The 115093-nt window shown below is 70.4% G+C and carries 100 protein-coding genes, 1 tRNA gene and 1 pseudogene (2 of these 102 cut by a window edge); 50 read left to right on the top strand and 52 right to left on the bottom strand.

Going from position 1 to position 115093, the window contains the following annotated elements; genetic code table 11:
• On the bottom strand, positions 1-66 hold the start of the coding sequence (locus tag ACQEU1_RS14760) for a MaoC family dehydratase (RefSeq protein WP_177230067.1). 387 nt of this gene lie to the left of the window's left edge; 66 of the gene's 453 nt are visible here — the first part of the coding sequence; it begins with the start codon at positions 64-66; its stop codon lies off the left edge, out of view.
• Positions 67-68: 2 nt separating this feature from the next.
• Entirely contained in the window at positions 69-821 is a 753-nt protein-coding gene (locus tag ACQEU1_RS14755) for an SDR family oxidoreductase (RefSeq protein ID WP_433200913.1), read from the bottom strand.
• A gap of 134 nt (positions 822-955) precedes the next feature.
• Between ACQEU1_RS14755 and ACQEU1_RS14750 the strand changes: the two genes are divergently transcribed.
• Complete coding sequence (locus tag ACQEU1_RS14750; RefSeq protein WP_433200910.1) at positions 956-1750, top strand: SDR family NAD(P)-dependent oxidoreductase; 795 nt, start codon at positions 956-958, stop codon at positions 1748-1750.
• 2 nt (positions 1751-1752) lie between these two features.
• The gene (locus ACQEU1_RS14745) at positions 1753-2724 is read left to right on the top strand and encodes a quinone oxidoreductase family protein (protein WP_433200907.1); all 972 of its coding nucleotides are present in this window, start codon (positions 1753-1755) and stop codon (positions 2722-2724) included.
• 883 nt (positions 2725-3607) lie between these two features.
• Here ACQEU1_RS14745 and ACQEU1_RS14740 read toward each other — a convergent pair.
• The 5 genes from ACQEU1_RS14740 to ACQEU1_RS14720 all read right to left on the bottom strand — a co-directional run bounded on the left by ACQEU1_RS14740 (position 3608) and on the right by ACQEU1_RS14720 (position 7253).
• Complete coding sequence (locus tag ACQEU1_RS14740; RefSeq protein WP_433200904.1) at positions 3608-4060, bottom strand: DUF6319 family protein; 453 nt, start codon at positions 4058-4060, stop codon at positions 3608-3610.
• A gap of 93 nt (positions 4061-4153) precedes the next feature.
• The gene (locus ACQEU1_RS14735) at positions 4154-4375 is read right to left on the bottom strand and encodes a hypothetical protein (protein ID WP_433200901.1); all 222 of its coding nucleotides are present in this window, start codon (positions 4373-4375) and stop codon (positions 4154-4156) included.
• Positions 4372-5538, bottom strand: a complete 1167-nt coding sequence (locus ACQEU1_RS14730) for a S8 family peptidase (RefSeq protein WP_433200898.1) — start codon at positions 5536-5538, stop codon at positions 4372-4374. Before ACQEU1_RS14730 ends, ACQEU1_RS14735 begins: the two co-directional genes overlap by 4 nt.
• Positions 5539-5601: 63 nt before the next feature.
• Positions 5602-6753, bottom strand: coding sequence for a cation:proton antiporter (locus tag ACQEU1_RS14725; RefSeq protein WP_433211500.1), 1152 nt, complete (start codon positions 6751-6753; stop codon positions 5602-5604).
• A gap of 26 nt (positions 6754-6779) precedes the next feature.
• Positions 6780-7253, bottom strand: a complete 474-nt coding sequence (locus tag ACQEU1_RS14720) for a cation:proton antiporter regulatory subunit (RefSeq protein ID WP_285647335.1) — start codon at positions 7251-7253, stop codon at positions 6780-6782.
• An 18-nt stretch (positions 7254-7271) separates the two neighbouring features.
• On the opposite strand from ACQEU1_RS14720, the gene ACQEU1_RS14715 reads away from it, so the two are divergent.
• The 3 genes from ACQEU1_RS14715 to aroH all read left to right on the top strand — a co-directional run bounded on the left by ACQEU1_RS14715 (position 7272) and on the right by aroH (position 9174).
• Positions 7272-8372 (top strand): DUF1015 family protein, encoded by a 1101-nt coding sequence (locus ACQEU1_RS14715; RefSeq protein WP_433200895.1) that lies wholly within the window; start codon positions 7272-7274, stop codon positions 8370-8372.
• 84 nt (positions 8373-8456) lie between these two features.
• Complete coding sequence (locus ACQEU1_RS14710; protein ID WP_433200892.1) at positions 8457-8777, top strand: STAS domain-containing protein; 321 nt, start codon at positions 8457-8459, stop codon at positions 8775-8777.
• 34 nt (positions 8778-8811) lie between these two features.
• Positions 8812-9174, top strand: coding sequence for a chorismate mutase (gene aroH, locus ACQEU1_RS14705; RefSeq protein WP_433200889.1), 363 nt, complete (start codon positions 8812-8814; stop codon positions 9172-9174).
• Here aroH and ACQEU1_RS14700 read toward each other — a convergent pair.
• Positions 9164-10084: a homocysteine S-methyltransferase family protein gene (locus ACQEU1_RS14700; RefSeq protein WP_433200886.1), complete on the bottom strand. Its 921-nt coding sequence runs from the start codon at positions 10082-10084 to the stop codon at positions 9164-9166. The genes aroH and ACQEU1_RS14700 overlap by 11 nt on opposite strands.
• 89 nt (positions 10085-10173) lie before the next feature.
• Between ACQEU1_RS14700 and ACQEU1_RS14695 the strand changes: the two genes are divergently transcribed.
• Positions 10174-11184: a hypothetical protein gene (locus tag ACQEU1_RS14695; RefSeq protein ID WP_433200883.1), complete on the top strand. Its 1011-nt coding sequence runs from the start codon at positions 10174-10176 to the stop codon at positions 11182-11184.
• An 18-nt stretch (positions 11185-11202) separates the two neighbouring features.
• Here the strand turns inward: ACQEU1_RS14695 and ACQEU1_RS14690 are convergent, their stop codons facing one another.
• Together ACQEU1_RS14690 and ACQEU1_RS14685 are read right to left on the bottom strand one after the other, a co-directional pair.
• Positions 11203-11643, bottom strand: a complete 441-nt coding sequence (locus tag ACQEU1_RS14690) for a pyridoxamine 5'-phosphate oxidase family protein (protein WP_433200880.1) — start codon at positions 11641-11643, stop codon at positions 11203-11205.
• A gap of 70 nt (positions 11644-11713) precedes the next feature.
• Positions 11714-13735 carry a hypothetical protein gene (locus tag ACQEU1_RS14685; protein ID WP_433200877.1) on the bottom strand — a complete coding sequence of 674 codons (2022 nt, stop codon included), beginning with the start codon at positions 13733-13735 and terminating at the stop codon, positions 11714-11716.
• Between the two features lie 167 nt (positions 13736-13902).
• On the opposite strand from ACQEU1_RS14685, the gene cmk reads away from it, so the two are divergent.
• The 6 genes from cmk to ACQEU1_RS14655 all read left to right on the top strand — a co-directional run bounded on the left by cmk (position 13903) and on the right by ACQEU1_RS14655 (position 18715).
• Positions 13903-14589, top strand: a complete 687-nt coding sequence (gene cmk, locus ACQEU1_RS14680; protein WP_433211497.1) for a (d)CMP kinase — start codon at positions 13903-13905, stop codon at positions 14587-14589.
• Positions 14586-15218, top strand: a complete 633-nt coding sequence (locus ACQEU1_RS14675; RefSeq protein ID WP_433200874.1) for a lysophospholipid acyltransferase family protein — start codon at positions 14586-14588, stop codon at positions 15216-15218. The genes cmk and ACQEU1_RS14675 overlap by 4 nt, the downstream gene beginning before the upstream one ends.
• Complete coding sequence (der, locus tag ACQEU1_RS14670) at positions 15215-16636, top strand: ribosome biogenesis GTPase Der (RefSeq protein ID WP_433200871.1); 1422 nt, start codon at positions 15215-15217, stop codon at positions 16634-16636. Before ACQEU1_RS14675 ends, der begins: the two co-directional genes overlap by 4 nt.
• 90 nt (positions 16637-16726) lie before the next feature.
• Positions 16727-17359, top strand: a complete 633-nt coding sequence (locus tag ACQEU1_RS14665) for a response regulator (RefSeq protein ID WP_433200868.1) — start codon at positions 16727-16729, stop codon at positions 17357-17359.
• Positions 17353-18468 carry a sensor histidine kinase gene (locus ACQEU1_RS14660; protein WP_433200865.1) on the top strand — a complete coding sequence of 372 codons (1116 nt, stop codon included), beginning with the start codon at positions 17353-17355 and terminating at the stop codon, positions 18466-18468. Before ACQEU1_RS14665 ends, ACQEU1_RS14660 begins: the two co-directional genes overlap by 7 nt.
• A gap of 173 nt (positions 18469-18641) precedes the next feature.
• Positions 18642-18715: transfer RNA gene (locus tag ACQEU1_RS14655), tRNA-Pro, on the top strand.
• A 135-nt stretch (positions 18716-18850) separates the two neighbouring features.
• On the opposite strand, the gene ACQEU1_RS14650 is transcribed toward ACQEU1_RS14655, so the two are convergent.
• From ACQEU1_RS14650 to ACQEU1_RS14585, 14 genes and pseudogenes are all read right to left on the bottom strand, one after another.
• On the bottom strand, positions 18851-20035 hold the full coding sequence (locus ACQEU1_RS14650) for a tyrosine-type recombinase/integrase (protein WP_433200862.1): 1185 nt from the start codon (positions 20033-20035) through the stop codon (positions 18851-18853).
• A complete protein-coding gene (locus ACQEU1_RS14645; protein ID WP_433200859.1) occupies positions 20019-20246 on the bottom strand; it encodes a helix-turn-helix domain-containing protein in 228 nt (75 codons plus the stop codon). Before ACQEU1_RS14645 ends, ACQEU1_RS14650 begins: the two co-directional genes overlap by 17 nt.
• On the bottom strand, positions 20243-21682 hold the full coding sequence (locus tag ACQEU1_RS14640) for a DUF3631 domain-containing protein (protein WP_433200856.1): 1440 nt from the start codon (positions 21680-21682) through the stop codon (positions 20243-20245). Before ACQEU1_RS14640 ends, ACQEU1_RS14645 begins: the two co-directional genes overlap by 4 nt.
• A gap of 19 nt (positions 21683-21701) precedes the next feature.
• A pseudogene (locus ACQEU1_RS14635) lies at positions 21702-22064 on the bottom strand (DNA cytosine methyltransferase); the annotation flags it as partial.
• A 59-nt stretch (positions 22065-22123) separates the two neighbouring features.
• Complete coding sequence (locus tag ACQEU1_RS14630) at positions 22124-23128, bottom strand: bifunctional DNA primase/polymerase (protein ID WP_433200853.1); 1005 nt, start codon at positions 23126-23128, stop codon at positions 22124-22126.
• Between the two features lie 77 nt (positions 23129-23205).
• A complete protein-coding gene (locus ACQEU1_RS14625; protein ID WP_433200850.1) occupies positions 23206-24666 on the bottom strand; it encodes a hypothetical protein in 1461 nt (486 codons plus the stop codon).
• A 98-nt stretch (positions 24667-24764) separates the two neighbouring features.
• Positions 24765-24926 (bottom strand): hypothetical protein, encoded by a 162-nt coding sequence (locus tag ACQEU1_RS14620; RefSeq protein WP_433200848.1) that lies wholly within the window; start codon positions 24924-24926, stop codon positions 24765-24767.
• A 299-nt stretch (positions 24927-25225) separates the two neighbouring features.
• Positions 25226-27481, bottom strand: a complete 2256-nt coding sequence (locus tag ACQEU1_RS14615; RefSeq protein WP_433200845.1) for a zonular occludens toxin domain-containing protein — start codon at positions 27479-27481, stop codon at positions 25226-25228.
• Entirely contained in the window at positions 27478-28362 is an 885-nt protein-coding gene (locus ACQEU1_RS14610; RefSeq protein ID WP_433200842.1) for an ABC transporter permease, read from the bottom strand. The genes ACQEU1_RS14615 and ACQEU1_RS14610 overlap by 4 nt, the downstream gene beginning before the upstream one ends.
• Entirely contained in the window at positions 28359-28646 is a 288-nt protein-coding gene (locus tag ACQEU1_RS14605; RefSeq protein ID WP_433200839.1) for a hypothetical protein, read from the bottom strand. The genes ACQEU1_RS14610 and ACQEU1_RS14605 overlap by 4 nt, the downstream gene beginning before the upstream one ends.
• On the bottom strand, positions 28643-28906 hold the full coding sequence (locus ACQEU1_RS14600; RefSeq protein ID WP_433200836.1) for a hypothetical protein: 264 nt from the start codon (positions 28904-28906) through the stop codon (positions 28643-28645). Before ACQEU1_RS14600 ends, ACQEU1_RS14605 begins: the two co-directional genes overlap by 4 nt.
• A 91-nt stretch (positions 28907-28997) precedes the next feature.
• Complete coding sequence (locus tag ACQEU1_RS14595) at positions 28998-29450, bottom strand: DUF3307 domain-containing protein (protein WP_433200833.1); 453 nt, start codon at positions 29448-29450, stop codon at positions 28998-29000.
• A 153-nt stretch (positions 29451-29603) separates the two neighbouring features.
• On the bottom strand, positions 29604-30269 hold the full coding sequence (locus ACQEU1_RS14590; RefSeq protein ID WP_433200830.1) for an NUDIX domain-containing protein: 666 nt from the start codon (positions 30267-30269) through the stop codon (positions 29604-29606).
• The gene (locus tag ACQEU1_RS14585) at positions 30269-30517 is read right to left on the bottom strand and encodes a hypothetical protein (protein WP_433200827.1); all 249 of its coding nucleotides are present in this window, start codon (positions 30515-30517) and stop codon (positions 30269-30271) included. Before ACQEU1_RS14585 ends, ACQEU1_RS14590 begins: the two co-directional genes overlap by 1 nt.
• A 192-nt stretch (positions 30518-30709) precedes the next feature.
• Here ACQEU1_RS14585 and ACQEU1_RS14580 point away from each other — a divergent pair, with 192 nt between their 5' ends.
• The 3 genes from ACQEU1_RS14580 (at position 30710) to chvE (ending at position 34728) form a co-directional block, all read left to right on the top strand.
• The gene (locus ACQEU1_RS14580) at positions 30710-31558 is read left to right on the top strand and encodes a GntR family transcriptional regulator (protein WP_433200824.1); all 849 of its coding nucleotides are present in this window, start codon (positions 30710-30712) and stop codon (positions 31556-31558) included.
• Between the two features lie 13 nt (positions 31559-31571).
• Positions 31572-32504: an NAD(P)-dependent oxidoreductase gene (locus ACQEU1_RS14575; protein ID WP_433200820.1), complete on the top strand. Its 933-nt coding sequence runs from the start codon at positions 31572-31574 to the stop codon at positions 32502-32504.
• Positions 32505-33633: 1129 nt separating this feature from the next.
• On the top strand, positions 33634-34728 hold the full coding sequence (gene chvE / locus ACQEU1_RS14570; protein WP_433200817.1) for a multiple monosaccharide ABC transporter substrate-binding protein: 1095 nt from the start codon (positions 33634-33636) through the stop codon (positions 34726-34728).
• 4 nt (positions 34729-34732) lie between these two features.
• Here the strand turns inward: chvE and ACQEU1_RS14565 are convergent, their stop codons facing one another.
• From ACQEU1_RS14565 to ACQEU1_RS14555, 3 genes are all read right to left on the bottom strand, one after another.
• Positions 34733-35590, bottom strand: a complete 858-nt coding sequence (locus tag ACQEU1_RS14565) for a lysostaphin resistance A-like protein (protein WP_433200814.1) — start codon at positions 35588-35590, stop codon at positions 34733-34735.
• 66 nt (positions 35591-35656) lie between these two features.
• Positions 35657-36601, bottom strand: coding sequence for an SMP-30/gluconolactonase/LRE family protein (locus ACQEU1_RS14560; RefSeq protein WP_433200811.1), 945 nt, complete (start codon positions 36599-36601; stop codon positions 35657-35659).
• A 68-nt stretch (positions 36602-36669) separates the two neighbouring features.
• On the bottom strand, positions 36670-37515 hold the full coding sequence (locus ACQEU1_RS14555; RefSeq protein ID WP_433200808.1) for a helix-turn-helix transcriptional regulator: 846 nt from the start codon (positions 37513-37515) through the stop codon (positions 36670-36672).
• Between the two features lie 102 nt (positions 37516-37617).
• Between ACQEU1_RS14555 and ACQEU1_RS14550 the strand changes: the two genes are divergently transcribed.
• Positions 37618-38127, top strand: coding sequence for an SRPBCC family protein (locus ACQEU1_RS14550; protein ID WP_433200805.1), 510 nt, complete (start codon positions 37618-37620; stop codon positions 38125-38127).
• Here the strand turns inward: ACQEU1_RS14550 and ACQEU1_RS14545 are convergent.
• Entirely contained in the window at positions 38084-38623 is a 540-nt protein-coding gene (locus ACQEU1_RS14545) for a helix-turn-helix domain-containing protein (protein ID WP_433200802.1), read from the bottom strand. The genes ACQEU1_RS14550 and ACQEU1_RS14545 overlap by 44 nt on opposite strands.
• A 79-nt stretch (positions 38624-38702) precedes the next feature.
• Here ACQEU1_RS14545 and ACQEU1_RS14540 point away from each other — a divergent pair, with 79 nt between their 5' ends.
• Positions 38703-39602: an alpha/beta hydrolase gene (locus ACQEU1_RS14540; protein WP_433200799.1), complete on the top strand. Its 900-nt coding sequence runs from the start codon at positions 38703-38705 to the stop codon at positions 39600-39602.
• A 45-nt stretch (positions 39603-39647) separates the two neighbouring features.
• Here the strand turns inward: ACQEU1_RS14540 and ACQEU1_RS14535 are convergent, their stop codons facing one another.
• Complete coding sequence (locus ACQEU1_RS14535; protein ID WP_433200796.1) at positions 39648-40424, bottom strand: maleylpyruvate isomerase family mycothiol-dependent enzyme; 777 nt, start codon at positions 40422-40424, stop codon at positions 39648-39650.
• Positions 40425-40561: 137 nt separating this feature from the next.
• On the opposite strand from ACQEU1_RS14535, the gene ACQEU1_RS14530 reads away from it, so the two are divergent.
• From ACQEU1_RS14530 to ACQEU1_RS14490, 9 genes are all read left to right on the top strand, one after another.
• The gene (locus tag ACQEU1_RS14530; protein WP_433200793.1) at positions 40562-41308 is read left to right on the top strand and encodes a PP2C family protein-serine/threonine phosphatase; all 747 of its coding nucleotides are present in this window, start codon (positions 40562-40564) and stop codon (positions 41306-41308) included.
• Entirely contained in the window at positions 41305-42444 is a 1140-nt protein-coding gene (locus tag ACQEU1_RS14525) for an FHA domain-containing protein (protein WP_433200790.1), read from the top strand. The genes ACQEU1_RS14530 and ACQEU1_RS14525 overlap by 4 nt, the downstream gene beginning before the upstream one ends.
• The gene (locus tag ACQEU1_RS14520; protein ID WP_433200787.1) at positions 42441-43895 is read left to right on the top strand and encodes a serine/threonine-protein kinase; all 1455 of its coding nucleotides are present in this window, start codon (positions 42441-42443) and stop codon (positions 43893-43895) included. The genes ACQEU1_RS14525 and ACQEU1_RS14520 overlap by 4 nt, the downstream gene beginning before the upstream one ends.
• Positions 43896-43999: 104 nt before the next feature.
• The gene (locus ACQEU1_RS14515) at positions 44000-50161 is read left to right on the top strand and encodes an Ig-like domain-containing protein (protein ID WP_433200784.1); all 6162 of its coding nucleotides are present in this window, start codon (positions 44000-44002) and stop codon (positions 50159-50161) included.
• Between the two features lie 27 nt (positions 50162-50188).
• The gene (locus ACQEU1_RS14510) at positions 50189-51157 is read left to right on the top strand and encodes an AAA family ATPase (RefSeq protein WP_433200781.1); all 969 of its coding nucleotides are present in this window, start codon (positions 50189-50191) and stop codon (positions 51155-51157) included.
• A gap of 1 nt (position 51158) precedes the next feature.
• Complete coding sequence (locus ACQEU1_RS14505) at positions 51159-52304, top strand: DUF58 domain-containing protein (RefSeq protein WP_433200778.1); 1146 nt, start codon at positions 51159-51161, stop codon at positions 52302-52304.
• Entirely contained in the window at positions 52301-54601 is a 2301-nt protein-coding gene (locus tag ACQEU1_RS14500) for a transglutaminase-like domain-containing protein (RefSeq protein WP_433200775.1), read from the top strand. The genes ACQEU1_RS14505 and ACQEU1_RS14500 overlap by 4 nt, the downstream gene beginning before the upstream one ends.
• Positions 54602-54766: 165 nt before the next feature.
• A complete protein-coding gene (locus ACQEU1_RS14495; RefSeq protein ID WP_433200772.1) occupies positions 54767-57832 on the top strand; it encodes an AfsR/SARP family transcriptional regulator in 3066 nt (1021 codons plus the stop codon).
• A gap of 101 nt (positions 57833-57933) precedes the next feature.
• Positions 57934-58374 carry a hypothetical protein gene (locus ACQEU1_RS14490; protein WP_433200769.1) on the top strand — a complete coding sequence of 147 codons (441 nt, stop codon included), beginning with the start codon at positions 57934-57936 and terminating at the stop codon, positions 58372-58374.
• Positions 58375-58381: 7 nt separating this feature from the next.
• Here the strand turns inward: ACQEU1_RS14490 and ACQEU1_RS14485 are convergent, their stop codons facing one another.
• On the bottom strand, positions 58382-61984 hold the full coding sequence (locus ACQEU1_RS14485; protein WP_433200766.1) for a BTAD domain-containing putative transcriptional regulator: 3603 nt from the start codon (positions 61982-61984) through the stop codon (positions 58382-58384).
• A gap of 364 nt (positions 61985-62348) precedes the next feature.
• Here ACQEU1_RS14485 and ACQEU1_RS14480 point away from each other — a divergent pair, with 364 nt between their 5' ends.
• Entirely contained in the window at positions 62349-62972 is a 624-nt protein-coding gene (locus tag ACQEU1_RS14480; protein WP_433200763.1) for a helix-turn-helix transcriptional regulator, read from the top strand.
• Here ACQEU1_RS14480 and ACQEU1_RS14475 read toward each other — a convergent pair.
• Together ACQEU1_RS14475 and otsB are read right to left on the bottom strand one after the other, a co-directional pair.
• Positions 62965-66624: a BTAD domain-containing putative transcriptional regulator gene (locus ACQEU1_RS14475; protein ID WP_433200760.1), complete on the bottom strand. Its 3660-nt coding sequence runs from the start codon at positions 66622-66624 to the stop codon at positions 62965-62967. The genes ACQEU1_RS14480 and ACQEU1_RS14475 overlap by 8 nt on opposite strands.
• A 109-nt stretch (positions 66625-66733) precedes the next feature.
• Entirely contained in the window at positions 66734-67537 is an 804-nt protein-coding gene (otsB, locus tag ACQEU1_RS14470) for a trehalose-phosphatase (protein WP_433200757.1), read from the bottom strand.
• Positions 67538-67699: 162 nt separating this feature from the next.
• Here otsB and ACQEU1_RS14465 point away from each other — a divergent pair, with 162 nt between their 5' ends.
• From ACQEU1_RS14465 to ACQEU1_RS14450, 4 genes are all read left to right on the top strand, one after another.
• A complete protein-coding gene (locus tag ACQEU1_RS14465; RefSeq protein WP_433200754.1) occupies positions 67700-68320 on the top strand; it encodes a hypothetical protein in 621 nt (206 codons plus the stop codon).
• Between the two features lie 174 nt (positions 68321-68494).
• The gene (locus tag ACQEU1_RS14460) at positions 68495-71266 is read left to right on the top strand and encodes an AIR synthase-related protein (protein WP_433200751.1); all 2772 of its coding nucleotides are present in this window, start codon (positions 68495-68497) and stop codon (positions 71264-71266) included.
• Positions 71263-71931: a phosphoribosylformylglycinamidine synthase subunit PurQ gene (locus ACQEU1_RS14455; protein ID WP_433200748.1), complete on the top strand. Its 669-nt coding sequence runs from the start codon at positions 71263-71265 to the stop codon at positions 71929-71931. Before ACQEU1_RS14460 ends, ACQEU1_RS14455 begins: the two co-directional genes overlap by 4 nt.
• Before the next feature lie 84 nt (positions 71932-72015).
• Positions 72016-73101 (top strand): serine hydrolase domain-containing protein, encoded by a 1086-nt coding sequence (locus ACQEU1_RS14450; RefSeq protein WP_433200745.1) that lies wholly within the window; start codon positions 72016-72018, stop codon positions 73099-73101.
• Here ACQEU1_RS14450 and ACQEU1_RS14445 read toward each other — a convergent pair.
• Positions 73079-74473: a helix-turn-helix domain-containing protein gene (locus tag ACQEU1_RS14445; RefSeq protein WP_433200742.1), complete on the bottom strand. Its 1395-nt coding sequence runs from the start codon at positions 74471-74473 to the stop codon at positions 73079-73081. The two genes, ACQEU1_RS14450 and ACQEU1_RS14445, sit on opposite strands and share 23 nt — an antisense overlap.
• A gap of 150 nt (positions 74474-74623) precedes the next feature.
• On the opposite strand from ACQEU1_RS14445, the gene ACQEU1_RS14440 reads away from it, so the two are divergent.
• The 7 genes from ACQEU1_RS14440 to ACQEU1_RS14410 all read left to right on the top strand — a co-directional run bounded on the left by ACQEU1_RS14440 (position 74624) and on the right by ACQEU1_RS14410 (position 82005).
• Positions 74624-75637, top strand: coding sequence for an amidohydrolase family protein (locus ACQEU1_RS14440; protein WP_433200739.1), 1014 nt, complete (start codon positions 74624-74626; stop codon positions 75635-75637).
• Entirely contained in the window at positions 75634-76290 is a 657-nt protein-coding gene (locus ACQEU1_RS14435; RefSeq protein WP_433200736.1) for an iron-sulfur cluster assembly protein, read from the top strand. The genes ACQEU1_RS14440 and ACQEU1_RS14435 overlap by 4 nt, the downstream gene beginning before the upstream one ends.
• On the top strand, positions 76287-77312 hold the full coding sequence (locus ACQEU1_RS14430) for an NAD(P)-dependent alcohol dehydrogenase (RefSeq protein WP_433200733.1): 1026 nt from the start codon (positions 76287-76289) through the stop codon (positions 77310-77312). Before ACQEU1_RS14435 ends, ACQEU1_RS14430 begins: the two co-directional genes overlap by 4 nt.
• Before the next feature lie 872 nt (positions 77313-78184).
• Positions 78185-80587 (top strand): nitrate- and nitrite sensing domain-containing protein, encoded by a 2403-nt coding sequence (locus ACQEU1_RS14425; protein ID WP_433200730.1) that lies wholly within the window; start codon positions 78185-78187, stop codon positions 80585-80587.
• A gap of 26 nt (positions 80588-80613) precedes the next feature.
• Positions 80614-81051 carry a roadblock/LC7 domain-containing protein gene (locus ACQEU1_RS14420; RefSeq protein ID WP_030475700.1) on the top strand — a complete coding sequence of 146 codons (438 nt, stop codon included), beginning with the start codon at positions 80614-80616 and terminating at the stop codon, positions 81049-81051.
• On the top strand, positions 81048-81425 hold the full coding sequence (locus ACQEU1_RS14415) for a DUF742 domain-containing protein (protein WP_433200726.1): 378 nt from the start codon (positions 81048-81050) through the stop codon (positions 81423-81425). The genes ACQEU1_RS14420 and ACQEU1_RS14415 overlap by 4 nt, the downstream gene beginning before the upstream one ends.
• Positions 81406-82005: a GTP-binding protein gene (locus ACQEU1_RS14410; RefSeq protein ID WP_394621442.1), complete on the top strand. Its 600-nt coding sequence runs from the start codon at positions 81406-81408 to the stop codon at positions 82003-82005. Before ACQEU1_RS14415 ends, ACQEU1_RS14410 begins: the two co-directional genes overlap by 20 nt.
• Before the next feature lie 521 nt (positions 82006-82526).
• On the opposite strand, the gene ACQEU1_RS14405 is transcribed toward ACQEU1_RS14410, so the two are convergent.
• The 5 genes from ACQEU1_RS14405 to ACQEU1_RS14385 all read right to left on the bottom strand — a co-directional run bounded on the left by ACQEU1_RS14405 (position 82527) and on the right by ACQEU1_RS14385 (position 88475).
• Entirely contained in the window at positions 82527-83888 is a 1362-nt protein-coding gene (locus ACQEU1_RS14405; RefSeq protein ID WP_433200723.1) for a tryptophanase, read from the bottom strand.
• 27 nt (positions 83889-83915) lie between these two features.
• On the bottom strand, positions 83916-85010 hold the full coding sequence (locus tag ACQEU1_RS14400; RefSeq protein WP_433200720.1) for a tryptophan dimethylallyltransferase family protein: 1095 nt from the start codon (positions 85008-85010) through the stop codon (positions 83916-83918).
• 374 nt (positions 85011-85384) lie between these two features.
• Positions 85385-86341, bottom strand: coding sequence for a lysyl oxidase family protein (locus ACQEU1_RS14395; protein ID WP_433200717.1), 957 nt, complete (start codon positions 86339-86341; stop codon positions 85385-85387).
• A complete protein-coding gene (locus tag ACQEU1_RS14390) occupies positions 86317-87651 on the bottom strand; it encodes an NAD(P)/FAD-dependent oxidoreductase (protein WP_433200714.1) in 1335 nt (444 codons plus the stop codon). Before ACQEU1_RS14390 ends, ACQEU1_RS14395 begins: the two co-directional genes overlap by 25 nt.
• Positions 87651-88475 carry a glycosyltransferase gene (locus ACQEU1_RS14385; protein WP_433200711.1) on the bottom strand — a complete coding sequence of 275 codons (825 nt, stop codon included), beginning with the start codon at positions 88473-88475 and terminating at the stop codon, positions 87651-87653. The genes ACQEU1_RS14390 and ACQEU1_RS14385 overlap by 1 nt, the downstream gene beginning before the upstream one ends.
• 239 nt (positions 88476-88714) lie before the next feature.
• On the opposite strand from ACQEU1_RS14385, the gene ACQEU1_RS14380 reads away from it, so the two are divergent.
• Complete coding sequence (locus tag ACQEU1_RS14380; protein ID WP_433200708.1) at positions 88715-90157, top strand: sugar transferase; 1443 nt, start codon at positions 88715-88717, stop codon at positions 90155-90157.
• A complete protein-coding gene (locus ACQEU1_RS14375) occupies positions 90136-91374 on the top strand; it encodes a putative glycoside hydrolase family 15 protein (protein ID WP_433200705.1) in 1239 nt (412 codons plus the stop codon). Before ACQEU1_RS14380 ends, ACQEU1_RS14375 begins: the two co-directional genes overlap by 22 nt.
• Here the strand turns inward: ACQEU1_RS14375 and ACQEU1_RS14370 are convergent.
• From ACQEU1_RS14370 to ACQEU1_RS14325, 10 genes are read right to left on the bottom strand one after another with little or no spacing between them, the layout of a single operon-like run.
• Positions 91355-92449: a glycosyltransferase family 4 protein gene (locus tag ACQEU1_RS14370; RefSeq protein WP_433200702.1), complete on the bottom strand. Its 1095-nt coding sequence runs from the start codon at positions 92447-92449 to the stop codon at positions 91355-91357. The two genes, ACQEU1_RS14375 and ACQEU1_RS14370, sit on opposite strands and share 20 nt — an antisense overlap.
• A complete protein-coding gene (locus tag ACQEU1_RS14365; RefSeq protein WP_433200699.1) occupies positions 92446-93507 on the bottom strand; it encodes a glycosyltransferase in 1062 nt (353 codons plus the stop codon). Before ACQEU1_RS14365 ends, ACQEU1_RS14370 begins: the two co-directional genes overlap by 4 nt.
• The gene (locus ACQEU1_RS14360) at positions 93504-94904 is read right to left on the bottom strand and encodes an oligosaccharide flippase family protein (protein ID WP_433200696.1); all 1401 of its coding nucleotides are present in this window, start codon (positions 94902-94904) and stop codon (positions 93504-93506) included. The genes ACQEU1_RS14365 and ACQEU1_RS14360 overlap by 4 nt, the downstream gene beginning before the upstream one ends.
• Complete coding sequence (locus ACQEU1_RS14355; protein WP_433200693.1) at positions 94901-96151, bottom strand: glycosyltransferase 87 family protein; 1251 nt, start codon at positions 96149-96151, stop codon at positions 94901-94903. The genes ACQEU1_RS14360 and ACQEU1_RS14355 overlap by 4 nt, the downstream gene beginning before the upstream one ends.
• Positions 96148-96528: a hypothetical protein gene (locus ACQEU1_RS14350; RefSeq protein WP_433200690.1), complete on the bottom strand. Its 381-nt coding sequence runs from the start codon at positions 96526-96528 to the stop codon at positions 96148-96150. The genes ACQEU1_RS14355 and ACQEU1_RS14350 overlap by 4 nt, the downstream gene beginning before the upstream one ends.
• A complete protein-coding gene (locus tag ACQEU1_RS14345; RefSeq protein WP_433200687.1) occupies positions 96525-97373 on the bottom strand; it encodes a hypothetical protein in 849 nt (282 codons plus the stop codon). The genes ACQEU1_RS14350 and ACQEU1_RS14345 overlap by 4 nt, the downstream gene beginning before the upstream one ends.
• Positions 97370-98404: a glycosyltransferase gene (locus tag ACQEU1_RS14340; protein ID WP_433200684.1), complete on the bottom strand. Its 1035-nt coding sequence runs from the start codon at positions 98402-98404 to the stop codon at positions 97370-97372. The genes ACQEU1_RS14345 and ACQEU1_RS14340 overlap by 4 nt, the downstream gene beginning before the upstream one ends.
• A complete protein-coding gene (locus ACQEU1_RS14335; RefSeq protein WP_433200681.1) occupies positions 98386-99555 on the bottom strand; it encodes an O-antigen ligase family protein in 1170 nt (389 codons plus the stop codon). Before ACQEU1_RS14335 ends, ACQEU1_RS14340 begins: the two co-directional genes overlap by 19 nt.
• On the bottom strand, positions 99549-100481 hold the full coding sequence (locus ACQEU1_RS14330) for a polysaccharide deacetylase family protein (protein WP_433200678.1): 933 nt from the start codon (positions 100479-100481) through the stop codon (positions 99549-99551). Before ACQEU1_RS14330 ends, ACQEU1_RS14335 begins: the two co-directional genes overlap by 7 nt.
• Entirely contained in the window at positions 100478-101302 is an 825-nt protein-coding gene (locus ACQEU1_RS14325) for a hypothetical protein (RefSeq protein WP_433200675.1), read from the bottom strand. The genes ACQEU1_RS14330 and ACQEU1_RS14325 overlap by 4 nt, the downstream gene beginning before the upstream one ends.
• A gap of 124 nt (positions 101303-101426) precedes the next feature.
• On the opposite strand from ACQEU1_RS14325, the gene wecB reads away from it, so the two are divergent.
• Positions 101427-102518 (top strand): non-hydrolyzing UDP-N-acetylglucosamine 2-epimerase, encoded by a 1092-nt coding sequence (gene wecB / locus ACQEU1_RS14320; protein ID WP_433200672.1) that lies wholly within the window; start codon positions 101427-101429, stop codon positions 102516-102518.
• On the opposite strand, the gene map is transcribed toward wecB, so the two are convergent.
• The gene (gene map / locus ACQEU1_RS14315) at positions 102519-103337 is read right to left on the bottom strand and encodes a type I methionyl aminopeptidase (protein ID WP_433200669.1); all 819 of its coding nucleotides are present in this window, start codon (positions 103335-103337) and stop codon (positions 102519-102521) included.
• A gap of 124 nt (positions 103338-103461) precedes the next feature.
• On the opposite strand from map, the gene ACQEU1_RS14310 reads away from it, so the two are divergent.
• The 5 genes from ACQEU1_RS14310 to ACQEU1_RS14290 all read left to right on the top strand — a co-directional run bounded on the left by ACQEU1_RS14310 (position 103462) and on the right by ACQEU1_RS14290 (position 108606).
• Positions 103462-104016, top strand: a complete 555-nt coding sequence (locus ACQEU1_RS14310) for an EF-hand domain-containing protein (RefSeq protein WP_433200666.1) — start codon at positions 103462-103464, stop codon at positions 104014-104016.
• A 99-nt stretch (positions 104017-104115) separates the two neighbouring features.
• Positions 104116-104820: an NUDIX hydrolase gene (locus tag ACQEU1_RS14305; RefSeq protein WP_433200663.1), complete on the top strand. Its 705-nt coding sequence runs from the start codon at positions 104116-104118 to the stop codon at positions 104818-104820.
• A 96-nt stretch (positions 104821-104916) separates the two neighbouring features.
• Positions 104917-105414, top strand: a complete 498-nt coding sequence (locus ACQEU1_RS14300; RefSeq protein ID WP_433200660.1) for an NUDIX domain-containing protein — start codon at positions 104917-104919, stop codon at positions 105412-105414.
• 241 nt (positions 105415-105655) lie between these two features.
• Positions 105656-106552 carry a hypothetical protein gene (locus ACQEU1_RS14295; RefSeq protein WP_433200657.1) on the top strand — a complete coding sequence of 299 codons (897 nt, stop codon included), beginning with the start codon at positions 105656-105658 and terminating at the stop codon, positions 106550-106552.
• Complete coding sequence (locus ACQEU1_RS14290) at positions 106549-108606, top strand: hypothetical protein (protein WP_433200654.1); 2058 nt, start codon at positions 106549-106551, stop codon at positions 108604-108606. The genes ACQEU1_RS14295 and ACQEU1_RS14290 overlap by 4 nt, the downstream gene beginning before the upstream one ends.
• Before the next feature lie 53 nt (positions 108607-108659).
• Here the strand turns inward: ACQEU1_RS14290 and ACQEU1_RS14285 are convergent, their stop codons facing one another.
• Together ACQEU1_RS14285 and ACQEU1_RS14280 are read right to left on the bottom strand one after the other, a co-directional pair.
• Complete coding sequence (locus ACQEU1_RS14285; RefSeq protein ID WP_433200651.1) at positions 108660-109484, bottom strand: alpha/beta fold hydrolase; 825 nt, start codon at positions 109482-109484, stop codon at positions 108660-108662.
• A gap of 150 nt (positions 109485-109634) precedes the next feature.
• The gene (locus ACQEU1_RS14280; RefSeq protein ID WP_433200648.1) at positions 109635-110462 is read right to left on the bottom strand and encodes a cupin domain-containing protein; all 828 of its coding nucleotides are present in this window, start codon (positions 110460-110462) and stop codon (positions 109635-109637) included.
• Positions 110463-110509: 47 nt separating this feature from the next.
• Between ACQEU1_RS14280 and ACQEU1_RS14275 the strand changes: the two genes are divergently transcribed.
• Genes ACQEU1_RS14275 through ACQEU1_RS14260 form a run of 4 tightly spaced genes read left to right on the top strand, consistent with a single transcriptional unit; the run spans position 110510 to position 114928 of the window.
• On the top strand, positions 110510-113311 hold the full coding sequence (locus ACQEU1_RS14275; protein ID WP_433200645.1) for a helix-turn-helix transcriptional regulator: 2802 nt from the start codon (positions 110510-110512) through the stop codon (positions 113309-113311).
• A gap of 40 nt (positions 113312-113351) precedes the next feature.
• Entirely contained in the window at positions 113352-113810 is a 459-nt protein-coding gene (locus ACQEU1_RS14270) for an SRPBCC family protein (RefSeq protein WP_433200642.1), read from the top strand.
• The gene (locus ACQEU1_RS14265) at positions 113807-114448 is read left to right on the top strand and encodes a hypothetical protein (protein ID WP_433200639.1); all 642 of its coding nucleotides are present in this window, start codon (positions 113807-113809) and stop codon (positions 114446-114448) included. The genes ACQEU1_RS14270 and ACQEU1_RS14265 overlap by 4 nt, the downstream gene beginning before the upstream one ends.
• A 9-nt stretch (positions 114449-114457) precedes the next feature.
• Positions 114458-114928: a MarR family winged helix-turn-helix transcriptional regulator gene (locus ACQEU1_RS14260; protein ID WP_433200636.1), complete on the top strand. Its 471-nt coding sequence runs from the start codon at positions 114458-114460 to the stop codon at positions 114926-114928.
• 21 nt (positions 114929-114949) lie between these two features.
• Here the strand turns inward: ACQEU1_RS14260 and ACQEU1_RS14255 are convergent, their stop codons facing one another.
• A protein-coding gene (locus ACQEU1_RS14255) for an alpha/beta fold hydrolase (protein WP_433200633.1) crosses the window boundary here: on the bottom strand, positions 114950-115093 show its final stretch. The gene runs 564 nt beyond the window's last position; the window shows 144 of its 708 coding nt (coding positions 565-708); the start codon falls outside the window, past its right edge; it ends in the stop codon at positions 114950-114952.

Below are 115093 nucleotides of genomic sequence, written 5' to 3'. Positions count from 1 at the left end.
CTCGCCGAACCCGAGGTGCTGGCCCTTCGCGGCGACGAGCTCGTCGATGTTCTCGAAAGCGCGCATCGTCAGTCCTTCGGTCCGCCGGCGACGTAGATGACCTGGCCGGACACGAACCCGGCACCCTCGCTGACGAGGAACGACGCGGTGTGCGCGATGTCCTCCGGCTGGCCGACGCGCGCGACCGGGATCGCCTGCGCCGCACCGTTCACGAGGTCCTCGAACGAGATCTTCATGCGCTCGGCGGTCGCCTTCGTCATCTCGGTGGCGATGAAACCGGGCGCGATCGCGTTGACCGTGACGCCGAACTTGCCGAGCTCGATCGCGAGGGTCTTCGTGAAGCCCTGCATGCCGGCCTTGGCGGCGGAGTAGTTGGCCTGGCCGCGGTTGCCGAGCGCGGACGTGCTCGACAGGTTGACGATGCGGCCGAAGCCTTCCTTGGTCTGGAACGCCTGCACGGCCTTGCTCATCAGGAACGCGCCGCGCAGGTGCACGTTCATGACCGTGTCCCAGTCCGCGGCCGTCATCTTGAACAGCAGGTTGTCGCGCAGCACGCCGGCGTTGTTGACCAGCACGGTCGGCGCGCCGAGGTCCTCGGCGACCTTCGCGACCGCGGCGTTGACCTGCTCCTCGTCGGCGACGTCGACCTTGAGGCCGATGGCCCGCCCACCACTCGCGACGATCTTCTCGGCGCCCTCGAGCACACCCTGTTCGTCGAGGTCGAGCAACGCGACGGCCAGGCCGTCCGCGGCGAGACGCTGCGCGACCGCGGCGCCGATGCCACGAGCCGCGCCGGTGACGATCGCAACCCTGTCGGCCACGGGTCCTCCTTCAGTGTGTCTGGTGGGCTAAGCAAGCGCTTAGTAACGTACCTATCAGTCAGCTTGACGTCCAGGCCTGTGCGGACGACCATACCGACTGGTCGGAATGTGGCAATACGAGGAGGCAGACGCCCGTGGAACTCACCGGCAAGGTCGCGCTCATCACCGGCGGCTCCAACGGCATCGGCGCCGCGTCCGCCCGGCGGCTGGCATCGCTCGGCGCCCACGTCGTGATCGCGGACGTGGACGCTGACCAGGGCAAAGCCGTCGCCGACGAGATCGGCGGCGTCTTCGTGCGCTGCGACGTCACCGTTGCCTCGGACTCCGCGGAGGCCGTCGCCCTGGCCGTGAGCACGTACGGCGGGCTCGACATCGCGTTCCTGAACGCCGGCATCGGCACCGGCCGCTCGCTGGGCGACGACTTCGACGCCGAGCTCTACCGCCGCGCGATGGCGATCAACGTCGACGGCGTCGTCTACGGCGCGCACCACGCGTTGCCGGAACTGCGCAAGCGCGGTGGCCAGATCATCGCCACGGCGTCGATGGCGGGCCTGATGCCCACGCCGGGAGACCCGGTCTACGGCGCGAACAAGGCCGCGGTCGTCGGCCTGGTGCGCGCGCTCGGCGGCGCCTACCAGGACATCCGCGTGAACGCCCTGTGCCCCGCGTTCGCCGACACCAACATCATCGTCCCGCTGCGGTCGGCCCTCGACGAGATCGGCATGCCGATCCTGCCGGTGTCCGTGGTCGTCGACGCGTTCATGTCCATTGTGGAGGGTTCCGGCACCGGCGAGGCGTGGTTCGTCCAGTCCGGCCGCCCGGCGGAGCCGTTCACCTTCCGCAACCCACCTGGGCCTCGTGCGGCTGACGGCTCGCGCGTCGCGGCCGCCCAGAAGGACCCCATTTCGCTCGCCCTCAAGGAGAACTGACCGTGCGTGCCATCCAGATCACCGAGTTCGGCGGCCCCGAGGTGCTCCAGCAGGTGGAGCTGCCCGACCCGGTGGCCGGTGAGGGCGAGGTGCTGATCACCGTCTCGCGCGCCGGCCTCAACTACGCGGACACGCACCAGGCCGAGAACTCCTACCTGGCCCGGATGGAACTGCCGCTGGTCCCCGGCGGCGAGGTCGTCGGCCTGACCGCCGACGGTCGCCGGGTCGTCGCGTTGACCAAGAACTCCGGCGGGTACGCGGAGAAGGCTGTCGCGCCGGCGCTGACCACGTTCGACGTTCCCGACGGCGTGGACGACCTGACCGCGTTGTCGTTGATCGTCCAGGGCGCCACCGCCTGGTTGTTGCTGCGGAAGTCGACTCACATGGAGCCCGGTGAGTCGGTCGTCGTGCACGCCGCCGCCGGTGGTGTGGGGACGATCGCCGTTCAGCTGGCCAAGCTGTGGGGGGCTGGGCGGGTCATCGCCACCGCCTCTTCCGAGGAGAAGCGCCAGTTGGCGCTGGACCTCGGGGCCGATGTCGCCATCGACTCCCGTGCCGCCGACATGACCGCCGCCTTGAAGGAGGCCAACGGCGGGCGGCGGGTCGACGTCGTGCTGGACATGACCGGGGGTGCCGTCACCGACCAGTCGTTGGTGGCGCTGGCTCCGTTCGGGCGGCTTGCGTTTTACGGCATGGCGTCGCGGGAGAGGCCGAAGCCGGTCGACCTCGGCGCGCTGCTGGTGCACTCCACGGCCGTTGCGGGGATGTGGCTGCCGCACGCCCTGAAGGTTCGGGACGCGGAGCACGGGACCTTGGCGCATCGGGCGATGGCTGAGTTGTTCGCGCTGGTGGTGGACGGGAAGTTGAAGGCTGTTCCTGGTGGGGAGTACGGGATGGGGGAGATCCGTGCTGCGCACGAGGACCTCCGGTCTCGCCGGACAGCCGGGAAACTGCTGCTCGACCCGTCCCGCTAGAAGATTCGTCTGGGTTGCCTGGGTTTGTCGGGTGGCCGGGGTTGCGTTGGCGGGTTCGCCTTGCGTGCTTCCCCTGGGGCTCTGCCCCAGACCCCGGCAATCTGATCAGGGGGTAGCGCTGCCTGCAGGCTGATGGCACGCCTGGTGCTTAGAGCGGCTGCCTGTTGCTTTGGTGGTTGCGTTGGCGGTGGGGTCCCATCACAAGCCGCACCAAGAGCGGGCCACATCTGGAGGGTGAGGTCAAATCGACGAAGAGCGTGTCGATTTGACCTCACCCTCCAGATGTAGCAAGGGCTGTGGCGCGACTCGTGATGGGACCCCACCGCCGGGACCGCTCGCTCAGGAAGGCTGAAGGACGGCTCGCCTTCGGCATCGCGTTGGGTTGGGTGTGACCAGCGCCTTGCGCTCCCGCCCAGCCCCGCGCCGCCCAGTCCAGCCCAGCGCCGCGCCGCCCAGTCCAGCCCAGCGCCGCGCAGCCCCGCGCCGCGCAGCCCCGCCCCGCCCCGCCCCGCGCCTGCTCGGCCTGTCCGCGCCTGCGCTCCGGCCCGCCCGGCTCTGCCCGGCCCGCCTCGCTCCGCGCCATCCCGGCCTCGTTCCACCACCCATGGCCCGCCGCGTGCCACCCTTCCCCGCCTGCGTGCCCACACCCTCGGCCCATACTCCTGGCCCCGCGCCCCACCTCTCCCGCCCTCGCCTGCGGCCCCACCCCTCATGCCCTCGCCTGCGGCCTTGCCTCTCGCCCCACCCCTCATGCCCTCGCCCGCGGCCTTGCCTCTCGCCCCATCCCTCCCGCCCTCGCCCGCGGCCTCGCCCCGCGCCTCCCCCCGGACATGCGACAGGGCGGCCCGCGTCATCGCGGGCCGCCCTGTCTGCGTGGTGCGGCTTACTCCGAGAGCTCTGCCAGCTGGGCCTTCACCTTGGCCAGCTCGGCCTCCAGCTCCTCCATGCGGGTGCGGTGCTGGTCGCGCGCCGCCTCGAGCACCGACTCGATGCCCTCGGCGATGTCCTCGTGCAGCTCCTTGGCCGCCTTGGAGACGGCGATGGCCGGGATGACCAGGCCCGACACGACGCGCTGCGTGCCGTGGACCAGGTCCGCCTGCCACTCGCCCTCCGCGGAGGCGGTCACCGTGAGCGTGAGCTCGACGGTGCGCGTCTTCTTCGCCGTGCTCTTCGGGCGGCCGGCCTTCGGCTTCTCGGCGGCCTTGGGTGCCTCGGGCTTCGGAGCCTCGGTGGCCTCGACGGGCTTCGTCGGGGCCGCAGACGCCTCAGCGGCCGCCGGAGTCTCCTCCACGACGGTCTCCTCGACTGCCTTCACCTCGGTGAGCGTGTCCGACACGATCAGGTTTCCTCTCTGCGCAACGACGTGACCCCGCGCACAGCATAGAACACGTGTTCGATCAGCCGTGAATGGGGTCAGCGCAGAGCCTAGTCAGTACGGCGGGAGCTGCACGCGCCACTGCCGTTCCACGTCGAGCACGCCCGGAACGGACTGCAGCGCCGGGATCGCCTTGACCTCGGCGGTGCCGGTGACGACGCCCAGCGCCTCCAGGACCGTGTCCACGACCAGGCCCGCCTCCCGCAGGTCGTCGAGCACCCGCGGGAGGCTGCCTTCGGTCACGGTGACCATCACCTGGTTCACCGGAGCGGTCATGGCGCCTGGACGAGCCCGGCGCCGATGTCGGTGGACGGCAGGGGCAGGCGCAGCGCCGTGCCGACGAGGCGTGCCCACAGCTCGTAGCCGCGCGCGCCGGTCTTCTCGGCGATCAGCACGGCGACGCCCGCCACGTGCGGGGTGGCCATGGACGTGCCGCGCAGCCTGCGGTACTTGTCCGGCAGCTTGAACGACGAGTACACGTCCACACCCGGCGCGCACACGTCGATCTGGCCGATCTTGTCCGCCGAGCCCGAGGAGAACGACGCGATCGCGCGGTTCACGTCGATCGCGGCCACGGCGATGATGCTCGGGCACCGCGCGGGGTGGCCGACTGGCGCGATCCGGCCGGGACGCGCCGAGGCGTTGCCGGACGCCGCGATGATCAGCGTGCCCTTGGCCAGCGCGCGCTGCGCCACGGTCTCGTAGATCTGCGAGTACGGCGTGCCCGCGGGGACGTCCGCGCCGAGCGACATCGAGATGATCGCGCAGCCGTTCGAGACGGCCCAGTCGATGCCCGCGAGGATGCCGCCGTCGGAGCCGGAGCCCGCGTTCGACAGCACCTTGCCCGCGAAGATCTCCGCCTCGTAGGCGACGCCGTAACCGGGCAGCGTGGCGGGCTTGCGCGGGCCCGCGGACGTGCCGACGCAGTGCGTGCCGTGCCCGTGGCCGTCCTGCACGTCCTCGCCGTTGATGAACGACTGCGTGGTGATCGTGCGGCCCGCGAAGTCCGGGTGGTTCTTCTCCCAGCCGGTGTCCAGGACCGCGATCTTGACGCCCTTGCCGGTGGCGGTGCTGACGTCCGCGCCGACCGCCTGCAACCCCCAGGTCAGCACCGACTCGTCGGCCGCGGCGGCCACGTCCTCCTCGGCCGGCGCGGCGTCGTCGTCCTGGAACGCGTGCACGACGCGTTCCGGCTCCACGATCTGCACCGGTCCGGGACGGTCGGCCGCGCTGTTCAGCTCGGCCAGCAGGTTCGGGTCGGCGGACACGACCGCGACCCCGAGCTCCGGGAAGACCTGCACGGTCTCCGCGTCCAGATCACCGCTGTCGAGGTCGAACCCGGCGATCGTGCCGAGCTCGGCCAGCCCCTCTTCGACGGCGTCTTCCTGCAGCAGCACCAGGAACCGGCCGGTGGTCTCCACTTCTACGGGTTCGGTCATGACGTTTCGCCCCTACTCTCCGTCTAGCTCTCACTAGAGAGTCGTCACTTCGGGGCACTTGTTTCAGGCCATTTGCCGTCTGCGCTGAAAGAATTCACCGATTGGCTCAACGTACTTGGCCGCGATGGGCCCGAGGATCGCCATCAACAGCACGTAGGCGGTGGCCAGCGCGGCCAGGTCGCCGTTCACCTGCCCGGACGCCACGGCCAGGCCGGCGATGACGATGGAGAACTCGCCGCGCGCCACCAGCGCCGCGCCCGCACGCATGCGGCCCATCTTCCCGATGCCCTGCCGCCGTGCCGCCCACCAGCCGGTGCAGACCTTCGTCGCCGTCGTCACGACCGCCAGCGCGACCGCGATGCCGAGGACGGGTGGGATCGTCGTCGGATCGGTGTTCAGGCCGAACACGACGAAGAACATCGCCGCGAACAGGTCCCGCAACGGCTCCAGCAGGCGCGTCGCGTTCTCGGCCGTCGACCCGGAGATCGCGATGCCGAGCAGGAACGCGCCGACCGCCGCCGACACCTGCAGCTGCGACGCGATGCCCGCCACGAGCAACGCCGAGCCGAGCAGCTTGAGCAGGAACACCTCGTGGTCCGGACTGTCCACGATGGCCGAGATGAACCGGCCGTACTTCAACGCCACCACCAGAACGACGGTGATCGCGAGCAACGAGATGCCGACGGACGTGAGCCCGCCGAGGAACGTCACACCGGCCAGCACGGCCGTCAGCACCGGCAGGTAGACGGCCATCGCGAGGTCCTCGAACACGAGCACCGACAGCACGACGGGCGTCTCCCGGTTGCCTAACCGGCCCAGGTCGCCGAGCACCTTCGCGACGATGCCGGACGACGAGATGTACGTGACGCCCGCCATCGCGAGCGCGCCGACCGTGCCCCAGCCGAGCATCAGGGCCACGACCGCGCCCGGCGCCGCGTTCAGCACCAGGTCGAGCACACCCGCCATCCACGACTTCTTCAGGCCGGTGGTGAGCTCGGAGGCCGAGTACTCGAGGCCGAGCAGCAGGAGGAGCAGCACGACGCCGATCTCACTGGCGAGGTGCGTGAACTCCTCGATGCCGTGCAACGGCACCAGCCCGCCGTCGCCGAACGCGAGCCCGCCGACCAGGTAGAGCGGGATCGGGGAGATTCCGGCACGTCTGGCAACACGACCCAGCAGACCGAGGCCGAAGAACACCGCGCCGAGCTGGATCATGGCGATTGTCGTCTCGTGCACTGTGCTTAACCGCCGTGGAGGATCTCAGCGGCGGCGTCGAGGCCCTCCGCGGTACCGACGACGACCGCGAGGTCACCGTTTTCGAAGAGGAAGTCGGGGCCGGGCGACGGATGCGCGTTGCCCGCGCGCACGACGGCCACGATGGACACACTGGTCCTGGTGCGCAGAGCGGTCTCACCGAGCGTGCGGTTCGCGAACGCGGTGACCGGCAGCTGCCGCGTCGTGATGCCCGCGATGTCGCGGGTCTCCTCGCGCAGGTGCGCGACGAGCTGCGGCGCGCCCAGCAGGCCCGCCAGCGTGCTCGCCTCTTCGGGTGACAGCGGTATCGACGCCGAACACGAGTCCGGGTCGTTGGCCTTCGAGACGATGAGCTCGAACTTGCCGTCGCGGTAGGTGATCACGCCGACACGTCGTCCGGCGCGGATCATGAAGTCCTGGCGCGTCCCGATGCCCGGCAGGGGCGTGATCTCCACGTTCACACAGATCATGATACGGGGATGTCATCGCGAGTACGCCCCGTGCGTCACGGCTGGGTGGTGCGCGAGCGCGTGCCAGGACCGGACGTCGACGAGTTCGCCGAACCCGGCCAGGTGATCGGGGCGCTCGCCAGAGCCCCGCACGGCACGTTGCTGGCCGTCCAGCACCCCCACCGCACCCCCGCCGCGCTGGCCGCGGGCACCGGCCTCCTGGACGCGCTACCTGCCGCCCGCACCGAGCTCGCGGCGTTGATCCGCCGCGCGTATCGCGAGGTCAGCGACGTCGTCGCGCCGTACCGGGTGGACGGGCCGGACGGCACGGCGTGCGGCCTGCTGTGCCTGGTCGACCCGGACGGCATCGAGCACACCGAGGACGTCTACCCGGACGTCGTCGCCGAACGCGCCCAGGTGCTCACGTCGCTCGGCATCGCCACCAGCGCCGCCATGCTGATCCCGATCACGCCGCACGACGGGCTGACCGACCTGGTGCTCGGCATGACCGAGGAGCCCGCGGTCTCGCTCGTCGACTCGGGCGGGCGGCGGCACTGGGTGTGGCTGGTCGGGCCCGGTGACCTGCAGGAACGGCTCGTGCAGGAAGCCGGCGCGCACCCGTTGCTGGTGGCGGACGGCAACCACCGGGTCGCGGCCGCGCGCGAGGCGGGGCTCGCCGGGCTGCTGGCGCTCGTCACGTCCGGGCCCGGCCTGCGGGTCGGGCCGATCCACCGTGCGGTCGCGGGCACCGGGTTCACGGCATCCGACCTGGTGGCGGCCTGGGAACGGGTCGGGCTGACGGTGGCGGAGCTGCCGTACGTCGTCGACCCGGAACCGGGCGTGGTCGTGGTGCGCTGCCCCGACGCGGTGCTGCGGGTCGAACTGCCCGCAGGACGGGGAATCGACCACGCCGTGGTGGAGTCGGTGCTGCTCGGCGAGGCGCTGGGGCTCGACCCCGAGAGCCCGTGCGTGCGGCCCGTGGTGGACCCCGCCGTCGAGGCCGAGGCGGTGCTGCTGATCGCGCCCGTGCCGTTGGGGGAGGTGCTGTCGGGCCGCAAGATGCCGCGCAAGAGCACCTACTTCACGCCGAAGCCGCGCAGCGGGCTGCTGCTGGCCGACCTGGCACCGTAGAGGCGTTTCGGGGCCGACCGGCACTGGCGGGCCCTGGGCGCGGAGGCGTTTCCTGGCGCTCCCGAGCCTGTTGAGGCACCCGCGATGGAACCGAGACCAGGCCTGCTGGACGTGCGCCGCGACGGTGCGGTGCTGACGCTCGCCGGCGAGGTCGACCTGAGCACCACCGACCTGCTGCGGTCCGAGCTCGCCCTGGCCTGCGCCTCGGGTACCGGTTCCGGTGACGTGGTGATCGACTTCGCCGGGCTGACGTTCATCGGCTCCAGCGGCATGCGCGTGCTGATCGAGACGGCGGAGTCGCTGGGGGAGCGGCGGCTCGTGCTGGTCGGCGGCGGGTGGGCGGTCTACGTCGTGAACCTGCTCGGCCTCACGGCCCGGTTCCCGAACATCGTTGTGGAGCAATGACCTGTCCACTGAGGACGCTGCTACTGTCGGTGACATGGCGGTGCGAGCGATCAGGGGAGCCACGCAGATCGACGCGGACTCGCGGGACCTGCTGCTGGAGGCGACGGCCGAGCTGGTGCGGGAGGTGTTGTCCTGCAACGCGTTGACGTCCGACGACCTGATCAGCGTGGTGCTCACCGCGACACCCGACCTGGTGTCCGAGTTCCCCGCCTACGCCGCGCGCCTGGCTGGTCTCTCGGACGTGCCGCTGCTGTCCGCTACGGAGATCGCGGTGCCCGGCTCGATGCCGCGGGTGATCCGGTTGCTGGCGCACGTGGAGACGGACCTGCCGCGGTCGTCGGTCAAGCACGTCTACCTGCGCGGGGCGGCGGCGCTGCGGACCGACCTCAACCACTGAACGCGCGGCTGATGGCGTCCACGTGCCGGTGGTCGGTGCCGCAGCAGCCGCCCAGCACGGTCAGCCGAGGCAGCTTCGTTCTCAGTGCGCGGTAGTCGTTCGCGAGCTCTTCGGGATCGCCGCGGTCGAGCACCTCGGCCTCGTCGAGCTCGGCGTGGCTGAGCTTGGACGCGTTGGCCCGCAGCCCCCGGATCCGTTGCGCCCACGGGGCTTCCGGGTCGAGGGCGGGCGCGATGTGCGTGGGATGCGCGCAGTTGACCATGTAGTAGGCCGCGTGGCCGTCGGTGTCCTCGTCGACCTGCCGGATCGCGTGCGCGAGCGTTTCTCCTGACGGCAGCAGGCCGTCCGTCTCGACGGTGAACGAGATGACGACCTCCGCGTTCACCTCGCGGGCGGCGTCGACGATCCCGGTGGCCTCCGGCGTGTTCGTCAGCGTCATGGCCGTGACGAGGTCGGCGGGGGTGTCCGCGAGCGTCCTGATCTGCGGCGCGTGGTAGTCCCTCGCCTCGCTCCGGCTCATGATCGTCTCGGGTCGGTAGGCGTCCCCGCGCGGCCCGACGCACCCGCTGATGACGACGGGGATCGCGAACCGCTGCCGCACGTCGAGCAGCAGGTCGACCGCCTTGCGGTTGGCGTCGGCGAGGCGCTGCGCGTCGTACCCGAGCCGCGCACCCCAGTCACTGCTCGCGCGCCACGTGGCGGTCTCGAGGACGATGCCCACGCCGTCCCGTTCGGCGATGCCCGCGTACCGCTCGTAGTAGCGGGTCAGCGCCGCGTGCCCGTCGGGGTCGTCGAGCAGCGGGAACGCCGCGAAGTCGGGCAGGTCGATGCCGTCGTCGAAGATCAGCGTGGTCTCGGCGCCGCCGTCGGTGAGGAAGAGCGCTTCGTGGAGCTGGGGCAGCTGCGTCATCGTGGGTGCCTCCAGGCCGGAGGGCCCAGTGTGCGTCCGTTCTGGCTGTTCCGCCCGCTAAACTGGGATGGTCACCGGGGGGTGATCGCGTGTTCGAGCCGTACCTGGCCGGCTACCGCTACTTCGTGCTGTTCCGCGAGGACAGTTCCATGGAGAACGTGGACGAGGCGAAAGGGCTCCACCGCTCCCTCGGGGCCTCGCACGAGGAGAAGTACGAGGGCCACGGCGTGTGGAGGCGGACCTACGACCTGGCGGACGCCCGCGACCACGACGCCCGTTACGACTACCGCGAGTCGTTGCCGGGCGAGGTCGAGCTGCTGATGCGGCGGACCGACGCCGAGCAGCCCGAGCCGGCGTCGCCGCACGTGGAAGAGCCCGGCGTCCGCGCGTTGCTGGAAGCACGTCGCCGCGCCCAGCCGCAGAACGGTCATCACTACTTCGCGGAGTTCAGCGACCTCGCCCACGTCGAGGACCTGGCTCGCGCACACGCCCTGGTCCGATGCCCCGCCGACGGCCGCGGGCAGTGGGAGGCCTACGTGCACAAGGGCGTGTGGACGCGGGGCAAGGCACCGTCGCAGAGCAGGTCGCTGCCGATCGGCGGCGAGGACGTCTCCCGCCTGGTGCGGGCCAGGGAGGCCGCGCACACCAGGTACTTCGAGATCTGGGACCGGCGGCCGGACAGCCACGAGCTCGTCCGTCACACGGCCTCGTCCGACGAGGTCTCCGACGACCTGACCTGGCGCACCGCCGACGTGCTCGGGCACCTGCGACCGAGCTGGCAGGTCCAGGAGCACAGCGAGAACGGGTTCGTCTTCGTGCGGGCGCTCACGACGTCGATGGCCAGAGGGCGTGCGTTCGCCGACAGCACCGGCCACTACTTCGCGGTCTTCCCCGACCAGCACGACATCTACGACCTCGACAAGGTCCTCTTCGTGGTGCGGCGCCACTACAACCCGTACTACGGCCGCTACGAGGGATCGACGTACGACCGGTGGACGCCGGCGGGCTGGCAACCGACCGAGCCGCCCATCAGCCGGGGCTTCGGCCTGCTGCCGATCTCCGACCAGGAGTTCGCCCGCCTGACGGCGCCCCGCCCGTAGCCGGGGCGCCGACCCGCGTCAGGCGCTGAAGTCCTTGCCGGGCAACCACCCGTTGGGGATGTCCGTCACGCGCCACGAAGGCACCCCGATGCGCACGGCCCGAATCGGCGTGGCCAGGAACGGCCCGGCCTCGGGAACCTTCGCCACCAGGTGCTGCCGCACGACCTCGTCCTCGGCACCGTCGACCACCACGGCGGTCCCGCGGGCCTGCAGGAACGGCTCCATCGGCGACCCGGTCGACACCACGACCGCCACCTCGGGGTTCTCCTTGATGGCCTTGAGCGTGCGGCCGCGCTCCTCCAGCACGAGCACGAGCGAGTGCGCCCCGTCCTCGGCGAAGTACACGCCGCTCACCCACGAGCCGTCCGAGCCCGCCGTGGCGAGGAACATCGACTTGTGCGCGGCCAACGTGCGGTGCAGCAACGCCTCGACGTCGCTGCGCTGTTCAGTGGTGGTCACTGGAGACCTTTCGACTAAGCGGTTCATGCGCACACGAGATCGGCCGCGCACCTGCCCGCCTTTCGCCGATTCAGCCGATCGATACCTTCCTGGACTCATCGCTGAAGTACTGCTGCAAGCGCTGGTGCCGGAACTCGTAGGCCGCACCGACCTGGCGCAGCACGCCGCGTTCGTGCGCTTCCTCCAGGAAGTCCATGAGGTGCCAGGGAAGCTTGCCGCACAACGCGAACCAGATCCGCGCAACGGTGAAGTCGATCCATCCGCCCAACGTCGGCCACAGGCTCACCAACATGAAGGCCACGCCGACTCCGACCACTGCCGAGTGCCCCGTGAACTTGCCGTCCAGCCAGTCTGCGGCGGGCAACGTCACGACCACGGTCAGCCAGGCCGATGCGGTGACGAAGATCGTGGCCGTGCGGTCACCTGCCAGGCTGTTGCGGGGGTCGACCGGCGCATTGACGGAAATCTTGATCATCAAGAAACCGCTGACCGTGCCGATGCCAAGAACCGAACCCACCAGGATCAGGGCGGTCATCTCGTGGCTGCCGGGCGACAGCAAATCCCCTAGCGTTACAGCGACGATTCCGGCGATCGCACCGATCAGCAGGTTGCTGATCAACGATGACCAGGAGAAGGCGATGTAACTGGGGAGCGAGACGTCGCCCGCGTGCAGGAGCAGGACGCGCATCAGGCCTACGGCTGCTCCGACGACTGCTCCTGCCATTGCGCCAGCGGTGAGCACCACGCACCAAACGGCGGCGGGGGTGGACTGGACAAGTGCGGTGCCAGAACCGCCGTAGACCAAGATCGATACGCCGAAGAAGAAGCCGGCGAGTGCTCCCCTGCTCGCGGGGATGACCATGCGCGAGGCTGGCAACAAGAGGAACAGTCGCCACCACGCGAGGTTTCTCGCATCGGGCTTCACAGCGAGCCTGCGCGCGAGGAACGCCAACCACTCCCGGGGTTTCTCCGGCGATGGGTAGAGCGCTGGCAGGTAGGCCTCGAGCAGGTGGTGTTCGACAGCGGACGAGGTCGGCAGCGCCAGCAGGTCGGCCGGATCGGTCGCGTGCGGTGTGAACGCCGTCTTCGCGAGGTACACCGCGAGGGGCGTGGACAGTGCTCGCGCGAGCACGCCGTCCGGCTCGTTGCTCAGCGTGCTGACGACCGGCCGCCACCGCTGGTCGCCCGTGACCGTCCCTGCCTCCAGATACCTGGACGCTTCTCTCCTGTCGACGGGCTTCAACTCGACCACTGCCGCGCGCCCGATCGGCGCGCCGGTTTCGCGGACGACCTTCTCGTAATCGTCGGCCCGGCAGGTGAGCATCATCGGCTTGTTCCTACCGACGACTCGCGCGATGCCTCGCAGAGCGTCGGCCTTCAGCGCGACCTCGTCCAGCGCGTCGAGCACGGGCAGGACCAGCCCTCGGTCGATCAGGTCTCTTGCGATTTCCGGCCCGTACTCACCGCGGTCGCGGAACACCGGATGGTCCACTCCCATTCTCTGCACCATCCACGCGTCCAGTTCCTGGGCTGCCGGATCCCACGATGCCAGCGAGAACACCATGGGCACCAGATCACCGGGCTCGCGTCGGGTGAGCAGGCGCAGTGCAAGCAGGATCGCCGCGCTCGTCTTGCCGGAGCCCGGCTCGCCCAGCAGCACGAGCTGCTGGCCGGGCAACGCGTGCAGCGCGTCGGCCAGGTCGCCCACGCCACCCCGCAGCTTCAGGCGCAGGGGCCGTCCCGCGACGGCATCCGGACCGATGACCTCCGCGGCGCTGGGCGCGACCGGGCGCCGGGTCGAGACCCAGCGCACGTCCAGGGGGTCCTGGCGGGTGAGGCCGCGCGACCCCGCCTCGCGTTCCCACTGCCGGGCGACGAGCAGCGCCAGGTCCTCCAGCGCCCGCGCGGAGTCGCGGGCCGCGCCGGAAGCGTTCGCACGCAGGCCCTGCACGCCGAACACCACGGCCGCGACCAGCCCGGCGATCGTGAGCGGTGGGCCCATGATGCTCGCGAGCTTGTCGCCCGTCTCCATGACCTCGTCCGAGCCGGAAGCCCAGAAGACGAGGCCGAACAGGAACACCACGAACGCCACGATGGCGAGCCGCCACCTGCCGAAGTTCACCGCGACATGATTCCGGATGATCGGCACCGATCCCGCCGCAGACCGTCCCGGTGCCGGTGTGAGCGTCCGCACCAGGCACAATGTGGGCCGTGGGTGTCTCGAGGGGAGCTGCAGTGGGCCAGGGTCAGTTGCGCGGTGTGGTCGCTCTCGACGGACCGGCCGGCACCGGCAAGTCCACCGTGGCCAAGCGCGTCGCCATGGCGCTCGACGCGCGCTACCTCGACACCGGCTCGATGTACCGCGCGATCGCACTGGCCGTCCTGCGCGCCGGCGTCGACCCCACCGACGAGGACAAGGTCGTCGCCGTCGCGGACGGCGCGGTGCTGGTCGTCGGCACCGACCCGCAGAAGCCCGGCATCACCCTCGACGGCGACGACGTGGCGGCCGAGATCCGCGGCCCCGAGGTGTCGCTGGCGGTCTCCCCGGTCTCGGCGACCAAGCACGTGCGCGAGCTCCTCGTGGCCCAGCAGCGCGCGATCATCGCGGACGCCCTGGACCACGTCGGCGGCATCGTCGTCGAGGGGCGCGACATTGGCACGGTCGTGTCGCCCGACGCCCCGTTGAAGGTGTACCTGACGGCCTCGGCCGACGCCCGTGCGGCGAGGCGCACCAAGCAGGACAGCGCGGCCGGGCGTGCGTCCACTGTGGACGCGGCGCTGGCCGACGTGCAGCGGCGCGACAAGTACGACTCGTCGCGCGCCGTGTCGCCGATGATGGCCGCGGACGACGCCGTCGTGCTCGACAACACCGACCTCGACCTCGCCGGCACGATCGACGCGCTGATCGGCCTCGTGGAGCAGCGCGGGCTGCGGGTGACCGGGTGAGCGTTCCCGAGGGGACAGCGCTCTGGTTGCTCGACCTCGGACGCTGGATCGGGCGCCACCCCTACGCCTGGCAGTTCCGGCTGCGGGTCCACGGCGCCGACCGCGTACCCTTGAGCGGCGGCGTGGTCGTCGTCGCCAACCACAGCTCGATGTCTGACGGGCCGATCCTGTTCGGGGCACTGCCCCGGCGCGTGACGTTCCTGATCAAGCAGGAGATGTTCAAGGGCGTCGTCGGCCACCTGCTGCGCAAGATCGGGCAGATCCCCGTCAAACGGGGTGAGGCCGACCGCACGGCGCTGGTCGCCGCGCAGTCCGTGCTCAAAGCCGGTGGTGTCGTCGGGATCTTCCCCGAGGGGACGCGCGGCGAGGGCGACGTGGCGAGCGCGCAGAACGGTGCCGCGTGGCTCGCCAAGACGTCCGGTGCGGTGGTGCTGCCGATCGCCTGCCGCGGTACCTACCAGGCCAGGGGCTGGCGGCCCGTGGTCGACGTGCTGATCGGTGAGCCGTTCCACCTTCCCGAGGGGAAGGGGAGAGCGGCCCTCGGCGTTGCCACCGAGCAGGTGCGCGATCGCCTGGCGACACTGGTCGCCGAACTCGATGGACTTCGTGTGAGTGAGGGAAGACGATGACGGACCTGGACGGCACCTGGGAGGACGAGGCCGACTGGTCAGCCTTCGACGACCTCGACGGCGGTGACGGCGAGGAGGCAGCGCCGCCACAGCCGGTGCTCGCTGTGGTCGGACGGCCGAACGTCGGCAAGTCCACGCTGGTCAACCGCATCATCGGCCGCCGAGAGGCCGTGGTGCAGGACGTGCCGGGCGTGACGCGCGACCGGGTCGCGTACGACGCGCTGTGGAACGGCCGCAAGTTCACCGTGGTCGACACGGGCGGCTGGGAGCCGGACGCGGTCGGGCTGCAGGCCTCCGTGGCCGCGCAGGCCGAGCTCGCGATGCGGACCGCGGACGTGATCCTGCTGGTCGTGGACGGTTCGGTCGGCGCGACGTCGACCGAGGAGGCCGTCGCGAAGGTCCTCCGCCGTTCGAAGAAGCCCGTGATCCTGTGCGCCTCGAAGGTCGACGACGACCGGCTGATGGCCGACATCGCGTCGCTGTGGTCGCTCGGCCTCGGCGAGCCGTACCCGGTCTCCGGCCTGCACGGCCGCGGCTCCGGTGACCTGCTCGACGTGATCCTCGAGCGCCTGCCGGAGACCCCGCGCGACGACTTCGGCGGCCGTGGCGGCGGCCCCCGGCGCGTGGCGCTGGTCGGCAAGCCGAACGTCGGCAAGTCGTCGCTGCTCAACCGCCTGACCGGCGAGGACCGCTCGGTCGTCGACTCGGTCGCGGGCACCACCGTCGACCCGGTCGACTCGCTGGTGGAGCTCGACGGTGAGATCTGGCGCTTCGTCGACACCGCCGGCCTGCGCAAGCGCGTGAAGTTCTCCGGCGGCGCCGAGTACTACGCGTCGCTGCGGACCAAGTCCGCGATCGAGACCGCCGAGGTCGCGGTCGTGCTGCTGGACGCGCACGAGCCGTTGGCGGAGCAGGACCTGCGCGTGCTGACGATGGTGGTCGAGTCGGGCCGCGCGTGCGTGCTGGCGTTCAACAAGTGGGACCTGGTCGACGAGGACCGCCGCAACGAGATGGTCCGCGAGCTCGAACGCGGCCTCGTGCGCGTGCCGTGGGCGGACAAGGTCAACATCTCGGCCCTGACCGGCCGCGCCGTGCACAAGCTCGCGCCGGCGTTGCGGACGGCCCTGAACTCGTGGGACACCCGCGTCCCGACCGGCCGCCTGAACCAGTGGCTGACCGAGCTCATCGCCGCGACCCCGCCGCCCGTGCGCGGCGGCAAGCAGCCGAAGGTGCTGTTCGCGACCCAGGCCTCGACCCGCCCGCCGACGTTCGTGCTGTTCACGACGGGCTTCCTGGAGGCGTCGTACCGGCGGTTCATCGAGCGCAAGCTCCGCGAGGAGTTCGGCTTCGAGGGCAGCCCGGTCCGCATCTCCGTGCGCGTGCGCGAGAAGAAGAAGGCCGGAGCCGGCAAGAAGTAGTTTCTCCGGCTGGTTTCTCTGAGTGGTTTCTCCGGGTGACGACCCGGCCGACTGGTTGCCCTTTGGCATGGGGTGCGGTTGGTTGGGTCGGTGGCCGTACGCGTGGTGCTAGCCGACGACGAGGCCCTGCTGCGGCGGGGCCTGAAAGTCCTCCTCGAAGCCGACGGGCGCGTCCAGGTGGTCGGGGAGGCCTCCGACGGCGCCGAACTGGTGGAGGCCACCCTGGCGCACCTCCCGGACGTGGTCCTGGTCGACGTCCAGATGCCGGGCGTGGACGGCCTGGAGGCGGTACGTCGTCTGCGCACCTGGGCCACCCCGCCGGTGATAGCCGTGCTGACCACGTTCGACCTGGACGACTACGTGGCCACAGCCCTGGACCTGGGCGCGCAGGGCTTCCTGCTGAAGGACGCGGAACCCGAGGCCCTGGTCCGCGCCGTGGTCGACCTCGCCGCGGGCGGCGCCGTCCTGGACCCGCGCATCACCGCGCGCCTGCTCCCACGCCTGCGAGGCTTCCGGGCCAACCGCCAACTCGACTCGCTCTCGGCCCGCGAACGCCAAGTCCTCGAACTGGTCGCAGCCGGCCGTTCCAATCACTCCATTGCCGAAGAACTCTGCCTCTCCGAGGCCACGGTCAAGAGCTACGTCTCCACCGTCCTGACCAAACTGGGCGTCGAAAACCGCGTCCAAGCGGCCCTGGTGGCCCACCAGGTGGGCGTGTGGTGAAGCGAGTCCTACGAGAAGCCCTGACCGTAGGCGTCACCACCGGCGTGGTCCTCCTGACCCAGGACCGCCCGTTCACCTGGTCCCTCTGGACCGCGGTAGCGGCCTCCCTGCTCCTCCCGCTGCGCCTCCGCTGGCCCTGGCTGGCTTCCCTCCTGTGCGTCCCGGCGGTAGCGGGCGGCCTGGGCTGGGCCCCGGCCCTCGTAGCTCAATACCGCCTGGGCAGCAAGGAGAAGTCCCTCCCGATCCAGCTCTTCTGGGTCCTCCTGATGACAGTCGCCTCCATCGCTCCGGTCCTGATGACCCAAGCAATCCCCATAGGGCCCTTGCTACTGGCAACAGCCTTCGCCTTCGGCTTAGCCGCAGCCCCCACAGCCCTCGGCGCGCTCATCACCACCCGCAAAGAGCTGACCCAGTCCCTCTACGAAACCCGGCGCGCCCGAGCAGCAGAACTAGAGGCACAGGAGACCTCGGCCCGTGCCGCGGAACGAGCCCGAATAGCCCGCGAGATCCACGACGCGGTAGGCCACCACGCCACCCTGATAGCCGTGGAGTCGGCAGCCCTCGCCGCCACCGCCCCAGACGAGACTGTCCGCGAAACAGCCCAGCGCCTACGAGCCCTGGCAAAGGAATCCCTGGCCGAAATGCGAGCGGCCCTGGGCCTCCTCAACTCCGACACCACCTACCCGTCCCTGCAAGAACTGATCGACAGGGCCCGAGTAGCAGGCGTAGCCGTAACCCTCTCCGAAACAGGCGAGGCAGACCTCTCCCCAGCCGTCTCCAGAGCCCTCTTCCGAGTGGTCCAGGAGTCCCTCACCAACGTGACGAAACACGCCCCAGGCGCAGCCGTGACGGTCACAGTGGACAGAGCCTCACCAGTCCGAGTAACGGTCGTCAACGGCCCAGGAGACCTCCCGTCCCTGACAGAAGGCGGCGGCGCGGGCCTGCACGGCCTCTCCGAACGAGTCCGCCTGGCCGGCGGCACCCTCACCACCTCCTACCGAACGGACGGAGGCTTCAGCGTCAGCGCCGTCCTACCACCCGGTAAGTCGAAGGTTGACGTACAAGACTCGACTTTCGGAGGTGGCGCCTCAGCCACCGCCACCGCATAGTTCTAGGTGTCGGTCGAGGATCGGGGGATCGGTCGGACCGAGGGACGCGGGGACCCGAACTTCGGGTCCCCGCCGTATTTCCGCAGCTAGATGCCCTGGGTGGGGGCCGTTTTTGATCTCCGTCCACCGTGTTGTAGGATTCTTTCTGCACGCCGGGGAACCGGGAGTGTGGCCGGGACGTGGCGCAGTTTGGTAGCGCACTTGACTGGGGGTCAAGGGGTCGCAGGTTCAAATCCTGTCGTCCCGACGGTCGAAGAAAGCCCCTCTGATCTAGGCAAAATGCCTGATCAGAGGGGCTTTTTTGTGTCTCCATTCCGATCATGCTCATGGTCGCGTTTGGGGACCATTTGGGGACCTGAGTGACTAAATGAGTGACTACGTCCTAGCTCGCCATCGGGAACAGGTCGTCCATCGTCCTCGCTGCCTCCAGCAGGATGGGCTTGATCTGGTGTCGGTAGACCGTCTCCGTGATGGTCGAGCTGCTGTGCCCGACCAGGCGAGCGATGACCTCGATCGGGACTCCGTCTGCGGACAGGAGAGACACGAAGCTGTGCCGCAGCTCCCGTGGCGTCCACTCCTTGGGGTTGAGTCCAGCCGCTTTGAGGATCCTTCGGAACTCGCGACGGACGTTGTGCGAGTCGAGCTGTGTGCCCACCTGTGAAGCGAACACGATGCCGTGGTCCTGCCAACGTTCGCCGGCGAGCTTGCGCCTCGCTTGCTGGTACGTGTGGTGATCCCGCAGAGACACAACACACCTAGTCGGAAGCGCGAGAGACCGGCGAGACTTTCGGGTCTTCGTGTCGCCGTCTTCCCTCACAGATCGGAACACGTTGATTGACGGGAGCACTTCGGGTTCTGCGTCAGGCTTGCCGTCGAGATCGACGTTCGGCCAGTCGAGCGCACGAAGCTCTTCCGTCCGTGCACCGACCAATAGCGAAAGTTCGACGTAGGCACGCAACCAAGAACTCTGGGCGGCCTCCAATACGGCTTCTGCCTGTTCGAAGGTGAGAGCCTTCGACGGCCGTCCTGCCTGCCCAATCGGCACCTCGCACAACTGCACGACATTGCGCTTGACCTTGTCGCGCTTCTGAGCCATGCGCACCGACCGGTTGAGGATCGAGTGCAGCAGGCGCAGTGTGCGTGTCGACAACGTGAGGGACAGTTCGTCCAACCAGTCGTCTACCTCGTCGGCTGACAGCTCGCGCAAGTTGCGCTCACCGAGCGCCGGAATGATGTGCGTCTCCGCGAGGCAACGGTAGTTGTCTACGGTCGACTTCGCGCACTTCTTCAGTCCGTACTTGAGGAACGAGTTGACGGCTTCCTTGACCTTGTAGACGTTCGGCGTGATGGGCAGGCCGTCGTCCAGGTCCCGCTGAAGCTCCTTGAGCCTCTCTTTGGCCTCCGTGAACGTCTTAGCGCTGCGCTTGCGGGTCTTCCGCTTGCCGCGCGCGTCGTTCCCGAGGTCGACCGTGGCAATGAAACGTTGGCGAGCCTCATCCCAGTGGATACCGCCGTCGCCACGACTACGGCGCTTCCGCTCGTCCTGGTCGTTACGCGGTTTCGCCATAGTGGACCACCGACTCCTGTTCCAAAAGGCTGACGTAGTCACGAATTGCGGTGGCAGACACAAGCGTTGCCCTGCCCTGCTTCACGAAGCGGAGCCGCCCTGCGCGCATCTGCTCGTAGATCACCGATCGACTCATGGAGAGCAGCACCATCGCCTCTGGGATCTTGTAGAGGTACTTCGTCAGTTCGATGACGTGGTGGGCGTTGCTCATTTCTCCCCCTCAGAGTTCTCGTCGGACTTTGGCTCGGGCAGGTAGCGCGCCCACGCGTCTCCCAGGCCGTTGGGGCCGTCGATGACGTAGCCCTTGAACGTCTTGCCGACGTTCTTGTAGGCGGTGACTTTGACGCCATATGCGCTGAGTTCGGTCGCCAGTTGGCGGGCGTTGATGGGGCGGCCGTAGAAGTCGCCCCACGGGGCTTCTTCCATGCTGTGCAGGACGGCGAGGATTTCGACGGTGCTCATGCGGGTCACGCCGCGGTCGGCGAACACGGTGCGGAGGTCGGAGAGCAGCCGGATTCGGTCGGACGTGGGGTTGGTCTGTGCGGCGGTGACGAAGTGCAGGCAGGCGGCGCGAGCGGTTTCCGGCCAGTGCCCGCCGGCGTAGTCGGCGATGGCGAGCAGCGGTTCCCAGATTTCGGCGGCCCGGTCGGTGACGCCGTCGGGCATGTCGGGGTAGGCCGCGCCGACTCGTTCGCCGACTACCTCCATCCACGTGGCCAGAGCCTCGCGGACTGGGGCGGACTGCTCTTCCACCTTTCGTTCGCGGAACGCCTCGACTCGTTCGTCTGGACGGCGTCGGCGCATGTGGATGGTGATGGCGCGAGTGGTGATCGTGTCGGGCATGTTCCCGGCGATGCCTGCCAGCGCGGCCGGTGCGTAGACCGGGAATCGTTCGATCACCATGTTTCCCGCGTCGCCCTTGCAGCGCGCCACGGTCGCGGAGCGCTTGTATCCGGCGTTGACCAGGGCGCGGAGGTCTTCGTTGCCGCCGCCCTTGTTGTCGAAGATGGCGTCGACCTCGTCGAACAGGATGGTGATTGGTCCTGCGCCGACCATGCGGAACAGCGCGGCCGGGGTGGCGGAGAACGTCATCTCCGGCGTGCGGACCAGGTGGCGGGCGACCTCCAGCACGCGGGTCTTGCCGGAGCCGGGTTCAGCGCTGGACAGCACGACGCGCGGGGTGATGTAGAAGTGTTCAGCGGCCCAGGTGTGGGCGTACCAGAGCGCGAGCATCGGGGCGCAGTGCTCGTCGGGGAAGGCGTTGAACCGCGACAGAAACGCCTGGACGTCGTCGAGGATCTGCGCACCTTCGAGCGTGGTCGTGGTCATGCGGAGGTCTCCTGACTGCTCACGTGGGGCGTCATGCCGCGTTCCGGGCGTCGTCGGCGGCGGCGAGGATGAGTCGGCCGATGTGTTCGGAGACAGCAGGAACAACCGCGTTTCCGAGGGCGTGGATGTCGTCTCGCACCAGCCGACGGGGAACCCCATTAGCCATTCGAGCCAGCGGGGGTTCGGCCGGCCAACGCCGCCGTACATCCGCCGTAGCTGGTTGCAGATCGATTCGCCCTCGCGGCCCGTGTAGCCCTTGAAGTCCCGGGCCACCGGGGTGCGCCACGAGGAACAGTCGGCGTCGTCGGTGTGAGGCACCCAGGGCGCACGCTGAGACAACTGACCATTCGACAGCGAACCCGAGGTCGGAAAGGTCGCTGAGGATGATCGAAAAAGCTTCAGTGTCCCTAAGGAGCGCGGGGACGTTCTCGGCGATGACGTACCGAGGTCGAACAGCGTCGATGACGTCTCGCATCCAGGGCCATCCCCAGCGTTCGTCGGCGAGTCCGAGCTGCCGTCCGGCGACGGAGAACGGCTGGCACGGGAAGCCACCGCAGACGAGGTCAATGGGGGGACGTGACCGGGTTGCCCACCAGTCTGGGGCGGTGCGGACGTCGTCATGGCGGTCAACCTCCGGCCAGTGGTGTTCGAGTACGGAGCGGGCGAACGGGTTGATCTCGACCTGACCGACCACGGTCATGCCGGCGCGTTCCAGGCCCAGTTCCAGGCCGCCGATCCCGGCGAACAGCGACAGCACGTTCACGCCGCACCTCGCACGTCGAACATGGGCGTTGCGGCCGGGGCGGGGCGTTCGGTGCCGGGCATTTGGCGTGGCCGCGTGGTGCCTTCGGTGATGCCGTTGCGGATGGTGCGGCGCACCTTGGCCTCGGTGCAGTCGCACTTGCCGTTGATCAGCGCCTGCGCGGCGGCCATGAGGTGGGCTTCTGCTGTAGCCGGAGGGAGAACGCCGGCACCGACGAGTTGCCCGAGGGCGATGCCCGCGACGAACGCGGCCTTGTCGTGCGTGCCTGAGACGGCCTGTGCGAGCTTGCGGCACTCCCCGTCAACTGCGGCGGTGACGTAGCGGGGCAACCGCTGTGAGGGCACCACAACGGGCGCTGAGACGGCCGTACGCGGCCTGGGAGTGAGGCAGTGGACCAACCACACCGGCAGCGGCAGCGGAACGGCGTCCTGCTCGACGTGGTACTTGCCGTCCGGGGTGATCGATCCGGGGCCGACGACGTAGCCGCCGTGCGCGCGGGTGTCGACCTTCCACCCGAGACCGTTGCCCTGCTCGCCCTCGGTATTGCGCAGCTCCACAGTGGACGGCTCACGGAAGTACAGGTGCGTTCCAGCACGGGCGGTCTCGACCATCCTGGTCTCCCACGGGACGTCTTCCCCCGCGTCCCGGCACAGGGAACGGAAGACGTCGTGGCCGTCAACGATCCCCTCCCGGCTCCAGCGTGGCGGGGGAACATCGGCAGGCGACTTGCGGGTGTCGAGATCGACCACGACCAGGCCGCTCGGGCCGGTCGCGATGCCGATGTTGAACGGCCCCGCCGACCAGCACCGCTCGATCACGTCCAGGTCGACGGTCGCGCGCTGCTCCCACCCGAGGTGTCCGTTGCGGCACGCGCCGGTGCCGGGGCAGCGTTCCGCGCCGTGCAGGGCGGGGCGCTTGGTGTTGGGGTGCAAAGGGAAGACGTAGAAGCCCATCTGTGCGGCGGTGAGTGCGTGGGTCAGCAGCGTGTTGAGCTCAGGCATGGCCAGGTTCTCCCTGTGGTGGAAGAGAAGCGGGGGACGGTGCGGTCACGTCCCCCGCCTGAACTGGGATGTACGGGTCAGTCGATGCGGTGGCCGTTGATGCGGGTGATGCGGCCGTTGATCACGTCGATCTGCATTCCTCCGCCGGGCGCGGCGGGGATGTTGTGCCGCCGCATCAGTTCGTGTGCCTGTGCGGTGGTGTCGGCGACTTGGATACCGGCGCGTTGTGCCTCCGCTTCGGCGTGCCACTGGGCTGGCGTGCCGATGTCGCCGCCGGTGTCGATGTTGGCCGGGCCGTGGAACTGGAACCGGTTGCGGCGTCCCTGGCCGTCGGTGGTCTCGTACTGGCCCCAGGGCTGCGACGCGCCGGACCGGTCGTGCCATCGCTGGTGCGGTCCGTTGAACTGGATGCCGTCACCGGTGTAGACGTTGGCCGCGCCGTGGAAGGTGTAGGTCACGTCCCCGCTGCTACCTGCGCCTCGGTTCTGGTGGCCGCTGCTGTTGGTGGGCGGTGTGGGTGTCACGTCCCCTCCGTGAGCAGGGCGGTTGACGTTCATGGTGAACGGCTCGGAGTTGACTTCGTTCTGGCTGCCGACGTGCGCACCGGGGTGGGCGACGTTGGTGCTGTGGATGGTGTAGCCGCCGGCGTTGTCGCGCTTGCGTTGGCGCTGTTGGCGTTGCTGTTCCTGCAAGTCCGCCACTGCACGGTTCACCGCGTCGTCGATCTCGAACTTGCCGGAGTCACCGAGGCTCTCGTGGCGCTTGTTGTGCAGGCGCTCGACGTCGTCGTCCAGGAACCGGGAGACGTGCTTGTCTCCCTTGGCGGCCCGCTCGCAGAGGTCCAGCAGTGGCTGCATCTCCCGCTCGGGCTCCTTGCGGACCAGGGGGATGGCGTGGAGCTTGCCGACCAGCTCACGCAGCGGTTCGGGCGTGCCGTCCGGGACCTGCGGGGCGGGCGTGTCCGGGCCGTCCATCTCCCGCACGGCCTGGGACACGCACTGCTTGGCGCGGCTGCCCTCGGGGAGCCGGTCGCGCAGCTGCTTGAGGTCGTTGACGGCCTGCTGCGCGGTGGTCTTGCGCCGCGTGACGTTGGTGGCGATGCGGCCCACGACGTTGGCCAGCGGTTCGCCGTCCACGTCCATCCGGGCGTCATCACCCATGTACCTGACTGCGGTGCCGACCGGGCCGTCATCGTGGTAGTGCAGGGAGTCTGCGGTGGGCAGGGCTCCCCACGTGTTCGCCTGCACCGGCTTGTCGGACGGCGCGCCGATGATGGGGTTGAGCTTCGGAGTGGTCACGTCCCCGTCCTGAGCTGCGGTCTCGTCGTGGTGGTCGTTGTGGGCCATGGCGTTCTCCTTGGCTTCGGCGTGAGCCGCGTCAGCGGCGGCGAGTCGTTCGGTGGCGGTGCGGATGGCCTCCGGGTCACCGCTGGCCTTGGCTTCACGGAGGGCTTCTTTGGCGCGCGAGCGCTGCTTGCGGGTGGCCTGGGTGGCCCTGCCGGACCCGCCGTTGCATCGGCGTCCGCCTGCTCTGCACATGTCACGTCCCCTTGCTGTGCAGGGGTTTCGTGCTCAAGGCGTTGCCGCAGGCGGGCGCTGCGTGCGTCGTGAAGAGTCGCGTGTGGACGGTGGTCATGTCACTTGCCGCCATTGGCCACGCACGCGGCGCAGGTAGGGCGGCCAGACAGACTGGGAAACCAGACCTTCTGCGGGTCGGGGATCGTCAGCCCGCACCAGGTGGTGGAGCTGCCGTTCCACCAGGAGCGCGACTTCTCGATGTGCATCGTGTTGTCGGTCATGACGTGGCCTCCGATTCGGTGACTCTTCGTGATGGTCGGTGGGTGTGCGGGATCAACGCGGCAACGTGCTCGGTCGCTGCGATGAAGGAGGTGAGGGAGGGTGTTCGACAGGGGCGCAGCGCCCCGTTTTCACGGGTTTTCGCTGGTCAGACAGACCTGGTTGTGGATCTTCCCTGGTGTTGGTTGCCGCTGGTGAGGGCAGGGATCTGGGGCAGGGAGGCGGTCAGGGGAAAGTCCCTGCGGTTTCGGTGGCTCCCTGACCGCTTCCCTTGCTCGCGACGGAGTGTCGGTGGGTGGTTCTAGGCGCCGCTGGCGTCGTCCGCGTCGCCCTGCTCGATCTCACGCAGGGTGATTGCTTCGTGGACGTGGTCGGCGCGGACGACGCTCTGGCCGTCGCTCTTGCTGATCGGGATCTGGGCCTCGCGCAGGGCGTCGGCGAAGTCCGTGCTGGTCCACTCGCCGTAGTGGCCGGCGTTGAGGTCGATCAGCGCACGCAACGCCACGGCCGTGCGGACCCGCCGTTCGTCACCCAGCACGCGCATGAGGTCGTGCGGGAAGTCCACTTCGGACGACTCGTCCTCGTCGTCGCTGGCGGCCGGGGGGACGTGACCGGCACGCAGCTGCATGGCGCGGTCGGTGACCTCGGTGACCTCGTCGCTGGTCAGGTAGAAGCTGCGCAGCAGGCCGGGCTTGGCCATGATGCCGCGCACCATCGCCGTGCCGACGTCGCCGGGGCCTTCGGAGGTCGCGGCCTCCAGGCTGACCGCGGAGATGCCGGCCTTGTAGGACCCGGTTCCGAGCACGGCGTCGTTGGACTGCTGGTCTCCGATGGCGAAGCAGGCCTTGCACGAGGTCACCGTGGTGACCTTGCGCGGGAGCGACGCGGTGGAGGCCTCCGGCGTGGCGAACATGACCGTGACGGCGTACTTGCGGGCGGCGAACACGAGCTTGGCGACCACGTCGGCCGCTTCTTCGCCGAACTCCTTGTGCATGAACAGCGCCTGGCACTCGTCGATCACGATCACCCGTGGACGCAGGCGGACGTCCTTCTCCGCGAGCTTGCGCGACACCGCCCGCGCGCCGTGTTCCTTGAGCGCCTTGCCGCGCACGTCCAGGTCCGCGTACAGGGCGTTGAGGGTGTCCAGGCAGGCCTTCACAGTTTCGTCGTCCGCGCCCGTGTGCAGGGTCCGCAACCGCGGCTTCATCGGGTCATAGTCGGCGTTCTCCGCGAGCACGAACACGTCCACCTCGACCAGCGGGTCCAGGATCGCCCCGGACACGAGCGTGATGTACATGCTCGACTTACCCGAGCCCATCTCGCCGGCGGCGGCATAGTTCTTCTGAAACAGCTGCGCCACAACGACTTCACCACGGATGTTGATCCCGACCGGGATACCGGTGAAGTAGTCCGCCGGGCCGTCGCCCTCCAACAGCGGCCACGCCTCGACCGGCCCGGACAGTGCGCCCTGGTCGGCCACCCACAGGTCGAGCACGCCGGGCTGTTCCTTGGGCTCGGACGGCCACACCTCGACCGGCAGGCGCACGAGGTTGTGCGCGAACACCGGCTTGCGCTTGACGATCTCCTCCACCGGCACACCGAGCGGCAGCACGAGCTGCATCCGCCAGCCCTTGCCGTCACGGTGCGGCGGCATGACCCAGGTCGGGGTGATGCTGCTGCCCCACCCCTTCTTGAACGCCTCCTTGAGCGTCGGCAGGCCCGCGAGGTGCCGCAACGCGGTCAGCACGGCGGACTCGTCCGGGATGATGCTGCGCCCGTCCGCCGGCGTGGCGTCGGCGTCCACCGCCCACATCGGCAGCGTGCCCCGCTCACGACCGACCGGGATCACCCGCGCCGCCCACGCCAGCGCACCTGCGGCAGCCCACGCAGGCCAGTAGCTGCCCACCGGCGACACGTCCACGACGGTGGACCAGAACCCGGTGACGTCGTGCCACCGGTCGGTCAGCGAGCCCGCGCCCACCACGGCCTGCACGGCGGCGTAGCCCAGCACCAGCACGTGGCCGGACGCGAGCAGGACCACGGCACCGCCGGTCCAGCGCAGGATCTCGATGCGCCGCACCCGGCCGCGCTCAGCAGCACCGCTGCGCCGGCGTTCGAGGGTGTCCTCCAGCTCACGCAGGACACGGAAGTCATCGGCGCTCTTGCCGTTGACGCGCAACGTGGTGATGGCCTGTTCCAGGTCGGTGTGCTTGCGCCGCGCACGCCGCTCCGCACGCCGGATGCGCGACCCCGCCACGGCGTATCCGGCGGTGCGTACGACCGCGCGTCCGGCGGTGCGGGTCCGCTCGTGCGTGGCCCCGGTCCGCACCACGCGCACCACAGCCTTGGTCGCTGCGATCGCTCGCTGGGAGGCCAGGCGCTGGTCGAGCGCAGCACTGTCCTCGTCGGACACGATCTCGCCCTCGAACACCCTGGGCTCGATCTCGCCGGCGGGCCGGTCGGTGGTCTCGGGGGCGCGGCGGGTGTGCAGCTCGTAGACCGTCGCGTCCGGCTGGTCGTCGGGACCGGTCGCGCCGGTCGGGGACGTGACAGTCATCGCTGCACCTCAGACGTGTTGTGGGACAGGTGGACCAGAGCAGCCGCGCCACCGAGAACGAGCACGGGCAGGCAGGACACGAACGTGGTGATCTGCCACGGCGCAGCCGTCATACCGGCGGCCTTCATCAGGTGATAGGCCACCTGCCCGGACATGCCCAGGACCAGGGCGGCGAACGTGGACCACATCGCGAACCGCCGTGCCAGCGGGGTCTTGGTGTGGTCGAGCCAGACCCGCATCGCGAACGCGGCGTAGGCCTCCATCCCGAGCGGGAGCGTGATCGCCGTGTTGATCGTCCAGTTGTCGGCGATACCGGGCAGCGGCGCGACCGGCCCGAAACCCGTCAGCTCACCCAGACCCACCCAGCCACCCCAGATGGCCACGAACGCACCCAGAGCGATCAGGTACAGCGGCACGTTGCGCCACCGGCCCGACTTCGCCGGCGCGCTGGTGACGTCAGCGTCCTCGACACGTGCGTCACGAGGGGACGTGACATCCACCGGGGCCACAAGGGGTTCCACGGTCCCGGCCGGTTCTGCGGCCGGGCTGCCCTCGGGCACGACGTCGGTGTCGTCCTGCGCGGTGGGAGCGTCCAGAGCCGGGGACTCGTCGGGCTGGTGGTCGCCGGCGTCCGGCAGGACCGGGGTGGTCACGACGTGCAGCCGCCGTTCAGTCGCCGGAACCGGGGTGAACTCGACGGTCCCGGTGGCCGGGTTGAAGCCGGTCGCCTTCAAGTACTCCAGCGCCGCTTTGGCCTTGTCGTGTCCGACGTTGAACGTGGGCTTGATCTGGCGCGCTGACGGCCATTCCCCGAGTTCGGTGGCCAGCGTGCGGACCTGCTCGATGATCTTGTCGAGCTTGGGCGGGTAGGCGCTGGTCATCGAACTGCCCCCTGACTGGCGTGAGCACGGCTACGGGTGTGGTGCCCGAACAGCGCCGGGCGGTGCGACGGGGAGGAGAGGCGGCGCAGGGCGGTGGCCACGGCCAGACCGGCGATGGCGAACACCACGAACTGAACGCCGGGGTTGTCTGCCGTGGCGTGCACGGTCAGCCACAGGCCCAGGCCGATTCCACCGGCGGTGAGCAGCAGCTTCCACAATGCGATCACGGCCAGGAACGCCAGAGCCGTAGCGGCCAGCAGGACGGGGGTGGGAAGGGAGGTCATCGCACGTCCTCCGCGTTCTCGTTGCCGCGCAGGGAGGTGACAGCGTGGGAGAACTCCGCTGCCAGCCCGCACGCCTCGAAGTAGTCGGGGTGCGAGTGGTCGGCGGTGATCAGCGCGAGCAGCTTCACGCCGCACTCGAACCAGCCGGCCACGGCGTCGGCGGGTGCCGTCAAACCGGGGTCGAGCAAGCGCCACGCGGTCAGGACGTCGCACAGGTTCAGCGGTGCCGTGATGGGCTTGAGAGTGGTCGTGGTGGACACTGGAGTAGCCCTTTCGGTCTGGTGATCGATGGGTGAGAACCCGGACCTGCGGTGTCTTCTTGGCCGGAGTCGGCCGCAGGTTCGGGCGCAGCTAGACAGCGGCGGTGAGCAATGCCGCGACGAACAACCAAAACCAGTGCCACGACTGGTCAAGCGCGTAGGCACCGGTACCTAGCGAGGGGTTGTCGTCGCGGTCTGCGCGAGGGACACCGAGCCGGTAGAACTCGGTCTTACCGAGCCGCGCCACCAGTCCAGCGAGCGTGAAACGCCTGTCCGCCCAGTAGTGCGTGACAGCGGAGACGGCCTGACCGACGACGAAGCCCGCCGGAGTGATGGCCAGGTCGAGCAACGTCCACAACAGACCGACCACCATCGCCGTGATGACGGTGTAAGACAGGACGTGAGCGGCGCAGGCAACGCGACCGGCGTGGCCGTGCTGTCCCTTCGTGGCGGCCTGGTGGCTGGTCTGCGCCCAGTGGTCAGCCACGTTGTGGGCGACCAGCAGCGCGGGCAGTACAGCGGCGAACGTCAACGCGGTGCTCATCAGGCGGCCTCCGTCCCGAACGGCGCGGGTGCGATGGGCTTAAGCGTGGTTGTGGTGGACACTGGAGTAGCCCTTTCGGTCTGGTGATCGATGGGTGACAAACCCGGACCTGCGGTGTCTTCTTGGCCGGAGTCGGCCGCAGGTTCGGGGCAGTCAGAGCCGGACGGAGATCTGGCGGTTGACCGGGTGCCGCAGCAGGTCCCGCGCACCGATGGGGCAGTCGAGGCTTGCGACGCACTCCACGGGCCAGAAGGCCTGGTTGTCGGCGTCGATCGACTTCTCACCCATGACGCGCCACCAAGTCGCGGAGTCGCCGGGGTAGTCACGGGTGACGACATCGCCGACCTGTACGTGGCGCGCTTCGATCACCGGGGTGCCGCCCCACGAACCGATCCCGATCTTGGCGGCGGCGTCGGTGATGATCTCGACGTGGTCGAACGCCACGTCCACGGAGCCGTAGAGGATGTCCGCGAGCGGCACCCAGGTAGCGGAGGCAGCGTCGTCGCCCGCCACGGCAGCCGGGGCCATGTCCAGAGTGGACATGTAGGCCACGGAGACGTAGCGGCCACGCGGGTCGCGGTCCGGAGCGTCGTAGAAGTCCACTCGGCGAAGCGGGGCGATGTCGAGACCGGTCTCCTCGACCAGTTCGCGCCGCGCTGCTGCGAGGCTGGTTTCGTTGCCCTCGACGTGTCCGCCCGGCAGAGCGAGGCTTCCACGGAACGGCTGCTTGGCGCGCTCGATCAGCAGGACGTGCCAGCGGTGCGACACGCGAGCGAGCAACACGACATCGGCGGTGAAGAACGTTTCGGCGGTACGCATCAGGCGGCCTCCGTTCCGAACGGCGCGGACGTGATGGCCTCGACGTGCAGCACGCGCACCACGGCACCCAACGTGCGGCCTTCGATGCGGCGGTACATCTGGGTGCGGGCCGTGCCGTCCAGCAACGCGGACGTGGGGACGAACGGCAGCTCGGCCAACTCGTCCTCCACGGCCTCGATCAGCGCGTCGATCGACGCCTCGTTCAGCCCGTCCGGGCTGTGGTTGCCCTGGTCTTCCGTGGTGCTCATCGGTAGTTCCTCCCATGTGTTCGCCGCCACATCCGGCGACAGGGAGGACGCTAACAGTTGTTATGTGAGCAGGTCAACTGTTAGCTCAAGACCCCGCTGAAAATTGGCTTCTACCTGCGAAGATGCTGGTGAGTCGACTGTTTGGCTGCTGGTATGCTCCGACCTAACAGCAACTCACGGCTCGGAGGTCGCATGTCAGGCGAGGGTCCTCGTGTCGCACGAGGCGAGGCCGGCTACCAGCAGGTGGCGCGCAACATCCGCAACCAGATCGCTGCTGGCGGGCTTCGTGATGGGCAGGCGCTGCCGTCCACGCGTGACTTGGCGAACGAGTGGGGAGTCAGCGTCTTCACTATCAATCAGGCGATGGGGCTTCTGATCGACGAAGGCTTGGTGATCAGCAAAGCGCGTGCTGGTCGTGTCGTGAACGCGCCGGATCAGCTGTATCGCACGGAGATGCGCACCGCCGCGCCGCACGTCCTCCTTATCGGTGGCTATGCGGGCAGCGGAAAGACGGAGCTGGGCAGGATTCTTGCTCGTGCTACCGGTTGGCCAATGCTTGATAAAGACACGCTGACTCGCCCTGTCGTCGAGGCTGCTCTGGAAATCTTGGGACTCTCTCCGAATGACCGAGAGTCGGAGTCTTATCTTTCAAAAGTGCGACCTCGGGAGTATGAGGCGCTGATCAACTCCATGACGGAGAATGTGCAATGCGGTAGTAGTGCAATCGTCACCGCGCCGTTCATCAGGGAGTTCAAGGATACGGCGTGGTTGAGTCGTATCGCTGCTAGTTGTGCTGACATGAGCGCCACGCTGACAGTGGTTTGGGTCTACTGTGATCCTGCAACGATGCACACCTACATTCGTCACCGTGGGGCGGCTAGGGATGCGTCAAAGGTGGAGAACTGGGGTGACTATCTAGGTGCGATTGATATCGACTTCCGTCCGCCTGTAGCGCACGAGGTTATCGACAACAGTGCATCCGGCGTTCCCCTTCAAGCGCAGGCGCGCGAGCTGATTGCGCGAGTTACGGATCAGGGTTAAGGGGGAGTGGTTCATGTCTGTCGCTAGGATTCTCGTTAGCCGTGAAGACGATGACCAGGCCGGGTACGAGTATCTGCGCGCTGTTCCTGGGCTGGAAATCGTTGAGTATGATCCTAATAGTCTCAATTTGAGTGAATCGCAGCGGTCGGTTGAATTGCTTATGCCGCCGTATCGGGGGAGTCATCGACCGCTCGACCTGATCGAACTTCTGCCGAACCTGCGGATGGTTCAGCTTCTCTCTGCGGGCGTGGACGAGTGGAGGCCCCGCGTACCCAAGCATGTGATGGTGGCTAGCGCGCGTGGCGCGCATGCTGGGCCTGTGTCTGAGTGGGCCCTTTCAGCGATTCTGGCGCAGTTGCGCCAATGGCCTGCGTTGGTGAGGTTTCAAGATCAACATACCTGGGCTCATCGCAAGTTTGATGCCGAAACTCTCGCGGGGATGCGCGTTCTCATTGTCGGTGCGGGAAGCATTGGCATGGCGATTGCGCGAAAGCTCGACGCTTTCGGGGCCGAGTCAACGTTGGTCGCCAGCTCTGCTCGGGACGGTGTGCATGGTCCTGACGAACTGCCGCAGCTTGTAGCGGGGCACGCCATCGTGGTTGTTACGACACCTCTTACTGACGCGACGATTGGCCTCGTCGATGCCAAGTTTCTAGCTGCCATGGACGATGGCGCGTTGCTTGTAAACGCAGGTCGTGGTCAGGTCGTGGATACGGATGCGCTGGTTCTCGAACTGCAAAGCGGTCGTCTCAGGGCAGCCCTTGACGTGACCGACCCAGAGCCGTTGCCTGCCGATCATCCAATTTGGGACTGCGCTGGAGCGATTGTCAGCCCACACGCTGCTCGAACCGTTCCCGGCACCAACCGACTCTGTTACCAGGTGGCGGCTAGGGAGATCGCAACGTTCCTATCGGGTGGCACGCCGTCGAACGCGGCCTACCTCTAAGACTGCTGTAGCCGGGAGGGGGTTCCCCAGGTCGGTAACTGCGGTAACTGCGGTAACCGCGCAGGTCAGACGGTTACCGCAGAGAGGGCGGTTACCGATCGGTGCGGCAACCTGGGTACCTCGGCGACGTGTGGATGGGAACTGTGTTCCGCCGATGGTGGGAACGTCTTCGCTGGTGAAGAGACTGCGACCGGGCCGTTGATGCTATCCAGACATCACGCCCCCTCCGGCTTCAGCGCCTATGTCGTCGGAGACGACGTGGTTACCGTTCTGATCGGTAACCGGACCTCTATCGGTAACCGTCTGACCTGCACGGTTACCGCAGTTACCGCAGTTACCGATGTCTGAGAGGCACGGGGCAGCCATCCGGCCGCTGAGTGCGACAGGTGGAGTGGGGCCGGCGCCACACGGGATAGGAGCGGCGGGCGCTGTTCGCCTCTGAGACGCCCTGGGGTGCCCCCGAGAGCGATGTCGGCGGGTCGAGTTGAGGTGGCCGCGGTGTCGAGGCGTTAAGCCGACAAGCGTGCTCTCAGTGCGGGTCCACATTGGATGCGTCGGGTGAGTGGCTGAGTGACAAACTGAGTGACAATCCCGGCAGACCACCTCGGACGTGCACGGACGTCAACGCACTGTTGCAGCTGGTCGTGTGCTCTGTCCGCCCTGGACGATTAGCCCTGCAAAGTGCCTGGGGGTCAAGGGGTCGCAGGTTCAAATCCTGTCGTCCCGACGGTCTGAATCAGCCCGCTGATTCTGGGTGAAGGCCCAGTTCGGCGGGCTTTTTCGTGCGCTCGAAACGATCTTAGCTTGATCATTGTTTTTCAATCAGCTTGAAATGGCGTCGTCTGCCGTGAACAGGTTGTGGGTAGACGGACAAGGCGCGGCGATGTCGTGAACGTGCGCGCAGCTTCACGTGTCGACCTGTGGTGCGGTGGCGCCGCCGCACCGTGGCTGGGGATCACCGCGTCGACGACGAACCTCGCCGCGTGTGGACTGCTGAGCTGGCTGACCTATTCGTGTCTTTGATGGCCGGAACGCCCTGTGTGTACGCCGCTTGATCCTCCGGCGGCCAGTTGTTAACGTGCGCACTCGCTTGTGGCGCAGGTCACAGAACGGCGCGTGAGGTGCCTGGATGCGTTCTTTGAAGTTCGTGGTGCCCGTGATCGCGCTGCTCGCTGTGGCGTGCGGCTCGCCTGCTGCCGGGCAGCAGGGCAAACCTGTTGAGAGCGCTCTCGTGGGGGTCACCATGCCCACGACCAAGTCGGAGCGCTGGATCAGTGATGGCGACAACATCAAGCGCGACCTCGAGGCGCGGGGGCACAAGGTCGACTTGCAGTACGCGCAGAACGATGTGCCCACGCAGGTGAAGCAGGTGCAGAGTCAGATTGCCGCTGGGGCCAAACTTCTGATCATCGCCTCGGTGGACGGTTCCGCGCTCACGGAGCCGTTGGCGATGGCCGCGGAGGCCGGGATCCCTGTGATTGCTTACGACCGGCTCCTGCGCGGTAGTCCGAATGTCGACTACTACGCGACGTTCGAGAACTTCCGGGTTGGCATCTACCAGGCCGAGTCTTTGCTGACCGGGCTGGGGCTTCGGGGTGTCGACGGCAGCCCTGGGCCGGAGTCCGGGCCGTTCAACGTCGAGCTGTTCGCTGGGTCTGCGGACGACAACAACTCGGCGTTCTTCTTCAACGGCGCGATGTCTGTGCTCAAGCCATATGTCGACGACAAGAAGCTGGTGGTGCGCAGCGGGCAGACCGACTTCACGGCGGTGACGACCCTGCGGTGGGACGGGGAAACCGCCCGCAAGCGCATGGAGGAGATCCTCACCTCGGCGTACAAGCGGAACAAGGTCAACGGCGTGCTGTCGCCCTACGACGGGATCTCGCTCGGAATCCTCAAGGCGCTCAAGGACAACGGCTATGGTCCCGCCCTGCCGGTCGTGACGGGTCAGGACGCCGAACTCGACTCGGTGAAGTCCATCATCGCGGGGGAGCAGTACTCGACGATCTACAAGGACACCCGCGAGCTCGCGAAGGCCACGGCGTCGATGGCGGAGGCTGTGCTGAAGGGGCGGACGCCGCCGCAGCTCAACAACCTCAACGACTACGACAACGGCGTCAAGATCGTCCCGGCGTTCCTGCTCAACCCCGTGAGCGTCGACAAGGCCAACTACCACGCGATCCTGGTGGAGTCCGGGTACTACACGGACGACCAGCTCCGCTGACCGGTCATCGGCGAACATGTGTTTCGGCGCGTCGATCTGCGCCGGAGGAAAGAGTCGCGGGACAGCTGGTTGGGCGCGGTGCGCGGAACGAGATCACAGCGACCGCTACGAGGAGCTGCACCGTGAAGACCACGGTCTGCGTTGTCGGCGAGTAGGCGTTCAGCACGGCCGCCGTCGCGTTGACTCCGAAGTGGACGGCGACGGCCGAGGGCACCCCGCCCAGTTCGTAGGCGTACCCGGTCAGCATCGCCATCGGGAACACGCTGAGCGAGAACAGCAACCCGCTCCAGCTCAGCAACCCGAAGCCCGCCTGCACGGTTCCCGTCATGAAGAACAACGGCAGGTGCCAGACCGCCCACGCCGCACCGAGAACCAAGCCGACGCGGAAGCGTCCCATCTTCTCCAGCAGGCGCGGGTAGGCCGTGCCGCGCCAGCCCGGCTCCTCGGCGAGCGGGCCGCCGACGAGCATGCTGACGAAGAACGGTGCCGCGCCGCCGGCGGTCGCGATCAGCGCCGTTCCCGCGTCCAGGTTCAGTGCCGGGCCGCCGAGTGCCTGCGCGAGCACCGCGCCGCCGGCCACCGTTGCGACGGCCAGGACCAGGAGGGGTAACGCCCAGAGCAGCCGGGTGTTCAGGCGGAACCTGACGGCGTGAACGGGGACCGGCCCGCGGCGCAGTCTGACCGCGATCGCGCCGAAGACCGGGCCGAACCCGCCGAGCAGGAACGGGATCACCGTCGGGAACGTCGTCGGCGGCTGCCCGAGCGCGATCGCGACGAGCCAGCAGCTCCACGTGGTGACGAAGGTGACCGTGAAGAAGGTGGCGAGGCCGCTCTTCCTGCCTGCTCGCACGGTGTCGTTCATCTCTGCTCCCTCAGATCGATATCAGATTCGGGAACATTATCAGAGATGATATCGATGTCGAGCCCCTCAGCGGCCCAGACGCGCTACCAGCAGGTTCGGGTCCTGCGCGGTGAGGTAGGCGGCGCTCGGCACGTAGACGGTCCGGCCGCGCACCGCGATCGAGGTCGGGCCCTGCAGGCCGTCGGCGGCGGTCAGCACCACCTCGTGCGTGCCGTTCGGCCTGACCAGCGCGACCTCGTTCACGGTGTCCAGCGCGGCGATGATCTCGTCGCCCCTGCCGGTGAACGCGAAGTCGTCGATGCCGGTCAGGCCGGTGGCGGCGACCTCGACCGCGCCCGCGGTTCCATTGGCGCGCAACGGGATGCGCAGGACCGTTCCCCGGTCCAGGTTGGTCACCCACACCGCGCCGCCGTGCAGCTTGAGGCCGTTCGCGCCGAGGAAGCCGTTGGGCCGGAGCTCCTGGCCGGACGACCAGACGGTCGCGCCGCCGGTCGTCGGCACCTTCCACACGGCGCCGGTGGAGTCGGCGACGTAGAGGGTGCGGGTGCGCTCGTCGAGCGCGAGACCGTTCGGCAGGCTCCCGGCGGGCAACGGCGCGATGCGGCGCGGTGTGCCGCCCGGACGCAGGCTCCACACGCCGGTGAGGTCCGCGGTTCCGGTGGCGTACAGGAAGTACAGCGTGCCGTCGGACGCGCGGTCGATGCCGACCGTCAGCGGGAAGCCGAGTGCGGGCGTGCCGGTTCCGCCGTCCGCGGGTGCGGGGAGCGTCGCCAGGATCCGGATCTCGCCGTGCGGGGAGATCTCGGCGATCTGCCTCGCCTTGGCGAACGCGACGTACGCGGTTCCGTTGGGGGACAACACGATGCTTTCCGGCGTCTGCCCCTTGGCCAGGTCGAAGTGCTGGACGATGTGCGGCGCGCACAACGCGGCGGCCTGGGCCGGTGTGGCGGCGAACGTGGTCGCGGCCAGGATCGCGGCGACGAACGCCTTGCGGACGTGCTTCGCGGACATGGTTTCCTCACTGTTTTCGGGCATGCGGCAGCGCCGCACCCTGCTGATGTGACTGCTGTGCGGGCGTTCTAGCCCTGGATCAGGTGAGCGAGCAGCGACAGCGCGGCGTCCGACGGCGAGCCCGGTCGCGCGGTGGCGACGACGATGTTCGGGCCCGGTCCGTTGCTCAGGGTCTGCTGCGCGACGACCAGCGGTCCGACGAGCGGGTGCCGCATCTCGTACTCGGCTGTGGCGCACGCTTTCACGCGGTGGTCGGCCCACATCGAGGCGAAGTCCGTGCTCTTCGCGCTCAGCTGCCCGACGAGCTCGTGCAGCGCGGCGTCGTCGGGGTGCTGCCCCGCCACCAGGCGCAGGTTCCCGACCACCGCCTTGGCCTTGCCGTGCCAGTCCGCGTACAGCTCACGCGTGTGCGCGTCCAGGAACACGAGCTGGGCCATGTTCGGGCGTTCCGCGACCCGGTCCACGGCGGTGAGGTCGAGATGTCCCGCGAACAACGCGTGTCCGAGCCTGTTCCAGGCCAGCACGTCGCTGCGGACGCCGAGCACGATCGCGGGAACGTCCGCCAGCGCGTGCAGCAACTGCCCGGTCGTCTCCGGCACGCGTTCGGGAGCGGGGCGGCGCCGGCGGGCCTGCTTCGCGGGCTTCGCCAACGTGTGCAGGTGCTGCCGCTCCGCGTCGTCCAGTCGCAACGCGGTGGCGAGCGCGTCGAGCACCTCGGGTGAGGCGCTCGGGGAGTGCCCCTGTTCGAGCCTGGTGTAGTAGGAGACGCTGACTCCGGCCAGCTGCGCCAGTTCCTCCCGCCGCAGCCCCGGCACGCGGCGCCGTTCGCCGTAGGTCGGGACGCCGACGTCCTCCGGGCGCAGCTGCGAGCGCCGCGTCTGGAGGAAGTCCCCGAACCGTGCCGTTCCGCTCATGGAACCGAGTATGGGCTCGGCCGAGGCGGGTTACCTCTCCCAGCCGGGGATACGCAGAGCCGGGAGTGGTGCACCCGGGAGTCTCCCGCTGAGGTGGGTTTCATGAGCACTGTCACCGAACTGGACCCGTCCGGCTTCACCTTCACGCGGCGCGCGTGGATCGATGCCGCTCCCGCCGACGTCTACCGCCTCGTCAGCGACGTGTCCGCGATCAGCCGCTGGAGTCCCAACGCGAGCGACGTCGCGTTCGACGAGGGTTCCGGGCCCGAGGCCGGCGCGTGGTTCAGCGGCCGCAACCGCAGGGACGGCAAGGAGTGGACCACCCGGTCGCAGGTGGTGAGAGCCGAGCCGGGAGCCGCGTTCGCCTACGTGGTCGGCGGGGCGGCGGACGGCATCGTCGAGTGGAGCTGGACGTTCGAGGCCCGTGACGGCGGGACCGTGGCGGAGCAGTCGTGGCGCTTGCTGCGCATGGATCCCGTGCTCGGCGGAAGCCGTGCGGACGTGGAGGCGTTGCGCGACTACATGGCGGCGAGCGCCGAGACCACGCTCACCGCGCTCGCCGACTGGGTCACGAGGAACCCTTCGGCTCGTCAGGAACCACGACGAGGCTGACGACCCTGCGCCGGCGCCCGCCGTCCCGCGCCCCGCCCGTCCTGGACATGACCGCGTGCTGGATCTCCGCGACCATCGCGGCGTGCTCCTCGTCGGTCAGCCACACCGCGGCCTGCTGGTAGACCACGCCGTCCACGTGCGGGTCCGCGCCGGCCTGCGCGACGTAGCGGTCGAAGTCGCCCAGGAGCGAGGCGGCGAACGTCGAGTACGACCGCTGGTGGTCTTCCCTGGTCATCGTGGCGCGCGCGTCCTGGTCGACCGTGGCCGCCTCCTTGCGCACCCGGTAGCTGCGCTCGACCGTGCCGCGCACGCGCCGTTCGTCCGCGACCTCCAGGACACCGCTCTCCGCGAGGACCGCGACGTGCCGGTACATGGTCGCCGGCGCGATGTCGGGCAGGCGTTCCCTCAGCTGGGCCGTGGTCAGCGGGTCGGTCTCGAACAACGCCTGCAGGATGCGCATCCGCACGGGATGCAGGAGGAGGTCCGCGGTCGCCATGACCGCATCGTCTCACGTGCGGTAATGTTATCAGAGTCGATAATATTCGTGGCGCCGAGAGACATGCGGAGCTGGGACTTTGCGGAACTTGGACCTGACGATCATCGCCCGTGACGGTGCATCACTCGCGGGCACGTTGTCCGCGCCGGACGGACCCGGGCCCCATCCGGCCGTCCTGCTGCTGCACGGGTCCGGCCGGCTGGACCGCGACGGCAACGCCGGAAGGCTGAGGCAGAACCTCGGCCCGGTGCTGGCCGAATCGCTCGCCCGGCGGGGGATCGCGTCCGTGCGGTACGACCGGCGCGGGGTCGGGGCGTCCTCCGGCGACTGGCTGACGACCGGGTTCGCCGACAACCGGGAGGACGCTGTCGCGGCACTCGAGGCGCTCGCGGCACGGCCCGACATCAGCCGTGTCGGCGTCATCGGGCACAGCGAGGGCGCGTTGCACGCCATGGCACTCGGCTCCCACCCCGGTGTCGCGGCCGTCGTGCTGCTGGCGGGTTTCGCCCGTTCCGGCGAGGACGCCGTGCTCTGGCAGGCCGAGGCCGTCGCGCGCGGACTTCCCGCGCCGTTGCGACCGCTGGCCAGGCTGGCCGTCCGGCGGGTGGTCCGGCTCAAGGCGCCCGGACCGGACGTCGTCCGCGTCGCGGGGAAGCGCGTGAACGCCCGGTGGACGCGCGAGATGCTGGGCCACGACACCCGGTCCGACCTCGCGCGCGTCCGCGTTCCGGTGCTGGCCGTGACCGGAGAGAAGGACATCCAGGTCGATCCCGACGACCTGCAGCGGATCCACGCACTCGTCCAGGGCGCGGCGGAGGTGCGGAGGGTTCCCGAGCTGACGCACCTGCTCCGCCGCGACCCCGGCCGCGCGTCGATGTTGTTCTACCCCAGGCAGTTGCGGCGGCCGGTGGACGACGAGCTGATCAGGACCACGACTTCCTGGCTCGCCCGCGCTCTCACCCCGGGAGGAACCGAATGACGACGCATGACGGGGTGAGGTCGGTTCGGCCCCACCCCGTCTTGGTCAGAATCCTGGGAAGACCTTGCGCAGGTCGTCGAGCGTGAGGTCGCCGTCGACGGCGACGGTCGAGTCGTAGGGTGCCTTGAGGCGGCCGCTGGTCAGCCTGATGAACGCTTCGGCGGGGCCGTTGAACGTCGCGGACGGCGACTCGATGGGGTGGTCCACGACGGTCACGGCGTCGTTGATCACCAGGCCGGCGCCGGGCAGCGCCACGGAGGCCGGTCCTGTCACCTCGGCCGGCTTGGCCAGGAAGCCCAGGAGGAAGCCGAGCGGGCCGGACAGGAGTTCCAGCAGGACCGTCGCGGACTCGGTGGCGATGCCGGCTTTCTGGTCGTAGGCGACCCTGACGTCCCACGAGTGGTTGGCGACCTCGTTGAGCCGCATGCCCAGGGCGGTCAGCATGGGGACCGGCTGCGGGAGGAAGCCCAGGTCCACCAGCAGGGTGGAGCGCTGTTCCGGGGTCAGGGCCTCTGCGGTTTCGATCCAGCGGGTGTTGTGCTCCAGGAAGCCCTCGGCCTGCGTTCGGGGCGTTGAGGCGTCCCAGCGGGCCCAGATCGTCTGGTTCTCCTCCGCGGGGATCGTTTCGCCCGCTGCTCGGGCGATCGGGGCTCGGCCGATCTCCGCGCCGCTGCCCAGGTGGGACAGGGCCTGGGCGACGGTCCACTCCGAGGCGCCGCTGGCGGCGGCCAACTGCTCGTCCGTGAGGTCCCGGACGAGCGCGGCCAGCGTGTCGTGCTCGGCGCGGAGTGCCGCGATCGTGCGGTCCACCAGTTGGGTCATGCCTGGCTCAACTCGGGGTGGGGCGTGCCTATTCCGTTGATCTTGAAGTTGGGGTGGCCAGTTTTTGTCCTGCTATTCCGCCTAACGCTTTGGTTCGGACGAGCGATGAGAGGTCCGAACGGGCGAGAGGAGGTGCGGTGACTGCGATCTCTACTGGCGTCACCACGCATCCCGGTGTGGTGCGGGAGGTCAACGAGGACAACGCCATCGCCGGGCGGCGGGTGTTCGCGGTGGCCGACGGGGTGGGCGGGCACTCGGCCGGCGAGCTGGCCAGTGCGTTGGTGGTGGCTCGGCTCCGGGAGCTCGACCAGGGGGACGGGGTCGCGCCGGACGACGTCCGGGTGGCGCTCGCGGACGCTCGGCGGGCGTTGGTGGAGTCCGAGCACGGCGGGATGACCACGGCGGCGGGGATCGCGCTGGTCAGCGTGTCGGAGCGACCGCACTGGGTGGTGTTCAACATCGGTGACTCGCGGGTCTACCGGTTGGACGAGGCTCGGCTCGCGCAGCTCACCGTCGACCACTCCGAGGCGCAGGAGCTCGTTGACGCCGGTCTGTTGACCGAGGACGAGGCGAGGAACTACCCGCGCCGCAACGTGGTCACGCGGGTGCTCGGGAACGACGGGGACGTCGTGCCGGACATGTGGTTGTTCCCGCCTCGTGCGGGGGAGCGGTTCCTGATCTGCACGGACGGGTTGACCAACGAGGTGCCGGACGACGGGCTTGAAGAAGTGCTGCGGCTGCACGGTGGTGCGCGGGAGGCGGCGGCCGCGCTGGTGGAGCTCGCGGTGGCCAATGGGGCGCGGGACAACGTGACCGCCGTGGTGGTCGACTACCGGGTCGTGGTGGAGGCCGGGGGCGACACGACGCCGCGGGGGCCGCGATGAGCGAAGTCCGTTATGTGCCGGGGAACTGGGTCGCTGTCGTCGGGGAGCACACGTGGCTCCTGCTGGCCGTGTCGCCTGAGGCTGACCTGGTGGGACGTTGCTGGGAGCTGGTGCGGTCGGACCAGCCCCTGGACGAGGTGCTCGCCACGATCATGCACGAGGGTTTTCGTGCGGTGAGCGGGTTTGTGCTCGTGCGGCTCGCCGCGGACGAGCGACGTGCGGTCGTGCGTGGTGCGGCCCGGGTGGAGGTCGTCGGCGAGTCGGGGGCCGCGGAGGAGATCACGGCGGCGGGTGTCGGGACGTGGGTCGACCGCAATCTCGGTGCTGTGGCGGGACTTCGGCTGAGCGCGGGACCGGACGGACCGGTGCTGCCGTTGCTGGGCGGGGTGGTGCTCGCGGGGGCGTTGGTGGTCGGTGCGGTCGCGCCACCCGTGGCCGAGGTCGTGGAGCACGTCGTTGTGCGGCAGGAGGAACCGGCCGAGCTCACCGTCGTCGCCGCGCCGGTGGAGCCGCCGCCCCAGATCACCCGGCAAACGGGCGTGATCCAGTCGTTCGACTGGGCTCCGCAGGCCGCTCAGGCCGAACCTGTGCGGCACGTCGAGATGGTGACCGAGACCCAGTTGCGCACCAGCGATCTCTCGCCCGACCACACGCGGATGATGCACGGTGGCAGGAGTGCCGGGGTGCGCATGGCGCGGGCGAAGAAGTGCCTCGACGGCCACCTCAGCTCGGAGCACGCCACGTACTGCCGGGTGTGCGAGGGACCGTTGCCCGACCAGATCGCCGCCATGATGCCGGTTCCGGTGCTCGGGGTGCTGCGACTGTCCAACGGGGACACGATCCCGCTCGACCGCAACGTCGTGATGGGCCGCGATCCGCACGGGGACCGGGCGAGCGTGTACCTCGTGCAGGTCGGCGAGGAGATGGGGACGGAGATCTCCCGCACGCACGTGGAGGTGCGGCTGGAGAACTGGGACGTCCTCGTGTGCGACCTCGGTTCGATGAACGGCACCAGCGTCTCGCGGTCCGGCGGGCCGCCGGAGAAGCTCGCCGCGCACATCCCCGGCCTGCTCTACCCCGGCACCCGCGTGCTGCTCGGCGACCAGTTCTCCTTCACGTTCGAGGTGAGCGGATGAGCACGGCGCCGCCGCTGATCCCGAACTACGAGTACCGCGCCGACATCGGCGGCGGTGGTTTCGCCGTGGTGTACCGCTACTTCCAGCCCGGCCTCAAGCGTGACGTGGCGGTGAAGACGCCGAGGTCCTCCGGTCTGTCGCGGGAGGTGCGCGAGCAGTTCATCGCCGAGGGCGAGTCGATGGCGGAGCTCGGCAGCCACGAGAACGTCGTCTCCGTGCACGACACCGGGACCACGGCCGACGGGCGGCCGTACCTGATCATGGAGTACTGCCCCGGCGGCGACCTCGCGGGAGGCACGCCGCTGCCGGTCGAGAAGGTGCTCGACATCGGCGTGCAGATCGCGAGCGCGGTGCAGACCGCGCACGAGCTCAAGATCCAGCACCGCGACATCAAGCCCGCGAACGTCCTCGTCAACAAGCACGGCAAGCCCTGTCTCACGGACTTCGGCATCGCCGGCCGGTTCACCGAGGAACGCGGGGACGGGCAGCTGGCGCTCTCGCCGCCGTGGTCGGCGCCGGAACTGTTGCGCGGCACCGCGGGACACGGCGTGCCGACCGAGGTGTTCTCGCTGGGCGCCACGCTGTGGCACCTGATCGCGGGGCATTCGCCTTTCATGCCACCGGGAGCGGACAACTCCCCGGAGGCGGTCGAACAGCGGATCGTGTCCGGCTGGCGGCCCACAGCGCTCTCGGCGCCGGACGACCTGCGGCGGCTGCTGCTCACCACCATGGCGGCGGAGCCCGCCGACCGGACGCCCACGGTGCAGGCGCTGATCAGCGAGCTGCGCAGGATCCAGAAGGCGCAACGGTTCGGCGAGACCCAGTACGTGCGCAGACCGGCACCGGAGAGCGCCGCGTTCGTGATGCCACCGCAGAAGGTCGCTCCGCCGACGCTGCGCAAGCCCGTCCCGCCGTCGACGCACACGGCGCCGCGTCCACTGCGGACCGCGTCGGAAACGGTGGCGCGCAAGGAGTTCCCGGCGACGGTCTACCGGGAACCGCTACCGGTCGCCGAGCCGCCGCGGCCGGAACCGCCGGTCCGCGCGCGCTGGCCGCACTACGCGATCGGCGCGGTGGTGGCGGTGGCGATCGCCGGCGTGGGCGTGTTCCTGGTGCAGGGACAGGAGTCTCCTGCCGGGGGAGCGGTGGTGACGACGGCGGCGGACGACGATCCCGACCAGTCCGCCGGCGCGGGTGACGCTCCGCCGGGCAGGCCGGCGATCACCGCGACGAGACTGGACGACAGGACGGTCCGGTTCGCCTGGACCTACAGCGCCCAGCAGGCGACGGACACGTTCTCGTGGCGCACTTCCGACGGCGCCGGCACGGGCGTCGCGGAGAAGCCCGAGGTGGAGGTCGAGGGCGGGAAACCCTTGTGCCTGCAGGTCAAGGTCGTGCGCAAGGACGGCGGCAACGCGTCCGCGGAGTGGTCCCAGGAGACCTGCGCCTGATCTTCCGAGGCATTCGAGTGAATGCTGCAACGAATTCTTGGATCGGCCCGATAGGCGGTTGACGGAACCGCAGGTGTGCACGCGCGACCTCAGCGAGGGGAAAAGTGGGACTCATTCGAAAGCACCGGACCACGATCGCCTCCGGAATGGTGCTCGTCCTCGCTGCCGCCTCGCTCGTCGCGTACGCCTTCACGTCCACCGGAAACCCCGTCCGCCAGGTCGACCTGAACGACGGCGGGGTGTGGGTCACCAGTGACCGCGACGGGTTGTTCGGGCGGTTGAACAAACCGGTCGGCTCGCTCGACGCCGCGTTCAACCCGCCGGGCGGAGCCCAGCGCACCTACCAGCTCGACGTCGTGCAGGACGCCGCCGCGGTGGTCGCGCGGGACCGGGCGGGCGGCAAGCTCTACCCCGTCGACGTCGCCCGTTCGGTCACGCTCGGTGATCACGGCGCGGTGTTGCCCAGCGGTGGTCAGGTCGCGCTCGCGGGCGGCACGCTCGCGGTGCTCGACCCCGGCGCGGGCAAGGTGTGGGCGACCAGGGTCGACGTCGAGGCCGGCGTGAGCGCGCTGGACCAGGTGAGCCAGGAGTCCGCGCCGCTCGCCACGCTCGACTCGGCCGACACCGCCGCGCTCGCCGTGGGCCTCGACGGCACGGTGCACGCCGTCTCCGCCAACGGCCGCACGGTCACGATCACACCGGCGGACACCGGGTTCGCCGAACCCGCCTACGGCAAGCTCGCGACCAGCCCGAAAGCGCCCAGGATCGCCGCGGTCGGCAGCACCGCCGTCGTGCTCGACGCCGAGTCCGGCACGCTCCACCTCCCCGACGGCCGCACGGCGCAGGCCGGTCGCGAGTCGGTGCTCCAGCAGTCAGGGCCGGACGCGGCCGTGGTCGTCGTGGCGTCCAGGAGCGGCCTGAAGACGTTCGACCTCGACGGCGACGGCACCGCGACCCTGCACGAGGGCGTGGACGGCGCCCCGGCTGAACCGGTGCGGCTCGGCGACTGCGTGCACGCCGCCTGGGCGGGCGCGTCCGGCGGCTACTTCCGCTCGTGCGGCGGCCAGAAGGCGGCACCCGGCAACCTCAAGGACGCGAAGGCCCTGGTCCAGCCGGTGTTCCGGATGAACCGCAGGGCGATCGTGCTGAACGACCTGGCCACCGGCGCGGTCTGGGACCTCGGCACGCAGAACAAGGTCGACGACTGGCAGTCCGTGCGGCCCCCGCCCGAGCAGAACCCCAGCGACAAGGACAAGAACGAGAACACCACCGAGTCCGCGAAGGACAAGCCGCCGAAAGCCACCGACGACACGCTCGGCGCCCGGCCGGGACGCACGACGGTCCTGCACGTTCTCGACAACGACTCCGACCCCGCCGGGAACATCCTGTCCGTCACGGCGGTGAGCGACCTCGACCGCAAGGACGTCACGCTCGCCATCGCCCCGGACGGCCAGACCGTCGAGGTGACGCTGCCGGAGCAGGCCCAGGACGCGCACTTCAAGTACACGGTCGACGACGGCAAGGGCCTCAACGCCACGGCCGCGGTCACCGTCCAGGTGCGCACCGGCACGCAGAACGAAGCACCGGCCATGCGCAAGGGCGCGGTCCCGCACGACTGGTCGGTCGCGTCCGGCGGCAGGCTGACGCTGCCGGTGCTCGCCGACTGGCGCGACTTCGACGGGGACCCGGTCGTGCTCGTCGAGGCGGAGGCCAAGGCCGGTGCCGCGACCACCACCAACACCGGGTTCGTCGAGTACGCCGCGCCCGTCGAGGCAGGTCAGCAGCCCATCGGCTACAAGGTCACCGACGGCGTCGCGGACGCGGTCGCCGGCACCGAGACCGTGCGCGTCCTCGATCCGGCCGCTCCCACCGCGCTGCCGCCGATCGCCCGCCCGGACGTGGCGCGCGGCCAGGTCGGCGCGCCCGTGCTGATCCGCCCGCTGGAGAACGACCTCCCCGGCGCCGACCCCGTCGACCCCGCGGCCGAGCTCCGGCTCGCCGCCGACGTCGCGCCGCTGGCCGGCGCGGCGATCACCACCGACACCAGGACCGGCCTGGTCACGCTCACGGCCACCAAGCCCGGCACCTTCCCGCTCGAGTACACCGCCGCGTTCGGCAACGCGCCGTTCGCGAAGGGCGCCATCCGCGTCGACGTCACCGCCGCCCCCGACTCGCCGCTGCCGCCGGTCGCGATGCCGGACAACGCCGTGGTGCGCGGCCAGGAACCGGTCGTCACCGACGTGCTCGCCAACGACTTCAGCCCTGCCGGGTCGGTGCTCGGCGTGCAGCACGCGGAGAGCACCTCCGGTCAGCTGGAGGTCGCCGTCGTCAAGGGCAGGTGGCTGCGGATCAGCGCGACCGCGCCCGTCCTCGACCGCAACCCGCAGGTCGTGCGCTACACCGTGACGGATGGCGTGACCGGTCCCGTCACCGGCGAGGTCACCGTGACCCAGCTGCCGCCGCCCGCCGACGACACCCCGGTGCCCAAGGACGACCGCGCGTCGGCCCGCGCCGGTGACTCGACCACGATCCCGGTGCTGGACAACGACATCTCACCGGCGGGCGCGCCGCTCACCCTGCAGTCCAACGTGCAGGGCGCGCCCGGCACCGGCCGGCTCACCGTGACCGCGCGCGACGGCAGGCAGGACCCCGGCACCGCGTACGTCTCCGGCGCCGTCGTCCGCTACGTCGCCCCCGGCAGCACCGACACGCCGTTCGTCGCCGAGATCTCCTACGTGGCGCAGAACCCGGACGGCGACCAGGCCGTCGGCCGCGCGCAGGTCACGGTGAACCCGGCGCCGAGCCCCGCCACCCCGAACCAGCCGCCTGCCCCGGAACCCGTCGAGGTGCGGGCCGTCGCGGGCGACCGGGTCACGATCACCGTGCCGTCGAGCGGCGCCGACCCGGACGGCGACTCGGTCGCGGTCACCGGCATCGCCTCCGCGCCGAAGCTCGGCCGGGTCGTCGGCATCGCCAGCACGTCCCTCACCTACGAGGCGTTCCCCACCTCCAACGGCACGGACACGTTCGGGTTCGTCGTCACCGACTCCTTCGGCCGCGAGGGCGAGTCGCTGATCCGGGTGGCCGTGGTGCCGCCGGGGGATCCGCAGCCGCCGGTCGCCGTGGACGACGTCGTGACCGGCGCACCCGGTGCGCGGCTCGCGGTGAACGTGCTCGCGAACGACGTCCAGGCGCCGGGCGACACCGTCGTCGTGGAGCCGTTGAAGGACCGCAACCCTGGGCTGCCCGGCGACGTGCGGGAGAACTCCGGTCAGATCGAGGTGACCGCACCGGACCTGACCGGAAAGCCGCTGGTCATCACCTACGCCATCACGAACGGGCTGGGCCAGCCGTCGCTCGCGACGCTGACCGTGCGCAGCCGTGACGGCTACCAGGTGCCGCCCGTCGCGGGCGAGCTGTTCCCGGTGGTGAAGAAGGAGGACAGCACCGTCGAGGTCGACCTCGGCCCGGTGCTGGGCGACCCGGACGGGGCGAAGGAACGGCTGGAGGTCGCCAAGGTCTTCCACGACCAGGCCAAGGTGTCCGGGTTCAAGGTCACCCTGCCGGTCGGCGACCACCCGCGCACCATCGCCTACGAGGTGAAGGACGAGTCCGGGGCGACCGCCGCGGGCCTGGTCCACGTGCCGTCGAAGGGATCCGGCGCGCCGAGGGCGATACCGGACAAGCTGATCACCGTGCCCGCCGACGGCTCGATCGCCGTGCAGGTCAAGGACTACGTCGAGGTGCCGTCCGGCAAGCAGCCGAAGCTGACCACCGTCGACGAGCTGACCGCCGCGCCCGCCACCGGGCTGGAGGTCCGCAACGAGGGCGACACCGGGCTAGTGCTGACCGCGCGCGGCGGCTACACCGGGCCCGCCGCGGTGACGTTCCAGGTCACCGACGGCAGCTCGCTGACCGATCCCGAGGGCAAGTTCGCCCTGATCACGGTGCCCGTGCAGGTCGGCCCGGACACGCCGGTGCTGCGCTGTCCGGCGTCCGCGCTGCGGGTCGTCGAGGGCGGTCTGCCGGTCAAGATCGACGTCACCTCCGTGTGCCACGTGTGGGTCGCGGACCGCGCGAAGCTCGGCGACGTCCGCTACACGGCGGCCTGGGCCGCGCAACCGGACGGCGTCACGCTCGAAGGCTCCGGCGAACGCACTCTCACCGTTACCGCGGCGGGCGGCGCGAAGCCCGGTTCGACCGGCACGATCGAGGTCGGCGCGGGCGACGGGCCCAAGGGCAAGATCGCGGTCGAGGTCACCGCCGCGCCACCGCCCACGGTCTCGCCGGTGACGCTCGACGGCGTGAAGGCCGGCGACACCGCCACCGTCGACCTCGTCTCGTACGTGCGTTCGCAGCTGCGCGACCCGAAGATCAGCGTCGTCTCGGTCAACCAGGCCGGTGGCGCCGGGGCGAGCGCGACCAACGACGGGTCCACCGTGCGCATCACCCCGAACGGCGACGCGCACGGGGCCATCGACTTCAACGTCGTCGTGACCGACGTGGCCGACACCGCGCGCGAGGACCGCAAGGTCACCGGCCGGATCAGGCTGAACGTGCTCGGTGTGCCCGACGCCCCCGGCGTTCCCGCGCCGGGCAGGACGGTGCTGAGCAAGGTCGTCGAGCTGTCCTGGAGCGCGCCGTCCGGCAACGGCGCCCCGATCGACTCGTACGAGGTGGAGTACAGCGGCGGCAAGCAGGTCTGCCCCGGTTCGCCGTGCACGATCACCGGGCTGTCGAACGGCACGGACTACACGTTCACCGTGCGCGCGCACAACCTCGTCGGCTGGGGCAAACCCAGTGGCGGGTCCACGCCCGCACAGCCGAACACGGTGCCAGGAGCAGTTTCCGGCCTGAGCACGTCCACGCCGCGTGACGGTTCGTTGCAGCTGAGCTGGACAGCGGCGCCGAACGAGGGCACGCCCGTGCTGCGCCATGAGATCTCATGGTCTGGTGGGGGTCGCACGACCGCACCCGGTGGCGCCACGAACGTGACCGCGACCGGCCTCGACAACAACGCCAGGACCGTCTTCACGGTGATCGCGGTCAACTCGCAGGGCCCCGGCCCGGCGGTCACCGTCGAAGGGCAGTCCGCGGGTGCTCCCGACGCTCCCGGCGCGCCGACGTTCACCGCCGCCAACGCGGCGAACGGGCAGACCCGTGCCGTGACGGTGTCGTGGGGCGCGGTCGGGGCGAACGGTCCCGGCCCGACCAGCTACACGCTCACCCGCACCGGCGGCGGCACCAAGACCGTGTGCTCGAAGGTCACCGCCACGACCTGCCTCGACGACGGCCTGCAGAACGACGGCACGATCTACAGCTACACGGTCGTCGCCGCGAACGCCGCCGCCGAGGCCGAGCCCGCCGGCCACACCTCGCCCGCCAGCGCGCCCGCGCAGATGGAGGCGACGGCGACGCCGGACCCGATCACCGGGTTCACCGCGACGCCCACCGGATCGGACGGGCAGGCGACGCTCCGCTTCGACGCACCCGCGTCGCACGGCAAGTCCAACACCGTCAGCTGCACGTGGTCCGGTGGCTCGTGCGGCACGTGGACCTACCCGACGGGCGGGCAGGCCGGTGCGACGCAGACGGTCAACGGCCTGCCGAACGGGCAACCGGTGACGATCAGCCTCCAGGCGTGCAACGGCAGTGGTGGTGGTGCGTACGCAGGCAACCCGTGCAACAGCGCGGTGTCCGCGGGCGTGACGACGTACGGGCCGATGCGCGACCTCGCGCTGAACACGTCCGCCAACAACACGGTCGTCAACTTCTCCGTGTCGGTCAATCCGAACGGCAAGCCGGCGACGGTGCAGGTGACAACGAGCCACGGCTTCAACCAGACGTTCACGACGGGCGTCGGCGGGTGGAGCTGGTCGGGCAGCCAGGAAGTCGGCCACTCACAGAACGTGACGGTCAGCGTGACGGTGTCCGACGCGGGCCGGCCGTCGCTGAACCAGTCCCGGCAGCAGGCGACACCGCCGCCACCGCCAACGGTGACCGTCTTCAAGGGCGGTCCGTGCCCAGCGGGAGGCTGCGTGGGCACGGTGGGGTCGTGCAAGTCGAGCGACTGCGCCTACATCGGAGTTCAGACGGCGAATTTCCCCGGCAGGGTGTCGTGCAGTTTCAGCAGCAGCGCGGGCGGCGGCTTCTTCACCGAGAGCTTCGGGCCGAATGAGCGCAGGCAGACGAACAATTTCTTCGGGTTCAAGGGAAGTACGGTCACCGCCACATGTGGTGGTGTTTCGGGATCAATGGTCTGGTGACGTGCGAAACAGCGAAGGAACGAAACCATGAACGCCACTCCTGAACAGGCTCGGCTGTTCGCGCAGACCTTCGAGCAGATGGTCCTGAACATCTCGCGCGCCATTTCCGGCAAGGAGCACGTGATCCGTCTCGCGCTCACCTGCCTGCTCTCCGACGGCCACCTGCTGCTGGAGGACTACCCCGGCACGGGCAAGACCTCGCTCGCCAAGGCGCTCGCCAACACCGTGCAGGGCAGGAGCACCCGCATCCAGTTCACCCCTGACCTGCTGCCGTCGGACGTGACCGGCGTGCAGATCTACAACCAGCAGCTCGGCAGCTTCCGCTTCCACCCCGGCCCGATCTTCGGCTCGATCGTGCTGGCGGACGAGATCAACCGCGCGTCGCCGAAGACGCAGTCCGCGTTGCTGCAGGTGATGGAGGAGGGCCGGATCACCGTCGACGGCGAGACCCACCAGGTGGGGTCGCCGTTCATGGTGATCGCGACGCAGAACCCGATCGAGCAGGCCGGCACGTACCGGTTGCCGGAGGCGCAGCTCGACCGGTTCCTGATGAAGACCAGCGTCGGCTACCCGGACCACAACGCCACGGTGGCGCTGCTCGCGGACGCGGCCACGCGCGACCGGTCGGCGAACGTGCCGCCCGCGATCGCGGCGAACGCGGTGGCGCAGCTGACCGCGCTGGCGGACCAGGTGCACGTCGACCCGGCGGTGCTCGGGTACGTCAGCCGGATCGCGGAGGCGTCGCGGTCGCACCCCGCGGTGCGGCTGGGTGTCTCGGTGCGCGGCTGTCTCGCGTACGTGCGGTGCGCGAAGACGTGGGCGTTGGCGCAAGGGCGCACGCATGTGGTGCCCGACGACGTCCAGGAGCTCGCGCATCCCGTGCTGGGGCACCGGATCCTGCTGCACCCGGAGGCGCAGTTCGACGGCGCGACGGTGGAGAAGGTGGTCGACTCGCTGTTCGCGGACATCGAGCCGCCCGTGCGGCGAGGTGCCTGACGTGGGGCGGCTGCTGGAGGCGATCTCGCCGTCCGGCCGGCTCCTCGCCGTGACGGCGGCGGGGACGTGGGTCCTCGGCGCGGTGCTCGGCTGGGACGAGTTCGTGCTGCTCGGCGCCACCGGTGTGCTGCTGCTCGGGCTCGCCTGCGCGCTCACCCTGGGGCGCGGTGCGGTGCGGGTCCGCGTGGACGTCGCGCGCCGCCGCCTGCGGGCCGGCGAGTCCACCGGGTGCTCGGTCGAGGTCGAGCGCCACGGCCGGAGGTCGTTGTTCGCGCCCGAGGTCGAGCTGCCGGTCGGCGAGGACCGCGTCGAGGTGTTCGACCGGGGCCGGGAGATCGAGATCGCCGGGGTGCGGCGCGGCGTGATCGCGGTCGGCCCCGCGGTGACGGTGCGCGGCGACCCGCTCGGGCTGGTGCGGCGGACCGTCGGCATGACGGACGTCGTCGAGCTGTTCGTGCACCCGGTGACCGTGCCGCTGGAGCCGCTCGGCACCGGACTGCTGCGCGACCTCGAAGGCCGCACCACCAACGACGTGTCGATGAGCGACCTCGCCTTCCACGCGCTGCGCGAGTACGTGCCGGGCGACGACCGCAGGCACATCCACTGGCGTTCCACGGCGAAACTGGCAACATCCACTCAGGACGGAAGATTCCTGGTGCGGCAGTACCTCGACACGCGGCGCGCGCACGTCGCCGTGATCGTCGACGGCGCTCAACAGTCCTATTCGGACCCCGAGGTCTTCGAGACCGCCCTGTCCGCCGGTGCTTCCGTCGTGGCCAGGGCCGCGCTCGACGAGATCGACACCAGCGTCGTCGCGGGAGACCACGTCTCCGCCGGCGCCAGAGGGCACGTGCTGGACGTGTTCGCACGGGCGGAGCTCGGCGGCCAGAACCTCGCGCGGGCAGCCACCCGCGCGGCGGCCGCCGCACCGGACGCCACCGTGGTCGTCCTCGTCACCGGCGCGCGACACGCGTACGCGGACCTGCGGGTGGCGGCGTCCGCGTTCGCGCCCGAGGTGCGCAAGGTCGTGCTGCGGGTGGACCCGGACGGACGCACCACGCGGTCGGCGAGCACCTCCTTCACCGTGCTCACGTTGCGGCGGCTGGCAGATCTGCCGGGGCTGCTCGGGGGAGGGACCCTGCAGTGACCAGACTCGTACCCGGCCGCGACGACCTCGCCGACGCCGCGTTCCTCACCGCGTTGTTCGTGGTGGCGCTGCTGGGTTTCCACGGCACCTACAGCGACTGGGGCTTCCTGCTCGTGGGCTGCGCCGGGCTGCTGCTCGGCGTCGTGTCCGGGCACGTGGCGTCGGCGTTGCGCCGGCCGATGATCGCCGTCGCGGTGATGACGGTCGCGGTGTTCTTCCTGCTGGGCGGGGCCGTCGCGATGCGCGGCAGCGGCGCGGTGCCGACCCCCGCCACGATGTCCGACCTGGCCGGTCTCGGCGTGCACGGCTGGAAGCAGCTGCTCACCACGCTGCCGCCGGTCGACGGCGCGGGCCCGCTGCTGGTGCTCCCGTACATCCTCGGCCTGCTGTGCGGTGCGGGCGGGTTCACGCTCGCACGCCGGGTGTCGCTCAGCGCGGCACCCGCCGCCGCGCCGCTCGCCGTGCTGGTCGTGGTGATCCTGCTCGGCACCGGCGAGGCGACCGGGCTGCTCGGCGTGCTGTTCGCCGCGATCGGCACGGGCTGGACGGCGATCCGTGCGGCCCGGCGGCGCACCGGCGTGCGCGGGGTCCGCCTGACGCGGGCCGTGACGGCCGTGGCGCTGGCGGGTGTGGCGGCGGGGATCGCGTTGCTGGTCTCGCCGGTGCTGCCCGGCACCGGCAGCGCGGACCGCCTGGTGCTGCGGAACTACGTCGAGCCGCCGTTCGAGATCGGCGCGTACGCGAGCCCGCTCGTCGGGTACCGCAAGCACACCAAGGACGCCAACCAGCTGTGGGACCAGACGCTCTTCACCGTCGCGGGCCTGCCGGAGGGCGGCCGGGTCCGGATCGCGACGCTCGACGGCTACGACGGCCGCGTGTGGGGTGCGACCAACGACCCGTCCGGCGCGGCGGGGCCGTTGCAGCGCAACAACTTCCAGCGGATCGGCGTGCGGATCCCGGTGGCTGGCACCGGTGCGGAGGCCGACGTCACGGTCCGGATCGAGGCGGCCTACGCGACGGCGGACGAGCTGAGCGCGTGGCTGCCGACCGCGGGCCAGGCGCGGGAGATCGCGTTCGACGGCGAGCGGAAGGCCGGCCACACCGAGAGCCTGCGCTACAACCTCGCGACGGCGTCGGGCATCGTCGCCGACCGGCTCAAGGAGGGCGACACCTACCGGCTGCGGACCGTCCTTCCCGCCGCAGGAGTCCCGGACGACGCGCAGCCGTTCGGACGGCCCTCGGTGCGCACCGGCGACCTCGCGTTCGTGCGGAGCAAGGTCGCGAAGTGGACCGGTGGCGCGACGACGATCGCGGAACGGCTGAAGGAGGCCGCCAGGTACCTGCGGGACAACGGTGCCTACACCGACGGCGGTCCCGGCGAGACCGAGTACCTGCCGGGGCACGGCGCGGCGAGGCTGACGGCGTTCTTCAACGCCAAGCGACCGGCGGGCAACGACGAGCAGTACGCCGCCGCGTACGCGTTGGTGGCCAACGAGATCGGCATGCCGGCGCGGGTCGTGCTGGGTGCCGTGCCCGGCTCCGGCGGCGTGGTGCGCGGCGAGAACGTCCAGGCGTGGGTGGAGATCCACCTCGCCGACGGGACGTGGGCCGCCATTCCGAACACCGAGTACATGCCCGACCGCTCGAAGAAGCCGGACCACCAGCCACCGCAGGAGATCGAGAACACCGACGCCGCCGTGGTGCCGCCGCCGAACACGGTGAAGATGCCGAGCTCGCTCGTCGACGCGAGCCGCACCGACGTCAACGGCATCACCACCCCGCCGATCGCACCGCCGTTCTTCCCGTTGTGGCTGAGGGAACTCCTCGCCGACATCGGCGTGGTCGTGCTCCCGGTCTGCGCGCTGGTCGCCCTCGTCGTGGGGGCGAAGATGACGCGGAGGCACCGGAGGCGGACGCGCGGCAGCACGCCGACGCGGTTCGCCACGGGCTGGCGCGAGCTCGTGGACCAGGCCCGCGACCTGGGGGCGACCGTGCCGCGCGGGCTGACCAGGCGGCAGGAGGCGGCGAGGCTGCGGGAGCGGTTCGACCTGCGGGGCCTCGCCGCCGCCGCGGACGCCCAGGTCTTCGGTCCGGGCGCGCCGGACCAGGCCGCGGTGGACGCGTACTGGGCGGCCGTGCGGGAGGCCAGGGCCAGGATGCGCGCGTCGGTGCCGCGGTGGCGGCGCTGGCTCGCCGCCGTGGACGTGCGGACGTTCCTGCCCGTGAGGGCGAGAGGCACGGTCAAGCCGTCGAACGCCCGTGCCGCATCAGCTCGTCGCAGGCCTCGGACGGCGTGATCGCGAAGTCCGGTGCTCGGAGCGCTCGAGCCGGTCAGGTGTCAACGGGTGGAAAGGCTGTTCAGGACGGCCCCAAAACGCGAAACGGCTGGCATCATGGCCGGAGCGTCGCCGCCGACGAGGGGGTGCGGTAGGCGGCGCGGTCGACAAACTGGGGAGTTTGGCGTGCGCGTTCTGCTGCTGGGGCCCGTAGATCTCCGCGACGGGGAGAGATCCATCGGGCTCGGGGGGACGAAACCGAAGACCATGCTCGCCGCGCTGATGTTGCAGCCGCGGCAGGTCGTGCCGATCGAGCAGCTCATCGGCCACCTGTGGGACGAGGACCCGCCCCGGTCCGCCACCGCGCTCGTGCACACCTACGTGTCGACGTTGCGGCGGGCCTTCGCGAGCACCGGCCGGGACCAGGTGCTGGTCACGCGGGCGCCCGGCTACTCGCTCGCCGTGCAGGCGGGCGAGAGCGACCTGGAGGCGTTCGAGGCGCTGGTCGAACGGGCCCGGCGGCTGGAACGCGCCGAGCAGCACGAGGACGCGGCGACGCACTACCAGCGGGCGCTGGAGCTGTGGCGCGGGCCGGCGCTGAGCGGGATCGACGCGCCGTTCGCGCGGGCCAAGGCGTTGGCGCTGGAGGAGGAACGCGCCGGTGCCGAGGAGGGGATCGCGCGGTGTCAGCTGGTACAACGGCACTTCAGCGAGGTGATCTCGCGGATGTCCGGGCTGGTGGCGCGGAACCCGGTGCGCGAGGAGGCCCACGGGCTGCTGATGCGCGCGCTGTACGAGAGCGAACGGCAGGCGGACGCGCTGGCCGTCTACCAGAACGTGCGGCGCTATCTCGACGACGAGCTCGGGGTCGAACCCGGCGAGATGTTGCAGCAGTTGCACAACAACGTGCTGAACGGGTCGCTGGAACGGGTCGCGGCGCCTGCCGTCGTGGTGCCCGTGGAGGCCGTCGCCGAGGCGCCGGTGGTCGTCGCGGTGGACCAGTACACGGTGCCCCGGCACCTGCCGCCGGACATCGGCGACTTCACCGGGCGGGCCGGCCAGCTCGACCTCATGCTGCGCATCTCGGAGAAGACGGCGGTGGCGAGCAGGACGGCGACCGCGACCGTGGTGGTGTCCGGGTTCGGCGGCGCGGGGAAGTCGGCGCTGGCCGTGCACGCGGCGCACATGCTGCGCGACCGGTACCCGGACGGGCAGCTGTTCGCCGACCTGCGCGAGGCCGACCCCGACCTGGGGGTGCGGGACGCGCTGCGGCGGCTGCTCAACGCGCTGGGCGTGGCGAACACCGACCTGCCCGACGACCTCACGGACCGGGTCGAGCTGTACCGGCGCAAGGTGGCCGGGCGGAGCCTGGTCGTGGTGCTGGACAACGTCAGCCACGAGCACCAGGTGCGCCGGTTGCTGCCGGGCTCGCCGCACTGCCTGGTGATCATCACCAGCCGGTCGCGGCTCACCGGGCTGGAGGGTGCCGAGTTCGTCGAGCTGGGCTTCTTCGACGTCGAGGCGTCGGTGCAGATGCTCAGCCGGATCGTCGGCGAGCAGCGGATCGCGGCCGAACCCGAGGCGGCGCGGTCGATCGCGCGGCTGTGCGGCGGGATCCCGCTGGCGATCAGGGTCGCGGCGGCGAAGCTGCTGGCGCGGCCGCACTGGCCGTTGAAGGTGCTGGCGGGGCGGCTGTCCGACGAACGGCGGCGCTTGGACGAGCTGCAGGCAGGGGACCTCGCGATCCGGTCCAGCCTGCAGCTCAACTACACCGAGCTGGGGCCGTTGCACCGCAGGGCGTTCCACCTGCTGACGTTGCTCGACCTGCCGGACTTCGGCGCGTGGCTCGCGGCGCCGTTGCTGGAGATCTCCGCCGACGACGCGGAGGACGTCGTCGAGCACCTGGTGGACCTGCGGCTGCTCGACGTCGTCGGGGTCGATCCGCTGGGCAGGGTGCGGTACCGCTTCCACGACCTCATCCGGCTCTTCGGCGCGGAGCAGGCGGGCGGCGAACGCGCGGACGAGGCCGTGCTGAGGATGATGACGGTCTGGATGCACCTGGTGGAGATCGGCGCGCGCAAGCTGCCGCGGGTCACGCTCGGGCTGCGGCCGCCGGGGCTGAACACCGGCGAGGTGGACTGGCGGCTGAGCGCCGACGTCGAGGAGAACCCGACGGGCTGGCTCAAGGCCGAGACCGCCGCGGTGGTGCGCAGCATCGAACGCGCGCACGAGCTCGGGGTCATGGGGTCCACGACGACGCTCATCGTGTCGTTGCTGGCGTCGCCGTTCGCGGTGCGCAACGAGTTCGACGGCTGGCAGCGGATTCTGGACGTCGCACTGACGAGCGCGCGCACTTCGGGCGACAGGGGCGCGCTCGCCACCGTGCACGCCGGGCTCGGACAGCTGAAGTACGAGCAGGACGACTTCGCGGCGGCGCTGGAGCACTTCGGCCTGGCCCGCGAACACGCAGAGGCCGTCAGCGACGTGCACACCCAGGCCGTCGCACGGGCCGGGCTCGGCACCGTGCACCGCGAGCTCGGCGAGACAGGGCCGGCCGCGGAGCACCTCGTCGCGGCCGCCGGGCTCGCGCAGGAGGCGGGGGACGCGGACGTCGCGGCGGCGGCGTTGTACGGGCTCGGGGCCATCAGCCGCGAGAACGGCGACGTCGACGACGCGGTGGAGTCGCTCGGCCGGTGCGTCGGCCTCTACCGGGAGATGGGCGACCCGCGCGGTGAGGCGCTGGCGTTGCGCGGACTGAGCCTCTGCCACCGGGCACGGGGCGAGCAGACCGCGGCCGCCGACCTCAGCACGCAGGCCATCGCGATCCTGACCGGCGCCGGGGACGCGCTCGGCGCGGCCTACGCCCGCCAGTCGCTCGCGAAGGCGTTGGTACGTCAGGGAAAGGTCGCGGAGGCGGCCGAGCTGCTCGACGCGTGCCACGAGGTGTTCGCCCAGCACCGCGACCGGTTCGGCGTCGCGCTCGCCATCCGCACGATGGGGGAGGCCGCGCTCGCGGGCGGCGACGACGTCCGGGCGCGCGAGCTGCTGGAGGACGCCCTGGTGCGCTGGGAACAGCTCGGGCTGCCCCAGTGGCAGGCCCGCACCCTGCGGGACCTGGCGGCCGCGGCCTCCGCCGACGACCTCTGGGCGCGTGCCGTCGACCTGGCGGCGTCCGTGGGTGGCCGGGAAGCCGCCGAGCTGCGCGAACTCACCGCCGCGGGCTGGCGGGCGCACGTCCGGCAGCACCTCTGAAGGATTCTTATAGGTGAGGTCCCGGGATCTGTAGGCCGCGTGCAGACCGGCCGGTCACTCTCGTCGTGTCAGGGAAACACCGGACACGACGAGAGAAGAAGATGCCCGCGACGGTTCTCCTGGGCCCGCTGATCACCCGTGCCGAGGTGATCGTCCGGGCGAAGAGCTGGCTCCGGCCGTCGGTGTCGTTCCACCCCGGCCGCAGGTTCAGCAACGAGCACGGCCGCTACCGCACCGATAGCGCCGGGTTCGTCTGCATGGCGTTGGCGCTGCCGCAGACGAGCATCGAGGAGCTCACCGCGTTCTGCTCGCTGATCTCCCGCGACGACCTGTTGGCCGGCGACCTGCTGATCTGCGCCTGCCACGAGAGCGCCACCCGGCACGCGATCGTCTTCGAACGCTGGACCGACCGTTCCCGCGACTCCTACCTGGGCATGGAGCAGGTGCACGGGATCGGGACCGTCCGCAGGGCCGTGCACTACCCGTACGAGAAGGAGCAGGACGCCTTCCTGCCTCGCCGGTACCCGATGATCCAGGACTGAGGGAGCCTCAGGCCGTGCTGGCCTCTCCGGTGCGGTAGGCGTAGCGGTCCAGCACCTGCCGCGTCACGCTCAGCCGCGAGTCCACGCCGAGCTTCTGCAGCAACCGCGACACGTGCGCCTGCACGGTGTTGCGGGACATGCTCAACCGCGTGGCGATGTCCGAGTTCGGCCAGCCCGCCGCGACCAGGTCCGCCACCCGGCTCTCGAGGTGGTCGAGCGGCCTGCCGTTCAGGTCGCCGTGCACGCCGACCCGCCAGTGCACGTCGTACGGCCTGAGGCGCGACTCCGCCCTGCGCACGTCCCAGGCCGCGCCCAGTTCGGTGTGGACGGTCATCGCGTCGTAGAGGGCGGCCTGCGCCTCGGCCACGTGGCCCAGCGAGGCGTGCAGGACGGCCAGGTCCTCGGACGCCGCCGCGAACTCGACCTTGCGGCCCACCTCGGCGAAGTTCCTGGTCACGGCCGCGAGTGCCGCCGTGTCCTCCTCCAGCAGGGCGCGGCACCAGCGCGCCGCGGCCTCGCCCCGTGCGGTGCGGGGGTCGCAGGCGGCGAGGGCGGCCGTCGCCACCTCGCGTTCGCCGCGGTCCAGGGCCAGGCGGGTCAGCCTGGGCAGCCACTGGTGGCGGGGGACCAGGCGCGGGTAGTCGGCGCGCAGCAACGGCAGCAGCGCGACCATCGCCTCGTCCGCGCGGCCGCGTTGCTCCGCCGCGACGGAGTGGGCCATGCGCAGGAAGTCGTCGCGGGTCTCCACTGTGGACACCGGGTGGTCGCCGGCGGACTTGAGGAACGTCTCCAGCGCCGCCGAGTCGTCGCGGTGCGCGGCGATCAGCGCCTTCAGGCCGTGCAGCAGGTCGATCGACGTGCGCTGGCGCAGGCCGTAGAACGTGATCTCGGGCCGGTCCTGCACGACGGAGTCCAGTTCGGACAGTGCGTCGTGCCAGTCGCCCAGCCAGTAGTGGTGCACGGCCGCCGGGAGGTGCGGGCCGCTGGTCAGGCCGCGGTGGATCACCAGGTGCTGGGCCGCGTCCAACGCCTTCGACGCGGCTCCCAGCCGGTCGAGCTGCTGGAGCGTGAAGATCTTGTCGTCCAGCAGGCAGAGCTCCAGGTCGGCGCCGGCCGGGTCGCCGCCGATCGCCTCCAGCGCCTGGTCGACGTGCGCCAGCGCCTCGGTGTGCCTGCCCTGCACGGACGCGATCTCCCAGAGGCTCTCCGACGCGTGGGCGATGGCGAACGTGTCCGCGGACTCCTTCGCGCGGTCCAGCGCCATCACGGCGGTCTGGTGCGCGGTGTTCGGGTCGTCCAGCGCCCGGCGTTCCACCCTGGCCTGCAACGCGTGGTGCCGCGCCCGCCAGTGCGCGGGGACCGACGGGTCCGCCGCCACCTGGCGCAGCACCTCCAGCGCCCGGTCGTTCTCACCGGTCGTGTGGTCCATGTACGCGAGCATCAGGCGCATCTCGGCCGCCCGCGCCGGGTCGTCGGCCGTCTTCAGGACGGCGCGGGCCTCGGTGACCGGGTGCCTGCCGAGCCAGAACCGCAGCCGGACGAGGCGCACCAGGAACACCTCGCGGGCGCGGTCGCGGACGGACGGGCTCGCGACCGCGTACTCCAGCAGTTCGGCGGCGAGCGCCGGGTTGCGGCTCGACAGCGTGTTCGAGTGCGTGAGCAGCCACTGCGTCACCCACGCGTCCACCGGCACCGGGCCCGCGAGCAGCTGCTCGGAGATCCGCTCCACGTGCGCGCCCGCCGTGTCGAGCGTCTCGGCGGCCTGCCGGTGCAACGCGATCCTGGCCGTCTCGGGCACCGCCTCGTACAGGACGCGGCGCAGCATCGGGTGCTCGAACGCGAGACGCCGGCCGGACTCCCTGATCACCCGCCCCGCCGTCGCCTCCTCCACGGCGGGCAGCAGCCCGGACGCCTGTTCGTGCGCGACCGTCGCGAGGTCGTTGAGGCTGAACTCCATGCCGAGCAGCGCGGCCCACCGCAGCAGCCGCCGGGTGCCGTCGGAGAGGTGCCCCATCAGGCCCGTGATCACCGCGTCCATCGCGGGCTGCGGCGCGCCGGGCGTCCGGTCGAGGTGGGCGACGCCGCCGCGCAGCACCACCGCGTCGTCGCGGATCAGCGCGTCGACCATCGCCAGCAGCACCAACGGGTTGCCGCGCGCGCAGTCGACGACGGCCAGCAGCTCCGCACCCGGCTCCGCGCCCACGGCCTGGCGCACCAGCTCGGTCGTCGCCGTCTCGTCCAGCGGGCCGAGCCGCAGCCGGAAGCCGCCGTACGCGGACACGGCCGTGCGCAGCGGGTCCAGCTCGGGGCGCACCGGGTGCGGCCTGGCCGTGCCGACGAGCAGCAACGGCAGGTGCGGCGCCATCTTCGCGAGGCGCTGCCACACCAGCAGGCTCGCGTCGTCCGCCTGCTGCAGGTCCTCCAGCACCAGCACGACAGGGCCGGTCTCGCACAGCTCGTGCACGGTCCTGACCAGGTGGTCCACCAGCCCGACCAGGCCCTCGGACTCGACCAGCGGCGGCGACTCGGGCAGCTGCACGTTCAGCGCCTCGGTCACGACGCCGAGCGGGAACCTGTCGTCGGTCTCGTCGCCCGCGTGCCACCGCACGGCGCACCCGAGCTCCCGGGCGTCCGACAAAGCGGCCGCGAGCAGCGCGGACTTGCCGCACCCCGGTTCGCCCTCGACCCAGAGCGCGGTGCCGGTGCCGTGCAGCGCGGACTCCAGCGCGTGCCGCACCACGTCCAGCTCGGCGACGCGGCCCGCGAACGCCTGGGGCGCCTCGGGCACCAGCGGCGGGACGGGCGGCGCGGACACCGCGAAGCTCAGGCCGCGGCCGGAGGTGACGTCCTCGTAAGCCTGCCTCAGCTGCGGGCCCGGTTCGATGCCGAGCTGGTCGACCAGCAGCTCCCTGGCCGACCGGTACACCGCGAGCGCCTCGTCGTCGCGGCCCGCCTGGTGCAGCGCCGTCATCAGCAACGCGCGCGGGGTCTCCCGCAACGGGTGCGCGGACGTCAGCGCGAGCAGGTTGTCGATCGCGAGATCGGCCTCGCCGGAGAACGCCATGATCTCGGCCCGCCGTTCCAGCGCGTCGAGGTGCAGCTCGGCGAGCCTGCCGCGGTGCCGGGCGGCGAACGGGCCGGCGATCCCCATCAGCGGGTCTCCGTGCCACAGCTCCAGCGCCTGCTCCAGCGCGGCCAGCGCGGAACCCGCCTCGCCGGACGCCCAGAGGCACCGTGCCTCGTCGCGCAGCCGGTCGAACTCGTGCACGTCGAGCGCGGCCGGGTCGAGCCGCAGCGAGTACCCGGACCCCTCCGAGACCAGCACGTTGCCGGTGGACCACTTGGACCGGACGGGCTCGAGCGCGCGCCGCAGGCGGGAGACGTAGGTGTAGAGGGAGCTGTCGACGGCGCCGGGGGGTGCGTCGCCCCAGATCGCGTCCACCAGCTCGTCCCTCGCGACGACGGTGTTCGCGCGCAACGCCAGCACGGAGAAGAGGGCGCGTTGCCTGGCGGATCCGAGCGGGAGTTCTGCCGAGCCGCGCCAGGCGCACACCTCGCCCAGCAACTGCACCCGCAGCGGAGCGGGAGAGTCGGTCGGCTCCGTTGACATTCGCACCACTCCGAGCTTCGGCCGCGCCGACGGGCGCGGCTGCCGAGTGTAGACACGGCGCGAGACCGCCAGATGGTTCAGCGCCGGCCACCAAATGAGATCGTGTCGGAACTCACCGTGGTCTTGACGAGGCGAGACAAGGGCCCGGTAAACGTCAAGATGGGCCATCCGGGTGAACCCGCAGGTCAACCGGTGCACTGGTGCTAACAGCCGCCGCAGGGGCTCGTGAGGGGTGGCCAAGATCCACACATCACGCGAACAAATCGTCAAGATCGGGCGGCTTCGGCGGCCTCCGTCGTCAAGACTTCATAGAGGTTGCCTCTTCACACTCGATTTCAGTGATCGAACGTGTGGAGGTTCTGTGATGGCGCAAGTACGCGTCGCCGTGCACAGCACGGACCCCATGGGCTACGTCGGGCTCTCGTACTTCCTCAAGGCGCGGCCGGAGGTCCAGGTCGTCGAGAAGGACGGTCTGACGCCGCCGGACGTCATCGTCTTCTCGACGGAGAGGCTGACGTCGGAGGCCATGGGCTGGCTCCGGCAGACGTCGGCCGACCGCAGGGTCCCGATCGTGCTGATGGCGACCGCCCTGACCGACGCCCCGCTGCTCGCCGTCGTCGAGTGCGGCGTGGTGGCGATCCTGCCGCGCACCGCCGTGACGGGGGAGCAGCTGGTCGACAGCATCCAGGCCGCGGCCAACGGCAGCGGCGTCATGCCCCGCGACGTGCTGGGCAAGCTGCTCAAGCGCGTCGAGATGCTCCAGCGCGACGTGCTCGCGCCCAACGGACTCAACGCGGCGGGGCTCGCGCCGCGCGAGGTCGACGTCCTGCGGCTGATCGCCGAGGGCTGGGCCACCGACGAGATCGCCAAGGAGCTGCGGTACTCCGAGCGGACCGTCAAGAACGTGATCCACCACGTGACGAACCGGCTCAACCTCCGCAACAGAGCGCACGCCGTGGCCTACGCGATGCGGGCCGGCGTCATCTGACCGCGTTGCCGGGCGGGTTCGCGTGCTCCGCCACGAGCGCGCGCGAACGCACGCCCAGCTTGTCCAGGATGCGCGCCACGTGCGACTGCACCACCCGGCGCGGCAGCGACAGCCGCACCGCGATGTCCGGATTGGACAGTCCGTTCGCGACGAGGCCGGCGATGCGCCGCTCGACCGGTGACAGCGTCTCCCAGCCCGTGTCCGCACGACCGGCCGCCCGGTCGTGCCGCAGGCCGACGGCACCGGACCGGCCCAGGATCCTGTGGAGGTCCCACCGCGCGTCCAGCGACGTGAGGACTTCCACCGCCTCCGCGAGCGCCGCGCGTGCCTCGACCTGCCGCCCGGCCGTGACGAGCAGTGCCGCGGCCTCCTCCAGCGCCGCGGCCAGCTCGACCGTCCTGCCGACCTCGCGGTAGTGCGCCACCGCGGCGAGCGCCGGTTCCGGGTCGCCGGTCGCGAGCGCCTCGCACCGCAGCAGCGCCGTGTGGGCGCGCGCGGGCACGATCTCGCGGTCCGCCTCCAGCTTGGCGACAGCCAGCGCCTCGAAGACCACGTCCTCCGCACCCGCCTCGCGCGCCAGCTTGAGGACGTCCGGCAGCCACTGGTGCCGCAGCATCAGCTCGGCGTAGGCCGGGTCGAGGACCGGCGCCATGATCTCCAGCGCCCGTTTCCGGTCACCGCTCTGCACGGCCGCGAGCGACCTCGCGACCAGCAGGAAGTCGTGGCTCTCGCGTTCGGCCACCGTGGTCACGAGGTACTCCTCGGCCGCGTCCAGATGTGCTCGCGCGGCGCCGCCGTCGCCCCGCCGCAACGCGATCAGCGCCGCGACGCCGTGCAGCAGCAGCCACGACGGGCCGGGGTCGACCAGGCCGCCGTAGTTGATCGCCGGGCCGTCCTCGGTCGCCGCGTCGAGCTCCACCAAAGCCTGGTCCCAGCGCCCGGTCCAGTAGTGGTGGATCGCGGCGGGCACCTGCGGGCCGGTCGGCAGCCGGTGCGCGACGGTCAGCTCGTCGACCTTGCGCAACGCCGCGTCGACCTCGCCCAGCCGGTCCAGGTTCTGCAACGTGAACATGCGGTTGTCCAGCAGGATCGCGTGCATCGCCGGCATGTCGGTGCGGCCGGTGACGGCGGCGATCGCCTCGTCGACGTGCCGCAGCGCCGCCCGGTGGTCGCGCCGGACCGTGTCCACCAGCCAGCGGGTCTGCAACGAGTGCGCGATCAGGTACGCGTCCTTGTTCGCGACGGCCTCCGCGTGCGCGGTCTTCGCGGTCAGCTCGGCGTTGTCGACGTTGGAGATGTCCCTGCCGATGTGCGCCAGCAGCGACTTGTGCCGCAACCGCCAGATCTCCGGCACCGACGGGTCCGTCTCGACCTCGGTCAGCGCCCGCACGGCCAGCTCCCGCTTGCCCTGCCGCAGCAGGATCGCCGCGAGCATCTGCCGCAGCTCGGTCGAGCGGGTCGGGTCGGTCGAGATCGCGAGCGCCTGCTTGACCTCCGCCTCCGGGTCGCGGACGAGCTTGAACAGCACCCGCACGAGCGCGGTGAGCAGCACCTCGCGGCGCGGGTCGCGGGGGCCGCCGTGGTCGAGCGCCTGTTCCAGCAGGTCCACCGCGATCAACGGGGCCCGCGAGGCCAGCTCGGCGACGTTGGCCACCAGCCAGTCGCAGACCCACGGCTCCGGCTCGGACGCGGCGGCCACCAGCTGTTCGGCGACGCGCCGGGCGGGTGCCTGCTCCGCGGCGAGCGCCTTGGCGGCCTGCAGGTGCAGCAGCTCGCGCATCGGCGCGGGCACGGCGTCGTACACGGCCTCGCGCACCACCGGGTGCCGGAACACCAGCCGGTGCGTGCCCTCCGCGAGCACGTTCGCCCTGACCGCCTCCTCGGCCGCGAGGACGACCTCGTCCACGGGCCTCTGCCACAGCCCGGCGATCTGCTCGGCGGTGACGTCCGCGCCGAGCACGGCGGCGCAGCGCAGCACCTCGCGGGTGCGGTCCGGCAACGCCTGCCAGGTGCGCTGGACGGCGGCGAACAACGTGCGCGGCGCGTCCCGCAGCTGCGCCTCCGCGACCTCGGCGACCCCGTCGGCGAGGTCGATCGCCTGCTCGCGGCGCAGTGCGCCGAGCATCTCCCGCAGGTACATCGGGTTGCCGTCGGCCTGCGCCACGAGCCGGCGCAGCCGGGTCCCCGGCCGGCCGCCCACCAGCTCGGTGGTCAGCGCGGAGGCCTCGTCACCGGACAACGGCCCGAGCGCCACCACGTCCCCGCCCGCGGCGGCGACGTGGTCGCGCAGCCCGTCCAGATCGGCCCGGCCGTGCCGCGACCTCGCCGCCGTGACCAGCAGCAACGGCAGCTGGCGGGTCGCCGTGACGAGCCTGCGCCACACGTGCACGGACGCCTCGTCCGCCCACTGCAGGTCGTCGATCACCAGCACGGTCGGGGCCTGCGCGGTCATCTCGTCCACCATCGCGGCCGTGTGGTCGGCGACGATCTGGATCGTGTCGTCCTCGGCGGGCAGCACCCCCGCGTCCTGCTGACGGCTCAGCTCGCCGCGCTGGGAGCAGGACTCGACCGGGTCGATGCCCGCGAACTCCATCAGCACCTGGAGCGGGAAGTGCGCGGCGAGCTGGTCCGCGACCGCCCAGCCGACCTGGAAGCCGAGCCGTTCGGCGCCCGCGAGACCCAGCGCGAGCAGCTCGGACTTGCCGATGCCCGGTTCGCCCTCGACGTAGACGGCGCCGCCCGCGCCGGTCGACAGGTCGACGAGGCGTTCGCGCAGGCGTTCGGTCTCGTCCTCCCGCCCGACGAACACGTCGGTGGCGCCGCGGGCGGGGACAGCGCTTTCCTGCTCGCTTTCCTGCTGGGCCGCGACGGCGGGGGTCCCGGCGCCGGCCAGCACGGAGGCGTGCGCGTCGAGCAGCGCCTGGCCGGGTTCCGCGCCCAGTTCGGACCGCAGCACCTCGCGGGCGGCGGCGTAGACCTCCAGCGCCTCCGCCTGCCGCCCGGTGCGGCTCAGCGCCAGCATCAGCAACGCGTGCAGCGACTCGCGCAACGGGAAGTTCCGCGCCAGCGAGGCCAGCTCGGCGGGCAGGTCGGCCGTCTCGCCGAGCACGAGCCGGTCGCGCGCCCGCGCCTCCACCGCGGACAGGCCGCGGTCGGTCCACCGGCCGCGTTCGTACTCGGCGTGCGGCCCGGGAATCCCGATGTACGGGTCGCCGCGGAAGAGTTGCAGGGCCTGGGAACGCCGTTCGACGGCCTCGCGGTGCTCCCCGGCGGCGCTCAGCCGGTCGGCGCCCGCCACCAGGTCGCCGAACTCCACCAGGTCCACCTGGGACGGTGCGACCCGCAGCGAGTAGCCGTTCCTGGTGGAGAGCAGGACTTCGCGGCTGTTCTCGACGCCGGCGCGGGTCAGGGCCCTGCGCAACGCGGACACGTAGGTGTAGACGCTGCCGGCCGCGCTGGCCGGTGCGGCGATGCCCCAGACCCCCGCGATCAGCTCCTCGCGGCTGACCGCCTGCCCCGCCCTGGAGGCGAGCACGGCGAACAGGGCGCGTTGCAGGCTCGGGCCGAGCGGGACCTCGGTGCCGTCGAGCACGACCCGCAACGGGCCGAGCAGCCCGATGCGCAACCGTTGTCCCGCACCAGCTTCCGGCACTCCCGCTCCTCTGTGTCGCCACGACCGGTCCCACCGCGACCAGCCCACTGCTCGCGGACGGAGGCTAATCGGGCGAGCGGAGCACCCTCCGGGGTGTCTGCCCCGATTGTCACTCCGCGGTGCCCGTCGGGGCAAAACCGGAGGACAACCACGCGGTCCGCTGCTCCAGCAGGGCCGTGAACGTGGCCACCACCATCGCGGTGTCCTCGATCCGGTGCGCCGCAACGGTGTCGCCGTCGCCGACGCGGATGCCGACGTCGTTGCCGGAGAGCTGCGCGAACGCCTTCTCGTCCGCCGCGTCGTCCCCCAGGAACGCGACCGCGGTGGCGCCGGCCTGGTGCCGCAGCACGTCCAGCGCCTGCCCCTTGTCGGCGGGCACGACGGAGAACTCGATCACCCGCCTGCCCTCGGTGACCCGCACGCCCGCCCAGCCGCCCGGCCCGGTGCGCAGCTGGGCCAGCAGCCACCGCGCCTCCTCCGGCCGGCAGCGGCCGTGGTGCACGGCGACGCTCAGCGGCCTGACCTCGACCACCGCCGGCGACGAGTACCGCGCCACGCCGTCCGTGACCACCCGCCGCAGGTCCGCGAGCAGCAGCCGTTCCTCCGGGCTCGGCTCGCGCACGACCCCGGCGTCGAACTCCGCGCCGTGCGACCCGACCAGCCGCACCTCACCGGGCAGCCGCGACAGCAGTGCCAGGTCCCGCACCGCCCGCCCGGAGATCACCGCGGTCGTCGTGTCCGGCAGCACCGCGATCCGGCGCAGCACCGCCACGGCCTCGCGGTCCGGCAGCGCCTGCTCCGGCCGTGCCGCGACCGGCGCCAGAGTGCCGTCGTAGGCGCACGCCAGCAACAGGTGCGGGGTGCGCGCCAACGGGACCAGCGCGTCGAGGAGGTCAGCGGGCAGACCGGGCATGCCGGCGACGTTACGTACCGGTGCTCGTCGCAGACCTCGGGAAACACCTGTCTGCACCTTCGGGCGACATTCGCCGTGCCGGGCGGGCACGGTCGCCGTCCGCGGCCACGTCCCGCGTTCCGGCCGTGATCGAATTCCGGTGCGGCGGTACTGGAGGGCGATGTGCTGGACGAGCGGACGACCGGCGCCGAGGGCGCGCTGTCGTCGCGGTTGCGCGCGGTGACGATGAGGCTCGCGGCGGCGGGAGCGTCCCGCCTGGCCGCGGAGGCGCGCAACCTGCTGTGCGACCACCGCGCCGAGACGTGCGTCGAGCTGATCACGGGCCGCGCGGCGGAAGGCCAGATCGGCCTCACCGCCAGGGAGATCAAGGACCTCCGCGGCCTCACCGGCGACGCCGTCGTCAGCGCCAGGCTGACCCGCCTCACCCCGCTCGCCGACCAGGCGGTCGCCGTCCCCGTGCTGCCGCCGTCCAGGATGCCGACGACGTCGAAGCACGTGCTGGTGGACCGAGCCGCCGCCGAGGCCTGCGCACGGCTGCGGGACGCGGTGAGCCTGCGGGTGGCGTGGCGCGCGGGGCGGTCACCGGTGCGGGTGCACCTGGTGGAGTTCGCGCGGTCCGCGACCGACCACGACGTCCTGCTGGCCACCCGCGACCTGGACGTCGCGCTGGACGAGTGGCAGGTGCCGAACCGGTCGGTGGAGTCGTACCGGCCGGGCGACGCGATGCCGCGCGGGTACGCCGAGCTGATCTCCCTCGGGGACGAGGTGTGGCGGCGCCGCTGAGCGTCAGGCGGTCGGGTGACGCGCGTCGCCCTCCACCGATTCGGGCTGGTGGGGGCTGAGCACATAGGGTGCTGCGTGTGTCGCAGTGCGGCCTCGCCCGGTTGCCTGGGTGCTTCCACGAGCGCGGTCGCCGCCGGGGACAATTGCCCCGACCGTTCAGCTCCAGGAGGATTGTTGATCCACAAGTTCTCGGTTCGCTCCGCGGGGGTAGCGGAGCCCGACATCCGTGAGCTCGGCCGATCGTGGGGGCTCGAGGACCTCGAGGTCTGGCGCGACTACTACGTCGAGTTCGAGAGCGCGCCGGACGCGGGGGCACTCGCGCAGGTGGCGGCCGTGCTGGGTGACCAGCTCGACGTCGAGGTCACGCTCGACACGCCGCTTCCCGCCGGAGCCGTGCAGGTGGCGTACAAGCGCGGGGTGGTCGACAACGAGAGCGACTCCATCGTCACGGTGTGCGGGCTGCTCGGGGTCGAGGCGAAGGCCGGCAAGGTCGCGACCAGCTACAAGTCCGGGGAGCCGAAGCTCAGGGAGCTCATCGAGACGACGCGGTTCAACGCGACGATCGAGGAGCTGCACGTCGAGGAACCGCACTACGACACGCTCGTGCCGCAGGGGCACTACGACCCGGCGGAGCAGTACGACCTGCGCGGGCTCGACGACGAGGGGCTCGAGGCGCTCGGCGCGGCCGGCGGGCGGAACCTCTCGCTCGCGCAGATGAAGCACGTCCAGCACGTGCAGAACACGCTCGGGGACGAGTTCGTCACCGACGTGCTGCTGGAGGCTCTGGACGCCCGCTGGAGCGACCACTGCGCGCACACGACGTGGAAGTCGCTGGGCGGCCTGCTCGGCCGGCTCGTCCAGGCGGCCAAGGACGTCGACAACCCGAACGTGCTCAGCATGTTCCACGACAACGCCGGCGTCTGGGACTTCTACGACGGCCACGCGATCGCCATCAAGGCCGAGACGCACAACGGGCCGTCCGCGATCTCCGGCTACTTCGGGCAGTTGACGAAGCTCGGCGGCGTGCTGCGCGACATCCTCGGCACGGGGCTGTCCGCGGACCCGATCGGCAGCTTCGAGTACACGGCCGTCGGCCTGCCGGAGGCACCCGCGCCGATCAAGGGACGCCCGGACGCCAAGCGGCTCGCGGGCGAGACGATCCGCGCGATCAAGGAGTACGGGAACACGTTCGGCGTGCCGATGATGTCGTCGCGCATGACGTTCCACCCGGCGTACCGCGCCAAGCCGTTCGCGCTCGGCGGCAGCATCGGGCTGCTGCCGGTCGAGGCGGCGCAGCGGGGGACGCCGCGGCCCGGCGACTTCGTCGTGCTCATCGGCGGCCTGACCGGCAACGAGGGCATCCACGGCGCGTCGGCCAGCTCGGCGGGCGCGGTGATGGACACGACGGCCGTGCAGATCGGCGCGCCGCTGGAGCAGGTCAAGTTCCGCAAGGCGTTGATCGAACTGCGCGAGGCCGGCTGCATGAGCGCGCTCACCGACGTCGGTGGCGCCGGCCTGAACAGCGCGGTCGGCGAGATCGGCGAGGCGTGCGGCGTGTGGATCAACACCGCGCTGGTGCCGCTCAAGACCGCCGCGCTGCCGATGTGGCGGATCCTGCTGTCCGAGTCGCAGGAGCGCATGCTGCTCGCCGTGCCGCCGGAGCACCAGGCGCGGGCGAAGCAGATCCTCGACCGGCACATGGTGCGGTCGACGGTCATCGGCCGGTTCGCGGACACGGGCCGCTACCACGTGTTCCACGCCCCGGACCTGACCGAGGACGCGCTCATCGCCGCGGACCCGTTCAGCGTCCCGGCGCACCAGGGCGAGCTCGGCTTCGACGTGGCCTACGACCTGCTCGACCTCGAGGTCGAACGGGTCGAGGTCGGCGCGCCGCCGCGTCCGCTGGGCGCCCCCGAGTGGCCGGAGCTGGACGCCGGGCAGCTCGCCGACCTGCTGGCCCAGGTCGTCTCGGACGCCGAGGTCGCCTCGCAGCACTTCGCCGACTCGCAGTACGACTCCACGGTCCAGGGCAACACCTGGTACGGCCCGCACTACGGCACCGAGCAGGCGGTCCGCACCGCCTACTGGGCGGGCACGCCGGTCGACGGCTCGCCCGCCGCGGCCGTGCTGAACACCGCGTTCAACCCGTGGATGTTCGACGCCGACCCGGTCGCCGCCACCCGCCAGATGTTCTGCGCGGCCATCGCGGGCCAGGTGCTCGCGGGCGTGGCCGTGAAGGACGTCTGCATGTGCGACAACTTCTACACCCCGCACCTGTCCGAGAACTGGCGCGAGTGGCTCGTCGGCATGGTCGACGAGCTCGCGGGCCTGGTGCGCCACTTCGGCGTGCCGCTGATCTCCGGCAAGGACTCGTCGGCCGGTTCCGTGCACACCGACGAGGGCCTGGTCAGCGTGCCGCCCGCGGTGTTCCTGAGCGCGCTCGGCAAGGTCCCGCACCGCGACGGCCTGCTGGCAGAGCAGTGGACCGCGCAGGGCAACGTGCTCGTCCAGGTCGGCCTGCGGACGTCGTCCCCGGTCGGCACGGTCGCCGCGCGCAAGCTCGGCCTGCCGGACGGCGGCCTGGACGACCTGGAACTGTCCGAAGTGGACAGCTACCTGGCCGCACTCGCGCAGTCGAGGGACCTGCTGCGCAGCGGTGCCCGCATCGGCGCCGGCGGCGTCGCGGCCACCCTCGCCCAGGGCGTCCTCGCGAGCGGCATCGGCGTCGCGCTGGAGAGCGCGACCACCGAGTCGCTCTTCGCCGAGCACCGCATCGGCGCCGTCGTGGAGGTCGCCCCTGACGACGTGGCGAAGCTGCCCGCCGAGCTCAACCCCGTCGTCCTCGGCACGCTCGGAGGCACGGGCATCGTGCTCGACGGCACCGACCTGTTCACCCCGGCCGCGCGCGACGGCTGGCTCGATTCGTTCACGGCGAGGATCGCATGAAGCCGACCGTCAACGTCCTGTACCTGCCCGGCACCAACTGCCAGGAGGAGACCGTCCGCGCGTTCGCCGAGGTGGGCGCCGAGCCGAGGACGAGGTTCGCGGCCGACCTGCTCGCGGGCACCGAACGCCTCGACGACGCCGACATCCTCTGCATCCCCGGCGGGTTCTCGTTCGGCGACCACCTCGGCGGTGGCGCGGTGGCGGCGGCGTTGCTGCGCAGCCACCTCGCCGACCAGTTCGAGGCGGCGCGCAGCCGCCCGTTGCTGGGCATCTGCAACGGGTTCCAGATCGCGGTGCGCGGCGGCTGCTTCGGCAAGGTGGGCCTCAAGGTCAACAGCGCCGGCACGTTCCGCAACGAGGAGCACCAGCGCCACGTCGTCGAGACCGGCAACGACAGCCCGTGGCTCGAGGGCCTCGCGGGCCAGACCCTCAGCTTCCCGTGCGCGCACGGCGAGGGCCGCTTCGACCCCGGCAGCGAGACCGAGAGCTTCCGCGTCGCGCTGCGCTACGAGAAGGACACCAACCCGGACGGCTCGTTCGAGGACATCGCCGGCATCACCAGCGCCGACGGCCTCTCGTTCGGCCTGATGGACCACCCGGAGCGGGCGATGGACCGCGAGACCCGGCTGGCGTTCTTCGAGAACGGCGTGCGCGCCGTCCGCTAGACCGCGGTACTGGTGCCGGCCCCACCGCGAGAGCGGGGGCCGGCACCATGTCCCCGCCATGATCACCACGGCAGGTTGGTGATCATGAAATCTCTGCTCCTCGCGGCCCTCGTCGCCGCCACTCCCTTACCCCCGTTGCAGCCGGAAGCGTTGCAGGCGGCCATCTCCGACCTCACCAACCCGGTCGCCACGTCCGCCCAGCTGCGGGTCGCGGGCGACGCGGGCCGCTGGTTCGGCACGGCGGGTCTGGCGGACGGCCGTCGCGAGGTCGGGCCCGATGACCGGTTCCGCATCGGCAGCGTCAGCAAGGTGTTCGTGGCGACGGTCGCGCTCCAGCTCGTCGCGGAACGCAGGCTCGACCTCGGCACCAAGGTCCGCCACTACTTCCCGGACGTGCCGGAGACCCTGGACGCGGTGACGGTCGGCCAGCTCCTGAACCACACCAGCGGAATCCCGAACGAGGTCGGCTACCCGGACCTGAGCACGCCCGCCAAGGTGCTCGCCCACCGCCACGACAGCTGGACCCCGCAACAGCTCCGCGACCTCATCCCGGAAACGCAGCCGAAGTTCACCCCTGGCACCAGGCAGGAGTACCGGGGCATCAACTACCTGCTCGCCACGATGATCATCGAGAAGATCACCGGCCGCGACCTGAGCGTCGAGGTGCGCGAGCGCATCACCCGGCCGCTCGGCCTCGACAAGACCTATGTGCCGCAACGCGATGAGACCACCCTCCGCGGCGCGCACGTCCACGGCTACCTCGACGTCGACGGGCAACGGGTCGACGTCAGCGACTTCAACACCTCGCGTGCCCACGGCGAGGGCGACATGGTGTCCACGACCGGCGATCTCACGCGGTTCACCAAGGCGCTCTTCGACGGCAGACTCGTCCGGCAACCGTTGCTGGAGAAGATGTTCACGCTGCCGGAAGTGTCCATGGTGGATGGACGGCCGGCCGCGTACGCGATCGGGCTGCAGACGTTCACGATCAACGGCGTGGAGATCTGGGGCAAGACGGGGGAGTGGTACGGCTACAACGCGGGCATGTTCTCCACGCGTGACGACCAGCGGCGCATCGCCTACTCGTTCACGCCCACGGTCCGTGACGCGTCGCAGCAGCAGATGACGCTCAGGATCGCGAACGCCGTCACCGCAGGCGATCGGCCTTGATGCCGTACTGCGCCATCTTGCGGTAGATCGTCGCCCGCCCGATGCCGAGCTCGGCGGACGCCTGCGCGATCGTCGCGCCCGGCGCGGTCAGGCAGCGCACGATCTCGTCCCGTTCCAGCGCCTGCAGGCGGCTCAGGCGGTGCCCGGCGCTGGTGAACACCTCGGCGGGCAGGTGCTGCACGTCGATCACGTCCGAGCGGGCGGCGGCCACGCGCACGACCTGGCGCAGCTGGCTGGTGTTCTCCGGCCACTCGTACGACAGCAACGCGCGCACGGCGGCCGAGGTGAACGTGACCTCGCGGCCTCGGTCGCGGTGCGCGAAGTAGTGGGCCAGCGGCAGGATGTCGTCGGGGCGCAGGCGCAACGCCGGTGCCTCCACCACCACGTCGACCAGCGGTGCCAACGCCTCGGGCACGGCCGAGGTCGCGGTCAGCACGAAGCCGGTCAGCAGCGGCGCGAGCGAGGAGGAGGCCCACGCGGGCAGCGCGTCGACCCCGGACACGACCACGCACGTGTCGGCCTTGCCCAGCTCGGGGGTCCACAGCCGCAGCCACCCGGACACGTCGTCGGGGGCCGGCGGGCGGGCGTTGAGCAGCCGTTCGCGGGGGCGGACGGACCGCCGCGCGTGCGTGGCCAGCGCGGTCTTGCCCGCACCCGGTTCGCCGACGACGGCGACCACCCGGCCGTCCTGCATGGCCTCGGCGGCCGCACCCACGGCGGACGTCCAGGCCGCGGACAGCCGGGGTGGCGCAACCCGGTCGGCGTACACGCGGAACACCTCGCCACGCGGCGCCGGGCGGATCTTCCGGCCTGAGGCGCGGGCCAGCATCAACGCCGCCGTGGTGCCCGCCGCGGCCTGCGCGAGGGCCAGCAGCAGGTCGGACGACTGGTCGGACCAGGTCGTGAGGTTCACGCTGCCCGCCAGCGCGCCCGTGACGGGGTCGAGCACCGGCACGGCCGCGCACGTGTAGCCGCGCAGGCCCGTGCAGTAGTGCTCGTCGGCGCGCACCAACGACGCCGTGCGGTCGGCCAGCGCGAGGCCCAGGCCGTTCGTGCCGGCGTTGGCCTCGGCGAAGTAGAAACCCGGCGCGAGGTAGACGCGGTCGAGCGAGCGGACGATGACCGGATCGGTGCAGAGCCGGGTGAGGACCAGGCCCTCGCTGTCGGTGATCATCAAGCTGATCGGCTCGTTGGACAGCGTGTCGTGCAGGCCGCGCAGCACCTCGTGGCCGCACTCGTAGAACAACGACGTGGTGTCGACGGTGCCGGTGAAGACCGGCCTGACCTCGTCCTCCGGCACGCCGTACCGCTCGCTGCGCAGCCACGAGGCCCGCAGGCGCTGGGGAATGGCGGCCAGCTGCCGGTCGTCCACGTCGACCTCCTCGTCGCACGTCCGGACCCCAGAGTACGACCCGAACGGACGCGTGCCGCAGTACCGGATGTCTCAAAGTGAGACACGCGCCGGGTCCCTGAGCTGCGCGGATCTTCCTACGGTCGTCCGCAACCACCACAGGAGGCGGCCATGTACTCGAAGGACGGCGAGAACTACTTCATCGTCGACGCCCACATCGCGCTCTGGGACGCCCGCCCGGAGAACCAGCGCAACATCCACGGCAAGCAGTTCATCGACTGCTTCTACGACTACCACCGCAACCTCTCACCGGAGGAGGAGGTCTGGTCGTACGAGGAGTACCTGTACCAGGGCGGCGAACGCCTGATGCGCGACCTCTTCGACAACGGGTACGTGGACCACGCCATCTTCCAGCCCGCTCACCTGGGTGCCTTCTACCACAACGGTTTCGGTCAGACCGAGGAGGCGTGGGAGCTCACCTCGAAGCACCCGGACAAGCTCACCTACAACCACTGCTGGGACCCGCGCCGCGAGCAGCAGGGCCTCGACGGCCTTCGCCGGGACGCCGAACGGTTCGGGCTCAAGGGCGTGAAGCTCTACACCGCCGAGTGGTACGGCGACTCGCGCGGCTGGCGCCTCGACGACCCGTGGAGCTACCGGTACCTGGAGACCGCGCAGGAGCTCGGCATCCGCAACATCCACATCCACAAGGGCCCGACGATCAGGCCGCTCGACCGCGACGCGTTCGACGTGGCGGACGTCGACCACGCGGCCACCGACTTCCCCGAGCTCAACTTCGTGATCGAGCACTGCGGCCTGCCCCGGCTGGAGGACTTCTGCTGGATCGCCACCCAGGAACCGAACGTGCACGCGGGCCTCGCGGTCGCGATGCCGTTCATCCACACCCGGCCGCGCTACTTCGCGCAGATCATCGGCGAGCTGCTGTACTGGCTGAACGAGGACCGCATCCAGTTCTCCAGCGACTACGCCCTGTGGACGCCGCGCTGGCTGGTCGAACGGTTCGTCGACTTCCAGATCCCCGCCGACATGACCGAGTACGCGCCGCTCACCGTGGCGCAGAAAAAGAAAATCCTCGGCCTCAACGCGGCGAAGATGTACGACATCCCGGTGCCGGAGGGTCTCGACGTCGCCCCGGTGCCGCAGGAGGCGGTGTCGGTCGCATGATCGAGAAGGCTGTGCACAAGGCGTTGGACGAGGTGATGGACCCCGAGCTCGACGAGCCGATCACCACGCTCGGGTTCGTCCGCTCGGTCGAGCTGGCCGGCGGTGTGCTGACCGTCCACTTGCGACTGCCGACGGCGTTCTGCTCGCCGAACTTCGCGTACCTCATGGCCTCCGACGCGAAGGACGCGTTGCGGGAGCTGGCTCCGCACGTGGTCGTCGTGCTGGACGACCACCACGACTCGGACGTGATCAACCGCGGGATCGCCGCCGACGCCGGGTTCGTGGGCACGTACGGCGAGGAGGCGTCCCGCGACCTGGAGGAGCTGCGGCTGACGTTCCAGCGCAAGGCCCACGCGGCCGCGATGGAACGGGCGGTGCGCGACGTGCCGCTGGACCGGCTGAGGTCGTTGACGCTGGACCAGCTGCCGACCTCGAAGGCGACGGAGGCGTTGCGGCGCAGGCGTTCCGCGCTCGGCTTCTCCTGCGCGCCGGACGCGCTGGTGCTCGTCGACGACAACGGCGTCCCCCTGTCACCCGGCCGGCTGCCGCTGCGCCTGCGGTTCGCCCGGTCGGTCGGCATCTCCATCGAGGGCAACGCGCACTTCTGCCGTGGCCTGCTCCGCACCCGTTACGCAATGGAGGAAACGGCATGAGGGCCGTCCAGGTCACCGGCTACCACCAGCCGCTGCAGATGACGGAGGTCGCCGAACCGCGGGTGACCGGGCCGTTCGACGTGGTCGTGCGGATCGGCGGGGCCGGCGTGTGCCGCACCGACCTGCACATCCTCGAAGGGCAGTGGGCGGAGAAGTCCGGCGTGGCGCTGCCGTACACGATCGGCCACGAGAACGCGGGCTGGGTGCACGCGGTCGGCGCGGCCGTCACGAACGTCGCGGAGGGCGACAAGGTGATCGTGCACCCGCTGATCACCTGCGGCCTGTGCCGGGCCTGCCGCAGCGGCGACGACGTGCACTGCTCCGCCTCGCAGTTCCCCGGCATCGACACCGCCGGCGGCTACGCCGAGTACCTCAGGACGTCGGCCCGCAGCGTCGTGAAGATCGACGACGCCCTGGAGCCGTCCGACGTCGCCGCCCTCGCCGACGCGGGCCTGACGGCGTACCACGCGGCGGCCAAGGCGGCGCGCAGGCTGCGGCCGGGGGACCGGTGCGTGGTGATCGGCGCGGGCGGCCTCGGGCACATCGGCGTGCAGGTGCTGAAGGCGTTGACGGCCGCGGAGATCGTGGTGGTGGACCGCAACCCGGACGCGGTGAAGCTCGCCTCGGCCATCGGCGCGGACCACGGCGTCGTCGCGGACGGCGCGCACGTGGCGGCCGTCCTCGACCTCACCGGCGGCGACGGCGCCGAGACCGTGATCGACTTCGTGGGCGAGGGCGGCGCGACGCGCGACGGCATCGCGATGCTGCGGCGGGCGGGCGACTACCACGTCGTCGGCTACGGCGAGAACATCGACGTCCCGACGATCGACATCATCTCCACCGAGATCAACCTGATCGGCAACCTCGTCGGGTCCTACACCGACCTGTGCGAGCTGATGGTGCTGGCGGCGCAGGGAAAGGTCACGCTGCACACCCAGAAGTACCCGCTCGACCGGTTCCAGGACGCGATCGACGACCTGGACAACGGCCGAGTGCGCGGCCGGGCGATCCTCACGCCGTGACCTCGTCGCTCACGTGCCCGGGACGCACCTCGGGCACGTGAGCGGGGGACGCGGTTCCCCTGGGCCGGTGGAAGAAGGACGGTCGCGTCCTGACGGCGTGATCGAAACTTTCGGAAACGTTGGAACACGGCGAGAATTTTTGAATTCGCCACGGATCCTTCTGCGCCCCAACGGTCTTCCGGCGCGTGTGGACGGTCGGGCAGTGGACGACCGCGGGTTCGGACAAACACCGGGCACGAGTTCCGCGCGGCTGTGGCCGAGGACACTGCGGAGGCGGGCCCGCGCGGTGTCGCCGGTGGCGTAACGCGTTGGGCCAACGGGGTGACAGTTGTGTTCGTTCCGTTGGACACTGCTCACGGTAGTCGCCGGGTGAACGGCCGGCGTCGTGCCGGTGACCAGCGCAATTACCGCTTTCTTAGCGACTCGGAGGCATCCCGCCGAGTTGATCTCGGATGAGGAATGACGTAAGTCGATCACACTCGGTCGCGGGCCTGACGTGCGAATTCGCGAATACGCACCGGTGACGGAAAGCGACGATTGGTCGCGCTCCGCTCCTGCTTAGAGACGCTGCGCACGAGTGTCAAGTTGCCGTCAATAGGGACCTGTTTTAGCTGATGGGGCGGTTCCCCCAACCCTTTCGCCCGTTCGGACAACTAGGGCCCCCTAGTGGGGAACCAGGGCGATGGGGGGTGTTGCGAAGGTCAACGGAGTGAGTACTCTGCTCTCGCCCCCTCAAGATCATCGCTGTTGATCATGTTGATCATGCGATGCTATCTTTCCGTCGCCAATTCGGGTGGTCGTGGAGCGTTGTGAAGCTGAAGAACGTGCCTGAGACGAATTACAAGACAATTCGTTCCCGGCTCACTGGTGTCGTGGTGGTTCCCAGCGTCGTCCTTCTGGCCATGTGGGCGCTGTTCTCGTCCTACACGGTGTTCGAGGGGCTCTACCTCCAGCTGGTGGCCTCCGGTGCGCGTGACGCCTCGATCCCCGCGGTGCAGTCGTTCGCGTCGCTGCAGAAGGAACGCGAGCTCAGCATGACGAGCCTGAGCCGCCCCGGCGCGAACGCGTCGGCGTTGCTCAAGCAGCAGCAGGACACCGACAAGGACGTCGAGAAGATGAAGTCGGCGTTCGCGGAGCTCGCCTCCCAGGCGCCGCAGGAGATCGTCGACGGCATCAACAAGCTCAACGGCCTGCTCGACCAGCTGCCCGAGCAGCGCGAGCGCCTCGAGTCCGGTTCGACGTCCAAGGACGAGATCTACCGCTACTACAACAGCGTTCTCGACGCCGGTGGCTCGTTGTTCGGCACGCAGGCCCGCATCGTGCCCGACGCCGAGACCGTCCAGGGCGCGCTCGGCGCGTTGCAGTACTTCCAGGCCTCCGACGCCATGTCGCGCTCCAGTTCCGTCGCCGCCGGCGCGCTCGCCGCGGGCAAGTTCACGCCGGAGGAGCACCGCGAGTTCGTCCAGCTGGTCGGCGCGTACCACTTCACGCTCAACGTCATCGAGCCCACGTCGCTGCCGAACGTGCGCGAGCACTACAAGACCGTCACCGGCAGTGCGCCGTACCAGCAGCTCGTGACGCTGGAGAACCGCCTGCTGCAGAACGCGGAACGGCCGATCGGCAACCAGGTCGCCCTGACCGACTGGGAGAACGCCAGTCGCGCGGTGTCGACCGAGCTGACCACGATGGTGCAGGAGCAGTCGACCGGCGCCGTGAACATCGCCATGGCGAACGGCAAGGACAAGTTCACGACCGTCCTCATCGGTTCGCTCATCGCCCTGATCGCGGTCATCGTCGGCATCTTCGTCGCGGTCCGCGTCTCCAACCGCCTCGTCAACAAGGCGTTGATCGTCCGCCTCACCAGCCTGAAGAGCGACTCGCTGAAGCTCGCCCACGAGCGGCTGCCGAGCATCGTCGAGCGGCTGCGCGACGGCAAGCACGTCGACGTCGCCGCCGAGGTCCCCGCGCTCGACTACGGCAACGACGAGATCGGCCAGGTGGCCGACGCGTTCAACGCCGCGCAGTACACCGCCGTCGCCGCGGCCGTGAAGGAGTCGCAGACCCGTGAAGGCGTGAACCGGGTCTTCCTCGACATCGCGCGCCGCAACCAGGGCCTCGTGCACCGCCAGCTGAAGATCCTCGACAAGCTGGAGCGCGAGGAGGAGAACCCCGACCACCTCGACGCGTTCTTCCAGCTCGACCACCTCGCGACGCGCGCCCGCCGCAACGCCGAGAACCTGATCATCCTCACCGGCGAGCAGCCGGGCAGGCAGTGGCGCAAGCCCGTGCGCATGCTCGACGTCGTGCGCGCCGCCGTCGCCGAGACCGAGCAGTACGCCCGCGTCAAGGTGAACCCGGTGCCCGAGGTCGCGCTGGTCGGCGCCGCCGTCGCGGACACCATCCACCTGATCGCCGAGCTCGTCGACAACGCCACGTCGTTCTCGTCGCCGCGCTCGCAGGTCGAGATCCACAGCAGCGAGGTGCCGCAGGGTCTCGTCATCGAGATCGAGGACCACGGCCTCGGCATCAAGTCCGAGGACCGCGAGCAGCACAACAAGATGCTGGAGGCGCCGCCGGACTTCGAGGCGATGCGCCTGCGCGGCGAGTCCCGTCTCGGCCTCTTCGTCGTCGCCCGGCTGGCCGCCCGCCGGCACATCCACGTCGAGCTGCGCGACTGCCCGTCCGGCGGCACCATCGCGCTGGTGCTGGTCCCGTCCGAGCTGATCGTCGGCGAGGCGGGCGCGGTCGACCCCGCGGACTCCGTGCCGATGCCGAAGCCGACGTTCCGCCAGCAGACCATGCAGCAGGCCGCGCGCTCGCCGGAGGCCTTGGAGGCCGCCGTGCCGATCCAGGGCGACCTGTCGCACGACTCGCGTCCCGGCGAGCGCCCCACCGAGACCTTCCGCCTGGACGAGTTCTGGGCCGGCAGGGCAGTGGGAAACGACCGCGGTCCGGCCCTGGACCTCGAAAGGGACCTGGACAGCAGCAGCGGGCAGCTCGAGCTGCCCCGGGAAGACCGCCTGGCAGGCGTGTGGCCGACCGACGACCCGGCGGAAGGTGAGACAGCGAACCGCACGGACGACCGGCCGGAGCTGCCGCGCCGCAGGCGTCAGCAGCACCTCGTGCCCCAGCTCGCCAACGACGAAGTCCGGCCGATGCCGGAACTCGCGGAGTTCAACCCCGAGGAACGGGCGGAACGAACCCGCGACGGAATGTCCGCCTTCCAGCGGGGCACCCGTGACGCCCGCCAGGCCGACGACGTCGTGGAACCGTGAATCACAGAACTGAAAGGGCTATTTCCGTGGACGACCTGACCGGCGGGCACCCCGAGCTCAACTGGCTGCTGGAAGACCTCGTCGCGAGAGTGGTCGGTGCCCGGCACGCGGTGGTGCTCTCCGCGGACGGCCTGCTGCTCGCCCACTCTCCCGAGCTCTCCAAGGACGACTCCGACCACCTCTCGGCGATGGCGTCGGCGTTCCAGAGCCTGGCTCGCGGCACCGGACGGCACTTCGGAGGTGGACAGGTCCGCCAGACCATCGTGGAGATGGAGCGCGCGCACCTGTTCGTCACCGCGGCGGGACAGGGCGCCTGTCTCGCGGTGGTGGGCGACGAGGACGCCGACATGGGCATGATCGCGTACGAGATGAACATGCTCGTCAAGCGCGTGGGCGCCTACCTCTCCTCGGCACCGCGCACACTGGCGTCGCCGCGGATGCCCAACCCCCTCGGGTTGTCATGAGCAACTCCTCCGACTGGTGGTACGACGAGGCGGCGGGCCCCATGGTCCGCCCGTACGCGATGGTGAGCGGCCGCACCAGGCCCAAGCCAGCCGGTGAGGACCTCACGCTCACGACCCAGGTGCGCGCCCTGCGCACCACGACCGACCAGGGCACCCTGTCGGTCGAGCACCTGGAGATCATCAAGCTCTGCCGGAAACCGCTTTCCGTCGCGGAGGTCGCCGCCTACCTGCACGCACCGCTCGTCGTGGTGAAGGTGTTGCTGAGCGACCTCATCCAGCGCGGCGACGTGATCACCAGCGGCCCGGCCACCAGGGTGACCCCGGTCGACATGACCCTACTTCAGAAGGTGCTCGATGGTGTCCGTGCAATCTGATTCAGGGCAGGGCAGGGAAGAGCTCACCGTCCCCACCTCCGTGAAGATCGTCGTCGCCGGTGGGTTCGGCGTCGGCAAGACAACGATGGTCGGCGCGGTCAGCGAGATCACCCCGCTGCGCACCGAGGAGCTGCTGACCGAGGCCGGCGAGGAGATCGACGACCTCTACGGGGTCGAGGGCAAGACCACGACGACGGTCGCCCTGGACTTCGGGCGCATCACGATCAACCCCGAGCTGGTGCTGTACCTGTTCGGCACGCCAGGGCAGGACCGGTTCTGGTTCCTGTGGGACGAGCTCGCCATCGGGTCCATCGGGGCTGTGGTGCTGGTCGACACGCGGCGGCTGGACGCCGGGTTCGGGGCGATCGACTTCTTCGAACGTCGTGGGATTCCGTTCGTGGTGGCGGTGAACTGCTTTGAGGGCAGCCACTCGTACACGGCCGAGGAGATGCGGGTGGCGCTGGATGTCGCCGACACCGTGCCGCTGGTGTTGTGCGATGCGCGTGACCGGGAGTCTTGCAAGTCGGTGCTGGTCCGCGTGATCGAGCACGCGATGAACCGGCTCGACGTGATGGCCTGATGTGACGGTCTGATGCGAGGGCCTGATCTGACGGTCTGATCTGACGGTCTGATCTTGTCGGACCCCCTGAGTAGGTTTGGTCGCGGGGGGTCCTGATTTCAGGGGGACGCCTGCGTCAGCATGCGTTCCCCTGTTGCGTTGGCGGGATTCTGGTGCGTGCTTCCCTCCGGGGGCTCTGCCCCCAGACCCCCGGCAATCTGATCGGGGGGCACCGCGCCACTCGCGGGTTGATGGCACGCCTGTTGCTTAGAGCGGCTGCCTGTTTCGTAGTTTGGTTGCGTTGGCGGTGGGGTCCGTCACAAGTCGAGCCAAGAGCGGGCCACACCAGAGCAGGGGTGTCAAACGGACGAAGAGCGTGTCCGTTTGACACCCCTGCTCTGGTGCAGCAAGAGCTGTGGCGCGACTCGTGACGGGACCCCACCGCCGGGCCCTCTTGGCTAAGGGCAAAAGCAAAAGCCAAGACTCCTCGGCTTCGCCGTCGGGTCGGCTCGCCTTCGGCTTCGCGTTCGTCAGGCGTGCCGTCAGGGCTTGATCTGCTCCAGCCTGCAGCGGAACGGGCGCAGGATCGCCGGGATCTCCGTCAGGCGGTAGCCCGGCACCTTCTCCGGGTTCTTCGCGATGCCCGCCAGCGTCTCGGCCACGTATTCGAGGTGGCTGCGGGTGTACACGCGGCGCGGGATCGCCAGGCGCACCAGTTCGAACGGCGCGGGCTTGATCAGGTCGCCTGCCTCGTCGATCTCGCCCAGGTAGAGCGAACCCACCTCGGCGCAGCGGATTCCGCCTGCCAGGTACAGCTCTGAGGCCAGGGCGTGGCCGGTGAAGCGGCTCGGCGGGATGTGGGGGAGCAGGCGGGCCGCGTTCAGGTAGACGCCGTGCACGCCGGTCGGGGTCACACTGTCCACTCCGGCCTCGCGCGCGCAGTCGGCCAGGTAGCGGGTGGCTTCTGCTCGTTCGCGCAGGTAGAGGGGGTCGGTGACTTCCTGGAGGCCCTGGGCGCACATGTCGAGGTCGCGGCCGGAGAGGCCGCCGTAGGTCAGGAAGCCCTCGGTGGCGATGAGCAGGAGTTCGCACTGCTTGGCCAGTTCGGTGTCCTGGAGGGCGAGCATCCCTCCGATGTGGACGATGCCGTCCTTCTTGAGGCTGAGCACGCAGCCGTCGGCGAGGCGGAAGGCGAGCTTCGCGACTTCGCGCGGGGAGTGGTTGTGGAAGCGCTCTTCCCGTTGGGTGACCAGCCAGGCGTTCTCGGCGAAGCGGGCCGCGTCCAGGAAGAACGGGACGTTGTGCTTGCGGCACAAGGCACTCACGGCTTCCAGGTTCGCCATGGAGACCGGTTGGCCGCCGCCGCCGTTGTTGGTGATCGTCATGACGACCACGCCCACGTCGTCGGGGCCGTCGAGCAACGCGGTCAGGGCGTCGAGGTCGATGTTGCCCTTGAACGGGGCGTCGCTGTCGAGGTCGGCGGCCTCGGGGCACGGCAGGTCGCGCGCGATGCCGCCGGACAGTTCGACGTTGGCGCGGGTCATGTCGAAGTGCGTGTTGCTGACCGAGATCTGTCCCGGTTTCAGCAACGCGCCGAAAAGGATCCGTTCAGCCGCACGGCCCTGGTGCACCGGGAAGATGTGCTGGTATGCGGTCAGTTCCTCGGCCACCTCGCGGAACCGGAACCAGGACCGGGAACCCGCGTAGGTCTCGTCGCCGCGCATGCCGGCGGCCATCTGCTCCGCGGACAGGGCGCCGGTGCCCGAATCGCTCAGCAGATCGATCGTGACGTCTTCCGCCGTGAGGTTGAACTGGTTGTACCCGGCCTCGGCATAGCGTCGTTCCCGGTATTCGCGAGTGGTGATCGGAATGGGTTCGACGACCTTGATTCGGTACGGTTCCACGGCGGCGGCCTTTCTGAGGTGGTGCGGTTAGACGAGCAGTGCCCGGCTGCGGGGTGGCGTGACGTCGTACGCCTCCGAGGACAGGTAGACGGAGACCCCTGGTTTGGGTCTGCCCAGGCGCAGCGAGACGTGGGCGATCAGTCCGGCGCCGTCGCCCAGCGGCCGCCGCACGATGCTCGCCAGCGCCATCACGAACGGCGTGGTGTCGAGGCCGCAGCGGGCCATGATCGCGAGCACCCGTTCGCAGGCCTCCAGGTCGTCCTGGACGTAGTCGCGCACCGGGATGTAGAGGGAGTAGCCGCTCGGGGAGTCCGTGTCGCCGGACAGGAAGGTGTAGCTCGACATCAGCGGGCGGCCGGTGAACGGGCCGGTGCCCCCGCAGGCGAGCGCGCAGACGTCCGCCAGGAGTCCGGGGTCGACGTCGGGGACGGCCGCCGCCGCGCCCACCACGTCCGCGACCACCGCGTCGTCGTGCGAGACGTACGTCTTCACGCGCGCGTGGTCCTCGTCCATCAGATCGAGGGCGAAGAAGGAGAACCGGTCGAGCCCGGGGCGCCGCAGCCCGTGCTCGGTGATCGCCGGGAGCGCCGAGCTCAACCCGAGTCGCGAGAGCGCTTCCGCGACGAGGCGGGTGGCGTGGTCGCGGCCCTGCACGTCCGGGTTGAGGTAGACCTTGACCGCCGGCGGTCCCGCCGGGCCGACGATCAGCGCGTACCAGAACGCGAACGCGCCCTGCGGGTCGTCGGGCAGGAACAGGTCGCGGACGGCGTCGAGCTTGTCCCGGCGCAGCCCGTGCTTCCGCGTGAGCTTGTCGAGCACCTTGAGCGCCGCGCCGACGTTGGCCTGCTTGCCCGGCTTCTTCGCGATCGATTCCACGATCATCCGCACGGTGGGTCGTTCGTTTTGAGCCAAAGCGACCGAGAATTCGACCGGGGAGTGGTCGTCCGCCACGAATGAGGGCCAATGGGGAACTGAGGAGAGGGGGAGCCTGCTGCCGGGCCCTAATGCCTCACCCAGCAGTTTTGTCGCGGTTTTGGTGGAGTCCGCTAAACCGACCGCGCGCAGGAGGTTGTGAAGTTGTCCAATGGCGAAATCGTGCAGCGATACGACTGGCGCGCTCAAGATGGGGCACTCCTGATCGGCCGGGAATCAGTCTTTTGCGATCCCTGACGGGGTGGAATCGCGAAGTGAATTCTCTCAACCCGCCACATGCCCTGGTCAAGGGCCAAGGGGGTTGTGTGCGACACTCTGCGCTGTGATGAAGATTGCACCACTCGGACTATTGACTTGACCGTTTGCGAGTGGCGTTGCGTGCAATTGCGCACGCCTGCACGGGTGTGCTATGCGTTCGACGCATGGGCACCACAGAGTAAGGTTTGTGCTAAACGCTTCCGCCGTGGTATTGCGACCGAATCGCGTCCGTTTGTCCCGGTACAAAAGAAAACGGGAGTGCCCGCGAGTGCGGACACCCCCATTCGGGCATGTTTCGAAACTTCTCAGTTGTGCGTCTTCGCGCACTTCGCTTTGCCGGGGCAGCTCCGGAGCATCCGCACGGACGGCGCCGCGGTGATGGTGTCCGGAGGGGACACCGCGTCGTCCGGCCACTGCACGGAGATCGCGATCGACGACGCGTTGTTGTCGTAGTTCTTCTCCAGCAACGCGCGGTCGGAGTTCACGACGTTCACGACGTCGTAGATACCGGACTTCACGCGGCTCAGGTCGAGCCACTGGAAGTCGACGTCGTGCTTGTAGTCGTCCCCGGATCCGACCGAGATTCCGAACATCACGTCCAGGGCGGACGTGTCGTGGTGGCCGCACATGTGCCCGTCCAGCCGCTGCGCGAGCCTCCCCTCGGGAGTGTCCGGATCGACCGGCCGGTGCGCGAGGTCGTCCGACACCCCGTAGCGGTCGCCGATGCAGAACCCGTTCTTGCGGTCGGTCACCACCACGCCGCCGTCCGGGGTGCGCAGCTGGAAGTACTCGAAGTTGAGCAGGTGCCAGTGCGTGTGCGTGGGCGCCGGTTCGTAGTAGGCGCTGGACCTCGTCTCGCGCCGCGCCTCGGTGAACGACCCTGCGATCGAACGGTCCACACCGGACTGGACGGCCTGGCGGACGCTCATCGTCGGCGTCGCGGTGCTGTCGCGGTGCGCGTGCAGGAGCAACGGGCCGTCGCCGACGTTGTCGATCGAGGTGGTGAACCGCAGCCGCACGGCCTGCGCGGTGCCGCCGCGGTGCGAGCACTGGCCCCGGGGTGCCGAGGCGTCCTCGACCAGGCAGACGTCCCAGGCGCCGCAGGCGATCGGGGGGCCGCTCCAGCCGCCGGGGCAGCCGATCGGCGCCTGGCGGAGGTCGGGCAGCAGCGGCGCCGGATCGGCCTGCACGGTCTGCGAGGAGACGAGGGTGGCCGCGGTGATCGTCAGTGCTGCGATCACCGCGCCGATTCTGCTGACCATGCGGTGTTCTCCTGGGTCGGGGTGCTCCTGGCGGTGCGCAGGAGCGTGGCGGTCACCGAGTTGGAGAGCTCCACGCTCGAGTTCCAGCTCGTGACGTTCGGGTAGACGTGGGCCGTGGTGGCGAGCAGCAGGCGCGTGCCGGCGACCTCGACGGCGGGCCGCTTCTCCAGGTACCCCAACGGGTAGACGGGCTCGACGAACGGCGCCTTGAACACCCGCACCTCGTCGACGTCGGCCGCCGTCAGTCCCTTGTGGACGCTGAGCAGCTGCTCGGTCCACCGGCGGGCGATGCTGTCCGAGTCCTCGCGGTACAACGCCGACTCGCGGTCCGTGTAGTGCATGACGTACGCGAGGTGCCGGTCGCCGTAGCGCTCCGAACCCGCCAGCGGCGTCATCTCGATCACGCCGTCGAAGTCGGTGCCCGACCGGATCACCGGCGCCCAGTAGTGCCCGGACAACGGCTTGCGCAGGAAGAAGAGCGTGTTCACGACGCCCTGGTACGGCAGCCGGACCTCGGGCAGCAACGGCGTCAGGTCGGCGTCCGCGATCGCGCGCAACGCCGGCAGCGGCACGGTCGACACCGCGTGGTCCGCCTCGATCGTCTCGCCGTCCGCGAGCGTCACGACCACCCGGTGCTCGCCGGCCTCCAGCCGCGCTACGGGAGCGTCGACGCGGACCTCGCCGCCGTGCGCCTCGATCGACGCCCTCAGCGCGTCGATGACGCTCTGGTAGCCACCGGCGGGGTACCCGCGCACCGACTCGTTGCTCTCGCGGCCCAGGCGCTGCCACACGTACAGCGCGGGCACGTCCCCGAACGCCGAGCCGAACTTGGCGCCGAACATCGGGGCCAGCAGCAGGTCCCAGATCTTGTCGCCGTACAGGCCGCGCAACCAGTCCTCGGTGCGCAGCCGGTCGAGGTCCTTGCCCTGGCCCAACCGCCGCAGCAGCAACGAGATCACGCCGAACCGGATCCGGTTCGCGAAGCTCAGCGGCCGGAACCGCAGCAGGTCGAGCGCCGAGTTGAACGACCGGTGCTCGCCCTCGACGATCATGCCCATCGAGGTGGGCTTCCAGCCGACGCTCTCGCGCAGGCCCACCTCGTCCAGCAACGCGAGCAGCGCGTCGTCCGTCGGCATCACGCAGTGGTAGAAGCGTTCCACCGACCGGCCACGGGACTCGAAGAACGTGCCGAGCCCGCCGAGCTGGTCGCTGGCTTCGAGCAGCGTCACGGCCAGACCCTCGCGGGCGAGGCGGTGCGCGGTGGCGAGGCCGCAGATGCCCCCGCCGATGACGACGACGCGGTGGGGCATCAGAGCTTCCGGAACGGAACGGGCGCGAGGCGGTCACGCGTGAGCAGGAGCAGGTACTGCTTGAGCGTGCGGCCGAGCCGGAGCTTGCTGGCGCCGGGCTTGCGGTCGTAGCGCAGGTGCAGCGGGATCTCGCTGACGATCGGGCCGCAGTGCCGCAGCTTCAGCAGCAGCTCGACCATGCAGGCGAAGCCGCGTTCCTCGACCAGGCGCTCGCCGTAGTGCGCGGTGGCGCGGCTGAGCAGGCTCACCCGGTACGCGCGGAAGCCGCTGGTGAAGTCGCGCACGCCGTCGAAGTGCAGGATCTTGCCGAACACGACGCGGGCGCCGCGGCTGAGCAGCCTGCGCCACTGCGGCGCCGTCGAGTCGTCGCCACCGGAGACGAACCGCGAGCAGATCACCACGTCCGCGCCGGCCTTGATCTCGGCCAGCATCTTGGGGAACACGCCGGGGTCGTGCGTGTCGTCGGCGTCCATGACGATCAGCACGTCGTCGGGCTCGGCCTCGGCGAGCACCGCCCGCAGGCCGGACTGGACGGCCTGGCCCAGGCCGAGGTTGACCGGGTGGCTCACCAGCCTGGCGTCGACGCCGCGGGCCTGCCCGACGCAGTCGCCGGTGCCGTCGGAAGAGCCGTCGTCGACCACCCACACCGTGATCCGGTCGGCGAGGTCGGAGGCGGCGATGCGCTGGAGCAGCGACGGCAGCGCGGCCGCCTCGTTGTAGGCCGGGAGGACGACGTGGACGTCGCCGCACGTGCGGATCGGCTTCTGCACGATCGCGACCGCGTCTCCGGCCGAATGCCGGATCCCGTGTTCGTCGACTCTCACTCAATGCCCCCTCTTCGGTGGCTAGTGGTTGGTGGCGTGAATTATTGACACGGCGTGCTAAAGCTTTGAGGCGGGCCCTGGGTGAGTTCAGGGCAGGAACAACGTCGAAACCTCACCGACCGCGTACACAAGTGCCACTGAAGAGGGAAATTTGATACCCGAAGAGATGATTTCTCGCTGTTCATTCACTCTTTCGTGCGCACCTGCGACCACAACTCCTTCGATCGGATGATCTTCCCATGAGGCGATTCTCGGCGGTTGCCGTTCCAGCTGACCCGCTCGTCGAGCACGAGGCCGATCTCCGGCGCCCCGCGCAGCGGCCCCTCAAGCCGTCCTCGGTGGGCAGGGACCTGCTCAGCCGGGTGAACGCGGTGGCGGTCCTGCTCGCCCTCGCGGACGGCGTGGCGCTCGCCGTGCTGTGCGTGCGGCACGACCTCGGCTGGGCCTGGAGCGGCGCGGTCGTGGCCGCGGTGCTCACGATCAGGGGAGCCTGGCGGCTCTACCGGCGCAGGCTGTGGCTCTCCTGGCTGCAGGACCTGCCCCGGTCCGCGGCGAGCACCGCGCTGGCGTTCGCGCTGCTGTCCGGACTGGGCCTGATCAGCGGTTCCGACGCGACGCGGCTCGCGGAGGTCCAGTGGGCGATGATCGAGTTCGCGCTGGTCATCGAGCCCGTCCGGTGGTGCGTGCTCGCGTTCGGCCGGTGGTGCCGCCGCCGCTTCGACCGCTGCGACCGGACGATCATCGTCGGCGCCGGCGAGGTCGGCGTGAACCTCGCGAAGACCATGCTGGAGCACCCGCAGTTCGGGCTGCGGCCGGTCGCGTTCGCCGACTCCGGCCCCGATCCGGACCGCAGGCCGCCACTGCTGGAGGTGGTCGACGGCGACCTCGCCGACGCGATCGTGCGGCTCAAGGCGGGCACCGTCGTGCTCGCGTTCTCGCACACCAAGGACTCACCGCTGGTCGAGGCCGCGATCACCGCGCACCGGCTCGGCTGCTCGACGCTGGTCGTGCCGCGGATGTACGAGCTCCACCCGGACGGCCCCGGCATCGAACGGCTGCGCAGCTACCCGCTGATGCGCCTCGGCACGGCCCCGACCAGCAGGCCCACCTGGTGGATCAAGCGCGCCGCCGACCTGGTGCTGGCCGCCGTCGCGCTGGTCGTGCTGTCCCCGGTGATCGGGCTGTGCGCGCTGGCGGTGCTGGTCGAGAGCGGGAGGCCGTTGTTCTTCCGCCAGGTCCGCGTCGGCATGGACGACCGCACGTTCACGCTCTACAAGATCCGCAGCGTCCGCCAGACCGGCGAGGACGACTCGCAGGTCACGTGGTCCGTCTCCGGCGACGCGCGGGTCGGCCCGGTCGGCCGGTTCCTGCGCCGCACGTCCCTGGACGAGCTGCCCCAGCTGTGGAACGTGCTGCGGGGCGACATGTGCGTCGTCGGGCCACGCCCGGAGCGTCCCGGTTTCGTTCGCGAGTTTTCCGCTATTCACGAGCTATATTGGGCGCGCCATCGCGTTCCGACCGGCTTGACTGGACTTGCCCAGGTGCACGGTCTGCGGGGCGACACTTCCATCGCAGACAGGTCTCGGTACGACAACTACTACATCGCGAATTGGTCGTTGTGGCTGGACCTGCGGATTCTACTCATGACGGCGGGTGAGTTGTGTTGCCGGAGAAATCGCTGATTCGTCGATTCGCCGCTGTCGCTCTCGTACTTCTTTCGAGTGCATGTGCGGTCAGCGCCGCCGAGTCGGAACCGATCCTCACGGGTCCGACGCCGAAGGCGCTGGCGCCCTGCGCGTGGTGGTACGCGATCGGTGACTCGCCCAACTCGTGGGAGATCAGGGCCGCCGCGAAGCACTACGACGTCGTCGTGCTCAACGCGTGGGAGACGGCGGCCATGCGCAAGCTCCACGAGCTGAACCCCAAGGTCAAAGTCCTGGTGTACAAGGACTTCTCCAGCACCCGCAACTACTTCGGCGCGATCGAGGGCGACAGGGACGCGAAGTACCTGCCCACGGGCGTCGGGTACTACGCGGCCGAGCAGACGCAGCCGTCGTGGTTCGCGATCAGCACGCTCGGCAAGCGCATCGAGTGGGACGGCTACCCGAAGCACTGGCAGATGACGGTGTGGGACCCGGCCTACCAGAAGGCGTGGTCGGACGCGGTCGTGAACGAGGTGATCCGCGAGGGCTGGGACGGTGTGCTGGCGGACAACGACTTCAGCTCGCTCAGGTACTACTCGTCCGGGGTGATCGCGGGGACCGCCGACCCCGCGGGCACGGACCGGCTGCTGCGCGACGGCCTCGACGGCATGCTGCAGCTCACCGGCGACGCCCTGGAGAAGGCCGGGAAGATGCTGGTCCCCAACGTGTCCGAGTCGCAGCTCACCCCCGGCCGCTGGACGGCGCACTCGCGGTACGCGGGCGCGATGGAGGAGAACTTCGGCCTGCAGGGCGATGACGGCACCGGCGAGCTGATCACGTTCCAGGGCAACCAGTTCAAGGAGCAGCGCGCGCAGGCCGCGCTGGGCGAGTCGTGGCTGCTGCTCATCACGCACACCAAGTCGGACAAGGAGGAACGCGTCGGGTACGCCTCGGCCGCGCTCCTCGCGAGCCCCCACACGTGCTGGACGCGCGCTCAGCCCGACTACAAGAACCCGTACTGGTCGATCTACCAGGACGCACGGCTCGGCGAGGCGGTCGAGACGGCCAACCGCCTGCCGAACGGGGTGTGGAACCGCCGCTACACCGGCGGGTGGGTGGCCGTGAACCCGACGAAGACCTCGGTGCTGCTGACGCCGCCGCCGGGACTGCTGACGGTGCGCGGAGAACCGGCGCCCGCGCAGCTCGACCTGCCGTCGGCGGACGCCGTGGTGCTGGTCAACGGCCCGAAGCGGTGAGCTTGCGGTAGAGGTCGAGGTGCCGGCGCGCGCAGACCTCGGGCGTGAACCGCTCCCGCGCCCTGGTGGCGAGGCGCTGCCCGGTGCTCGCGGGGTCGGGGTCGGCGAAGAGCGCGCGGAGCTTCGCGGCCAGCGCCGGGACGTCACCAGGCCGCGGGCAGTCCTCGCCGGGGATGCCCAGCATGTCCGCGACACCACCGGTGTCCGTGGCGAGCACGGGCTTGCCCGCCGCCATCGCCTCCGCCACGACCAGGGGTTGCTGTTCCATTGTGGACGGAAGTACCAGCGCGTCGTGCTCCAGCAGGAGTTCGGGGACGTCGCTGCGGAAGCCCAGGAACTCGACCCGGTCCGCGAGGCCGCGCCGGGTGACCCTGCCCTCCGCCTGCATCCTCTGCGGACCGTCGCCGACGACCGTGAGGGTGGCGTCCTCCGGCATCGTGGTCTCCAGGGCGTCGAGGAGGTCGAGCAACCCCTTGCGCTCCACCAGGAGACCGACGAACACGAGCTTGCGGACGGGCTTCGCGGGCGGGTTCGTGGCGCCGACCTCGACGCAGTTGTCGATGTGGGTCATGCGGTGCGGTGGCACGTAGAGGCGTTCGCGCAGGAACCGGCCCATCTCCCTGGCGGGCACGACGGTCCGGTGCACGACGCGGGCGACGGCGGCGTCGGCGGCCAGCACCGCCCTGGTGTAGGGCGGGGGAGGGGTGGCACCGCGGACGTTGCGGAACCACGGCTCGGCCACGTCGTCCGGCACACCGTGGTAGGTGTGCACGATCTTCGTGCTGGTGGAGAGAGCCGCGCTGACGAGGCCTGACCTGCGGTCCTGGGCGTGCACGACGTCCGGCCGCCACGCCTTGATCGCGGCGCGCGCCTGCCGTGCGGCGGCCATGTCGCCCTTGCGCAGCACCAGGGTCTCTTCGAAGTACGGGTCGATCAGCTCGGCGCCGCGCCTCGGTCGCGGGCCGAACACGCGCACCTCGGCGTCGCCCGACTTGGCGAGCGCGGCGGCCAGGCGCACCGTCACGTCCACCGGGCCACCGCTGTCCTGTGTCAGCAGGTAGGCGATCCGTGTCATCGTGGTCCTCCCTCGGCGACCAGCTTCTCGGTGAGCGTCACGATGCGGCTGGTCATGTGGTCTTTGTCGAACAGGGTCTCGGCGCGGATCCGGCCGCGTTTTCCTTCGGTGGCGGCGAGCTCCGGGTCTTTCAGCCGCTGCGCAATCGCTTGCGCCAGCGCGTTGGTGTCCTGTTCCGGGACGACCTCGCCCGCGTCGCCGAGGCTCTGGCGGACGCCTTCGACGTCGAACGCGACGACCGACCGTCCGCAGGCCATGGCTTCCAGCGGCACCAGTGCCATGCCCTCCGCGCGGGACGGCAGGACCACGACGTCGGCGCCTGCGTAGTGGCCGCCGACGTTGCTGCTGTGGCCGTGCCAGTGGGTGTTGCGGGGTTTCGAGGCCTTGAGCTGGGCGGCCATCGGGCCGTCGCCGACGATGACCAGTTCGGCGTCCGGGACGGCGGCGAGCACCTGGGGCCAGGCTTCGAGCAGCAGGTCCTGGCCCTTCTGGTGGGCGAGCCTGCCGACGCACACCGCCGTCGGCGTGTCGTGGGGTTTGGGCCGGGGCTGGAGGCGTTTCGTGTCGACGCCGTTGCAGATGACTTCGGCCTGGGCGGTGATCTTCGCTTCCCTGCCTGCTTTCAGTTCGTCGTCGCTGACGCAGAGCAGGACCGTCGTCCAGCGGGACGCCCTGGCCTCCCAGAACCTGCTGGCCCTGCTGAGCAGGCCGGTGGCGACGCGGAACGACCACAGGTGGGGCTGGAAGATCGTCGGGGTGCGGCCGCGCAGGACCAGCCTGGCCAGGCCCGCCTTCGAGCTGTGCAGGTGGACGACGTCGTGGCCGGGGAGGATCCGGCGGAGTGCGCGGAGTTCTTTCGCCGTGCTCGGGCCAGGGGTGCGGGTGGCGGGCCAGGGGTGCAGCGGGATGCCGGCTTTCCTGGCCTGTGCCGGCAGCCAACCGGTGGGCGGGCAGGCGATGCTGACGTTCCAGCCGCGTTGTTTCTGGGCCGTGGCGAGGTCGAGGACGACGGCGGCGACTCCGGCCTCGACCGGCTGCGTCACGTGGACGATCTTCACGCGCGCTCCTTCAGTCCGATGAGGACGGTGCGGTTCAGGGGGAGGGTGATCGCGCAGTAGGTGCCGAGCAGCAGCAGGGCGGTGGCGATCAGGCCGGGCAGGGACGTGCTGTCCGGGAGGACTGTGTCCAGGGCCGCGCAAGCGATTGCGGCTGCCGCGACGCTGCCGAGCGCCTTGAGCGGGAGGGGGAACGCGAGGCCGTTGCGCTTCAGCACGAGCCAGGTCAGCGGTACCAGCAGCCACACGACGGCGAGCTGGGTCGTGGCAACGGCCGCGGGGCCGCGTTCGGTCGTGAAGACGAGCGCGGTCAGCAGGGCGACGAGGTGGGTGGCTTCGAGGGCGAGGTACTGGCGGGCGTGCCCGGCGGCCCTGATCACCTGGTAGGTCACGTGCAGGAGGCCGAGGCCGAGGCCGTAGCCGCACAGCAGGACCAGGAGCCCGGCCGCGTCCCGCCACTGCTCGCCGAGGACGACGATGCCGTGCGCGGACAGGGCGACCGCGACGTACAGGCCGCCGGTGACGACCAGGGTCGCGACGAGGAAGCGGCGCAGGGTGTCCGGGAGCTGGTCGCTCTGTCCATTCCGGACCAGCTCGGCGCAGATCGGGAACAGCACGCCGCCCAGCACGACCGCGATCATGATGTAGGGGACCCAGGCGATGCGGAACGCGAGCGAGTAGCCGCCGACCGACTCCGGCCCGAGGACGTGGCCGAGCGCCAGGTAGTCGACGTTGATCAGCAGGACGGCGATGAGCGCGCCCGGCCCGACCACCGCCAGCCACTTCGCCGCTTCCGCCGCGGCCTCTCCGTCCCAGGTGGGGCGGATCCGTGCCCCCGCGACGGCGGCCAGGACGGGCTGGGCGACCGCGGTGCAGAGCAGGCCGATCACCAGCGCCGCGGGCCCGTTGCCCTGGGAGGCGAGGGTCACGGTGACCGCCGCGCCGATGAGCATGCCGCCCGCGTCGGGGAGCATGCGGCGGCGGAAGTCGAGGTCGCGGTGCATCAACGCCATCTGCACGCCGCCCGCCGCCGTGAACGGCAGGGTGAGCGCGGCGAGCCGCAACATCCCGGCGGCCTCCGGTGCTCCGAGTGCCGCCGCGATGGGGTCGGCGGCGATGGCGACGGCCGCGGCCAGGACGGTTCCGGCCGCGACGCTCATCGTGAGGACCGTTCCGGCCGTGCGGAGCGGGTCGCGGGTCGTGCGGCTGACGATGTCGTAGACACCCATCGCCTGGACGACCTGGCCGATGTTGACGACCGACACCACCAGCGCCACCGCGCCGAGGTCCTTCTCGCTGAGGAACAGGGCGAGCGCGAGGGTCACCACGATCTGGCTGCTCTTGCTCACCAGGTTGACCGCGAAGAGCCACAGCGACCCCCGCACCGCCACGTCCGTCATGCCGCGCGCCGCACGTGCCGCGTCGCGAACACCACGAGCACCACCCAGGCCGCCACCACCGCGAGCCCGTCCAGCGTCACGTCGGCGCGTGCCCCGAGCGTGGCCTTGACGGCCGTGTTCACGAAGTAGAGGTGGGCGAACGGAACGGCGAGCAACAGCGTCGCGATCCCGGCCCACCGCCAGTGGCTCTCGCTCCGCCGCTTCCAGGCGAGGACGGCCAGCGCGGTCATCGCCGGCACCGCGATCAGCACGTCGCCCGGCTGGTGCACCAGCGCCACGACGATGCCGAGGCAGATGAGCAGGTCCGCGACGGGTTCCCCGTTCTCGGTGCGGTCGAGCGCGCGCGCGAGCAACGCCGTCGCGGCCAGAACACCAATGAGAGCCAGGAGTTCGGCGGCCGGTGGCAGCCACCCGGTCGTGCGGAAGAAGACGGCGGGCAGGTCGATCCGTTGCGCCGTCATGGAGTCGACCGCGCCGTACCCGGTGTGACTGGCCCAGGCGAGGTTGCGCTCGACCACGTCGAGGAACGCCCCGATCCCGCCGCCTCGCACGATCAGCAACGCCGCCACCGGCACACTGGCCAGTGCCGCGATCCCCGTGCCCATCAACGCGACCCTCCGGTCACCCCGGACGAAGAGCAGCAGCGCCAACGGAAGCCCGAACTGCGGCTTCAGCCACGCCAACGCCAGCGCCGCCGAAGCCCACGCCGGACTCCTGGTGCGCAGGAGGAGGGCCCCGGCCGCCCCCACCGCGATCAGCGGGTTGACCTGCCCGACGTACATCTGCGCCTTGCCGACCTGGCTCGTCACCAGCAGCGTGCCGATCACCACCGTGCCCGCGACCACCGGCAGCTTCGCCCGGCCGGCGGCCATGACGGCGAGACCGACGAGCAGCACCAGGCAGGCGAGTGCGAACGCCACCGCCCCGACCCGGTACTCGGGCAGCGCGAACGGCAGGTGCAGCACGAGGTGGTAGGGCTGGTAGAGGTTGAAGTTCTGCCGCACCGGCCAGTGGTCGAACATCACCGCGGGGTCGTACGGGTTGCCGCCGTTGAGGAACTCCCTGATGGGGAAGTAGAGCGCGTCCCGGAAGTCCTGCATGCGTTCTTCCGGCAGGTTGGCCTCGGTGGGCAGCGGCACCTCCCACGACGGCTTGAGCGCCCTGATCGCGCTGAGCACCCCGGCCACGGCGACGAGGGCGACGCCGACGGTCCTGGCGAGGCCGGCCCTGTTGGTCGTGGTGATCACTCCGGCACCACCGCGACGATGATGGAGGTGGCCGCCAGCGCGACGACCGCCGCCAGCGCGGCCAGTGCTGCCAGGGCGGCGAGCGCGGTGGCGGCGACGGGCCAGCGGGCGGGGGTGACCGCGAGAGGGGCGTAGTCGGCCATGTTGATCACGCCTGTCACGGGACTGAGGTGATCGGGTTCGGCGTCCGCGGGCGGGGCCGGGGCAGCAGTGACGGCGGGCGTGGGGGCTGCCGGTCGGGTTTGGGCGGGTGTGGTGGCTGCAGGCGGGGCCTCGGCGGGCGTGGCGGCCGGTTGCCTGGCCTGGTTCGGCGTGCCGGTTGCCGGACGGGCCTGCTCCGGGATCCCGACCTGCCCGGCCGTGGTCGCGGGCGTCATGCCAGCACCACCGCGACCAGCACCGCCGACGCCGGCAGCACCGCGAGCGCCGGGGCCAGGTCGTCGCGCTTCTCCCGGGACGTCACCGCGATCACGGCCGTTCCCTCCGCCGGCTCGGAGGCCTTGTCCGGCAACGACAGCGCGAGCTTCTCCGCGCGTTCCCGCAGCTCGGGGCTCGCCGCCAGCACCTTCACCGGCCGTGCCGCCGCCACGCACAGCGTGGTCAGCCGTTCGGTGAGGGCCGGGTCGTCGTCGTCCGCCACCACCACGGGGTGCGTGATGCCGGCGGTGGCGAGCGAGGCGCGCACCGGGTTGGACCGCAGGCGCCGCAACGCGAAGACGGCCACGCCCGCGATGACCGCCGCCACCAGCGCGAGGCCGGTCGCGAGGCGCAGGTCCGGCGACACCTGGCTCGTCTCGGGGCGGGGGTCGAGCAGGCGGAACTTCGCCGCCGGGGCCAGCAGGTCCGCGTCGATCACGGCCTGCGTCACCGCCGTGACGGCCTTGCCGGCGTGGTCCGCGGAGTCGGCTCGCACCGAGATGCGGGCGACGCCAGAGGCGGGCACCAATTCGACGGCGATGGCGTCGGCCAGCCGTTCGGGCGAGGTCTGCGCCGCCTTGGCCGCCGCGTCCAGCACCGAGGGGCTGCGCACCAGCTGCACCACGGCGGGCGCCGCCAGCGACGTCACCTCGCCGAACTGGGCGCTGTCCGGGGCAGCCGGGGTGGCGAGCAGCGTCAGCCGCCCTTCCGCGACGCCGTCGCGCATCGCCACGGCCGCCAGCACGGCCGCGCCTACCAGCACGGCGGCGACCAGGCCTTCCACCAGAGCTCGGGGAGCCTTCATCGTCCCTCCAGGACGGTACGGAGAAGTTCGTCGTAGGACTTCATCAGGGTGTGCGCGTCGGCCGACCCGTCGTGCGACGCGGCCACCGAACGAGCAGCGGAGGAGAAGAGCAGGCCCCGCAAGGCCTTCGCGGTCTGCGCCGGGCTCCGGCGAGGCACCAGCACCCCGCCGCCCCCGGCCAGCACCTCCCGCACTCCGTCCACATCGGACGCGACCACGGGGCGGTTCGCCGCCAGCGACTCGAGCAGCGCGATCGGCATGCCCTCCCAGTCGCTGGTGAGCACGGTGACGTCGGCCGCCTCCAGCAGGTCCCGCACGTCGGTGCGCGTCCCCAGGAACCGCACCCTGGCGGGAGCGGCGGCCTCCAGCGAGGCCCGCAGACTTCCGTCGCCGGCCAGCCACAGCTCGGCGTCGCCGGGAACCTGGGCCCACGCCTCCAGCAGCACGTCGTGCCGCTTCTGCGGTTCCAGCCGGGCCGGGCACAACGCCACCGGGACGTTCACGCCGGTGCCGAGCCGGGCCCGCACCGTCGCCCGATCAGCCGACGGCACCGTGGGGAACACGGCGTTGGGGATCACGGTCACGTTCTTCAGCCCGGCGTCGGTGAGCTTGCGCGCGGCGGCGTCCGCCACCGTCACGACCGTCGACGACACCCGGTTCAGCACCTTCGCGGCCGACCCGACCTCGGCCTCGGCCACCCCGTGGAACACGGTGACGACCTTCCGCCGAGGCGAGGCCAGCCGGGCCACGAGCGAGGCGGAGACGTTGTGCGCCACCACGATGTCGGGCCGGAACCGCCGCACCGCCACCCGCACGGCCGCGGCGGCCTTCAGCACCCCGGCCGGTGACCGCCGCGCCACCGGCACGTCGAACACGGGAATCCCCGCCGCCCGCAACGCCTCGACCCGGAACCCGCCGCCGCAGGCGACCGCCGACTCCCAGCCGACGTCACCGCCGGTCGCGGCCATCCCGGCCACGAGCGCCTCCGCGCCGCCCGCGCCCATCTCGCTGATCACGTGGAGGACGCGCATCGGTTCTCCTTCAGGGAACGCTGTTCGAGGGCCACCGCGATCGCGACGAGCGACCACAGCGGCAGGTAGTACTGCTCGGACAGGAAGATCGAGGCCACCAGCACGGCGATCAGGGCGGCCTGCACCGCGACGGCCTCGCGCCGGAGGTCACCGCGCCGCCAAGCCCGTTCCGACGCCACGAAACCCACCGCGACCAACCCGATCAGCAGCAGGAAGCCCGGGATCCCCAGCTCCGCCGCCACTTCCAGGAAGAGGTTGTGCGCCACCGGTGTCTGCTCGTCGATCTCCGCGTTGTGCCCGGCCGCCGCGTACTCCTGCCGGAACCCGCCCGGCCCGACCCCGAGCAGCGGGTCGTCGGCGAGCATCCGCGAGGCCGCCTGCCACCGCAGCATCCTGGTGTCGGCGTTGGTCCCCGCGATGTGGCTCTTCTCCTGGAACGCCCGCGCCAGCTCGGCCTGCGCGGTCGACGCGAACACCAGCGCCGCCACGCCCGTGACGGCGGCCGTCACCACCACCGCGCGCACCGGCAGCCCGCGCCGTGCGATCAGCCACACCAGCGCGCAGCCCAACGCGATGCCGCCGCCCCGCGAGAACGTCGCCGCCGCCCCCGCCACCAGCACGGCGCCGAGCACCAGCAGCACGACCCGGGACCGGCCCCGCGCGGGCAGCGCCACCAGCAACGGCAACGCGGCCACCAGGAAGAACGCCAGGTCGTTCGGATCCTCCAACGGCCCGGTGGCGCGCAACGAGCCGCTCACCACGCTGCACAACCCGCCAGCGGCGGCCACGACCGCGCCCGCCACCGCCCCCGCCAGCAGCAACCGGACCGGCACCGCCCGCGCGGCCACGTCGGCCAGCACCACCGTGATCACCAGGAACGGCACCCACCGCACGAGGTACTCGAGCGTGAACGGTTCGGCGACGTGCACGGCGGACGTCGCCAGCAGCACCACCGCCAGCAACGCGACCAGCAGGTGCAACGGATGCGGTGCGGGCAAACGACGTTCGCGCACCAACGACACCAGCCACACGCCGATCAGCAAGGCGGGCACGACCTTCGCCGACTGCCCGTGCACCTGCAGCAGGTACCCCTCCAGCGGGGCCAGCGCCACGGTCCCGCAGGCGAGGACGCGCAGCAGGAGGGTCAGCATGCGACCGGGTCCCGTTCGCGCAGCCGAGCGAGCCCGGCGACGTGCGCGCCGGTGCCGACCACGTCGAAGTGCTTGCGCAGCAACGACAACACCCAGCCGAGCAGCGCGACCTTCTCCGCGCCGGGCACCGCCATACCGGGGAAGAACTCCATCCCCGGCGCCTCGGCGGCGGACAGCACGTCGGTCGGGTGCAGCAGCAACGACGGGGAGACCTTGCGCAGCAGGCACAAGCGCAACGCCGACGAGAAGTACGCGCGGGCGAGCCGGGGCGAGACCTGGTGCAGCTGGAGCAGGTACGCGCCGTGGATCGGCACGCGCAGCAACGGCATCGTCGTCACCGGCAGCTCGACCACGCCGCCCCGCCAGCGGAACGCGGTGTTGGGGGAGCGGACCTTGCCGAACCCGCCGAACAGGTCCTCACCGCCGTCCGTCGAGCTGGCCGTCCGGTTGTGGTACGCCCGCGCGAGTGGCCCGATCCACGTCGGCAGCACGCTCGCGTCGTACTGGTAACCACGCCGGTGCAGCACGTCGAGCAACGCCGGCGTCACGCTGTAGCCGGGCCCGCGGAACCCCACGGGCTGGGGAGCACCGGCCGCCATGATCGCCTCCTCGGCGCGCATGACCTCCTTCTCGACCTCCTCGTCGGAGAACCGGTGCAGCCACGGCTGGTGCCAGAAGGAGTGGTTCGCGATCTCGTGGCCGGCGGCGACCAGCGACGACACCGCGGCCGCGCCGTCATCGCGTTCGGCGTCCGCCCCGACCACGAAAACCGTTGTGGTCAACCGTTGTTCGCCGAGCACGTCCACCAGGCGAGGTACGGCGGAGGTGAGAAAGCTCGGGCGGCTCTCCCAGGCGGGATCGCCGTGCGTGCGCAGGTACGCCCACAGGTTGTCGAGATCCAGCGAGACGCTCGCGACCGGCTTCACCGCTCACCGACCGAGACCAGCGACGGAGCCTTGGCCGACGCCTTCCCCAGCACCAGCACGCCCGACACCACCAGCAGCACGCCGAGCACGACCCACCACTCACGTCCCGGGGTGATCTGGTCGCCCATCAACGCGAGCCCGGCGGCGGAGCCGATCACCACGGTCGTCGCGTCCATCGAAGCCACCGCTGAGGTGGCCGAACCACGCTGCAACGCGGTGGCGAGACACGCCTGCCCGACGAACGCCCCGAGCACCATCACCCACGTCAGCGGGTGCAGCACGAGGTCCAGCACCGGCTTGCCGGCGACGTTGCGCGCGGCCACCGCCACCACGGCGAACGCGACACCGGCGAGCACCGGCGTCAGCGTCCTGAACGTGCGCGCCAGCGGCAGCACGGCCAAGGTCAGCAGCCCCAGCACCACCAGCGCGGGCACCAGCGGCAGCTCACGGGCCGTCGACGGCGCCGCCGCCCCCGTCAGCAACAGCAGGCCGCACGCCATCACCACCAGCACCGCGATCTCGACCCTCCGGATCCGCCAGCCGAGCAGCAGCACGCCGATCACCGTCGCCAGGCCGACCGCGCTCGACGACCCCGCCTGCACCAGGTAGAGCGGCAGGTCCGCGCGGGCCAGGAACGCGAACAGGAAACCGCCGACCTGGCCGGTGAAACCCAGCAGGTACAGGCGATCCGTGGCGAGGCGGGCGAGCAGGCCCACCCCGGCGCCGGGACGTTCGTCGGCCCTGCGCGCGGCGACGGTCTGCGCGACTATCCCCAGGCCGTAGAGGACAGTGGACACGGCGAGGGCCAGATGACCGGACATGGGCCCGGACAGTACGACACGCTTGGGGCGCAACACTTTCGAGCGATATCCCAGGCAACTCTTTCGGGTGAACGTGAGCGGGATTTGCCCGGTTTGGCCAAGATCGATGAAGTACCTTGCCGCGGTGCGGGAAACGAACACCGTGACGATCGTCTGCGGCACAAGACCGGAACTGATCAAACTCGCGCCGCTCGTCGAACACTTCGGCAGCGCGTGCACCATGATCTACACCGGCCAGCACTACGACCGCTCGATGTACTCGCTCATCCGCCGCGATGTGCCGGAACCGGGCGGCTTCCACGAACTGAGGCTCGGCGGCCTGCGCCGGGGCGACCAGCTCGGCCGCGCGGTCTCCGCCGTGGACGAGGTGCTCGCCGCGGAACGCCCGGCGGCCGTGATCGTGCAGGGCGACACGACGTCCGCGCTGGCGGGAGCGTTGGCCGCCAACGCCTGCGACGTGCCGCTGGTGCACGTCGAGGCGGGCCTGCGCAGCTACGACCGCGCCATGCCGGAGGAGCACAACCGCGTCCTCATCGACCACCTCTCCGACCTCTGCTGCGCGCCGACGTCGTTGAACCGCACCAACCTCCTGTCCGAAGGCGTGGCCGACGGCCGCATCGCCGTCACCGGCAACACCGTCGTCGAGGCGCTCGCCCACGCGCTCCCGTGCCAGGACGAGCAGGACGTGGTGCTGGGTGACCTCGGCCTGAAGCCGGACGGGTACGTGCTCGCCACGATCCACCGCCCGGAGAACGTGGACGACGCCACCAACCTGGAGATCGTCCTGCGCGAACTGGGCGGGCTGCCGCTCCCGGTCGTGCTGCCGCTGCACCCCCGCACCGCGCAGCGCGTCACCGCGTTCGGCCTGGAGGCACTGCTGCACGGCCTCCAGGTGATCGACCCCCAGCCGTACCGCGCGTTCCTGGCCCTCGCGCACGCCGCCGCGGTGATCGTGTCCGACTCCGGCGGCATCCAGGAGGAGGTCAGCGTCCTGAAGCGGCCGGTCGTGGTCGTGCGGCGGAGCACGGAACGCCCGGAGATCGAGGGCACGTTCGGCACCCTCGTCCCACCCGGCCCGCTGGTCGGCACCTCGGTGCTGGCGTGGCTGGACGACGTGGACGGGCACCGCGCGGCGTTGCGCGAGATCCCGTCCCCGTACGGCACGGGGTCGCCGTCCGAGCTCATCGCCGAGGCCGTCCGGGCGATGCTCCGGTAGCTAGGGCGTGCGCGCCTCGTTCGAGTCCGGCTTCGCGGCGTTCTGCAGTTCGCTCTTGCGCCGCGTCAGCACCAGCGGCCCGTCCTCGGTGATCGCGACCGTGTGCTCGGAGTGCGCCGTGCGCGAGCCGTCCGCCGACCGCAGCGTCCAGCCGTCGTCGTCGTAGATGATCTTGTCGGTGGTGGCCGCCAGCCACGGTTCGATGGCGACGGTCAGGCCCGGGCGGAGCTTCATGCCGTGCCGCTTCCTGCCGTCGTTGGAGATGTGCGGCGCCTCGTGCATCGTGCGGCCGATGCCGTGCCCGCCGAACTCGAGGTTGGGCCGGTAGCCGAACTGCGCGCAGACCTCGCCGATGGCGGCCGAGATGTCGCCGATGCGGTTGCCGACCTGCGCCTGCTCGATCGCCGCGGCCAGTGCGATCTCGGTGGTCTTCACCAGCCGCAGGTCCTCCTCGCGCGCGGTGCCGACGACGACGGTCATGGCCGAGTCCGCGGCCCACCCGTCGATGGTGACGGCGATGTCCATCGTCAGCACGTCGCTGTCCTGCAGCACGTAGTCCTTCGGCAGGCCGTGCAGGACCGCGTCGTTGACCGCCAGGCACGTCACGTTGCGGAACGGCCCGCGGCCGAACGACGGCGAGTAGTCCCAGTAGCACGACACGGCGCCGCGCTCCTTCAGCATCTGCCGGGCGTGGTGTTCGAGGTCGAGCAGGTTGACGCCCACCACGGCCTTCTCGGCGAGCGCGTCCAGCACCTCCCCGATGAACTGCCCGGTGACGTGCATGCGTTCTATCTCGGCCGGCGACTTGAGCTCGATCAACGTGGTCCTCCATCAGCGGTTGCCGGTATAACTATACCGCCGTCGCGAAACCGGCTGAACAACACCACCCAAGAGTGGGACGCGCGTTGCGCCGACCCCCGTGCCGTCACCACAGTGCCAGGTCATGAAGCAGGTGTTGCAGCACAGGATCGACTCGACCTTCGCCCACTACGACGTCAACCGCAACGGCGTCATCGAGCTGGCGGACATCTACGCACTGGCGAACCGCCTGCTCAAGGCGTTCGGCGAACCGGCCTCCTCGGACCGCGGCCGCGACCTGATCGAGGCCTACGACCGCTTCTGGGAGCTCCTGGTCGACCACTGCGACACCGACCGCGACGGCCGGATCGGCCCGGACGAGTACCGCGAGGCCATGATCGAGGCCTTCGTGGACCACGGCCCGTTCGACGCGGACCTCCTGGAGATCGTCACCTCGCTCCTCGACCTCGCCGACACCAACGGCGACGGCCGGGTGGACGCGGGCGAGTTCCAGGTCCTGCTGCGCGCGCGTGGGCTGTCGGAGGAGGAGTGCGGGCTGGCGTTCGCGCACCTCGACACGGACGGGGACGGGGCGATCAGCGTGCAGGAGTACGTGGCGGCGGTGCGCGACTACTACACGAACCCGGCGGACGACACGCCCGGCAGCTGGCTGTACCCGAAGGCCCTGCAGCACACCTGATCGCGTACTGCTCTCGACGTCACCGCCTGCCGGAGCGCTCCCAGGCGGTGACGGGCGAGTGAACGGTGCCGGCTCCGGTCGCCTTGTACGCTTCGCGCCATGACCCGCCGTCCTCGGCAGACAGTGGCGCTCACCGCCGATCTCGTGATCCTCACCATCCGCGGCGGAGCCCTGTGCGTGCTGACCGTGGAGCGGGGCAACGAACCGTTCGTCGGTCAGCTCGCGTTGCCGGGCGGGTTCCTTCGCGGCGAGGAGAGCCTCGACGAGACCGCGGCGCGCGAACTGGCGGAGGAGACCGGTCTCGACGCGAAGAACCTGCACCTCCAGCAGGTGGGCGTGTACTCGGCGCCCGACCGCGACCCGCGCCGTCCCCGCGTCGTGACGTGCGCCTATCTGGCCATCGCGCCCGATCTGCCGCTGCCGGCCGCGGGGACCGACGCGCGGGCTGCCCACTGGCTGCCGGTGGCCGACGTGCAACGCTCCGGGCTGGCGTTCGACCACGACGAGATCCTGCGCGACGCCGTCGAGCTGGCGCGGGCGGAGCTGCAGTTCAGCACGATCGCGACGGCGTTCTGCGCCGAGGAGTTCACGATCGGTGAGCTTCGCGAGGTGTACGAGGCGGTGTGGGGCGTGGAGCTCGACAAGCCGAACTTCCACCGCAAGGTCACCGAGTCCGCCGGGTTCGTCGAGGCCAGCGGCGAGAAGCGGCCCAGCCCCAACGGCAGGCCGGCGGCGCTGTACCGGGCGGGTGACGCCGTCGCGCTGTCGCCGCCGATGATGCGACCGCGGGCGACCGGCTCCTGAGCGCTGGTTCATGTCAGTTTGACAATTGGCTTGTAATAACGATGTTTCGTTGTCAAACCACTTGATGTCGATCTGACAATAACCTAGCCTGGCCGCATGGCTGATGACACGGAACCGCGCCGCGGTCGGCTAACCGCGGACGTCGTGTTGTTCACGAAGCAGGGAGGTGTGCTGGCGATTCTCCTGGTGCAGCGCGGAAAGGACCCGTTCCGCGGCGCGCTCGCGTTACCCGGCGGGTTCGTCGAGGCGGGAGAGAGGGTGGCGGACGCGGCGGTGCGCGAGCTCCGCGAGGAGACCGGGCTCGTGGTGGCGCTCGACCGGCTGAAGCGGTTCGGGAGGTACAACCGGCCCGGCCGCGATCCGCGGGGCATGATCGAGAGCGTGGCGTTCCACGCCTATCTTCCCGGTGCTCCCGTTCCGGTGGGCGGAGGGGACGCCGCGGCTGCCCGCTGGGTGGGGCTGACGGAGTTCTTCGGCGGGAACACCGCCGTCGCGTTCGACCACCGCGCCATCGTCTCGGACGCGGCCTTCAAGCGGTTCGGCTTTCGTCATCAAGTGGAATCCCTGACGGATGTCCACTTTTCCGGCTCCTGACCGTCCACTTCGGAGCGGATCGGCGGAGACGCCGGAACGTTTGACGGCTGCCGCGCGGCAGCGTTAGTCTCCTCCGCGCCGCGGGCCGTTGTCCCGCGATCCCTTGTTCCACACCCACTTGCGGTGGGTGCTGTCTCCACCAGTTCTCACCTGAACGAACCGGCCGTTCGCGGGCTCGCCACCGCTTCTTCGTCGTGCGTAGAAACGATCCGCGCTGGCGGGATCGTCTTGGGGTGAAACGATGATCGTGATTCTGACCGCGTTGGCGGTCGAGCAGGAAGCGGTGCTGGAGCACCTGGTGGACGTGCGCGAGCACCGGCACGCCCAGGGCACGTTGTTCGACGTCGGCACGCTCGTCGGCCGGCCTGACCGGCAGGTCGCGCTGGGGGTGACGGGGCAGGGGACGCTGGCCGCGGCCACCCTCACGGAACGGGCGATCGCCGAGTTCTCGCCGTCCGCGGTGCTGTTCGCCGGGATCGCCGGAGCGCTGCGGTCCAAGCTCGCCATCGGTGACGTCGTGGTGGCGACCAAGGTCCACGCGTACCACGGTGGCAAGAGCGAGGACGAGAACTTCCTGGTGCGACCGCGTTCCTGGGAGATCTCGCACGAGCTGGAGCAGCTGGCGCGCAGGATCCACCGCACCCGTGCGTGGTGCGAGCCGCTCGCGCCTCCCGGTGAGGCGGCCGTCCCGGAGGTCCACTTCGAGGCGATCGCGGCGGGTGACGTGGTGCTGAACTCCAGGGTCTCGCCGATCGCGCAGGCGTTGCACCACAACTTCAACGACGCCGTCGCGATCGAGATGGAGAGCGCGGGGTTCGCCTCGGCGGCCCACCTCGCGGGCCGGATCGGCACGGCGACCGTGCGCGGGATCAGCGACTTCGCGGACGGCACCAAGTCCGTGACGGACGACCGGGGTAGTCAGCGGCTCGCCGCGCGCAACGCCGCCGCGTTCACGGTCGCCCTGGCCGCCGCCGTGCCCGATGACGCCACGTCCTCCGTTGCCGCGCCGGGGAAGTGGCCGAAGCCGATACCGCCGATCACCAACCGGAACGTGGCGCGCGAGGGTGCCACGGTCGGCCAGCAGAACGCCGTGAACAACGGCGCGTTCACGATGAACCTGACGAGGGGCGACCGATGAACCACCCGCACGGCGGCACGTGGGTGCCGACCATGGACAACGTCGCCGGACCCGGCTCCAACGTCGGTCAGCAGAACACCATCAACTACGGCGAGACGACGATCCACCACTCGTCGACCTACCACGTCAACAAGGGTGACCCGCCGCGGCGGCGCTACGAGGTCGCGCGCAACTTCCTCGCCGCCGGTGTCTCCCTGAAGGCCGAACCGCTCTTCGAGGGTCTGCTGCGCGAGGAGTTCCGCACCACGGAATGTTCCTACTACTACGTGCTTTCCGTCGTGAGCGGCCGCTCGTTCAGCGACGTGGACAGCGACCTGTTCCGCAAGGTCCACGACGCGCGCAAGATCGCGCAGTCCCTGCCGGACGACGAGTGGCAGCGGGCGTTCGCCGTGGTGTGGCGCCTCATGCGACTGGTACGAGGCGAGGTCGAGGGCCAGACCGGACGTCACCGCGACGACCTGGACGACGTGCTCGCGGCGTTCGGGGCGCTGCCGCCCGAGCGGCAGGACGAGATCAACCAGCACCTGAGCGCGATCCAGCGCGGCGTGATCCAGGCGAAGCTGAACGGCGCCTACGCCCACCGCGTCGTCACCCAGCGCATGTCCGGCGGACGCGCCGCCCGCGCGTGGAAGTTCTTCGAGGCGGAACCGGCCAGGCCGCGCATGTTCACGGCAGCGGACACGAAGGCCGAACCGAAAGCCTGGCAGCACGTCGTCATCGGCGGTTTCGTCGCGCTCTTCGCACTTCTCAGCAGCTTCGCCGGCGCACCGCAGGTGTTCGGCGTCGTGTTCGCCCTCCCGTTGATGATCGGCGGAGCGGTCCTCCTGATCCACCACGGCGGACAGCGCGCCGGCACGACGTTGTGGCAGCAACTGCGGGCGAGTCAGGTCGGTCCGCTGCGGGGACAACCCGAGGCGCGGTCACCGGGCCACTGGGTGCGGACCGAGTTCGTCAAGGAGGTGCACCGGATCGTCGACAGCCGCTTCAGCGACGCCCGCCCGCACGTGGCGGGCGACTGGCCCGGGTACACGTCGGGAATCCGGGCGCACCTCAAACAGCGTCTCGTCGAGCTCTACGGCAACGCGCAGGTCCAGGCGAGCGAGGTGAGCTGGCTGGCCCAGTGGCACGCCCGCCAGGTCGCCAAGGGCTGGAGCACCAACGCGCTCCTCCACGTCGACGTCCGCCCGGCCGACCGCGACACGCTCCGGTACCGCGTCGGCATGGGCCTCGCCATCCTCGGCTTGGTCGTGCTGACGGCCTCCGGCGCGGCCGGCGCGGCGATCTTCCTGGCGATCTCCGGGTACTTCGTCGTCAAGGGAGCAACGAGGATCCGCGGTCTGAAAGCCATGAGCGCACTCGCCCGCTCCTACGACGAACAGCTCTTCCAGGCCGAGAGCCAGGGCTACGAGGAGTGGGTGCGACTGCTCGCCGACCGGCCGTCCGACAGCGAGATGGCCCGCTGGCTCGCGCTGGACAAGATCTACCTCAAGAACGACCTCGCCCGCCGCAACAACCTGACCGAAACCGATCTGGTGACGGACGTGGTCATGACGGAGGGGGCGGACGGAGCCAAGCGCGCCCGCGTGCTGCACGGCCCACCGCGCTACTCGATCTACGAGGTGCAGATCTTCCTGCTCACCCAGAGCGGCATGCGGGAGGTGCGGGTGGATCTGAACTTCCTCACCGGCGAGGCGCGCAACGAACGGCGAACCGTCTTCCCCTACACCTCCCTCGCCCACGCGAGCGTCGTCGAGTCCGGCTTCCGCGCGACCCGCGGCGAGGGGGACGGCACCAGGGAGGTGGAACGGCTGCGAGGCCACAAGTTCTGCCTCACGCTGGTGACGGGCAGGGAGATCACCGTGATCGCGGAGAACTTCCGCAACACCGACGACTCGGCCTTGGAGGACGAGTCGGAGCTGTTCATCGTGGCGCTCCAGACGTCGGGCATCGACACGGGCCTGCCGATCCTGGAGACGGCGGCCGCCGAGGGCGGCGACTGGGTGGCCAAGGACAGGGCACGCCGCGAGCAGTGGTCGCGGGACTTCTACGAGTGAGCGGAGGGGCTGGACGCGACCCCGACTCGCGTCCAGCCCTTCGCACTGTCCACTCAGGACCGGAAGAACTCCAGCAGGTCCGCGTTGATGACGTCCGCGTGGGTGGTGGGCATGCCGTGCGGGTAGCCCTCGTACACCTTCAGCGTCCCGTTCTTCAGCAACGGCGCGGAAAGCAGTGCCGCGTCGGCGATCGGGACGATCTGGTCGTCGTCGCCGTGCATCACGAGGACAGGGACGGTGATCTTGCGCAGGTCCTCGGTGAAGTCCGACTCCGAGAACACCTTGATGCCCTCGTAGTGCGCCAGGGCCGAGCCCATCATGCCCTGGCGCCACCAGTTCTGGACGAGGGCCTCGCGGACCTCGGCGCCGTCGCGGTTGAAGCCGTAGAACGGGCCGGTCGGCAGTGCGCGGTAGAACTCCGAGCGGTTGGCGGCGAGCTGGGCGCGGAGGTCGTCGAAGACCTCGATGGGCAGGCCGCCGGGGTTGGCCTCGGTCTTGAGCATCAGCGGCGGGATGGCCGCGAGGATCGCCGCCTTGGCGACGCGGGACTCGCCGTGGTTCGCGATGTAGCGGATGACCTCGCCGCCGCCGGTGGAGTGGCCGACGTGGATGGCGTCGCGCAGGTCGAGGTGTTCGGTGACGGCGGCCAGGTCGGACGCGTAGTGGTCCATGTCGTGGCCGACGGCGACCTGGGCGGAACGGCCGTGGCCGCGGCGGTCGTGGGCGATGACGCGGTAGCCCTGCTGCACGAAGAACAGCATCTGGGTGTCCCAGTCGTCCGACGAGAGCGGCCAGCCGTGGCTGAAGACGATCGGCTGACCGGTGCCCCAGTCCTTGTAGAAGATGTCCACGCCGTCCTTGGTGGTGATCGTCGGCATTGCCCTGCTCCTGTCTGGGTTGCTGCTGTTGGGAGCAACTCTGCTGCGACCGTCGCGGTCACAGGGTCTGTCACATGACTGGACCGGCGCGCCGGCCGTCAGGTGACGGCGCCCAGTGTCGTCGCGGGAGCCGGTGATCGCAGGGGGCCGTCAGCGCGACGAGGACTCGCGGCGGTAGCGGGCGGGCGAGGTGCCGAGCGCCGCGCGGAACGCCTGGCTGAACGCCGACTCGGAGCGGTAGCCGACCTCGCGGGCCACCCGCGTCACGGAGTGGTCGGTGCGGGTGAGGAGGTCGGCCGCGGCCATCATGCGGATCGCGGTCAGCAGCGTCGCCACGGTCGTGCCGGTGCGGGCGCTGAACCGGCGCAGGAACGTCGCCCGCGACATCGCCGCCTCGGCCGCCAGCCGTTCGATCGTCCACGCCTCACCCGGCTGCTCCAGCACGCCGGTGATCACGCGGCCGAGCACGTCGTCGCCCATCGCCGTCCACAGGCCTGGGGTGTCGAGGCGCTGGTCGGGGCGGCTGCGCAGGGTCATCACCAGCAACGCGTCCAGCAGCGCGGAGATCACCGCCTGCGAGCCGGCGCCCGCGAACACCGCCTCCGCGCGCAGCACCTCGGCGAGAGCCAGAGCCGGCGGGTCCAGGGTCACGTGCACGACGGCGGGCATCAGCCGGAACAGCAACGCGCCCGCGCCCTGCTCGAAGCGGTAGTGGCCGCAGAACAGGTCGATCCCGCCGCCGGTGGACGTCACGACGTGCGCGTCGCCGTGGGGGAGCAGCAGCATGTCGCCGGGGGACAGGGCGACGGAGTACCCGCCGGACGTCAGCGTGCAGGCGCCGTCGAGCAGCAGGTGGAACGGCACCTCGCCGGGCCCGGACGCCGGGTTGTCCAGCGTCACGCTCCCGGCCAGCAGGCAGCGCACGTCGATCTCGCCCTCGGGCCTCGCCAGCCGGACGAGTCCGCTCAAGCTGGTCACGCGGCCATACAATCACAAACAATGACTTGATCCGATATCGACGGAAATTGAGCCTGCAGGGTGTGGAGATCTCGATCGGCACGGGTGATGCTCCCGCGGGAGCATCACCACCTCGGGAGGACCGGCCTGTGCCGCTGATCGGCCGCGAGCAGGACATCAGTGCCATCAGGGCGTACTTCGACACCGCCGGAGTGCGCGGTGGAGCGCTGCTCGTCAGCGGGGACGCCGGGGTCGGCAAGACGGCGGTCCTCGACCAGCTCGCCGCGCGCGAGACCGGCATGGTGCTCAGGGCGGCCGGCGCGCAGTTCGAGTCCGAGATCAACTACTCGACGCTCAACCAGCTGCTCTTCCCCCTCGGCGACGAGATGCCCCCGCTCAGCGAGGCCCACCGCACGGCGCTGAAGTGCGCGCTCGGCTTCGACGTCGGCCCCGTCCCGGACCGGCTCGTCGTGTCCAACGCGGCGCTCATCTGGCTGCGCGCGGTCGCGAAGGAACAGCCGCTGCTGATCATCGTCGACGACCTGCACTGGGTGGACCGGGCGAGCGCCGAGGTGCTCAGCTTCGTCGCGCGCCGGCTCGTCGGCAGCCCCATCGTCTTCCTCGGCGCCTGCCGCACGGGCGAGCGCGGGTTCTTCGGCCAGAGCGGCCTGAACGAGACAACGTTGTCGCCGCTGCCGGTCCCGGCCGCCAGGGAACTGGTGAACGCGAACTTCCCCGACCTGGCACCTGCCGTGCGCAGGCGCCTGCTGGAGACCGCCGCCGGCAACCCGCTGGCCCTGCTCGAGCTGCCGTCCGCGCTGGACGGCGAGCAACGCTCCGACTTCACCACCCTGAGCGAGGCGCTGCCGCTGCCGGAACGCCTCCAGGGCATGTTCAGCGACCGGGTCAGGAACCTGCCCGAGAAGGCGCGGCAGATGCTGCTGCTGGGCGCGCTCGCGGGCAACGTCGACTTCGCGCGCCTGAGGTCCGCCAACAACGGCTGCGTGCTCGACGACCTGGCCCCCGCCGAGGAGGCCCGGCTCGTCCACACCGCCCCGAACCGGCTCACCTTCCGGCACCCGCTGATCAAGGCCGCCGTCGTCGAGGCGTCGTCGGAGTCGGAACGCCGCTGGGCGCACGGCGTGATCGCGACCGCCGTGGACTCCCCGGAACGCCGCGTCCGCCACCTCGCCGAGTCCACCCTGGACCCCGACGAGACCATCGCCGCGCAGCTCGAACAGGGCGCGCACGCGTTGTCCAAGCGGGGCGACGCGCTCGGCGCGATCGGTGCGCTGACCAGGGCCGCCGAGCTCAGCGCCACCCAGGACGCACGCGGCCGCAGGCTCGCGGAGGCCGCCTACATCGGGGCCGAGAACGGCGGCGAGATGGCCACCGCGACCAGGCTCCTCGGCGACGCGCGCGAGACCGGTGTGCTGGAGACGCGGTCGCTGTACGCCGCCGCGGCCGCCGCCCACCTGCTGATCAACAACGACGGCGACGTCACCACCGCGTACCGGCTGCTCGCGGGCGCCGTCGAGGCCGGTGACCACGGCTTCGACGCCGAGGACCCGGTGCTGACCGAGGCCATGCACAGCCTGATGCTCATCAGCTGGTGGGTCGGCACAGAAGAAGCGGGACACCATCACCGCGCACTGGTGAACAAGCTCGTACCAGCGCCATCACCCGTCACGCAGGTGAACGCGGCGATCTTCGCGGACCCCGTCACGGCCACAGATGACGACATCGCGACGCTCGACGCGTTGATCGACTCGGTCGACAACGACGAGGAACCCACCAGGCTCGTGCGGATCGGCACCGCCGCGCTGTTCGGCGACCGGCTGCACCGCCTGCGCGCCCCCGAACGCCTCCTCGTGCAGAACGCCCGCGAGGGCAACGGCCCTGCCCGCCGCTACATCGGCGCGCTGATCCACCTCGCGGTCGACGAGTTCCACTCGGGACGGTGGGACGAGGCGTGGAAGCTGTGCGACGAGGGCATCGCCGTCTGCGCCGAGCACGGCTTCAAGTTCTTCCGCTGGTACTTCGACTGGGTGCAGGCGCTCGTCGCGGCGGGCAGGGGCCAGGTCGCCGCCGCGCGCCAGCTCACCGACACGACCGTGCGCTGGGCGCAGGCGAACCGGGCGCTCGGCGTCACGTACTTCGTCCAGCAGGCCCGCGCCCTCGCCGAGATCGGCGCCGGCGACTTCCAGGCCGCCTACCAGTACGCGACGCGGGTCAGCCCGGCCGGGCAGGTCGCGCGCTACCGGCCCACCGCCCTGTGGTCGGGCCTCGACCTGGTCGAGGCGGCCCTGCACATCGGACGGCGGCAGGAGGCCGAGCAGCACGCCGCCGCGCTGGCGGCGACCAGGCACGTCTCGTCCCGGACGCGGCTGCTCGCCACGGCTGCGGGCGCACTGGTCTCCAGCGACCTCAAGGAGTTCGAGGACGCGCTGAGCGGGCCGGACCTCAACGTGTGGCCGTTCGACACGGCACGCGTGCGGCTCCTCTACGGCGAACGGCTGCGCAGGATGCGTGACACCAGTGGTGCCCGTGAGCAGCTCACGCTCGCGCACGACGTGATGGCGGCCCTCGGTGCCGTGCCGTGGCGTGACCGCGCGGCGGCCGAACTGCGCGCGACCGGCATCACGCGGCAGGCGAGCGCCACGGCGGACGCGCTGTTGACCCCGCAGGAACGCGAGATCGCCGACCTCGCGGGCAGCGGCATGACCAACAAGCAGATCGGCGAGAAGCTCTTCCTGTCGCACCGGACCGTTGGCGACCACCTGTACAAGATCTTCCCCAAGCTCGGCATCACCTCCCGTGCGGCCCTGCGCGACGCGCTGACCTCGTACGACGAGCGGACCGTCATGTGACGGATGCTGTACCGGCGGGTCTCGCGACACGCTGAGGGGCATGACCGAAGTCCATTGGCCGCCAGGCTGGGGGCCGGAGCAGTGCGACAGCTTCGTGAGCCACGAGCGGCTCGTCGCGGCAGCCCCGGAGGCCCTCTTCGACCACCTCACGGCGGCGGGGGAGTGGCCGAAGTGGCAGCGCGGGACCACCGAGGTCCAGGCCGGTGAGCTGTCCGTCGGCAGCGGGTTCCTCGTGGTGACGGCACTGCACGCGCTCGACGGCATCGTCGGCGAGCTCGATCGTCCCGAACGGTTCGGCTGGATCGCGGTGAGCGACGGCCTGAGCTTCTACCAGTCGTGGCTGCTGCTCCCCGACGTCGGCGGCGGCACCCGCGTGGTCTTCGAGGAGGCCGCCAGGGGCCCGTCCGCGACCCTGCACGCCGCCGAACGACTCGACCAGACGAAGGAGTGGCTGGCCTCCCTCGATATAGTCATGTATCGTGACTATCACGAAGGATGACCAGTTGGGAGCTCGTCATGATCACCACGCTCGACCACGAGGCCGTTTTCGAGCAGGCCTGGGCGCAGCCCGGCAACACCGTCGCCGACCTGCCCGCGGTGCGGGTCAACGAGGTGCTGCGCGAGCGCTACCGGGTCACCCCGCCGTTCGCGTACACGGGCACCCAGCTGTGGGACATGGAGGTCCGCAAGGCGAAGGCGCCGGACGTCTTCATCCCGACCGTGGTCCTGCCGGGGGCCGAGAAGTTCCCGAGCGTCTGGCACGGCCAGGTCGAGGAGTTCACGCGGGTGTCCGAGCAGCGGCTGTGGGCGCATCCTGGGCGGACCGCGCGGATCATCGAGCACGTGCGGCTCGACCACGAGCGCCGCCGCGCGTTCTTCGTGGGCGACGAGCGGTTCGAGGCGCCGGACGGCCGCGTGTTCACCGCGGGCACCGGTCAGCCGATCTTCCACGTCGAGCACTCCGTCGGCGGAACGGAGACCGACCCGCTCAACCTGTGGAAGATCGTGAACCTCACCGACGAGGTCGACCCGGACCTCGTGGCGGCGTTCGACAGGATGGCGAAGGACCCCTACCTGCGGGTGTTCGTCGAAGTGCATCTGCGGGAGGTCCTCGGGCGCGAACTAGTTCGCCGCTAGGGTTGCTGGATGGTCACCCGCGCGGAACGCAACGCCTCGAACCCCGATCTGGGGGTCCTGTCGGGCCGCCTGCTGTTCGCGGTGCAGCGCGAACTGTTCAAGACCCTCGCCGAGCTGGGGTTCGGCGACCTCAAGCACCGCCACGGCGCGGTGCTCGCCTACCTGGACCCGGACGGCGTGCGCGCGACCGACCTCGCGCACCTGTCCGGTCAGCACAAGCAGATCATCGGCACGCTGATCGACGAGCTGGAGACGCTCGGCTACGTCGAACGCAGGCCCGATCCGAGTGACCGCAGGGCGAAGCTGATCTGCCCGACCGGCCGCGGCCTCGCGCAGATGCAGGCCGCGGACCGCATCATGGCCACGATGCAGGAACGTCACGCCGAACGCGTCGGCAAGGGCGAGTACACCCGCTTCAAGCGGATGCTCGTCGACATCACCGAACACCAGCGCCTGGCCGGTCGGTCCTCAGAGGACTGACCGGCCGTTCGGCGTTGCGGCTCAGGCGTTCGCCGCGCGCAGGACCACCTCGGCCACGAGGTCCGGCCGTGACGCGAACACCGCGTGCGAGGCGCCCTCGACGCTGACGACCTCGGCGCCCGCGCGTTCGGCCATGAAGTGCACGGCCGCGGCCGGGATGTTCCT

Origin of the sequence: Lentzea sp. CA-135723 (assembly GCF_050936595.1) — a bacterium.
Taxonomy (GTDB): domain Bacteria; phylum Actinomycetota; class Actinomycetes; order Mycobacteriales; family Pseudonocardiaceae; genus Lentzea.
The sequence above is the reverse complement of the archived record's forward strand: the minus strand, read 5'-3'. Positions and strand labels throughout refer to the sequence as shown.

Excerpts from the sequence above, each read along its gene's own strand:
- ACQEU1_RS14295 (WP_433200657.1), top strand. The coding sequence starts at position 105,656 with ATGATCGTGATTCTGACCGCGTTGGCGGTCGAGCAGGAAGCGGTGCTG.
- ACQEU1_RS14590 (WP_433200830.1), bottom strand. The coding sequence starts at position 30,269 with ATGCGTACCGCCGAAACGTTCTTCACCGCCGATGTCGTGTTGCTCGCT.
- ACQEU1_RS14455 (WP_433200748.1), top strand. The coding sequence starts at position 71,263 with ATGAAGCCGACCGTCAACGTCCTGTACCTGCCCGGCACCAACTGCCAG.
- ACQEU1_RS14480 (WP_433200763.1), top strand. The coding sequence starts at position 62,349 with ATGGCGCAAGTACGCGTCGCCGTGCACAGCACGGACCCCATGGGCTAC.
- ACQEU1_RS14610 (WP_433200842.1), bottom strand. The coding sequence starts at position 28,362 with ATGACCAGCGCCTACCCGCCCAAGCTCGACAAGATCATCGAGCAGGTC.
- ACQEU1_RS14735 (WP_433200901.1), bottom strand. The coding sequence starts at position 4,375 with ATGACCGCTCCGGTGAACCAGGTGATGGTCACCGTGACCGAAGGCAGC.
- ACQEU1_RS14260 (WP_433200636.1), top strand. The coding sequence starts at position 114,458 with ATGGTCACCCGCGCGGAACGCAACGCCTCGAACCCCGATCTGGGGGTC.
- ACQEU1_RS14270 (WP_433200642.1), top strand. The coding sequence starts at position 113,352 with ATGACCGAAGTCCATTGGCCGCCAGGCTGGGGGCCGGAGCAGTGCGAC.
- ACQEU1_RS14625 (WP_433200850.1), bottom strand. The coding sequence starts at position 24,666 with ATGTGCAGAGCAGGCGGACGCCGATGCAACGGCGGGTCCGGCAGGGCC.
- chvE (WP_433200817.1), top strand. The coding sequence starts at position 33,634 with ATGCGTTCTTTGAAGTTCGTGGTGCCCGTGATCGCGCTGCTCGCTGTG.
- ACQEU1_RS14325 (WP_433200675.1), bottom strand. The coding sequence starts at position 101,302 with ATGTCCGGTCATCTGGCCCTCGCCGTGTCCACTGTCCTCTACGGCCTG.
- ACQEU1_RS14730 (WP_433200898.1), bottom strand. The coding sequence starts at position 5,538 with ATGACCGAACCCGTAGAAGTGGAGACCACCGGCCGGTTCCTGGTGCTG.
- ACQEU1_RS14435 (WP_433200736.1), top strand. The coding sequence starts at position 75,634 with ATGATCGAGAAGGCTGTGCACAAGGCGTTGGACGAGGTGATGGACCCC.
- ACQEU1_RS14430 (WP_433200733.1), top strand. The coding sequence starts at position 76,287 with ATGAGGGCCGTCCAGGTCACCGGCTACCACCAGCCGCTGCAGATGACG.
- ACQEU1_RS14715 (WP_433200895.1), top strand. The coding sequence starts at position 7,272 with ATGTCATCGCGAGTACGCCCCGTGCGTCACGGCTGGGTGGTGCGCGAG.
- ACQEU1_RS14510 (WP_433200781.1), top strand. The coding sequence starts at position 50,189 with ATGAACGCCACTCCTGAACAGGCTCGGCTGTTCGCGCAGACCTTCGAG.
- ACQEU1_RS14700 (WP_433200886.1), bottom strand. The coding sequence starts at position 10,084 with ATGACGCAGCTGCCCCAGCTCCACGAAGCGCTCTTCCTCACCGACGGC.
- ACQEU1_RS14300 (WP_433200660.1), top strand. The coding sequence starts at position 104,917 with ATGGCTGATGACACGGAACCGCGCCGCGGTCGGCTAACCGCGGACGTC.
- ACQEU1_RS14725 (WP_433211500.1), bottom strand. The coding sequence starts at position 6,753 with ATGATCCAGCTCGGCGCGGTGTTCTTCGGCCTCGGTCTGCTGGGTCGT.
- ACQEU1_RS14485 (WP_433200766.1), bottom strand. The coding sequence starts at position 61,984 with ATGTCAACGGAGCCGACCGACTCTCCCGCTCCGCTGCGGGTGCAGTTG.
- ACQEU1_RS14630 (WP_433200853.1), bottom strand. The coding sequence starts at position 23,128 with ATGCCTGAGCTCAACACGCTGCTGACCCACGCACTCACCGCCGCACAG.
- ACQEU1_RS14395 (WP_433200717.1), bottom strand. The coding sequence starts at position 86,341 with ATGGTCAGCAGAATCGGCGCGGTGATCGCAGCACTGACGATCACCGCG.
- ACQEU1_RS14335 (WP_433200681.1), bottom strand. The coding sequence starts at position 99,555 with ATGCTGACCCTCCTGCTGCGCGTCCTCGCCTGCGGGACCGTGGCGCTG.
- ACQEU1_RS14410 (WP_394621442.1), top strand. The coding sequence starts at position 81,406 with ATGGTGTCCGTGCAATCTGATTCAGGGCAGGGCAGGGAAGAGCTCACC.
- otsB (WP_433200757.1), bottom strand. The coding sequence starts at position 67,537 with ATGCCCGGTCTGCCCGCTGACCTCCTCGACGCGCTGGTCCCGTTGGCG.
- ACQEU1_RS14265 (WP_433200639.1), top strand. The coding sequence starts at position 113,807 with ATGACCAGTTGGGAGCTCGTCATGATCACCACGCTCGACCACGAGGCC.
- ACQEU1_RS14345 (WP_433200687.1), bottom strand. The coding sequence starts at position 97,373 with ATGAAGGCTCCCCGAGCTCTGGTGGAAGGCCTGGTCGCCGCCGTGCTG.
- ACQEU1_RS14565 (WP_433200814.1), bottom strand. The coding sequence starts at position 35,590 with ATGAACGACACCGTGCGAGCAGGCAGGAAGAGCGGCCTCGCCACCTTC.
- ACQEU1_RS14305 (WP_433200663.1), top strand. The coding sequence starts at position 104,116 with ATGACCCGCCGTCCTCGGCAGACAGTGGCGCTCACCGCCGATCTCGTG.
- aroH (WP_433200889.1), top strand. The coding sequence starts at position 8,812 with ATGGCGGTGCGAGCGATCAGGGGAGCCACGCAGATCGACGCGGACTCG.
- ACQEU1_RS14650 (WP_433200862.1), bottom strand. The coding sequence starts at position 20,035 with ATGGCGAAACCGCGTAACGACCAGGACGAGCGGAAGCGCCGTAGTCGT.
- ACQEU1_RS14350 (WP_433200690.1), bottom strand. The coding sequence starts at position 96,528 with ATGACGCCCGCGACCACGGCCGGGCAGGTCGGGATCCCGGAGCAGGCC.
- ACQEU1_RS14415 (WP_433200726.1), top strand. The coding sequence starts at position 81,048 with ATGAGCAACTCCTCCGACTGGTGGTACGACGAGGCGGCGGGCCCCATG.
- ACQEU1_RS14620 (WP_433200848.1), bottom strand. The coding sequence starts at position 24,926 with ATGACCGACAACACGATGCACATCGAGAAGTCGCGCTCCTGGTGGAAC.
- ACQEU1_RS14285 (WP_433200651.1), bottom strand. The coding sequence starts at position 109,484 with ATGCCGACGATCACCACCAAGGACGGCGTGGACATCTTCTACAAGGAC.
- ACQEU1_RS14380 (WP_433200708.1), top strand. The coding sequence starts at position 88,715 with ATGAGGCGATTCTCGGCGGTTGCCGTTCCAGCTGACCCGCTCGTCGAG.
- ACQEU1_RS14555 (WP_433200808.1), bottom strand. The coding sequence starts at position 37,515 with ATGAGCGGAACGGCACGGTTCGGGGACTTCCTCCAGACGCGGCGCTCG.
- ACQEU1_RS14310 (WP_433200666.1), top strand. The coding sequence starts at position 103,462 with ATGAAGCAGGTGTTGCAGCACAGGATCGACTCGACCTTCGCCCACTAC.
- ACQEU1_RS14710 (WP_433200892.1), top strand. The coding sequence starts at position 8,457 with ATGGAACCGAGACCAGGCCTGCTGGACGTGCGCCGCGACGGTGCGGTG.
- ACQEU1_RS14580 (WP_433200824.1), top strand. The coding sequence starts at position 30,710 with ATGTCAGGCGAGGGTCCTCGTGTCGCACGAGGCGAGGCCGGCTACCAG.
- ACQEU1_RS14390 (WP_433200714.1), bottom strand. The coding sequence starts at position 87,651 with ATGCCCCACCGCGTCGTCGTCATCGGCGGGGGCATCTGCGGCCTCGCC.
- ACQEU1_RS14575 (WP_433200820.1), top strand. The coding sequence starts at position 31,572 with ATGTCTGTCGCTAGGATTCTCGTTAGCCGTGAAGACGATGACCAGGCC.
- ACQEU1_RS14645 (WP_433200859.1), bottom strand. The coding sequence starts at position 20,246 with ATGAGCAACGCCCACCACGTCATCGAACTGACGAAGTACCTCTACAAG.
- ACQEU1_RS14550 (WP_433200805.1), top strand. The coding sequence starts at position 37,618 with ATGAGCACTGTCACCGAACTGGACCCGTCCGGCTTCACCTTCACGCGG.
- ACQEU1_RS14490 (WP_433200769.1), top strand. The coding sequence starts at position 57,934 with ATGCCCGCGACGGTTCTCCTGGGCCCGCTGATCACCCGTGCCGAGGTG.
- ACQEU1_RS14560 (WP_433200811.1), bottom strand. The coding sequence starts at position 36,601 with ATGTCCGCGAAGCACGTCCGCAAGGCGTTCGTCGCCGCGATCCTGGCC.
- ACQEU1_RS14535 (WP_433200796.1), bottom strand. The coding sequence starts at position 40,424 with ATGACCCAACTGGTGGACCGCACGATCGCGGCACTCCGCGCCGAGCAC.
- ACQEU1_RS14605 (WP_433200839.1), bottom strand. The coding sequence starts at position 28,646 with ATGACCTCCCTTCCCACCCCCGTCCTGCTGGCCGCTACGGCTCTGGCG.
- ACQEU1_RS14450 (WP_433200745.1), top strand. The coding sequence starts at position 72,016 with ATGAAATCTCTGCTCCTCGCGGCCCTCGTCGCCGCCACTCCCTTACCC.
- ACQEU1_RS14370 (WP_433200702.1), bottom strand. The coding sequence starts at position 92,449 with ATGACACGGATCGCCTACCTGCTGACACAGGACAGCGGTGGCCCGGTG.
- ACQEU1_RS14360 (WP_433200696.1), bottom strand. The coding sequence starts at position 94,904 with ATGACGGACGTGGCGGTGCGGGGGTCGCTGTGGCTCTTCGCGGTCAAC.
- ACQEU1_RS14615 (WP_433200845.1), bottom strand. The coding sequence starts at position 27,481 with ATGACTGTCACGTCCCCGACCGGCGCGACCGGTCCCGACGACCAGCCG.
- ACQEU1_RS14525 (WP_433200790.1), top strand. The coding sequence starts at position 41,305 with ATGAGCGAAGTCCGTTATGTGCCGGGGAACTGGGTCGCTGTCGTCGGG.
- ACQEU1_RS14290 (WP_433200654.1), top strand. The coding sequence starts at position 106,549 with ATGAACCACCCGCACGGCGGCACGTGGGTGCCGACCATGGACAACGTC.
- der (WP_433200871.1), top strand. The coding sequence starts at position 15,215 with ATGACGGACCTGGACGGCACCTGGGAGGACGAGGCCGACTGGTCAGCC.
- ACQEU1_RS14520 (WP_433200787.1), top strand. The coding sequence starts at position 42,441 with ATGAGCACGGCGCCGCCGCTGATCCCGAACTACGAGTACCGCGCCGAC.
- ACQEU1_RS14440 (WP_433200739.1), top strand. The coding sequence starts at position 74,624 with ATGTACTCGAAGGACGGCGAGAACTACTTCATCGTCGACGCCCACATC.
- ACQEU1_RS14585 (WP_433200827.1), bottom strand. The coding sequence starts at position 30,517 with ATGAGCACCACGGAAGACCAGGGCAACCACAGCCCGGACGGGCTGAAC.
- ACQEU1_RS14340 (WP_433200684.1), bottom strand. The coding sequence starts at position 98,404 with ATGCGCGTCCTCCACGTGATCAGCGAGATGGGCGCGGGCGGCGCGGAG.
- ACQEU1_RS14545 (WP_433200802.1), bottom strand. The coding sequence starts at position 38,623 with ATGGCGACCGCGGACCTCCTCCTGCATCCCGTGCGGATGCGCATCCTG.
- ACQEU1_RS14595 (WP_433200833.1), bottom strand. The coding sequence starts at position 29,450 with ATGAGCACCGCGTTGACGTTCGCCGCTGTACTGCCCGCGCTGCTGGTC.